We start from the raw sequence: 86309 nt of genomic DNA on the forward strand, positions 1-86309 counted from the left end.
AGATGGCGGTGACGGCAGTGCCCAGGAAAGTTCAGGCCGACTTCGGGACCACGTATGTTGGTGACGAACGTATTGACCTGCCGCTGGCGGTTGATGAACCAGGCGAACAGTCCCACCCGGGCTAGTGCGCGGAAAACCGGGCCCAGAAGCGCGTTCGATGCGGCCCGGGGCGCCTCCTTGCGGTGACGGGTGATGCCGGTGATGGTCTTCAAGCGTTCGGACGAGTCGTCGGCGATCGGCAAACTGACCGGGATGACGCCGACCTCGTTGCCCAGCCTTGTCGCATCGGCCGTGCGGCGCGCCGAGGCGGGAACCGATACGACCAGCCGGTCGACGATTTCGCCACGGTCGCGCAGCAGCGACCTCAGAGCGCCACTGACCGCAGCGAGCAGGACATCGTTGACGGTCGCACCGTGCACGTGCGCGACGGTCCGGGCAGCGGCGAGGTCGACGCGGGCGATAGCCAGCATCCTGCGCTCCCCGGTCGGCTGGTTCAGCGAGCATGCGGGAGCCGGAGCGGTGCCGATTGGTCGCAGTTCGGCGGCTGCTGCGTGGAGCCGCCGCAGCGTCCCGGGAAAAGCGGCGATCGCTCGCAGCCAGACTTGGGCGGCGTTGGCGAGCAGCCGCCGCCGCGACGGTGGCGGCCTGGGCGGGCGGCGATGCGGTACCGGCGCCGCGCCGTCAACCAGGCTGGTCAGGACAGCCAATCCGGCGAGGCCGTCCGCCACGACGTGGTGCATCACGACGACCAGTCCGGCCCGGCCATCCGTTAACCCGGTGACCAGCGTCATCGACCACAGTGGCCGATCGGCCGGCAGGCGACGGGTCGCGGCTGCGGTGGCGACCGTGAGCAGGGCTTGCTCATCGCCCGGCGCCGGGCAGTGGACACAATGGACGTGCTGGTGGATGTCGAAGCGCGGGTCGTCGACCCAGATCGGAGATCCGTAACCCAGCGCGGTACGGGCGAGGCGCTGGCGCAGGCGCGGTACGGCGTTGATTCTGCCGGTGATCGCCTTCACCACGGTGGACAGTGCCAACTCGTCTGCGGCATCCAGGATGAGGATGCCGGCGACCTGCATTGGCGCCGGCCCGACATCGCATGCCAGCTGCATGAGATCCTGAGGGCTGAGTCGCTCCACTGTGGCCGGTTCGTCGGCGTTCATGGCCAGTGCAGCCCTTCTGCCGACATCCTCATCCAGAGGGGGCAGCCGAAGCCCGATCCGAGCGCGCCGCAAGCGGGCGCCCGGGCGCAGCACCGGGAAGATTGCGGACCACGGCGACAGGGCAATGCGCGTGATACAACAATTGCTGGCTCACCGAGCCCAGCAGCAACCCGCGGAAGCTTCCGCGTCCACGCGAGCCGACCACGACCAGCCGTGCACCCTGGCTGGCCTCGATCAATGCCTTTCCGGCAGGCCCCACGACGACCTGTGCGCTGGCTTGGAGCTGGGGATACCGGTCCTGCCATCGCGACGTGACCTCGTTGAGATCGGCCTGCTGGACGGCGATCCGCTCCTGCGGGTCGACGCCGGGTGACTCCCAGCGCGCTGGTGGCTTCCAGGCCTGCACCAACCGCAGACTCGCGCCCTGCCCGGCCGCTTGCGCGATGGCGAACTCCACTGCGAGCTCGGCGCGGTCCGAGCCGTCGTAACCCACGACGATCGGGCCGCCGGCCGGTAGCCTGTCTGCTCGCACAACGACGACCGGACAGTGGGCGTGCGCCGAGACAGCGCTGCTGATCGACCCGACCAGTAGATCGGCGAGGCCGCCCTGGCACCATTCGCTCAACACGACCAAGCGCGCCCGCCGAGACTTCTCGACCAGGACGGCGGCGGCGTCACCGCACACGACCTCGCCCGACACCGCTACTTGTGGGTGCGTCTTACCTGCCCGCGCGAGGGCGGCCGCAATCACATTCTGGGCGGCTTCCCGCACGCTGTCGTCAGGCCAGAGCGTCGGAGCCATGGTGATCGAGCCGGTGACTGTCCGCCAGACGAAGGCGTACACCAATGTCACCGGCGCATGGGTACGCGCGCCCTCCTCCAACGCCCATTGGAGGCCCGCCTCGGCGCCCGCAGACCGGTCATAGCCAATGACGATGCCTTGTTTGGTCATGATTGCTCCAAGGTCTCCAGATCGACACCTTCACCATGCGACCGGCGAGCGCGGTGCCGACAGGGTGCTCAGGCCCCTACCGTCGGGACCTTCGTCGTGCTCCGTAGGGATGTGCCCTTCCCGGGAGGCCCTTCGCATTGGCATTTGGATTCCGGACTTCTGGCCCTACAGGCTCTGCGTGACATGGCGCAGGCTCGAACCGGGGTGGTTCCCATGAGGCAGGCGATGAAAGCACTCGTGGTTTACGAGTCGATGTACGGCAACACCCATGCGGTTGCCGATGCCATCGGAGAAGGGCTGGCCTCCCGGTACCAAGTAGAGGTTGTGCCGGTGGCTCGGGCGGCCGGTTCATCGCTGGACCAGGCCGACCTGCTGGTGGTGGGTGGCCCGACACACGCGAGCGGGATGAGTCGTGTCGGCACGCGCGAGGACGCCGTGGCCGGGGCGCACCAGCCGGGCAGCACACTCGTCATGGATCCAGACGCCGGCGGGCCAGGCCTGCGGGACTGGCTGGCCAGCCTGCCGCCGACGTTGCATGCGAGGGCAGCGGCCTTCGACACCCGCATCGACATGCCAGTTCGGCTGACCGGGCGGGCTTCGAAGGGGATCGCAGCGGAGCTGCGCAAGCGCCACATCGAACTGATTGCCGAGCCGGAGAGCTTCTTGGTGACACCACAGATCGCCCTGGCGGCGAGCGAGACGGCGCGGGCACAGCAGTGGGGTCGTACGTTGGCTGCCGCGGCGTGACCTCAGTCGAGAGCCTACAGCCGTAGGTTGTTTTTGGGCGCCGGCCAGCGCGGCAAACAGGTGCGCGTAGCGGATCAGGTGGACATCGCCGAGGAAGTGGGTTCGCACGTGACGGTGGGCGGCATCGCCCATCTGTTGGGCCAATTGCGGCTGGTCGAGCAGTGACCGTACGGCAGCGCCGAATGTGTTCAGGTCGGCAGCGTCCGATAGCAGTACCCCGGTGCCGTCGGCTATCTGGTCGCGAATTCCACCCACGGCGGAGCCGACCACAGCCCGTGCCTTCCACATGCCTTCGGCAACGGTGAGCCCGAACCCTTCGGCCAGGCTCTTCTGCGCGATCACGGTGGCATGCCGCTGGAGGGCGTTGACCATCGCGGCGTTCTCGTCCACGTCGTGTAGGGGAAGCGTCACCAGCGCGACGCGGGCGCGAACGGCGGCCGGCGGGCTCTGCCGCCGGGCCAGGCACCCCGCGTAAACGGTGGCCCTCTCGGGGTTCGGCGATCGCCGACAAGGGCGGCAAGAGCTCCTTCTACGCGGTCGACTACGCCGCTCGTACGGCCAGCGAGCTGGGCGCGGACATGGTGAAGGTGAACTTCCCCAACCCCGCCAAGCGTGCCGACGCCGTACGACGCCGCGTTCTCCAGCCAGGAGGCCATCAACGCGGTCGTCCGTTCCGCGAACCGCAGCCTGCTGCTCGTCTCCGGCGGTGAGAAGGCCGGCGACGAGGCGATGCTGGAGAAGGCACGGCAGTCCATGGAGGCCGGCGCGACCGGGTTGATCTTCGGACGCAACGGGGCCGAAGGTCCCGCCTGCGGCGTGCGATTCGGCCCTGTCCAGGTACCCGCCGGCTGCGCGAGCTTGGGATCGAGAGGTAAGGAGGCGCTCATGAAGGCATTGGTGTACGGCGGCCCGGGTGAGAAATCCTGGACCCAGGTCCCCGACCCGACGATCATCGACCCGCGCGACGCCATCATCCAGGTGGACACGGTTACCATCTGCGGCACCGACCTGCATATCCTGGCCGGCGACGTTCCGGCGGTCCAGGCCGGGCGGGTGCTTGGCCACGAGGCGGTGGGCACCGTCGTCGACGTCGGCTCCGGCGTGAGCGGGGTGAGCCGCGGCGACCGGGTGCTGGCCTCATGCATCTCCGCGTGCGGAGTGTGCCGCTACTGCCGGACCGGTAGCTACGGGCAATGCCGCAGCGGCGGCGGGTGGGTGCTCGGCCACCTCGTCGACGGGGTGCAGGCGCAGTACGCCCGGCTGCCATTCGCGGATCTGTCCACGTACCGGCTGCCGGCCAACGTCACGGACGAGGCCGCGGTCATGCTGGCCGACATCCTGCCCACCTCCTACGAGGTGGGGGTACTCAACGGCCAGGTGCGCCCGGGTGACACGGTGGTCGTGGTCGGAGTCGGGCCGATCGGCCTGGCGGCGATCCTCACCGCCCGGCTGTACTCGCCCTCGCACATCATCGCGATCGACAAGGCGGAGAGCCGGCTGCAGGCCGCCAAGCACTTCGGCGCCGACGTCGCGGTGAAGCCGGACGACGACCCCATGGAGGTGATCTCGGCGCTCACGGACGGGCTCGGTGCCGACGTCGTCATGGAGGCGGTCGGCACGCCGGCGGCCTTCGAACTGTGCACCACGCTGGTACGCCCCGGTGGCCACGTGGCGAACATCGGAGTACACGGCAAGCCCGCCACACTGCACCTGGAAGACCTCTGGATCCGCAACGTCACGATCACGACCGGCCTGGTCGACACGTACTCGACGCCCAACCTGCTCAAGATGCTAGGCGCGGGCCAGTTCGACGTCGGCCACATGATCACACACCGGTTCGGTCTCGACGAGTTCATGGCGGCGTACGACGTGTTCGCCAAGCCGGCGGAGACCGGTGCGTTGAAGGTGGTCCTGTCTCGGCAGTAGAGGTACAGGGCTGGGCTGGGCGGTCACGCCGCACGCGCGGCGTGACCGCCGTCGTACAGGGCATCCCTCGATCACCGATTGGGGTTATGCTGAGGCGACTTGACGCGTGTGTTCGAGGTGTGCCGGGAAGTCTGGTCGGCAGAAGGAGCACAGTGCCGCGCTGAACGCGGTCACGCCTGTCACCACATTGTTGCTTCGCATCGTGCCGTGATGCGCGATGCCCGCTGTCTGGACCTTCTCACCTTCCCTCGCGCTCAGAGGAGTCTTACGTGCACGCTGACAATGGGGCGGCGATCGAGATCGCTGGCCTGACCAAGTCGTACGGCCGGGCCAAGGCGCTGGACGGGCTCGACCTGACCGTGACATCCGGTCAGGTGCACGGCTTCCTGGGCCCGAACGGGAGCGGCAAGACCACGACGATCCGGGTCTTGCTGGGGCTGCTGCGTGCCGACGCCGGCGCCGTGCGGATGCTCGGCGGCGATCCATGGCGCGACGCCGTCGCCCTGCACCGGCGGCTGGCGTACGTGCCCGGTGACGTCAACCTCTGGCCAAACATCACCGGCGGCGAGGTGATCGACCTGCTCGGCCGGATGCGTGGCGGCCTGGACCGTCGCCGCCGCGACGAGTTGCTGGAGCGGTTCGACCTCGACCCTCGCAAGAAGTCACGCACCTACTCCAAGGGCAACCGGCAGAAGGTCGCCTTGGTCGCCGCGCTGGCCTCGGACGCGGAACTTCTGCTGCTGGACGAGCCGACCTCGGGCCTGGACCCGTTGATGGAGGCGCAGTTTCAGCAGTGCGTCCAGCAGGTCAAGCGGGAGGGGCGCACGGTGCTGCTGTCCAGCCACATTCTGGCCGAGGTGGAGGCGCTGTGCGACCGGGTCAGCATCATCCGGTTGGGCCGCACGGTGGAAAGCGGCACGCTCACCGAGCTTCGCCACCTGACCCGCACATCCATCGCGGTCGAGACCGCCCAACGCCTGGACGGCATGGACGGGCTGCCGGGGGTGCACGACCTGGTCCTGGAGGATCACCACGCCCGATTCGATGTGGAGACCGCCCAACTGGACGCCGTGATGCGCCGGCTGGCGCCGCTCGGTGTGCGGAGCCTGACCAGTACGCCGCCGACGCTGGAGGAGCTGTTCCTGCGGCACTACGGCGACGAGCAGGCGGTGGCGCGATGAACGGTGCGGGTCACCTGCTGCGGTTCATGCTGCGCCGCGAGCGGTTCGGGCTGCCGTGGTGGCTGCTGGGCGCCACGGTGCTGGTGCTGGTGCAGTCGACGCAGAGCCAGAACCTGTACGACACGCCCGAAGATCTCGCGAAGCTGCGCGAGAGCCTAGGCGGCAACACCGCTGTCGTGGCGATGAGCGGGCCGACCCGCCTGCTGGAGAGCATCGGCGGCGAGGTGCTGTTCGAGATCTTCGCGTTCGTGTCCATTGTGGTCGCGTTGATGAACATGTTCCTGGTCGGCCGGCACACCCGCGCCGACGAGGAGTCCGGCCGCGCGGAGCTGGTGCGCTCGGCCCGGGTCGGTCGCCGCGCCACGCTCACCGCCGCCCTGACTCTGGCCGGGCTGGCGAACCTGGCCGTCGGTGTACTGGTGTTCGCGGTGACGGTCGGGACAGGCCTTCCGGTTGCCGGATCAGTCCTGTTTGGAGCGGCGCTCGCGGGCGTCGGTTGCGTGTTCGCCGCGGCTACCGCGGTGGCGGTGCAGGTGTTCGAGAACGCCCGCGCCGCATACGGAGCGGTGGCGCTCGTCCTCGGCGCGGCATACGTGCTGCGCGCCGCCGGCGACGTCGGGGACGGCACGCTGTCCTGGCTGTCGCCTATCGGTTGGGGGCAGCGCACCTTCGCCTACGTCGACAACCGGTGGTGGCCGCTGCTGGTCATGGCAGCCGCGATCGGCGCCGCGGTCGCTGTGGCGATGGCGATGCTGGGCCGCCGCGACTTCGGTGCCGGACTGGTACGGCCGCGGCTGGGCCGGGCGACCGCGTCCGCCGCGCTGGGTTCGCCTTTGGGCCTGGCCTGGCGGCTTCAGCGGGGGTCGTTGATCGGGTGGGCAGCCGGGCTGTTCCTGCTCGGCGCCGCCTACGGCTCGATCGGCGACAGCATCGAGCAGTATGTGGCCGACAATCCCGAGGTCGCCGAGTTCCTGCCCGGTGGCGCCGCGGACATTGTCGACGGCTACCTGGGGCTCACCGCGATGACGCTGGCCTTGATTGGTACCGCGTTCGGGGTCATCGCCGCCCTGCGGGCCCGTGGGGAGGAGACGTCCGGGCGGGCCGAGCCGGTCCTGGCCACCGCGACCAGCCGCGCGGCGTGGCTGGCCAGCCACCTGGTCGTGGCGGCCGCCGGCAGCGCGCTGGTACTTGCCGCCGCCGGGTTCGGCGAGGGACTGGCGTACGGGCTCACGGTCTCCGACGCCGGCCAGGCGCCTCGCATGGTCGGTGTCGCACTCGGCTACCTGCCGTCCGTGCTGCTGGTGACCGCGGTCGCCGTCCTGGCCATCGGCTGGCTGCCCCGCGCCGCCACCGCGTTGGCCTGGACGATGGTCGGGTACTGCGCCGTGGTCGCGTTGTTCGCCGACTCGTTCGAGATACCCGGTTGGCTGCAGCGCGGCTCACCCTTCGCGCACACCCCGCAAGCGCCGCTGGAGGCCCTGACCGCGACGCCGCTGGTCATTCTCGCCGTCCTCGCCGCGGCGCTGGCAGCGGGCGGATACGCCGGTCTGCGGCGTCGAGACCTGGGCTACTGAATCGCTTGGATGAGACCCCGACGACAGGCCCGTCGGCCATATTTGGTCATCGTCAACGGACCGAGCCCAGATACGGAGGCGTGTGGCGCGAGATGCGCCTGGACGCGGACGACCTCTACGAGTCGGTGGAGCGCATCATCAGCGCCGCCGACTTCATCGAGAAGACAGAAGGCGCCCAACTGCTGTTCATCTGACCTCGACGGTCACATCTACGACGGCGTCAGCCGGTGGTGGTACACGTCGGGGATGCCATCGTGGTCAGCGTCGAGGCTCTCAGCGGCGTGGACGCGCCGATACACGCGGTTGCGTATCCGCAGCACGACACTGGCCAGCAGAGCGGCGATCAGAGACCCGGTCAGTACCGCGACCTTGACGTGTTCCTCGCGGGGATTGCCGGTGCCGAAGGCCAACTCACCGATGAGCAGCGAGACGGTGAATCCGACGCCGCCGAGCATCGCCAGCCCGATGACGTCGGCCCAGCCTAGGCCCTCATCAAGCGTGGCACGGGTAAACCGTGCCACCAGCCAGGTCGCCGTGGTGATGCCGATCATCTTCCCGACGATCAGACCGGCCATGATGCCGACCGCCACCGGATCGGTCAACGATGCCCCGAGCCCGCCGAGCCCGCCGAGAGTCACCCCGGCGGACAGTAGCGCGAACACCGGTACCGCGAACCCAGCAGACAAGGGCCGAAACCGGTGCTCGAAGTGCTCCGCCAACCCACGGCCTGCCTCCGGTCCGCCGGCCTTCTCGCTGCGTACCACCGGCACGGTAAAGGCCAACAGCACACCCGCGACGGTGGCGTGCACCCCCGACTCGTGCATCAGCACCCATGTCGCCGCCGCCAACGGCAGCAACAACCACCAGGAGCGGACCCTGCGCTGCACCAGCACACCAAACACCGCCAGCGGAACCAGCGCCCCCAACAGCGGCAGCACCGACAGTTCAGCGGTATAGAACACGGCGATTATCGCAATGGCAAGCAGGTCGTCGACGACGGCCAGAGTGAGTAGGAAGGTGCGCAGCGCCGCGGGCAGATGCCGGCCGACGACCGCCAGCACCGCCAAGGCGAACGCGATGTCGGTCGCGGTCGGGATCGCCCAGCCGCGCAGGGCGCCGTCGCCAGTGTCCAGATTGACCAAGGTGTAGATCAGCGCCGGAACGACGACGCCGCCCACCGCCGCGGCCACCGGAACCGCGGCGCGGCGCGGGTCGCGCAGATCCCCGGCGACGAACTCTCGCTTGAGTTCCAAGCCGGCGACGAAGAAGAAAATAGCCAGCAGGCCGTCGGCGGCCCACATCCCTATGCTCAGATCGAGGTGCCAGGCCGCCGGTCCGATCCTCCAGTCGCGGAGCGCCTCGTACGCCGGCGCCCACGGCGAGTTCGCCCACAACAACGCTACCGTCGCCGCGGCCAGCAGCAGCACCCCGCCGATGGTCTCCTTCCGCAACACTTCCGCGATGCGACGCGTCTCCAGCCACGAACCACGCGAGAACAGCGACGTTCGGGAACCTTTGATCACTACGGCGCTCACTTTCGGGGTCGGGCCAGCCGCTGCCGACCAGACTTCCCGGCGCACCTGACCTAACCCTAGCCCAGGACGATGTTTTCCCTGCTTACCCACATGCAGCGCTTGTTGCGAGCCTTTGCAGCACATGGACCCAGCCAACACCCTGGGCGTGCCGTCGATGTCTCAAACCGTCCCGCCCGACTTGGCAGTGATCCACACTCCCGGCCACACCCCGAGCACACCATCTGCCGGAGCTGCTGCGCGGGGTCTACTACGACGGCTGGCAGCCGCATCGTGTCCCGGTCAAGTACGGCCTGGAGGGTTATGTGGCCCGCTTCGCGCGGGAGGCGCGCATCCCGGCGGACGAGGTACTCCCGGCGGCCGCCATCGTCACGAAAGTACACGCCGAACGCCTTTCGCCGGGACAACTCGCGCGCGGCCGGCGCCGCAGGACCTGGGCCCATGAACGTTGCGCTCGCGCTTTGATGATCGCGCGGACGGTCAGGGGCCAACGGCCATAGGGCACGGGACTGAATGCCCTGAACTCGGGCCCTCCTCCAGGCGTGCAATAGGACTTGGAACCCAGACGGCGCGAGGAGGGTCAAGTGCGACACGTGGAGGCGCTCGCGAGAGCCCATCACTACCAGGAACTGGCGTGGCGAAGCCCGGAAGACGTTCACTTTTGGCTCGCCCGTTCTCTCTACTATGGACGGATGGCGCGCGGCCGCGTCACCGCACTGTCGCTGTCGCCCGCGGTGAATGGCCGGCGAGACGAGCTGTTCGCTCAGCCCGACTCTTGATGCCGAGCAGCATCCTGCGTTCCATGAGCAGGCTGCCGGGCTCCACGACCAGCAGGTTCATCACCCGGCGGGGCGGCGACGCGCCCGGCGTGGCGATCAGGTTGCGGCTGATCAGCCGGGTGGTGCCGTCGCCCGCCGGGTACAGGGCGAACGTCCACACCCAGTCGACGTTGTCCGCCCGCAGGCACAGCACATGCTCGGGTTCCAGGATCGCCACCATCATGGCGGGCCCGTTCGCCCCGACCGGCAGCACGTCGCCGGCCTTGAGGTCCTGGAACTCTGGCAGGATCTCGTCTGCGCTGTGCATGTTCAGCCCGAGCAGGTTCTCGATCCAGTCGTACGTGTAGGCGCCGCCCCGGCCACTGCCCATCTGCACCAGCCACGGCCAGATGGCATCCGGTGGGGCATCGATCGTGATGGCGCGCGTGGAGACCAGCTCCGGCCCGCGGAGCAGGTCGTCGCCTGGCAGCGAGCGCGCGGCCTCCTCCGGTGTCGCTCCCCAGCGCAGGCAGCGCCGGCGCAGCAGCAACGGGTACGCGGCCGCGAGCGCGACCGCACTCCCAGCGACGGCCAACGGGTAGGTGATCCGGCGGTTCATGGCGGGCTTCCTCCTGTCTGGAGCACCTCCGCCAATGGTCGGCGGGGTGTGGCGGGGACCGGCCCGCCGTAGCCCATCCGGAGGATGGTTTGGGCGTACCGGCCGGCGCTCTGGTCGGTAACCAGGCGACGCAGACCGGGGATCTCCAGCGCCTGGTTCAGCGGTGAGGCGTCCAGCCGGCGGGCGGTCGCGGTCAGCAGCACGCGCTGCAAGGCCTCGCCGGCGCGCAACCAGTGGTATGGGGTGTCGCCGCGGGTGGCCAGGATCATGAGGGCGGGATGCCGTTCGAACGTCGCCTGATGGACGGGTGGACAGAACTCGCGCAGCGGCAGCCTGTACGCCAGGTCGGTCGGCCCGCACACGTCCGCCGGTACCCCGTCGCGCCGGTCGGGCGCGGTGCTGGTCCACGCCGCCAGCTCCGCCTGGTAGTCGGTGCGCGCCCGGAACCGGTCGTCGGCGGTTCTGGTGACGGCGAGGATGGCGTCCCGGACGACCGGCTCGGCGTGGTTCAACGTCGCGCCTTCCGCGGTAGCCGCCCCGATGAGCTCATCGAGGACCGGCCACGGGATGGCGGCGGGTTGGAACGGGAACCGGTTGGTGTGCCGGTGCGGGATGGCGGCCGCGAGGATCTGGGCGGTGCTGGCCGCGACTGTCGTGGGCCCGGCCGAGACCCGAGCGACCAGATCGGGGCGTGCCGGGTCGGGCAGCAGCCGCTGCACCGGCATGCGTCCGTGGACGAACAGGGCCAGGCGAAGGTTGAAAACCGCCGCGCCGACGCTCATCAGCAGCTGGCGACCGGAGGGATCCAACACGGATAGTTGGCGACTGCGGTCGGCGTACACGTCGATGTCTCGACCATGTGCTTCGAACCGCCACGGCTGGGTGTTGTGGATCGACGGCGCCTGGACGGCGGCGTGCACGCATTCGGCGATGACGTCGACCGACGGCGCGGTGATCGTGTGAGTGCGGGCGCGCATGGTCAAGCGTCCAGGCTCACGCGTTCGTGGGTCGCCTCCTCCAGGTCGCCCGAGGCGGCGACCAGCAGGCGGTGGCCAAGGTCGGACAACGCCCGCGCGACCGCGATCTCGTCGCCGATCTCAGGGATGTTCGGGGTGTCCAGGCGGGCCCGGGTCTGGCCGGTCCCGATCAGGTTGTCGCGGATCTCGTCGTAGAGCTGGGCCTCCGCATAGGTGCGGCGGTCGACCTCGCCAATGAGAATCTCCACGTTCCAGCGCTTCATGGCGGGCATCGCGGACCTCCCTCGCTTTCTACCAGCGTGGCCGGCTACGGGTAGGTCGGCTCGGCGAACGTGACGACGACGAAGATGTCGGGGTCCTCGACCGGGAATCCGGCGTACCGGTCCGTGTAGACGCGCTTGGCATCGGACCAGCCGGGCTGGCCAAGGACGACGGTTCGACCGTGTCCGCGGTGCCAGCCGCGGTGCAGCAGGACATCGATCGGGTACCCGTGCTTCAACACGCGCCACCATTGGGTGGCGCCGCCAGCGGTCACCAGCGCGACGATCTCGTTGCCGGCCCAGGCGTAGATGACGGGGACGCTGACCCGGCGGCCGGTGGCGGGGTCGGGGAAACGCAGCTCACACACTCTTGCGTCGATCGCGGCGTGCAGTAGCGGTGTCCGCAGGAGCATGTGGATCAGCGGTCCGAAGTGGTGCAGCTCGCGGGGATGGCGTAGCCGCTGCCGTGGTGCCCTCGTGCGTGTGGCGGCCAACTCGTAGCTGGGCAGTGACATCTGTCTCTTCTCCTTCCGGCCCGCCGGATCACCGGGCACCGTGCCGCACGACGGCGATCGGGCACGCGGCCCGCGCCAGCACGGCCCGGGTCACCGGACCCAGCAGATGCGGGGTGTGCGCGCCATGCTGGTTGGCGGCCAGCACGATCAGGTCCGCGTGCTGGCTCGCCGCCAGCAGCGTTTCGGCGGGGTTGACGTCGTAGAGCGGGGTTCGCATGACTGAGACAGCCGGATACTTCTCGACCCAGCCGCCGAGCGTCTCGGCCAGCAGCCGGTCGGCGGTGGCGTGCGCCTCAGTCAGGTGGTATTCGAATGGGTCGACGTCGCCTATCGCGGTCTGGGGGATGCCCGACCAGACGTGAATGGCGTCCAGGGGTATGCCGCGCAGCTCCGCCTCCTCGAACGCGAAGGCGATCGCCGGCTCGTCGTACGGGGTGACCGCCACGCCGAGCAGCACCCGGCCGCACGGTTCGCCGGCCGGCTGGACCGGGACCACTATCGTCGGGCACCAGGCGTGCGCCGCCACCTGCTCGTACCGTCCGGCGTCCGGGGCGGGAGGCCGACCGACCACCACCAAACGGGCGGAGCGGGATTCCTCCAGGATGATCTCGCCCAGGTCGGCGCGTGTCGTCAGGCCCATCAGCACCAGCCCTGGAAGGGTCCGCCGGACCTTAGCCGCGACTTCGGGCAGCGGCCCGCCGACGGCACCGACCAGCAGCAACGGGCACCCGCGCGTCTTGGCTTCGCGCGCCGCGAACGGCACGGCGGCCGACGCTTCGTCGAGTCCATCCAGGCCCACGACGACACGGTGCCGGGGCATCTGCGTCATGGCGCACCTCCTCACCCGTAGCGTCCGTCCGACCGCTGCGTACCGGCAGTGCCAGACGCCCCGCGTCGCCGGGCCGGAGTGCCCTGTGCGCCGCCGCCCAAGCGCTACACGGTGGGAGGTATGACGTCGGTCGCCGCGGTGGAGCCGGAGACGACGGCCGTGCCGGTGCAGGCGGTACCGGCCGCTGACGTGTACGTGGTGCTGGCGTCCGCCCCGGCCGGTCTGAGCGCCGGGCAAGTGGCGGCCCGCCGGACGACCGCCGGTTTCAACGAGCTGCCCGCCCCGGGGCGGCGGCGGCTCTGGCGGCGCCTCGCGCGCCAGTTCACCGACCTGTTCGCGATCGTGCTGATCGTCGCCGCTGGCATCACGTTCCTCGCGTACCTGCTGCAGAGTCCGCGCGAGGTCGGCACGCTCCAACTGGCGGTGGCCATCATCTGCGTGGTTCTGCTCAACGCGGTCATCGGCTTCGCGCAGGAGTACTCAGCGGAGCGCACCGCGCAGGCGCTGCAGGCGATGGTGCCGCACACCTGCCGGGTGATGCGCGACGGCGAGCGTCAGGAGGTTCCGGTCCGCGATCTGGTGCCAGGTGACGTGGTGGTGCTGGAGGCGGGTGACGCGGTACCGGCGGACCTGCGGCTGGTGGAGGCGCGCGACTTCGCCGTCGACAACGCGGCCCTGACCGGTGAGAGCGAACCGGTACACCGGTCCAGCGAGCCGGCGCCCGCGAGCATACCCGCGCTGCAGGCCCGCAACCGGATCTTCATGGGCACATCCGTTGCGTCCGGCGTTGGCCGGGGCTTGGTCGTCGCGACCGGTGTGGAAACCGAGTTCGGGCGGATTTTCCGTCTGGCGGCGGCCGCGCCCCAGCCAACGACACCGTTGCAGCGGCAGATCGCCGCGATGGCGCGCTGGGTGTCCCTGGTCGCCCTGACCGTCGGCGCGGCCATGTTCCTGATGAGGCTGCCCACCGGCCAGCCTTTCGTGGCGTCGTTCGTCTTCGCGCTGGGTGTGATGGTGGCTCTGGTGCCGGAAGGGCTGCCCGCCACGCTGTCGGTCTCGCTGGCCATCGGGGTGCGCCGGATGGCGCGCCGGCACGCGCTGGTCAAGCGGCTGCTCGCGGTGGAGGCGCTGGGCTCGACAACAGTGATCTGCACGGACAAGACCGGCACGCTCACGAAGGCGGAGATGACCGTCACCCAGGTCTGGGCGGCGGGCCGCGCGCATCCGGTCTCCGGTGTCGGGTACGGGCCGGAGGGCGAGGTGACTGATCCGGTACCGGTGCGGGCGCTGCTGTCGGCGGCGGCGCTGTGCGGCAACGCGCGCCTGGTGGCGGCGGCCGGCGGAGGCCGGCGCGTGCTGGGTGACGCCACCGAGGGCGCCCTGCTGGTGGTGGCCGGCAAGGCCGGCGTGGACCTGGCGGCGGAGGAGGCGGCCGCGCCGCGGGTGGCCGAGTTCCCGTTCGACCCGACACGCAAGCTGATGACGACCGTGCACCGGGCCGGAGGCCACACCGCCTGTTACGTCAAGGGCGCTCCCGGCGCGGTGCTGCGCGGCTGCGTGGACGTGGATTGGGACGGACGGTCCCGTCCGCTCGACGCGGGCCTGCGCGCCGAGGTCATCGCCGCCGGTGACGCCCTCGCCGCTGGTGGGCTGCGGGTCCTCGCCGTCGCGCGGCGCGTCGTGGCGGGCGCCCGTCCGTCCCAGGAGGAGGCCGAGTCGGGGTTGACGCTGCTCGGGTTCGTCGGCATGGCCGATCCGCCGCGGCCGGAGGTGGCCGAGGCGGTCCGGATGTGCCGACGCGCCGGCATCCGCATCATCATGGTCAGCGGGGATCACCCGTTGACCGCCGAGGCGGTGGCCCGGCGAGTGGGCATCGTGAGGCGGGGCAACCCGGTTGTCGTCACCGGCGACCGGCTCGACGACACCGACGACCCCGGCCTGGAGGTCCTGCTGTCCACATCGGACGAGTTGCTCTTCTGCCGGGTCAGCCCGGAGCACAAGATGCGCGTGGTCGCCGCCCTGCAGCGCCGCGGCGAGATCGTCGCCGTGACCGGCGACGGCGCCAACGACGCACCCGCGCTCAAGCACGCCGACATCGGCGTGGCGATGGGTGCCTCCGGCACCGACGTGGCCCGCGAGGCGTCGGTCATGGTGCTGCTGGACGACTCGTTCGCCTCGATCGCCGCCGCCGTCAAGCTGGGGCGGTCCGTTTACCACAACATCCGCAAGTTCCTCGTGTACGTGTTCAGCAGCAACGTCGGTGAGCTGGTGCCGCTGCTTGCCGCCACGTTCGCCGGCTTTCCGCTGGTGCCGCTGCTCGCCGTGCAGGTACTCGCCATCGACCTGGGCTCCGACGTGCTGCCCGCGCTCGCGCTCGGCGCCGAGCCGCCGGAGCCGGACGTCATGGACCGCCCGCCCCGGCCGCGCCGGGAACGCCTGATGTCGCTGGCGGTCGCCCGCCGCATCCTCTTTCTCGGCGGCATCCAGGCGGCCGGCGTCACCGCGGCGTTCTTCTGGCATGTGCACAGTTCGGGCATCGCGTACGCCGACCTGACCGCTGACCATCCCGTGTACCGCGAAGCCCTCACCATCACCCAGGCGGGCATCGTGGTCAGCCAGTTCTTCGTGTCGCTCGCGATGCGGACTGACCGGCAAAGCCTGTTCACCGTTGGTCTGTTCGGCAACCCGGCGCTGCTCGCCGCCGGCGCTCTGGGGCTGGCGTTCATGGCCGGCGTCAGCTACCTGGAGCCGCTCCAGGACATCTTCCACACTGCCCCGCTGGACGCCGCCGACTGGGCTGTCGCCGCCGGATGTGGCGTACTGCTGCTCGCCATGGAGGAGGGCCGCAAGTGGGTGCTGCGACACCGCCGTCCGGAGAGGAGGACGTCATGAAGGTCATCATCGTGGGCTGCGGGCGGGTCGGTTCCACCCTCGCGGCCCAGCTGTGCGCCGGCGGCCACGAGGTCTGCGTCGTCGACCGCGAGCCGCGGTCCCGCCGCTTGATCCCCGCCGGCTTCACCGGCCAGTTCCACGCCGGCAACGGGTACAGCCGCGATGTGCTTGCCGCCGCCGGCATCATGCATGCCGACGCCTTCGTCGCGGTCACCTCCGGCGACAACAGCAACATCGTGGCCGCCCGGGTCGCCCGGGAGTTCTACCGGGTACCGGCGGTCATCGCGCGGATCTACGACCCGCGGCGGGCGGAAATCTACCGCGACCTCGGTATCCCCACGGTGGCCAGCGTGCGGTGGACGGTGGAGCGCATCCACCAGATGCTGGCGCATCGCGACCTCGCCGCCGAGCAGACCTTCGGCAGTGGCGAGACGTTGCTGGTGCGAGGCGTCCCGCCGACGTGGCTGACCGGCCGGCCGCTGGCCGAGTTGGAGGTCGACGGGGAGGTGCGCGTCGTCGAGGTGACCCGCGGCGGCCGGTCCCGCATCCCGACGCTGGCGACGCCGGCCCAATCGGGCGACCTGGTCACCTTCGCCGTCGCCAGCCGGGCACTGAGCCGGTTGCGAGCGGTCCTGGACAGGGAGTTGGGGACATGAAGGCGCTCATCGCCGGCGCTGGCCGGCTCGGTACGCAGATCGCCGCGGCGCTCGCCGCCAGCGGCTACGAGGTCGTGCTCGTAGAGCAGGACGATGAGCAACTCGCCGCGCTGGCCGCCCGCCCAGTAGGGCGTGTGATGCCGGGCGACGCGTGCGAGCCGACGATTCTGGAGCAGGCCGGGGTCCGCACCGCGGACCTGTTGGTCGCCGCTACCGGCGACGACGAGGACAACCTGGTGATCAGCCTGCTCGCCAAGCGGCAGTTCGCCGTGCCGCGGGTGGCCGCCCGCGTCAACGACCCGGACAACGGATGGCTGTTCGACCAGTGGTGGGGGGTCGACATCGCGGTACCGGCGGCGGCGCCGCTCATCTCACTGATCGAGGAGGCCGGTGGCGTAACGGACACGGTGTCGCTGCTGACGCTCGGCAAGGCGAAGGTGACGCTGATCGAAACCGCTATCACGGAACGCTCGCGCACGGCGGGACACCGCCTCGCGGACGTCGAGCTGCCGCCGGGCACCGTCGTGGCAACGGTCGTCCGCGACGGTACGCCGATGGTGCCGGCCGCGGACACGGCGCTTCAGGCGGGCGACGAGCTGCTCGTGGTGTCCACCGCCGCCGACGAGAACGACATCCACGGGCTGTTCCAATGAACCGCGTGGCTATGACGGGTGTGCGGTCTTCAGGATCACGTGCAGCGTGCCGCCGTCCTGCCAGGTGGAGACCTGGAAAGGCACCTTCGTGCGGATACCGACCGCGAACGTCGTGTGCGCCTCGAAGGTGCCCGCGAACTTCACCTGCCGCAGGCTCTGCCACTGGTTCGACTCGAACAGCACCTGCCCGACCCGCCATGGCTCGCGCCACGGGTGGTGCTCGGAGGTGGAGTAGTCGGGCGCACGGATGGTCACCTGCAGCGCGGCGCCGCCGTTGACCGGTACCGGCTTGTCAGAGGCGTCCGCCCGCACCACCGGGACGTACCGGACGACGTAGCCGACCGGACCGTACCCGTTGATGTCAAACGTGAGCTGGTCAAAGCACTGGTCGTCGTGCCGGCCGGCGCGCACGTTGTAGAGCGGGTCCTGGATCGGCGCGTCGGGCCCGCCACTACGCGTGCCGGTGCCCCACTGGCGTGCGGCGAGGCAGCGGTCCGGCGTGGTCGTGCGGGGCGCCGCCGAGGCGGTCGGCGCGGCCGGCCCAGTCGTGGCCCGGCCACCGCTCGCGGTGACAATCGGGGTCGGTGCCTTGCTCGGGGCACCTGGCGTCCCGCCAGTGCCGTTCGGGCCGCAGGCCGTCGCGGTGAGCGCCGCGAGCAGCGCCACCGAGGCGACCCGCCGGGATGTGGCGCGCATCGTTACTCACCCCGACCCGGTGTCAGGTTCGAACGCGGGCGCCAGCAGCCCGATCGCGTTGCCCTCGGGGTCCGCGAACAGCGCGAATGCCCCGACGCCGGGGACAGGTGTCGGGGCGACGAGCTGCGCATGATCACACCGCCGACGCCTTCGCCGGTGCTGATGGGACTGTACTTGGGATCGCGCCGGTCGATCTCCCAGTGGATCACTGGATGTGCCATGGCTCCTCCTCCCCCCGTATAGCCGGAAGGTAACTCGCCGCGACGATCGCCGGTTAGGGCCGTACGCCCTGCTGGCCGGGGAACTCCTCCTCTGCTCCCGCGCTCACCGCGGCCGTAGCGTCGGCCCGAGGAGGTGCCGACGATGGCCGTGCGCATGGATGTGACGCCGGCACTGCGGTGCCGGGGGCTACGCCGCCGGTACGGCGACCTGATCGCTGTGGACGGCGTCTCTTTCGAGATCGCGCTGGGGGAGACCTACGGCCTGCTCGGCCCGAACGGTGCTGGAAAGACCACGGTCATCTCGATGGTGGCGGGTGTGCTACGCGCCGACGCGGGCGAGGTTTCGGTGGCCGGCCAGCCGATGACCCCGCGCACCCCGGCGGTCAAGGCGCGGATCGGGTATGTGCCGCAGGACGTGGCGCTCTACCCGGATCTGAGCGGTCGGGAAAACCTGCGTTTCTTCGCGCGCCTCTACGGCCTGAGCCGCGCCGAGGCGCGCTCCAGGGTCGCCGAGGTGCTGGAGACCATCGGCCTGGCCGAGCGGGCACGCGACCCGGTCGGTGAGTACTCCGGCGGGATGAAGCGGCGTCTGAACATCGGTGTTGGCCTGTTGCACCAGCCACGGCTTCTGATTCTCGACGAACCCACCGTGGGCGTCGACCCGCAGAGTCGCAACGCGATCCTGGCCAGCGTCGAGGCGCTCGCCACCGGTGGCATGGCCGTGCTCTACACCACCCACTACATGGAGGAGGCGCAGCGACTCTGCGACCGGGTCGGCGTCATCGACAACGGACGGTTGGTCGCCGAGGGCACGGTACGCGAGCTGACCGCCCTGGTCGGCGAGCACGACCGGGTGGTGCTCGCCGCCGACGGCGACCTGCCAGCTGCGGCGGAGAAGCTGCGAACCGTGGCCGGTGTCCGCGAGGTTTCGGTGGGCGCCGGGCGGCTGGAGTTGCTGTGCGGCGACGGCCGGGCCGCGCTGCCGGAGATTCTCGCTTGCCTCGCCTCGGCCGGCGTGGCGGTGCGCTCGGTGGAATTGCGCGAACCGGACCTTGAGGCGGTCTTCCTGCACCTGACCGGCAAGAGCTTGCGAGACTGACATGGGCGCGGCACTCCGGATCGCCGGCAAGGACCTGCGGGAGCGGGTGCGGGATCGGTCCGCGCTGCTGATGGCCATAGTGCTGCCGCTGGTCCTGGCGTTCATCTACGACCTCATCTTCGGCTCGGCCGCCATCCCTCGCCCGTTCGACTACGCGGTAGTGGACCTGGACGGCGGTGAAGTGGCGCGGGTCTTCGTGACCGACGTGCTGGGCGAGGCCGAGAAGCAGGGCTACGTGACGGTGCGTACCGCGAGTGGCGTCACGGCCGGCGAGGAACTGGCCGCGGACGGCGCGGTCGACGCGGTGTTCGTGCTGCCGGCCGGGTTCACCGCCGCGGTGCGGAGCGCGGCCCCGGCAGAGGTTGAGGTGATCGGCAATGTCGACTCGCCGACCGGTGTGGACGTGGCGCGCTCGATCGCGCGATCGTACGCGGCGGAGATCGACGCGAGCCGGCTGGCCGTCGCCGCCGTGCTCGCCGGCCGCGATCACGCGGACGTACCGGAGCGGGAGCTGGCCGCGATCGCCCAGAAAGCGGCGGCGGCGACCCGTCCGCTGGTACTGGAGGACGTGTCCGCCCGGGAGAAGATCCTCGACACCCAGACGTACTTCGCCGCTGGTATGGCGGTCTTCTTCCTCTTCTTCACCGTCCAGTTCGGAGTGTCATCCCTACTGGATGAGCGCGCCCAGGGCACGCTCGCGCGGCTGCTCGCCGCGCCGATCCCGCGTGTCTCGGTACTGGCCGGCAAGCTGATTGCCAGCCTGGCGCTGGGCCTGCTGAGCATGACCGTGCTCGTGGTCGCCACCACGGTGTTGATGGGTGCGGCGTGGGGGAACCCGATCGGCGTGGCGCTGCTCGTGCTGGGCGGAGTACTGGCCGCGACCGGTGTCACCGCGCTGGTGGCCTCGCTGGCACGGACCGCCGATCAGGCCGGCGGCTGGCAGGCGGTCATCGCGGTGGTGCTGGGCCTGCTCGGCGGGGCCTTCATCCCGATCTCGCAGGTGGGCGGCTTCGTCGCGACGCTGAGCCTCGTGACGCCGCACGCCTGGTTCATGCGCGGTCTCGCCGAGCTGGCCGGCGGTGGTGGGCCTGGCGCGGCACTGCCGGCCACCGCCGCGATGGTCGGGTTCTCGGTGGTCACGGGTGCGGTGGCGGTGATCCGGCTGGGGAAGGTGGTGCGGCCGTGAAAGCCCTCGCGATAGCGGCTGTCAACGTGCGCCGGACACTGCGCGAGCGGACCAGCCTGTTCTTCATCGTGCTGTTTCCGATGCTGCTGATCCTCGTGTTGGGCATGGCGTTCGGCGGGACCTTCGAGCCACGCGTGGGTATAGCCGCGCCGGCGCGGGAGCCGTTGGCTCAGGAGCTCGTCGAGCGGTTGCGGGCCGCGGACGGCATCGACGTACGTGTGCACGAACGCGAGGATGAGGTCGTCGCGGCGGTCGAACGGGGCGACCTGGAGGCCGGCCTGGTGGTGCCGGGCGGGTACGACGCCGCGGTTACCGGCCAGGGTCGCGCGATTGTGCGTTACGTGGTCCGGCCGGGCATCCAGGGACAGCAGGTCGGCTCGGTCGTGACGGCGGTGGTCGACGAGGAGGCCGGCCGCCTGCGGGCGGCCCGGGTGGCCAGCGCCGAGACGGGCCTGCCGTTCGACGTGGCGCTGGGCAGGGTGGACGGCGTGGCGGCGAGCGCCCCGACGGTCACGGTCGCCGTGCGCACAGCGGGAGAGGCCGACTTTCCGGAGAACCTCGGCCGGTTCGACCTGATGGCAAGCTCCCAACTGCTGCTGTTCATCTTCCTGACCTCGCTCACCGGAGCATCCGCCCTGATCGAGACTCGCCGGCTGGGCGTGACCCGGCGGATGCTGGCCACGCCCGTACGCGCCGGCACGGTGGTCCTGGGCGAGGCGCTCGGGCGCTTCGCCGTGGCCGTCCTACAGGGCGTGATCATCATGAGTGGGGCCGCGTTGGTCTTCGGCGTGGACTGGGGCGCGCCGCTGCCGGCGGTACTGCTCATGGTCGCGTTCGCGCTGCTGGCCAGCGGTGCCGGGCTGCTGATGGGCGCGGTCGCCCGCACAAGTGAACAGGCGGTCGCGGTCGGCGTGCTGCTGGGCATGGCTTTCGGTGCGCTGGGCGGTGCGATGATGCCGCTGGAGCTGTTCTCGCGCACCATGCGCGCGGTCGCGCATCTCACGCCGCACGCCTGGGCGGTGGACGGGTACGCCGAACTGGTCCGGCGCGGTGGTGGCCTGCTGGATGTCCTGCCGCAGATCGGCGTCCTCATCGCGGGCGCGGCGGCACTGCTGGCGCTGGCGTCCTGGCGCCTGCACCGCGTATTGGCGAACTAGGCCCGCATCAAAGGCCGAAGGTCCCGAAGCGAGACGGCATTGGGCCCGCGACGTCGCGTCTCGTGGCCCTGGTGCCTCGCAGCCGCCCAGGCGCAGGCTGAGGTCGGATCGTTTATCGACGAGGAGGCGGCCATGGAACCCAGGACCCAACCCCGGGCGCGGCGAGTGGCGACCCTGACTCTGGAGCGACCCGTGGCCACCGAGCGGCCCGCGGCGCCGGAACTGGCTCCGGCGTGCCGGCCGGCCAACCGCGCAGCCCGTCGTGCCGCACGCCGCCTGACGTGGCGTCTCGGCTGCGGACGCAGGAGCTGATCACGATGATGTACTGGGGCCACGACGGGATCGGCGGCTGGGGATTCATCGTGATGATCCTCAACATGGCCCTCTTCTGGGGCCTGCTGATCGGTGCCGGGATTCTCGTCTACCGGGCTGTGCAGGGTGGCGGCGGTGCATCGGAAGCCGAGTCCGCCCGGCGCCTGATCGGGGAGCGGTTCGCCCGCGGTGAGATCGACGACGAGGAGTATCGGCGGCGGCTGGAGACGCTGAGGCACGGGGCCCGATGATGACGTCGGCGGCCGTGCGTGGCGGACTGCGGATCGCCCTACACGGTGTCGTGCAGGGCGTCGGATTCAGGCCTTTCGTCTACCGGACTGCGGTGTCCTGCGGCCTTACCGGAGACGTACGCAACACCAGCGGGCACGTGGAGATCCACGCCTTCGGGTCGGAGCCGGCGTTGGCGGCCTTCCTGGATCGCCTGGCTCGCGAGGCACCGGCCGAGGCGCGGATCGATCGGGTGGAGACCTCCCCGCTCGACGCGGCGCCGCCCGCCGGCTTTGGCGTACGAACAAGCTCCGATGTGGACGGTGGCGGCCGGGAGTCGCCGCCGGACCTGGCGACCTGCGACGCCTGCCTGCGGGAGCTTTTCGACCCGCTGGACCGGCGGTACCGGTACCCCTTCATCAACTGCACCGACTGCGGCCCGCGGGCGACCATCGTCGCGGATCTGCCCTACGACCGGTCCCGCACCACGATGTCCGGCTTTCCGATGTGCCCCGCCTGCGCCGCTGAGTACCGCGACCCAGCCGACCGTCGCTTCCACGCCGAGCCGATCGCCTGCCCGGCCTGCGGACCCCGCCTGTGCTGGCGTACCGTCGGCGGCGGGCCGATCGCCTACGGTGAGGACGCGCTCGCGGAGGCGGTCGCGATCGTCGACACCGGCGGCGTGATCGCCGTCAAGGGCATCGGCGGGTACCAGATCGTCTGCGACGCCCAGAACGAGGCGGCCGTGGCACGGGTGCGGGCCGGGAAGTGCCGGCCACGCAAGCCGTTGGCCGTCATGGTGCCCGATGTGGACGATGCCGCCCGGTTGGGGTTCCTCGGCGCGACCGAGGTCACGCTGTTGACCGGCACCGCCAGGCCGATCGTGCTCGTCTGGCGCTGGGCGAACGCGCCCCTTGCGGACGGCGTGGCGCCGGCCCTCCCCGAGGTGGGTGTCTTCCTGCCCTACAGCCCGCTGCACCACCTGCTGCTGCGGGAGCTGGGCCGTCCGCTGGTGGTGACCAGCGGCAACCGCGGCGGCGAGCCGATCGCGATCGACCCCGACACGGCCCGCGCCGTGCTCGGCCCGCTGACCGACGGCATCCTCGACCACGACCGGCCGGTCCTGTCCCGGTACGACGACTCGGTGGCCCGCGTCGTCGCGGGCGCCCCTCGACTACTGCGCCGTGCCCGGGGCTACGCTCCGGCCTCCCTTGCGCTGCCCGCACCCGCTCCTGAGCCGGTACTGGCCGTGGGCGCCCACCTCAAGCACACGGCGGCCCTCGCCGTCGGCGACCGGGCGGTGCTCGGCCCGCACACCGGCGACCTGGAGAGCGCCGAGACGTTCGCCGCCTTCGAGCAGGTCGTGACCCGCCTGGGCCGGTTGTGGGCGGTGCGGCCCCGGATCGCCGCCCACGACCCGCACCCCGGCTATCTGTCCACTCAGTACGCGACGGCGCGTTTCCCGAGGGGAGAGCGGGTGCCGGTGCAGCACCATCACGCGCACGTGGTGGCCACGGCGGCCGAGCACGGGGTGCGCGAGCCGTTTCTCGGCATCGCGTACGACGGGCTGGGGTACGGCGACGACGGGACGCTGTGGGGCGGCGAGATCCTGCTGGCCACCTACACCGGATTCCGGCGGGTGGGCCGCTTCGGGCGTGCGCCGTTGCCCGGCGGCGCGGCGGCGGTCCGCCATCCGGCCAGGATGGCGCTGGGCTACCTGTACGGCGCGGAGGACCTGGGCGGCCAGGCGATCCCCGACGCCCTCGCCGCTGGGTTGCTGGGCCGGCTGGACGCTCGCGAGGTCGACGTGGTGCGCCGCATGGTGCGGCGCGGGCTCAACGCGCCACTCGTGTCTAGCGCGGGGCGGCTGTTCGACGCGGTCGCCAGCCTGCTGGGCGTCGCCGACGACGCCGGGTACGAGGGCGAGGCGGCGATCCTGTTGGAGGCGGCGGCCGCGGGGCACGAAACGGTGGACGCGCTGCGCTGGCGGCTGGTCCACCGTGACGGTCTGTGGGTGTACGACCCGGCACCGACCATCGTGGACGCTCTGGAGCGGGCGGCCGGCGAGCCTGTGGGGATGGTCGCCGCCCGGTTCCACGCGGCGCTGGCCGAGGTGACCGTGGCGTTCGCCGAATCTGTCCAGTGTCCAACGAGGACGGTGTGTCTCGGCGGCGGCGTGTTCCAGAACCGGCGCCTGGCCGAGGCCGTGCTGGCGGGCCTGCGGGCGGCGGGGTTCGACGCGTACCTGGGCGAGCGCGTTCCGGTGAACGACGGCGGTATCAGCTACGGGCAGGCGGCGGTGGCCGCGGCCCGGCTGGCGGGGAAGGGGTGAGACGCGATGTGCCTGGGTATCCCTGGCCGGATCGTGTCGGTGCAGGCACCTGACGAGCGGCCCGACCTGCGCACCGGGGTTGTGGACTTTGACGGCGTACGCCGAGAGGTGTGCCTGATCTATGCGCCCGAGGCGGGTGTCGGCGACTACGTGGTGGTGCACGTCGGTTTCGCGATCAGCCAGATCGATGAGCAGGAGGCGGCGCGCACCCTGGCCGTCATCCGTGCTAGCCCGGACGCGCTCGCGACCGAGCTGGGTACGCCATGAAATACCTCGACGAGTACCGCGATCCGGCGCTGGCCCGCCGGCTGCTGGACGAGCTACACGCGGTCGCCACCGCGCCGTGGACCATCATGGAGGTCTGCGGCGGGCAGACCCACACGATCGTGCGTCAGGGGATCGACGAGCTACTGCCAGCCGGCATCCGCATGATCCACGGCCCTGGCTGCCCGGTGTGCGTGACCCCGCTGGCCATGGTCGACAAGGCAGTGGCCATCGCGGCCCAGCCGGGCGTCATCTTCACCAGCTACGGCGACATGCTGCGAGTGCCGGGCTCCACAGGCGACCTGGTAGGCGTGAAGGCCCGCGGCGGCGACGTGCGGGTGGTGTACTCGCCGCTGGACGCGGTGCGCCTGGCGCGGGCCAACCCGGATCGGCAGGTGGTCTTCTTCGCGGTCGGCTTCGAGACCACGGCGCCGGCCAACGCGATGGCGGTGCTGCACGCCGCCACGACCGGCGTACCCAACTTCAGCGTGCTGGTCAGCCACGTGCTGGTGCCACCGGCGATCACCGCGATCCTGGACGCGCCGGACAACGAGGTGCGCGGCTTCCTCGCCGCTGGGCACGTGTGCGCGGTGATGGGTTTCACCGAGTACGAGCCGATCGCCGCGAAGTACCGGGTGCCGATCGTCGTGACCGGCTTCGAGCCGCTCGACCTGATCGAGGGGATCCTGATGACGGTCCGGCAGTTGGAAGAGGGGCGCGCCGAGGTGGAGAACCAGTACGCCCGCGCGGTGCGCCGCTCCGGCAACGGCACCGCGCAGGCCGCGATCCGGCGGGTTTTTACGATCTCCGCGCGCACCTGGCGGGGGATCGGCGAGATCCCCGCCAGCGGCCTGGCCCTGGCCCCCGAGTTCGCGGCCTTCGACGCCGAGCGGCGCTTCGCCGTGGCCGAGCTGAATGCCAGCGAGCATCCGGCCTGCATCGCTGGCCAGATCCTGCGCGGCACCCGGCTGCCGACCGACTGCGCCGCCTACGGCACCGCCTGTACGCCTCGCACACCGCTGGGGGCGCCGATGGTGTCCGCCGAAGGCACGTGCGCCGCCTTCTACGGCGCGGGCCGTCGCGCGCCGCTGCCGGTATTGGAGGAGCGATGATGGACATCACCTGCCCGATGCCGCGGGTCGAGACCGAGCGGGTGCTGCTGGGTCACGGCTCCGGCGGCCAGCTCATGGCCGAACTGCTCGGCAAGGTCATCACACCGGGTCTGGTCGCGCCGGGCCCGGCAGAGGACGCGGCCGTGGTGCCGTTCGAGGGTGGCGGTCAGGCGGTGCTGTCCACCGACGGCTTCGTGGTCACCCCGCGGTTCTTCCCCGGTGGCGACATTGGTTCGCTCGCCGTGCACGGCACGGTCAACGACCTCGCGATGCGGGGAGCGGCGCCGGTCGCGCTGTGCCTCGCGTACGTGCTGGAGGAGGGCTTGCCGATCGAGGAGCTGGCCCGGATCACCGCGTCCGTCGCGGCCGCGGCAGTCGCGGTCGGCGTACCGGTGGTATGCGGCGACACCAAGGTCGTTGGTCGAGGCGCCGCCGACGGCCTGTACGTGACCACGACCGGGCTGGGCGTGCTGCTACCTGGCGCCACCGTCTCGGCCGCCCGGGGCCGGCCGGGTGACGTGGTGCTTCTGTCCGGGCCGATCGGGTTGCACGGCACCGCGATCCTGTCCGCCCGCGAAGACCTCGGCTTCGAGGCGGAGATCGCCTCCGACAGCCAGCCGCTGCACCGTCTCGTGGCGCGGATGATCGCCGCGGGCGGGTCGGGTGTGCACGCGCTGCGCGACCCGACGCGCGGCGGGCTGGCCAGTGCGCTCAACGAGCTCGCCGCCGCCAGCGGCATCGCCATCGAGATCAGCGAACCGGCATTGCCGGTCCCGCAGCCGGTGGCAGCGGCCTGCGAGCTGCTCGGCCTGGACCCCCTGCACGTAGCCAACGAGGGATGCCTGGTGGCCCTCGTCGCCCCGGAGGCCGCCGACGCCGTGCTGGCCGCGATGCGGGCGGGCCCCGAAGGCGCCGGGGCGCGGCAGATCGGCACGGTGGCAGCCGACCCCGCCGGCCGGGTTACCGCGCGGACCCTGGTCGGGTCCACGCGGATCGTCGACATGCTTGTCGGCGAGCAGTTGCCCCGGATCTGCTGACCCATCACTGGCCCCGTCCCCGCGACGACTACGCGGAGCTGGCCGTGACCACCAGTTCGGTGACGCGGGCGTTGTCGGGAAACCCGCCTCTCAGCGTCGGGCGGACGCGTACCACCACACACGGCCGAGTGACCCATCTGTCTAGGTCGATAGCCTTGTGAGGCGAAAGGTCCTGCGAAGCCAGGTCATGCGGCCCTCGTCGAGGTGTGCCTCCGCCACCATCCTGAGGGTGGAGACGTGGTATCGGAGGAGTCATGAAGGCCGTCTACATCGCACCACGGCAGCCGCTGATCAGCAGTGCGGAAGGGCTCGCGAGGCGCCCAGTCAACGAGATCATGAGCCAGCCGGTGGCCTGCGTATCCACCGGCACACCGCTCGGTGAGGCATTGCGGGCGATGGTGCGCCTTCGCCACCGCCACCTCGTGGTCGTCGACGATGACGAGCGCTGTGTCGGTGTGCTGAGCGACCGCGCCATCGCGGCGGCCTGGGCTCACGATCCGACCTCGCTGGACCGCGAGAAGGCCGGCGGGATGTTGCCGGTGGTCTCGCCGACCGTCGGGCAGCACGCCCGGGTGCTGGACGCCGCGCGGATGATGCGTGACACCGGCACCGACGCGGTTGTAATCGCGGACGAGGCCGGTGCGCCGATCGGCATCGTGACGGGGACCGACCTGGTGGGCCTGCTGGCCCGTTGAAAGGGCGCCCACTGCGGCGGGCGCCCTTTGGCCCGCTGGCGCCGGATGGGCGGCGCCAGCGGGCGTCATCTCTCACGCGGGCGGTGAGGGCAGTTCCCGCACGACGATGACGGGGCAGTGCGCGTGGTGGATCAACTGGCCGCCAACTGAGCCGAGCAAGAGGCCACGGAAGCCACCCCTGCCGCGCGAGCCAACCGCGACCAGGGCGGCGCCCCGGGTGGCCTCGACCATGACGTGGCCTGGCGTGTCCGCGACCACCTCCAGGTTCACGGGTACCGTCGGGTACTTGTCCCGCCAGCCGGCCAGCATCTCGTCCAGCGCGCTGTGCTCGGCGACCGTGATCTCCTCCGGGTCGAATCCTTCCGGCGGCCGCCACCGCGGCGTGGGCAGGGTGTAGGCGTGCACTACGCGCAGCGGGACGCCGCGAGCCGCAGCTTGGGCGAAGGCGTACTCGACAGCTAGCAGCGAACAGTCTGAGCCGTCGGTACCCACGACGACAGGAGCCACGGGATCCATCGCCACGTCACCGCGTATCACCGCGACCGGGCAGTGCGCGTGCGCCGCCACCGTGACGCTGGTCGACCCGATGAGCAGCCCGAGGAAGCCACCGTGCCCGCGGTTGCCGAGCACCACCAGCCGGGCGTGCCGCGACCGCTGTTCAAGCATCGCCGCCGCGGACCCGACCTCCACCGTGCCGGTAACCGACGCTTCGGGCCGTGCCGAGAGGATCTCGGCCACCGCCGTGTCCACCATGCGCTTGGCGTCCTCCCGGGCCGCCCGGTCGGGCCAACTCCCCGGTCCGGGCGCGATCGGGCCGGCCACCGCCTGCCACTCGAACGCGTACAGCAGCTCGAGCGGCGCGCCGCTGCGGGCCGCCTCGTCCGCGGCCCAGCGCAGTGCCGCCGTGGCGCCTTCGGAACCGTCAAAGCCGACGAGGATGGGATAGCTGCTCATCATCTCTCCAATGTGGTCAATGCGCCGCGATGTCCCGGCGCTCGAAGATCGGCCGCGCGGCCGCGACGCAGGCAGCGGCGCCGGCCGGTCGCCGCGCCGGCAAGCGAGCGCCAGCCAGCCGTACTCCAGGCTCAGTAGCACCATGGCCAGGCAGGCGCCCGCGACGTCGCCAGCTTGCAGTCCTGGCCAGCGCGAACGTCCTGATGACGGCCTTCATGCCCGCAACGTAACGCGCGAGGCGCCGGACGGGCAGGGCCGATGGTCACTGGTGAGCCGGACCTTCGCCGCCTTGGGACCTAGGTCCCTACAGCACGTACCGTGCGGCTCTGCTCCGCGCTCCGGCGCCTGCCTAACGTCGACCGTGTAATGACGGGAAGGGCCAAGGAGGCCGCCATGCGTCGTGAACAACCAGGCCGGGTTATCGTCGGGATCGACGGTTCCGTGGTGGGCCTCCGGGCGCTGCGGCTGGCCGTCGCCGAGGCGCGGCGCCGCGGGGCTTCCCTGCACGCGGTGCGCGGGTTGAACATCGACACCAAGTGGTACGCGGGATATGGCAGCCCGCACGAGGAGTGCAAGCGAGAGGGTGCTGAGACGATCCGGGCGACCTTCACCGCCACGCTCGGCGGCGTGCCGGAGGATATCGAGGTCGTCTGCGAGACCATCGTCGCGCCACCCTGGCGGGCCCTGGTCGACTACGCCAACCGCGACGCGGACGTGCTGTTCGTGGGCACACGACAGCGCGGTTGGCTGCGGCGGATGTTCCGCCGCTCGGTCGCGCGCTACTGCGTCGCGCACGCCTATTGCCCCGTTGTCGTGGTGCCGCCAAACACCTTTGCCCGGACGGCATCAAGCCGTGATCTCGTCCGCGCGCTCCGCCGGGACCTGGCCGGACTGGGTGGGTGAGGGCGATGCGTACCCTGACCGGAGACCTGACCGTGAGCTACGCGGTCCGGGGCAAGACGACCGTTGCGACGGTCGGCGGAACTGTGGACGACGAGGGACGCCGGCTGCTCACCGAGGGGCTGGAAGCCGCCCTCGGGCTGCGCGGGCGGGGGCCGATCGTCGTTGACGTCAGCGCGGTGCTGGTACTTGAGCCCGCTACGATGCTGTGCATCGCGGCGGTGGCGCGAGAAGCCGCCAAAGCCGGCCGCGACGTCAGCGTCCGGATCTGAGCGATCCCGCTCACGCGGTTGGCTACGATCCAGCCCCGCCCTGCCTTGATCTCCTTGGCAACGCGGCGTGCCCAGGCGCGGACCCGGCCGGGATCGCGGAAGTCGCCGCCCTGGCCTTCCCCAGCGAGCCGGCGCCCCAGGTCCACGTGCCAGCCGGTCGCGTACACGGCGCCGCCGAGGACCAAAGCCTCGTACCCTGTCACGTCATCGTCGACGTCGGCGACGGGCCATCTCCCCGCCGCCTGTGGTCGCTTGCGGGCCGATCCGCGGCGTCAGCCGCCGAACAGCGCGGCGCCATATTTCAGCACCACGGCCAGGGTCACGACCAGCAGCCAGATGGTGACGGCGATGGCGTCGAGGTCGGCGGCGATGGCGGATTTCAGTGCCGCACTGACCCGCGGGGGCAGGAACAGGTTGCTGTCGCGGATGTTCACGCGGGTCAGCGTTGCGAACACCAGTGTCGTCGAGACGGTGACCAACAGGCACCACGGGCACAGCGCGCCGATGTTGAACATGGCCTGGTAGAACAGCCAGTACGCGAAGGCGACGCCCAGCGTGTAAGCGACCTGCGCGCTGAACATGAACCAGCGGGGGAAACGGACGCCGCCCAAGCTCGCCACCGCGATGGTGATGACGACGGGCTCGGCGACCAGCCCCAGGAAGGCGTTCGGGAAGCCGAACAGCTCGGCCTGCCAGGTACTGCCGACGGCGCCGCAACTGATGACCGCGTTGATGTCGCAGGACAGATCGGCGTCAGGATCCTGCGCCAGGCGCAGCGCGTCGACCGAGAGGACGAACGACGCGAGCAGGCTCAGGCAAGCGGAGAACAGCATCGTTCCGAAGATCCACTTGTCGGAGTGGCGGATTCGCCGGGCCCGGGCGGCCAGCTGGGTCACGGCTGGCCCTTCGCCGCCGTCACGGCCTGGGTCAGCGGACCGGCCGTGTAGAGGTAGCCCCGGAACACCGCACCGTTGATCTTCACGGTGGGTGTGCCTGTTACACCGGTGTCGAATACGGCGCCGGTCGATGCCGTGACCCAGGGCTCGAAGGTCAGCTCCGGGAACCGCGCGACCACCTCAGGTGGGACACCCGCGTCGCTGGCGAGCTTGGCGATCTCGTCATCGGACAGGCCATCCGTACCCTCCGCGGGCTGGTCGGCGAAGAGCGCGGCGCTGAAGGCCAGGACCTTGTCCGGGGCTCCATCGGCGACCGTGGCAACCGCGTTCGCGGCACGGGTCGAGTACCTGGTGCCTTGCGACATCTTGTCCAGGAAGGACAACGTTATACAGTTCGATGTGGACAGTGCCGTCGGCGACCATCCGATCGATCTCAGCGCGGTTCGCGTTTTCGAATCGCCCGCAGAACGGGCACATGTAGTCAAGGTAGATTTCGAGCCTTACGGACGCCGTGGCCTTGCCAAGGGCGAGGGCGCCGCAGGCGGTGGCGATCGCCGGCGTGACCAGTGGTTTCCCCGTGGACGCGCTCTCCTTGTGGTTGCTCCCGGCGGCGTTGAGGAGAGCGACCACGATCGCGATAACCAGGCCGATGATTACGAGCCCACCGGCGGAGCCAATGATCCGGTTACGCCTTCTCGTCCGTCGCTGGACGGCTTCCCGAGCGATGCGTCGCTCGCGGGCCGTCTCTCGTGCCTGCTTTCCCACCGTCACGTCTCCTCGCAAGCCGCCATGCCCGTGGAGCCTGGGGCGCCACCTCGCGGTGGCGCCCCATTTCGACCACAAGTGATCGGTTGGTTGGATGCTCAGTGGAGCCAGGTCTCGCGCTTGACGATGGGTAGCTTGGTCCAGTACTTGCCGAGGCCGAGGGTGTTGCCGGCGCCGACCAGGGCCAGTCCGGCCAGGACGCCGGCGAAGATGAGGTGTTCGTCCATGAAGGGGTTGTTCTCCGGGGGCAGGACGACGGTCCACATCATCACGTACAGGATGGCGCCGGCGACGGCGGCGATGCGCACGCCGATACCGAGCAGCAGTGCGATACCGATGCCGGCCAGGCCGATCATGAACAGCCAGTCTGCCCAGGCGTCGCCTGCGATGTTGTGGTAGAAGTCCTGGAACGGGCCGGCGGCCGCGTTGCCGAGGAATCCCTTGGTGGGCGACCCGCCGTCGATCCAGGCGTTCTGCTCGGGGGTCGCGTAGCCGAGACCGAAGGTCTTGTCCAGGAACGCCCACAGGAAGGTCCAGCCCAGGGCGATGCGCACGCCGGCCCAGACGTACCGGGCGGCCTTCTGCGCGGTGGTCTCGGCCGTGACCGCCGGAGCGGTCTTCGGGGTCGTGGGCCGCTCAGCCATCGCGGTCATGGTGTCACATCCTTTCTCGGTGTCCCGCTCGTTCGGCGGGCCTACCTACATTCCACGCCCTGGCCCTGCGAAGAGGCAGGGGCGGCGGTCCCCAGCGAGCGGGACCAAAGGCCCCACCGGCGCGGGACCTACTGTGGACGGTTGATGACCTCGATGGCGTCGTCCGGGGTTCGGCGCGGCGCGGGCGGCAGGTCGCCGGTGTCCGGGCCGATGCCGACACGAACGACCAGGTACGGTTCGCCGACGCCGCCGAGCAGATCCCGCATGAGCGTGCGTGGCCAGGCCAGCTCGATCGTGTCCGAAAGCGGTGCAGCGGACAGCCCTTCCAGTACTGCGGTGAGCAGCAGCGCGGACAGCGCCTCGCCAGCGCGTAGCCAGGAGATCGGCGTGTCGTCAGGGCCGAACAGCACCGCGTAGGCGGCACCGCGGTCGTTGCCGGTACCGGGATCCAAGCCGGTGTCGTCGCCGGGTGCGTGGTCACGTACGGGCACGCGCCGCGGTGCGGGCCGTACGGCCGTCGCCGGCGGCACGCCGTCGCCTGACCACTGTGGACGGTGGGTCCAGCGGTGCAACTCGGCTCGGTACGCCGGGTCGTCCAACTCGTCTTCGGCGGCGCGAGCGGTCGCCACGGCCAGCATCGGCATCTGGCCTGGACGGACCTCGTGCAGGAACGCGCCCTCGGCCTCGACCGCTGCGCGCAGGGATCGGATCGAGGACTCTCTGACCGGTTCCTCGGCGAACCCGCGCCGGTCCGTCCGCCGGAATGGGATGGCCCCGTTGAGTGCGATCTGGCCCGGGTCGGGCTGCTGCTCGCCGGTGATCCGGACGCGGGCGAGAAGGTTTGGGTTGTCCACATCGGGGAAGCGGGTGACCGCCGTGCGGTAGCCGGCCGCTGCCAGCGCAACCCTGGCGTGGTGCAGCGCGGCCCCGCAACTGAGGGTCAGCAACCGGCCGTCCGGATCTGACGCGGCGAGCTGCCGCTCACGGTCGGCGTACAGGTCGAGCGCGTCGGCGGAGACCCGCCAGCGCCACGGCTGGGTGTTGAAGACCGAAGGGGCGCGCAGCGCCCGCTGCGCCGCCTCGGCAAGCGGCTCGATGAGGGTGTGCGTGGTCATGAGGCCAACCCTGCGCCGCGTGCGTGGCGCGGGGGCAGGGCCATAGGTCCTCAGTACCCAGGCACCTGGCCATCAACGGCGACCGGCACCCGGCGGCTGATCGGTGGCGTGGGCCGCACCTTGGCCGAAATCTCCAGCACCCCGCTGCGGTACCGGGCCGTCACGCTGCTGTCGTCGGTACGGGCAGGCAGTGCGACCGTGCGGGTGAAGGCGCCGTACCGGAACTCCGAGCCGTCGCGCGGATGCAGGTTGAACCGTTCTACGTCGATCTTCAAGGTGCCGTCGTAGACGGACACGCTGACCTGCTTGATCGGGTCGACACCCGGCAACTCCGCGCGCACGACGTACCGGCCGCCGTCGGCGTACTCCTCGATCGAGATGTCGTGCCCGCGCACGGCTCGGAGGGTGTCTTCCAGCGGCAGTAGCCGGTGCCGCATCCGGTCCAGGAGGTGCGTCATACCCCGATGGCACCGCGCCGGCGGCGCCCAAGCCAGGGTCGCCTGCCCGGCGGGTGCGGGACCTGTGGCCCTGCCCTCGCCTGCCGTTCGGGGTTTGTGATGGATCCAGGAGATTGGGAAGGAGTACCTGCGATGAGGAAGCTGACGGTGAGCGACGTCATGACGGTGAACGTCGCGACAGTCCGGGAGGACACCGACTATCGGAGCATCGTCGACATGCTCGCCGACCGAGGGATCAGCGCGGTGCCCGTGCTGGACAGGGACGGGCGGGTGGCCGGCGTCGTCTCCGAAGCCGACCTGCTTTACAAGATCGAGTTTGCGGGAGCCCGCGAGCAGCGCCGGATCTTCCCTGGCCGGCACCGTACGGCCCGGGACAAGGGCGATGGACGGGTGGCGCGGGACTTCATGAGCGCGCCCGCGGTCACCACGGACCGCGCGACCACGGTGGCGGCTGCCGCCCGGCTGATGGCCGAACGAAGGGTCAAGCGCCTGCCCGTGGTCGACGCCGACGGCCGGCTCATTGGCATCGTGTCCCGTGCAGACCTGCTGAAGGTGCACCTGCGCCCGGATGAGCAGTTGCGGCAGGACGTCATCGAGAACGTGCTCGCTCGTACGCTCTGGATCGAACCGGGGCGGGTGCTGGTGGAGGTCAAGGACGGCGTCGTCACCCTGAGGGGTCGCCTGGACCGCCGGACACTTGTGGAGATGGCGGTGCGGCTGACGGCGGCGGTGCCAGGAGTGGTCGAGGTCGCCGACGGGCTCACCTACGAGATGGACGACTCCGACATAGCCCTGTCCAACTGGTACCGGTCGCACCCGTTCAGCGCGACGTGACCTTCGGCCCTGGACACCCGGACGCAGGTCCCTGTGCCGGACCAGCCAGGCAGGGTACAAAGAAGGAGTGATTAAGGTCTTTCTCCTCGACGACCACGAGGTGGTACGTCGCGGGCTGCGCGAGTTGCTGGAGCGTGAGGGCGACATCGAGGTGGTGGGGGAGTCGGGGTCGGCGCCGGAGGCCGCCCGGCGTATCCCCGCGCTGCGGCCGGATGTGGCGATCCTCGACGGGCGGCTGCCAGACGGCAGCGGCATCGACGTGTGTCGCGACGTGCGGGCCGTCGACCCGTCGATCAAGGGCCTGATCCTGACCTCATACGAGGACGACGAGGCACTGTTCGCGGCGATCATGGCTGGCGCGGCGGGGTACGTGCTGAAGCAGATCCGCGGCACCGACCTGGTCGACGCGGTGCGGCGGGTCGCGGCGGGCCAGTCGCTGCTGGACCCGGCGGTCACGCAGCGGGTGCTGGAGCGGATCCGGCACGGCGTGGACGAGCCGCACGAGCTGAAGTCGCTGACCGAGCAGGAGCGGCGGATCCTGGAGTACGTGGCCGAGGGGCTGACCAACCGTGAGATCGCCGGGAAGATGTTCCTGGCCGAGAAGACGGTGAAGAACTACGTGTCGAGCCTGCTGGCCAAGCTCGGTTTGGAGCGCCGCACCCAGGCGGCCGTGCTCGCCACCCGCCTGCTGGGCGAACACCGCAGTTAGATGGGCGCGGACCAGCTGATGTCGGTGCCGGTTGGCTCGGCGCGGGACACCCGGAACGCGCCGCCGTACCTGGCAGCTCGTTCGCGCAGGTTGACCAGACCACCACGAGCCTGATCGCCGTCGGTGCCGACGCCGTCGTCGATGATGTGCACGGAGAGTTGCCCCTCACCGACTTCGACGGTGACTCGCACGCAGGTCGCCTGGGCGTGACGGGCCGCGTTGGACAGCGCCTCGCGGATCACCGCCGCCAGATCCGGACGCATATTGTCCGGTACCGCGCTGTCGATTGGTCCTACCAGCCGCAGCTCCGGTCGGAAGCCGAGCGGGCCGGCGGCCTCGGCCACGAGGTCGCGGATCTCGGAGCGCAGGGCGGCGCTCGCCGGCGTGCGCAGCTCGAAGATCGCGGCCCGGATGTCGCGGATGGTGGTGTCGAGGTCGTCGACCGCTCCCGCGATCCGCTGGCTTATCTCGGGCTTGACCGCGAGCTGTGCGGCAGTCTGTAGATGCAGGCCGGTGGCGAACAGCCGCTGGATCACCACGTCGTGCAGGTCGCGGGCGATCCGTTCGCGGTCTTCGAGCACGACCAGCTGCTCGCGTTCGTCCTGGGCGCGGGCGCGCTCCAGCGCCAGAGCGGCCTGGCCGGCGAAGGTGCGCAGCATCGCGAGGTCGTCCGGCTGTGCGGCCTGGCCGGCGGGCTGCGCCACCACCAGCAGGCCGTGCAGGACGTCGTCGGCCTCCAGCGGGGTGACCACTGCCGGCCCGGTGGCCACCGGTACCGGCCAGGCGGCGGCCTTGCCGAGGTCGGCGAACTCGACATGCCCCGCGCCCGAGAGCGCCGCCGCGAAAGCGGTCTCGCCCACCGGCAGCACGGTGCCAGCGAGAGTGGGCTGCCCGTCGGCGGCGTCACACACCTCGACCGTGAGCTCGCCGGCATCCTCGTCGGCCAGCAGTACGAGAGCGAGCTGCGCCGCCGCGACTTCCCGGGCGCGGCGGGCTACGAGTGTCAGGGCGCTGGTGCGGTTGACCTGGCCGAGCAGCACGTTGGTGATCTCCGCGGTGGCGCTGAGCCACTGGCCGCGGCGGTTCGCGGTGGCGTACAGGCGGGCGTTGTCCACCGCGACGCCGGCCGCCGCCGCGAGGGCGACCGCGATCTGTTCGTCGTCGTCGGTGAACTCGGCCGCGCCCTGCTTCTCGGCGAGGTAGAGGTTGCCGAAGATCTGGTCGCGAGTACGGATCGGGGTGCCCAGGAAACTGTGCATCGGAGGATGGTGCGGCGGAAAGCCGTACGAGCGGGGATGTTTGGTGATGTCGGGCATCCGCAGCGGCCGGGGGTCTTCGATCAACAGACCGAGCACGCCGCGCCCATGCGGCAGGTCGCCGATCTTGGCGTGCAGCTCCGGCGGGATACCGTGCGTGATGAACTCGGCCAGCGTGCGGTCGGGACCGATCACGCCCAGGGCGCCATACCGGGCCCCGACCAGCGCGCACGCGGCCTCGACGATGCGGCTGAGCACCGAGCGCAGCTCCAGGTCGCCGCCGATCGCCACCACGGCACCGAGCAACGCGCGCAGCCGTTCGCGGCTGGCAACGACGTCACCGATCCGGTCGAGCAACTCCTGGAGCAGCTCGTCCAGAGCCGCCCGGGACAGCGGGCTGAGTCCTAGCGAGGACCACGACTCGTCATCACGGCCAGACACGCCCTGATGCTACGCGCCGGGTCACGGAGCTGTCACCGACCGACCGAACGACCGCTACGGGGCAGTCGGCGTGGTGAAGCAAGGACTGGCACACCGAGCCGAGCAGCAGGCCGGCGAAGCCGCCGCGACCGCGGGCGCCGACGACCACGAGCTGCGCCATGACCGGGAGAAGTGATCGCTCACGGCTCCTCGGGCACCAGATCGATGGCGCCGGCGGGGCACTCGGTGACGCAGATGCCGCAGCCCTTGCAGTACTCGAGGTCGATCGCGTACCGCCGGCCCGGTCCCAGTTTGATCACCGCGTTGTCGGGGCACACGCCGTAGCAGTTGTCGCACTCGAAGCAGTTGCCGCAGGACAGGCAGCGCCGAGCCTCGAACAGTGCGGTGTCCTCGTCGAGCCCCCCGACCACCTCGTCGAAGGTGGACGTGCGGCGCGCCGCGTCGAGCCGTGGCCGGACGGTCGCCGGCGCGTCGCTGTAGTACCAGGTGTTCAGGCGCTCGAACGCCGCGCGCGGGGGACGCGCGGGCGACTGGTACGGGCGTCCCCGCAGCCAGGCGTCGATGTATCGAGCGGCCCGTTTGCCGTGCCCGACGGCGGTGGTGACGGTGCGCTCCGAGGGGACCATGTCGCCGCCGGCGAAGACGCCCGGCACCCCGGTCATCATGTCGGCGCCGACCTGGACCACGCCACTGTCCACGCGCACGCCCGCCAGACCGTCCACGATGGACCGGTCGACGTCCTGGCCGATGGCCAGGACCATCGAGTCGGCGGGCAGTTCCTCGAATTCACCGGTGGGCTGAGGAAAGCCGGTCTCGTCGAGGCGCATCTTTTCGACGGTGACGGTCCCGTTCCCGGCGGCCGTGATGGTGGTGAGCCAGTGCATCCGCACGCCCTCCTCCTCGGCCTCGGTGACCTCGAACGGCTGGGCGGGCATCCGCTGGCGGGTGCGCCGGTAGACCACCACCGCGTCGGTGGCGCCCAGCCGCCGGGCGGTGCGCGCGACATCCATCGCGGTGTTCCCGCCGCCGTAGACGACGACCCGCCGCCCGAGCAGGGGCGGCTCGTCCTCGGCCACGCCGCGCAGCACGCCGAGCGCGTCGAGGATGCGTGCGGAGTCACCGGCCGGGATGTCGGTGCGCCGGGACAGTTGCGCGCCGATCGCCAGGAACACCGCGTCGAAGTCGGCGAGCGCCGCCGCGGCGTCGGTCACGGGAGTCTCCGGCTCGAAGGTGACGCCCATCGCGAGGATCCGGTCGATTTCCGCGTCGAGCACGTCGCGACCGAGGCGGTATGCCGGGATGCCGTACCGCATCATCCCGCCCGGCCGGCGACCGGCGTCCCGGACCGTCACCTCGTGACCGGCCAGCCGCAGGTGGTACGCGGCGGCGAGTCCGGACGGCCCGGCGCCGACGACCAGCACCCGCTTTCCGGTTGGCGCGGCGGTGACCGGCACGGTCCAGCCCTGCCGGATGGCCTCGTCGCCGAGGAACCGCTCGACGGCGTTGATGCCGACCGCCTCGTCGAGCTTGCCGCGGTTGCAGGCGGTCTGGCACGGGTGGTAACAAACCCGTCCCATGATGGCGGGGAACGGGTTGTCGCGCATCAGCTCGCGCCACGCCCGCTCGTAGTGGCCGTCCTCGGCCTCGTACAGCCAGCGCTGCACGTTCTCCCCGGCGGGACAGGCGTCGTTGCAGGGCGGCAGCTTGTCGGCGTACACCGGGCGCTCGGTACGCCATGCGCCAGTGTGGTTGGCGAGGCTGGAGCCGACCTCGAGGGTGATGGCGAAGGGCCGTTCCATGGCTACCCCTCCCCGGAGAGCAGGTGGAATCGTTCGATGTTGTGGTCGGCCGCGGCCTGGATGCGGTCGATGACGTCGGCGCGGCGCTCCGGCTCGAACAGGTGCCGGAACCGTGCCTGGAGCCGCAGATACTCCTCGACCGGGACGTGCCGGCGGATCGGCGTGCTCGCGGTCAACACCCCGTCCTCGGCTTCGAAGACCGGGAAGATCCCGCTCTGGGTCGCGAGCCTGGCGATCGCCACGGTCTGCCCCGCGGTGCTGCCCCAGCCCAGCGGGCACGGCACGAGAACGTGCAGGTAACGCGCGCCGTGCAGGGCCATTGCCCGCTCCACTTTGTACTCCAGATCGCGCAGGTCCGCGATCGTGGCGGTGGCGACGTACGGGATCTCGTGCGCCATCGCGATCAGCGGCGCGCTCTTGCCCTGCCCGAACACGTTGCCCGGCTCGGGCCCGACGGCCTGGGTGGTGCTCGTGCGGGCGGCCGGCGGGGTGGCGCCGGAGCGCTGCACGCCGGTGTTCATGTAGCCCTGATTGTCGTAGCAGACGTACAGCACGTCGTCGCCGCGCTCGAACATGCCGGACAGGGCGCCGAATCCGATGTCGACGGTGCCACCGTCGCCGCCCTGGCCGAGCACCCGGATGTCGGTGCGGCTCTGGGCCTTCAGCGCGGCGGCCACGCCGCTGGCGACCGCGGGCGCGTTGCCGAACAGGGAGTGCAGCCACGGCACCCGCCACGACGTCTCCGGGTATGGGGTGGAGAAGACCTCCAGGCACCCGGTGGCGTTGACGGTGACCAGCCGCCCCTTCGAGGCGCGCATCGCCGCGTCCAGCACGTACCGTGCCGCGAGTGCCTCGCCGCAGCCCTGGCAGGCCCGGTGCCCGGATGTCAGGGAGTTGGTGCGGGTGGGGTCGGACTGCACGGCCCGCAGGTCGGCGGGCAGCAGCCGGTTGCCGACCGCGAAGCTGCCGGTCTGGTAGAACTTCACCCTCGTCGGTGTCATGCCATCGCCTCCTTCGCGGTGTGTCGCAGCAGCCGCTCATCCAGATCCAGGAAGGTCAGTGGCCCCAGCGTGCCGGCTGCGGCGGCGGTGAGCGCGTCGCGTAGTGAGGCGCGGGTGACCGGGCGGCCGCCGAGCCCGGCCACGACGGTGTGGACGGTCCGGCCCGCCACCGGCAGCGCGGCGGCGAGGTCGGCGGTGACGATGCCGCCGACGCCGGGGGCGAATGCCCGTTCCAGAACGACAATCCGTTTGGCGTCGCCGATGGCCCCGGCGATAGCCGCGGCCGGGAACGGCCGGAACGCCGTCAGTCCCAGCACGCCGAGCGGGACGCCGTCGACCCGCATCTCGTCCACTGTGTCCTTCAGCGTGCCCAGCACCGATCCGAGGGCGATCACGACGGTATCCGCGTCGGTGCAGCGGTAAGGCGAGACCAGCCCGGCGACCGGCCGTCCGAACGTCGCCCGGAACTCCGTCGCGAGCGTCGCGATACGGGCCAGGGCCGCGAGTTGGGTGGCGTGAGCCAGGTATCGCACTTCCGTGAACGCCTCCGGCCCCACCATGGCGCCGATCGTCACCGGGTCGTCGGGGTCGAGCAGTTGGCGCGGCTGGAAGCGTGGCAGGTACCGGTCGACCTCCGTGGCGCCGGGTAGCTCGACGGACTCGACCGCGTGTGTGAGCACGAACCCGTCCATGCACACCATGACAGGCGTGGACAGCTCCTCGGCCAGCCGGAACGCCAGCACGTGCAGGTCCGCGGCGGCCTGGTTGTCCTCGGCGTAGAGCTGGATCCAGCCGCAGTCGCGCTGGCTCATCGCGTCGCTGTGGTCGTTCCAGATGTTGATCGGCGCGCCGATTGCCCGGTTCGCCACCGTCATGACGATCGGCAGCCCGAGCCCGGAGGCGTTGTACAGCGCCTCGGCCATGTACAGCAGGCCCTGGCTGGCCGTGGCCGTATAGGCGCGCGCCCCGGCCGCGCTGGCCCCGATCGCCACCGACATCGCGGCGAACTCGCTCTCCACGTTGACGAACTCGCACGGCGCGAGCCGGCCGGATTTCACCAGCGCCGACAGCGCCTCGACGATGTGCGTCTGCGGCGAGATGGGATAGGCACAGACCACCTGCGGCCGGCAGCGGGCGACGGTCTCGGCGACCGCGCGCGACCCTTCGATTTGGCTACGCATGGGAGCGCTCCTTCAGCTGTGCGTGCACGAGGTGGTACGCCTCGGCCGCGGCGGCCACGTTCGCGGTACCGAGCAGGCCGGGGAACCGCTGGCCGATCGCCTCCACGACGGCCGCCAGCGGCACCAGGTGACACAGGGCGGCCAGGCCGCCGAGCAGCGCGGCGTTGGGCAGCGGCCGGCCCACGTGCGCGCGGGCGAGCTCGCTGGCCGGGACCGTGAAGATCCGGCCGTCGTACCCGGCGAGGCCGAGCTCCGCCACGGTCCGGCCGGAGTTGACCAGCACCTGGCCGTCGTCGGCGAGCCCGGCGAGAACGTCGGTCTGGCGGAGCAGTGTGACGTCCTGCACGACGATCGCGTCCGGGCGTAACACCGGCTCACGCAGGCGGATCGGGCGTTCGGCGATCCGGCAGAACGCCACGACCGGCGCCCCGGTCCGCTCGGAGCCGAAGCTGGGAAACGCCTGCGCGTACCGTCCAGTGTGGAACGCAGCTACCGACAGGAGCTCGGCGGCGGTGACCACGCCCTGGCCGCCGCGGCCGTGGATGCGCACCTCGAACATGGCGACCTCCTAGCCGACGAGGGTCTTGACGGCGGCGGTCAGCGCGGTGAGGCCGGCACGGGCGTCGGCGAACAGCATCGCCGTCTTCGGATCGGTGTACAGCTCGTTGTCGATGCCGGCGTAGCCGTGCCCCATCGAACGCTTGATGACGATGACGGTGGAGGCGCGATCGACGTCGAGGATCGGCATACCGGAGATCGCGGTGCCGGGCCGACGGGCTGCGGGGTTGGTCACGTCGTTGGCGCCCACCACGAGAGCCACGTCGGCCTGCGGCAGCTCGGCGTTGGCCTGCTCCAGCTCGAGCATCTGCGTGTAGGGCACGTTCGCCTCGGCGAGCAGCACGTTCATGTGCCCGGGCATCCGTCCGGCGACCGGGTGGATGGCGTAACCGACCTCGGTGCCGCGGGAGGCGAGCAGTTCGGCGAGCTCCCGCATGGCGTGCTGCGCCTGCGCGGCCGCCAGCCCGTAACCGGGTACGACGATCACCTTGCGCGCGTACGCGAGCTGGATCGCCGCGTCGTCCGCCTGGATCGCGCGCACCGCCGCGTTAGCCCCGGCGCCCGTCGCCGGCTCGTCGCCCGTGCCGAAGCCGCCGAGCAGGATCGCGCCCAGCGAGCGGTTCATCGCCGCGGCCATGAGCCCGGTGAGTATGGCGCCGGAGGCGCCGACCAGCGCACCCGCGACGATGAGCACGTTGCTGTCCACCACGAAACCAGCCATCGCGACCGCCGTGCCGGTGCACGCGTTGAGCAACGAGATCACCACTGGTGCGTCGGCGCCGCCGATCGGCAGCACCAGCAGCACGCCGGCGGCCAGGACCGCCACGGCCAGGATCGCCAGGGCCACGCCGCCGCCGGATCCGGCGAGGAGCAGGCCGGCGCAGACCGCCGCCGCGACGGCGAGGCCACCGCCGAGCACCCGGGCGCCGCGGACCAGTACCGGACGTCCGGGGACCAGGCCCTGGAGCTTCCCGGCGGCCACGAGCGATCCGGCGAACGTCACCGCGCCGATGACCAGGTCCAGCACCGCCGGTACCCGGACCGACGCGCCCGCCGCGGGCGGCGCGAGCTCGGGTACGGCCACCAGCGCCGCCGCCCCGCCACCGACCGCGTTGAACACGCTGACAAGCTGGGGCATGGCGGTCATCGGTACGGCGCGCGCTGCGGCCCATCCGGCGCCGGTGCCGACGGCGGTGCCGGCGATCATGATGGTCCAGCCCAGTGCGGTACCGCCGCCGGAGTCGACGACCAGCAGCAGGGTGGCGGCCATGGCGACGGCCATCCCGGCGATCGACACGCGGTTGCCCCGGCGCGCGGTCGCGGGGGAGTTCATCAGGTGCAGGCCGGCCACGAAGAGCACGGCGGCGGCGAGATAAGCCAGCCGAACAACGGTGTCCACTGTGCTCATCGCTGGCTCCCGGGGCGGAACATGCCGAGCATCCGGTCGGTCACCACGTACCCGCCGACCACGTTCATGGCGGCGAACGCGGTTGCCAGGAAGCCGACGGCGTACTCGGCGGCGGTACCGGCCACGGCCGTCACCAGCAGCGCGCCGGCGAGGATGACGCCATGGATGGCGTTGGTGGCGGACATCAGGGGCGTGTGCAGGGTGGCCGGGACCTTGCCGATAACCTCGATCCCGACCAGCAGGCCGAGGACGAAGACGCTCAAGGCGGCCAGCAGTCCGGCGCTCACGGCGTCGCTCCCTTCCGGACAGATCCCTTGTGGACGATCCGGCCGCCGTGGGTGACGACGACGCCGGCCTGGATCTCATCGGCGAGGTCGATGGCCACGACCCCGTCCCGCACCAGGTGCCGCAGCAACGCCACGACGTTGCGCGAGTACGCGCGCGACGCCGCACCCGGCACCGTCGCGGCCAGGTTGCCAGCGCCGACGACGATGACCCCCTCGTCCGTGACCACAGTGGTGTCCGGCAGGGAGAGCGACACGTTCCCGCCGCGCGGCCCGGCGGCCAGGTCGACCACCACCGAGCCTGGCGCCATCGCCTTGACCGCGTCGTCGTCGAGCAGCACCGGCGGCCGGTGGCCCGGCACCAGCGCCGTGGTCAGCACGATGTCGTGCCGCGCCACGTGCGCGGCCAGGGCGGCCCGCTCGGCATCCTGCTCGCCGGTGGCCAGCGCCCGGGCGTAGCCGCCCGCGGCAGCGCCCCCGGCGGGCGCGGCGATCTCAAGAAAGGTAGCGCCGACGGAGACGACCTCGGTCCGCGACTCCGGCCGGATGTCGTACCCGGACACGACCGCGCCGAGACGTCGCGCGGTCGCCATGGCCTGCAGTCCGGCTACACCCGCGCCGAGCACCAGCACGCGGGCCGGCGGCGCCGCACCGGCCGCGGTCACCAGCATCGGCAGGTAGCCGCCGAACGCGTTCGCGGCCACCAGCACCGCCTTGTACCCGGCCACGTTCGCCTGCGACGTCAACGCGTCCATGCCCTGCACGCGCGAGATGCGCCGCGGCAGGCCCTCGAAGGTGACGGCCGTGACGCCGTGTCCGGCTAGGCTGCCGGCGTACGCGCGGTCGTCGATCGCGTCGAGCAGGCCGATGAGCGCCTGCCCGGCGCGCAATTGGCCTTCGCCGGGCCGGCCCACCACCGCCAGCACGTCCGCGCGGGCCAGCGCCTCGGCGTCGGTCACCACCTCGGCGCCGGCGACGGCGTACGCCTCGTCGGAGAAGTGGGCCGCGGCGCCGGCGCCGGCCTGCACAAGCACGGTGACACCGTCGGCGCACAGGCCGCGCACGTCGACGGGGACCAGCGCGACACGCCGTTCCACGAGGGCGGTCTCGCGCGGTACGCCAACCGTCAAGGTCACCATCTCGGCTCCTTCCGCATGCTCGTCCTCCACGCTGCCCTTGCCCGCGCTCCGGCCGGCAGGGCCGTGCGGGACCTGGTGACGGGACCTTCGCCCCTGGAGCGACCGGGAGCGCGGGCACACGCTCGGACATGGAGGTGGACTCATGAACTACCGGATCGCGATCAACGGGTTCGGCCGGATCGGCCGCGCCTACCTGCGTTGCCTGCTGGAGCGGGGCCTTGTCGACCACGGCTTCGAGGTGGTCGGTGTCAACGACCTGTGGCCGGCGGAGACGCTGGCGCAGCTACTGGCGTACGACTCGACGTTCGGTCCGCTGGACAGCGAAGTCGTCATCGAGGACGACGCACTGCTGCTCGGTGGCCGGCGCATCGCCATGTTCCGCGAGCGGGAGCCGGAGCGGCTGCCGTGGGCGGAGTTGGGCGTCGACCTGGTCATCGAGGCGACCGGCCGGCTCCGGACCCGCGACGCCGCGGCCGCGCACCTCAAGGCCGGCGCCCAGCGAGTGCTGATCAGCGCGCCGGGCAAAGAGGTCGACGCGACGATCGTGCTCGGCGTCAACGAGTCGATCTACGACCCGATCCGGCACCAGGTGCTGTCCGCGGCCTCGTGCACGACCAACTGCGCCGCGCCGATGGTGAAGGTGCTCAACGACGCCTTCGGTATCAGCCGCGGCTACCTGACGACCGTGCACGCGTACACCAACGACCAGGCGGTCCTGGACGGGCCGCACAAGGACCTGCGCCGCGCCCGCTCCGCCGCCGTCAACATCATCCCCACCAGCACCGGCGCCGCGCGGGCGATCGGCCTGGTGCTGCCGGAGCTGGCTGGCCGGCTGGACGGCGTAGCGCTGCGGGTACCGGTCGAAGACGGCTCGATCGTGGACCTGACCTGCGAACTGCGCCAGCCGGCCACCGCGGCGGAGGTGAACACGGCGTTCGCGGCGGCCGAACGCGGCGACCTCGGTGGCGTGCTGCGCTACTCCGAGCGACCGCTGGTCTCCCGCGACATCGTCGGCGACCCGGCCTCATGCGTCTTCGACGCCGGCCTCACCCAGTCCGACGGCACCCTGGTCAAGGTCTTCGGCTGGTACGACAACGAGTGGGGCTACACCAGCCGGCTGGTCGATCTGACCGCACTCATCGCCCGCCAGGGGTGACCCACAGCGAACAGGAGGTGGTCCCCGTGACACACGCACGCCGGTGGACCGTCGACATCTACATCGACGAGCATGAAGACGAGCGGCGGACCCGCGCCGAGGCACGACTGATCAACCAGGATCGGGTCGGTGTCGCCGGAGTCGGCCTCGCCCGCCGCAACCCGGTCGACCCGGAGGTGCCGGAGATCGGTGACGAGCTGGCTGTGTCCCGCGCGCTGTCCGACCTGGCTCACCAACTGCTGGACGCCGCCGCCGGCGACATCGAGCAGCTCACGCACGACCGGCCGAGGCTGCCGGGCTGACCGGTCCGGCAACCGGGACCTTGGTCCCTACTCACTCCACCGCGCCCGATGTCGGATGGAAGTGGAAGGACCACAAGGAGGTCGCGATGTCCACACTCACAAGGTTCCGTTCCGGAGCACTCACGCCGTTCGACTGGAGCGGGCTGTCGCTGTTCCCGTTCCTCTCCCCGAGCATCCGGCTCGAGGAGTTCCTCGAGGGCGACACCTACACCATCCGGGCCGAGCTGCCGGGGATCGACCCCGCGCACGACCTGAGCGTGATGGTGGCCGAGGGCGAACTGCGGCTGCACGCGGAGCGGCTGACCAAGCGGGAAGAGAAGACCCGGTCCGAGTTCCACTACGGCACCCTGTACCGCGGCATCCCCCTGCCCGTGGGCGCCAAGCTCGACACCGTCACGGCCGAGTACGCCGACGGCATCCTCACGATCAAGATGCTCGTGGGGGAGCCGGAGAAGCTCGGCAAGACGATCCCGGTGACCGTCGTTCCGGCCAAGGCCGGCAAGAAGGTCGCTGAGAAGTAGTCCGGAAGGGAGCACGATGGCCGCGCTGCTGACGTCCCTGGATTCCCTGGTCGCCGCGCTTCGGGCGGACCGGCGCCAGGTCATCGGGCCGACGGTCCGCGACGGGGCCATCGTGCTCGCCGAGCTGGACTCGGCACGGCAACTTCCCTACGGCTGGGGCGTGCGGGTGGCGCCGGGCGGCTACCGGTTGCGCGAGCGTGCCGACCGGGCCGCCTTTGGCCACTCCGCCGGCCCGCAGTCGTGGAAGGCGTACCTGCACCCGCCACGCACCGAGCTGTGGAGCACGCGGCGCGGCGAGTCCCCTGCGGAGCCCGACGAGCCGCCGCCGCGGTACGCCTTCCTGGGCGTGCGCCCGTGCGACCTGCGCGCCATCGGGGTGCTCGACCGGGTGCTCGGCCAGGGCAAGTATCCCAGCGTCCGGTACGCCGCGCGCCGGGCGGCCACCTTCATCGTGGCCGTCAACTGCACCGAGCCGGGCGAGGCGTGCTTCTGTGTGAGCGCCGGCGGTGGGCCGAAGGCCGCGGCCGGATACGACCTCGTCCTGACCGAGCTGATCGGCGCGGACACGGTGCGGTACGTGGTGGAGGCTGGTTCGGAAAAGGGCGAGCGCCTGCTATCCACACTGGACACCTATCCCGCGGACGCCGCCACGGCGGAGGCGTCCGCGGCGGTCGACGCGGCCGCCGGCCGGATGGGACGGGCATTGCCGCCCGGTGACCTGCGGGCACTGATCGCAGAGAAGCGGGACGCCGCCCACTGGGACGACGTGGCCAGCCGCTGCCTGTCCTGCGCGAACTGCACCATGGTCTGCCCGACCTGCTTCTGCACCACCGTGGAGGACACCACGGACCTGACGGGCGAGGTGGCGGGCCGCTGGCAGCGCTGGGACTCCTGCTTCGACCCCGACTTCTCATACCTGCACGGGGGAGCGGTGCGCACCTCCACCCGCTCCCGGTACCGGCAGTGGCTCAGTCACAAGGTGGGGACCTGGCACGACCAGTTCGGGGAGGCCGGCTGTGTCGGCTGTGGACGGTGTGTCGCGTGGTGCCCGGTCGGCATCGACCTGACCGCCGAACTGGCGGCACTCGCATCCGAGGAGACAGCATCGTGATGGCGCCCCGCGATCTGCTCGCCGAGCACCCGTTCCTGGCCGGCCTGGAACCGCGCTGGCTCGATAACCTCGCCGAGCACGCCCACCCCGTGTACCGCAACCGCCAGCACAGGCTGTTCGCCGTTGGCGGCAGCGCCCGCCACTTCTGGCTGATCCGCTCCGGACTTGTCGTCCTGGACATCCATGCTCCCGGCCGCGGAGACGTGGTCGTGGAGAGCATCGGCGCCGGAGCCGTGTTGGGCTGGTCGTGGCTGTTCTCGCCGTACCGATGGAGTTTCGGGGCGGTCGTCGTCGAAGCGATCCAAGCGATCGAGTTCGAGGCGGCGCCCGTCCGGCGGCTGATGGCCGTCGATCCGGGGCTGTCCGCGGAGTTGACCGGGCGGTTCATGCGGGTCGTGGTCGAACGCCTTCAGGCCACCCGGGTGCGCCTGCTCGACCTCTACGGGTTTCCGACCGGGGCCAAGCCATGAAGAGCGCGATGATGCCGCAGCCGTACCGGGTGACCGCCCGGCGCGAGGAGACCGCCGACACCGTCACGCTCGACCTGGCGCCGCTGGCGGCACCGCTGCCGCCGTACGCGCCTGGGCAGTTCACCATGGTGTACGCGTTCGGGGTTGGCGAGGTGCCGATCTCGATCAGCGGCGGCGAGAACGGCGTCATCACGCACACCGTCCGATCGGTGGGCGCGGTCACCCGCGCGGTGTGCGCGGCCCGAGTCGGCGACACGCTGGGCCTGCGCGGCCCGTTCGGCGCAGGCTGGGGCGTCCCCGCACCGTTCGGTGCCGACCTCGTACTGGTCGCCGGCGGCATCGGGCTGGCACCGCTGCGACCGGTGCTCGACCACGCGTTGCGTGAGCGCGACCGGTACCGGCATGTGCTCCTGCTCATCGGCGCGCGCACGCCCGGTGACCTGCTCTACAGCAGCGATCACGCGGCGTGGGCGCGGGCCGGCGCTGACGTGCGGGTCACGGTCGACCGCGCGGACCGTTCCTGGACCGGCCGCGTGGGTCTGGTGACCGCACTCTTCGACGAGCTGTGGCTCGACCCCGGCCGCACCACGGCGTATGTCTGCGGTCCGGAGCTGATGATGCGCTTCACCGCCGACGCCCTACGGGCGCGCGGCATCCCGGAACCGGCGATCAGGGTGTCGCTGGAGCGCAACATGCGGTGCGGGGTGGGCTGGTGCGGTCACTGCCAGCTCGGGCCGTTGCTGCTGTGCCGGGACGGCCCCGTCGTCGGCTACGACCACGCCGCTCCACTGCTGACGGTCAAGGAGCTTTGATGGACGCCCCGACGCTTGCCGTGTGGAAGTTCGCCTCGTGCGACGGGTGCCAGCTCACGCTCCTGGACTGCGAGGACGATCTGCTGATGCTGGCCGGCCGGATCAAGATCGCGCACTTCCTGGAGGCCTCCAGCGCCACCGTCGCTGGCCCCTACGACGTGTCGCTGGTCGAAGGATCCGTCACCACTCCGTCCGATGTGGAGCGCGTCAAGCGGATCCGGGCCCAGTCCAAGGCGCTGGTCGCGATCGGCGCGTGTGCCACCGCTGGCGGCATCCAGGCGCTGCGCAACTTCGCCGACGTCGACGAGTTCCGGTCGGTCGTGTACGCTCGCCCCGACTACATCCAGACGCTGGCCCGCTCGGAGCCCATCTCGACCTACGTGCCGGTCGACTACGAGCTGCGCGGCTGTCCGATCGACCGGGGTCAGCTGCTGGAGTTGCTCGGCGCGCTGCTCGCCGGCCGGCGGCCGCAACTGCCGGTCCATAGTGTCTGCTTCGAGTGCAAGGCTCGCGGTACCCCGTGCCTGCTGGTAGCCGCCGGCACGCCATGCCTCGGACCGGTCACCCAGGCAGGCTGCGGGGCGATCTGCCCGGCCTACGGGCGCGGCTGCTACGGCTGCTTCGGCCCGGTGGCGGCCACCGATCCCCGGGCGCTGCTGGCGAAACTGCGCGCGCTGGGCATGTCCGCCGACGACCTGCGCCGCGCCTTCCGCACCTTCAACGCCGCCGCGCCGGCGCTCGCGGCCATCGAGGAGACGAGCGAACCATGACGCATCGCGAAGACCGGTTGCTGACGGTCGGCTCCCTGTCCCGCGTCGAAGGTGAGGGCGCGATGCACGTGCGCGTCGACGGCGGGCAGGTGACCGACGTGCGGCTGGAAATCTACGAACCGCCGCGCTTCTTCGAGGCACTGCTACGCGGCCGCCGCTACACCGAGCCACCAGACATCACCGCGCGCATCTGCGGCATCTGCCCAGTCGCCTACCAGATGTCGGCCTGCCAAGCCATCGAGGACGCCTGCGGCGTACGCGTCGACGGCCCGCTCAACGACCTCCGCCGGCTGCTCTACTGTGGAGAATGGATCTCCAGCCACGCGCTGCACATCTACCTGTTACACGCGCCGGACTTCCTCGGTTACCCGGACGCCATCGCGCTCGCCCGGGACGCGCGCGACATCGTCGAGCGGGGGCTGGCGCTGAAGAAGCTCGGCAACGACCTCATGACAGTCGTGGGCGGCCGCGCCATCCACCCTGTCAACGTGCGCGTCGGTGGCTTCTACCGGGTACCGACCCGGACGGCGCTGGCGCCGATAGCGGCCCGGCTGCGGCTCGCGCTCGACGACGCGATGGCCACCGTCGCCTGGGTCGCCGGCTTCGACATCCCCGACTTCGACCACGACCACGAGCTGCTGGCCCTCGTCGAGCCCGGCACGTACGCCATCGAACGGGGCGTGCCGCACACCGACGGCGGGCTGGTGTTTCCCGTGCGCGCGTTCGAGCAGCACATCATCGAGGAGCAGGTCCCGCACTCCACCGCACTGCACGCCCGGCTGGCCGGACGCGGGCGGTACCTGACCGGTCCGACCGCCCGCTACGCGCTCAACCACCGGTGGCTATCCCCGCTGGCACGCCAGGCGGCCAGCGTCGCCGGGCTCGGCACCCGGTGCCGGAATCCGTTCCAGAGCATCGTGGTGCGCGCCGTCGAGCTGGTACACGCCATCGAGGAGGCGCTTCGCATCGTGACCGAGTACGAGCCGCCCCCGCGCCCATTCATCGACGTGCCGTCCCAGGACGGGGTGGGGTTCGGCGCCACCGAGGCGCCTCGCGGGACGCTCTTTCACAGGTACTCGGTCGGTGCTGACGGCCTCATCCGCTCCGCGCGGATCGTGCCGCCCACCTCCCAGAACCAGGCCGCGGTCGAGGACGACCTGCGACGATTCGTGACCGGCCGGCTCGACCTGGACACCGAACGCCTCACGCACGCGTGCGAGCAGGCCATCCGCAACTACGACCCGTGCATCTCGTGCGCCACTCACTTCCTCGACCTGGTCGTGGAGCGCACGTGAAGGGCAACGAGGTCGTTATCGGGATCGGCAACATCTACCGCCGCGACGACGGGCTCGGCCCGGCCGTCGCCTCACTACTGGTCGGCTCGCTGCCGGGCGTCGAGATCGTCGAGACTGACGGAGAGGCCACCCGGCTGCTGGAGTTCTGGACCGGAGCCCGGATCGCCGTCGTGGTCGACGCGGTCCGCGTCCGCGGAGGCACGCCGGGACGCATCCACCGCTTCGACGAATCCGAACTCGCCGTGGACGTCCCGGGGGCCAGGCATAGCCACGCCGTGCGGCTCGGCGACGTGGTCGCGTTGGCGCGTGTGCTGGACCGGCTGCCCGAGCGCCTGGTGATCTTCGCCGTCGAGGTGACCGACACCGGATACGGCCTCGGCCTGTCCGCGCCCGTGGCGGCGGCGAGCGCGACCGTCGCGAACGAGATCGCCCGTCTGCTGGGGACTTAAGTCCCGATGGACGCGGGACCTGGTTCTCTGCCCGTGCCCGGCGCAACACCCGAGGATCTACTTCATCGGTTCTACCAGTGAGCTGAGCCCGCCGGGCAAGCTCCACAGACGACGGAGTGATCCCATGAAGCGCAAGACCCTCGACCTGATCGTCAGCACCGGCGGGCTGGTTCTGGCTGGCCTCCTGCTGATCGCCGGCCTCGTGCTGACCAGCAACGCCAACTTCGCCAACAACTACGTCAAGGATCAGCTCAGCCAGCAGAACATCACGTTCAAGAACGCCGACACCCTCACCGAGGAGGAGAAGGCGCAGGCGTGCGTGGTCGAGTACGCCGGGCAGCAGCTGACCACAGGCAAGCAGGCCGAGTGCTACGCGAACAACTTCATCGGCCTGCACCTGAAGTCCACAGCGGACGGTAAGACGTACGCCGAGCTCGGTGCACCACAGAGCGAACTGCGTGCGCAGGTCGCCGAGGCGCAGAAGACCAACGCCCCCAACCTCGCCGAACTGCAGGCGCAACTCGCCGAGGTCACCCAGCAGCGCGACACCGTGTTCAAGGGTGAGACCCTGCGCGGCCTGCTGCTCACCTCGTACGGTTTCAGCGAGTTCGGCGCCAAGGCCGCGCAGTTCGCCACCGTGGCGTACCTGGCCGCCGCCGCGATGTTCATCCTTGCCCTGTTCGGCTTCATGCACTCGCTGGTGACCCCGAAGACGGCGACGTTCGCGGCCCCTGAGCAGAAGAGCGAGCGGATTCCCGCCAACGTCTGACTTCAAATCTCCACCAGGCCGGTGGGACCGCGACCCGGTCCCGCCGGCCAGTCAGCCTTCGCTGAGCCGGATCCACCTTTCCCGAGGCGTATCCCGTCCGCTACTGGGCAATGCCATGACAATCTCGTCGACTCGGATGAGCGTCGGCGTAAAGTACATTCGCGCCTCACCATCTCGCATCTTCTTCGCTTCCCTCTCCCGCTGGGCCAGCGCTCCGGAGACAATCACCGCACCTCCGGAGTAGCCGTAGTTCGACTCCACGGCCGCCCGCGCCATTCGACCAGGACGGTAGGATCGCACGGTGAGTACCAGCAACGCCTTCTGGTCACTCAGAGGGAAGACGTGCCACATGCCGGCACTGGTTCCAGCGTTGGGAAAGCGGTGCCTCCGTCGAGTCTCATAAAGCCGCCACCTGGACACGTCAAACTCGATATGGCTTCTCGGGCGGCGACTGAACCGCTCTTTTCCCAAAAGAGTCGTCCTGCCAGCATGGATCGACCAGATTCCATAGATTGATGCTTCGAGGTCGCTCGAGGCGCTCATGGGTTTGTTCCTCCTGTCACTGGAGAGCTTCGGGATTCCGGAACGGCCGTGGGTCAGGCGCTGTGGTGTTGCGACACCCTGTACAGGTCCCGCAACCTCAAGGGGCGGGTGGTCCGTTCCATGCGGGTGGCGAGCACGAGCAGCAGTTCCGCGGTGGTGAACGCGTCGCCGAGGGCGTGGTGCGGCGTGTGTACCGGTAGACCGAGCCGCTGGGCGGCGGCCTCCAGGCTGGGCTCGCGGCCGGTCGCCGAGTCAGCCAACCGGGCGGCTCGCAGGAGGGCAGCGGTGTCGACGACCAGCCGTCCCAGCCGGCGCCCGCGGCTGCGCAGCGCCCGGTCGAGAAAGGCGCGCTCCACCCACGCGGCGTGCGCCACGAGGAGCCGGCCGGACAGCAGTCCGATGAGATCGTTGAGCACGTCGTCGATCGGCGGCGCGTCGGCCAGGTCGGCAGCGCGCAGGCCATGCACGGTCACCGCCGACGCCGAGACCGGCCGCGACGGGCGTACCTGCCGGTACACGACGTCACCGCAGGGAATCCTGGCGTGCCGCACGATCACAGCGCCGTACGAGATGATCTCGTCGCGGCGCAGGTCGAGACCGGTGGTCTCCAGGTCGAGTACGCAGAACTCGGCTTCCCGCCACGGCGTACGCGGGTCCGGTGTGGACAGTCGCGCGGTCATCCGGGCAACCGGTAGTGCCAGCTGCGGTCGATGCTCGTCTGCACCAGCGCGATGGCCCGGAACGTCTCGCGCAGGTGCCGGCGGGCCAGCGTGTCCAGGTCCTTGGGGGAGATGTACGTATCCGGCGTCTCGCCGGCCCGGATCGCCTCGATCTCGTGGTGCAGAAGCAAGCCGTAGATGTTTTCGAAGCCGCCGGCAAGGGTCTCCGCCTCGTCGGCGCTGAGCAAACCCAGCGCGGCCCCGCGGTGCAGTCGCTCGATCGTGGTGCCGCTGGCGTCGCCACCGACGATGGCGATCCAGCGGGCAAGCCCGACGACCGGGGCGAGGCCGCCGGCTTTGAGGTCGAGCTGGCCGCCGTGTTCGCCGGTGTGCTCGATTACGAAGTCGCGGATGAAGCCGACAGGCGGCCGCCAGCCCAGCGCATCGGTGAGCAGGGCCCGCAGGAACTGGCCGCTGCGCGTGTGGGACCGCATGGTCTCGGTCAGCGATCGGCCCAGCTCAGGGTCGGTCAGTGGGCGGCTGTCGGCCACCATCGCGGACAGCAGTAGGGCGTTTTCCTGAGTGGGATCGCGTTGCCAGCCGCGGGCGGCCGCGAGCCACCCGGACCTTGACTGGCTGAACACCGGGTTGTGCGCGTTCGCCCCGTTCCCGCACAGAGTGAAACCGCAGATCTGCAGGTCCCGCAGCAACTCCCTGGCGTCGGCGCGCATGGCGTCCGCCTTATCGGTGTCCGTGGCCCACACCAGCGCCGTATCCACATCGGACAGGGGAAGAGGTTCCCGGCGGGCCAGCGAGCCCAGCAGCACCCACGAGTGTCGTACCCCGTCCAGGGTCGGCAGGCGGTGCAGCCGTAGCGCGCGGCGGACGATCGCGTCGACGATCGCCGCGTGGACGGCCCCGATGTGCGTAGCGGGGACGCCGTTGTCCCATAGTTCCACCAGGGTGGTTGGGAGCAGGCGGCACGCGTCGGCTAGTTCATCGATGTCGGTGGCCGCGCCGATGGCTGAACGGACCAGCAGCGGGTCGCGCACCTCCACCTGAGCAAGGTCGACCGCGCGCAGGACACCGGTCGGCTGGCCGGCGGCGTCGACCACGACCAGGTGGTGCACGCCATGCTCGACCATCCGCAGCAGGCCGGTCGCCTGTGTGGCGTCCGCCTCGACCGTCAGCGCCGGCACCGTGGCCAGCACTTCGATGGGTGCGTCGACGCCGACCCGACCGGTGGCCACTGCCCGCCGGAAGTCCAGGTCGGTGACGATGCCCAGCCCGGCTCCGGTACGCACCAGGGCACACGACTGCTGCCCGGCACCGATCCGCTCCGCGACGTCCCGGACGCTGTCGTCCGCGTCGCACCAGAGGATTGGGCGCACCAGGCGGGCCAGCGGCTCGTCCGTGCGGCCCAGCCGGTCCGCCACCCGGGCCAGCCGCCGGACGCCAGGGCCGGGATTCACCGCGGCGAAGCGCAACAGGTCAGGGCGGGCCAGAAACGCGCGTGGATCGGGGATGCGCAGGCACAGGCTCTCCTCGTGTGCCCGGACCCGTAACGGCGGCGGCAGGCCCGCCAGCAGCCAGAGGTGGCCGAAGGCGTCGCCGGGGCCCAGCAGATCGACGACCTCGCCGCGATCCACGACCTCGAGGGCGCCGGTGCGGACCACCCACAAGTGCTCCAGAGGCTCGCCTTCGGCGATGACGGTGGCACCGGCGGCGAAGTACTCCACCTCCACGCGCGCGACCAGCCGCGCCAGGTCGTCCGCGTCCAGCGCGTCGAACGGTGGCTGCTCACTGAGGAAGTCGGCGAATTCCTTCACGCCGGCCCCTTTCCCGATCCCGCACCGCGATCATTGCCCGGCAACGGCGGGCTGTCGAGCGTTGGACGGTCACATGAAGGTCCTGATGAAGATGGGACCTTTGGCACTTCAACCGCCGACGAGCGGCGTAGACGATCGATCCGCGTGGCGTCATCTCGATCGCCAAATCGGGTCAGTCACGTTCCAGCCGCCACTCGTTCCATGGGACGATCGCCTTCCTGGGCATGGCCGCGTTTCTGGGCGCGGCCAGCGGTGCCGTATTCGCCCTCGTGGGAAAGGTGGCGCCCGCTGACAAGGTCGGCGCCGTCACCGGTGTGGTCGGCGCGGCCGGCGGCCTCGGCGGTTTCGTTCCGCCGCTGGTGATGGGCTGGGTGTACGGCGTCGAGGGCTCCTACGCCATCGGCCTGATGCTGCTGTCCGACGTCGCCCTCGCCGCCGCCGTCTACACCGCCGTCAAGATGGCCGGCATCGCCCGTCCCGCAACCCAATCATCGGCTCTCACCGGTATGACGAGGTGAGGCCCGCGGATAGGGCCATCGGCCCTACTGGAATGGGACCCGGTCCGCTAAAACGGAGTTGTAGGGCAGGAGGCCGTCATGCGGACACAGACCTCAAGAAGGTGGCCTGAGTACGACTCCACGGCGCCGATCGAGCGCGCGGTGGGCCGGGCCTCGGTGCGTGAGCGCGTTCCCCGAATCCCAGCGTCGAGGCATGCGGCGTTGCCGGTCGATGTCATCGAGCGCCTGGGCGACGACTACGAGCGCGCTATGTACTGCCGGGCGCAGGCCGAGAAGTACCGCCACCAGTGGTTCGAGGGCCGGGCCGAGGAGATCGCCTACGTGCGGGAGCGGAAGGAAGCCGGCGACCCCCGGTTCCGGCGCCTGACCCCTGGGCAGGTGGATCTGATCGGGCGGCTGCGCTGGTCGGAGTCCGGGATGGGCCAGGCGCTGGCCGGTCGCGAGCAGCGGTACACCCGGTGGATGAAGATCTACCTGGCGTTCGCCGAGTACCAGGTGCCGATCAAGCACCTCGCGTTCAACCGGCGATGACGTCGATGGTCTGGTCGGCGCGCAGGCGCGGTGTGTGCGGCGGGCCCGGGTGGTCGGGGTCGGCCGTGCCGAGGCGGAGCACCAGGTACGGGTAGCCGAGATCGCTGAGCATGCCGCGCAGCGTGTGCCGGGTGCCGGGTATCTCGATGACGGAGCTGAACGGCAGCACGGTCACGCCCAGTTCGGTGGCGGCCAGCCAGCCGGCCGACAGGGCCTCGCCGGCCAGCAGCCAGTCCGCCAGCTCGTCGCCGGGGCCGTACATGATGGCGTAGGCGGCGGCGCGGTCGTGACCGGAGCCGACGGTGAGGGTGCCGGCGCGCACGAAGTCGCGTCCCGGCACGGTGGTCTGTGGCGCCTGGCTGGGGATGACCGCGTCCGGGACGCCCGTGCCTTCGGGGCGGTCGCCGCCGACCCAGTACGCCAGCTCCTCGCGCTGCTCCGGGTCTTCGGTTTCGACCTTGTCGGCGTGCGACGCGGCCGCTGCCAGTTCGAGGATCTGGTCGCCGGTGAGCACGTGCAGGTCGATGCCGCTCGCGGTGACGGCCTCGCGGATGGCGGCGATCGCCTCGGGCCGCACCGGCGTGTCGCTGACCGGCCGGCGGTCGGTGTGCCGCAGGCGCATCGTCTGGAAGTGCCGCATGGCCTCCGGTGTTACCGCGGTGCGGCCGGTCAAAGTGATCCGGGCCAGGTGATCGCGGTCGGCAGGGTCGGGCATCCGGGCCACCGCCACGGTCCAGCCCTCGGCGGCCAGAGCCACCCGGGCGTGCTGCACCGCGGTGCCGCAACTGATCGCCAGCAGCCTGCCCTCGGGGTCGGCGACGTCGAGCTGCCGCTCCCGGACGGCGAACAGGTCGAGCGCCTCGCCGGCGGCCCGCCACCGCCAGGGCTGGGTGTTGTGCACAGAGGGCGCGTACCCGGCCGCCTGTGCGGCTTCGGCCAGTACCGCCGCCCGTGGCCGGTCACCGTCGCTCATTCCAAGTCCCTTCCGTCGTCTGGCTGGTGCCACGCTCGCACCTTCCATCGTCACCGTCTCTGCCGCGGGCCGCACGGCGAACGGCTCAGCCGGCGGCCGGGAGCAGGCCGGCGGCGTCGGTGACCGGCAGCGCCTCGGTGCTGTCCGGGTCGAAGAAGTACGCGCCGTCCAGGTCGACGGCCAGTTCCACCTCGTCAGTCGCGCGAACCGGCGCCAGTGCGGGCAGCCGAGCGGTCCACAGGTTGCCGGCGCTGTCCTCGACGAGGAGGCGTTCACCATGGTCGAACGGCGGTACGAACAGCAGGTTCTTCTCCCCGCCCAGGGACTCCACGGTCACCGCCGACACGCGCAGCCGTGAGCTGGTGTCGCCGTCGCGGGGCAGCCCGATGGCGCTCGGGCGGAGCCCGAGGATGATGTCGCGGCCGGCGTAACCGCGCAGGGCCGGACGGATCGCCAATTGCCGCTCGGGCACCGGCCACCGCAGGTCGCCCAACGCCAGCGCGAGTCCGGCGCCGCTGTCCACCACCCGGCAGCGGCTCAGGTTCATGGCCGGTGAGCCAATGAAGCCGGCCACGAACACGTTGCGGGGAGCGGCGTACAGCTCATCGGGCGGGCCCACCTGCTGCAGCTTGCCGCGATCCAGGACCGCGATCCGGTTGCCGAGGGTCATCGCCTCCACCTGGTCGTGGGTGACGTAGATCGTGGTGGTGCCGTAGCGCTGGTGCAGCCGGCTGAGCTCGCCGCGCATGGCCACCCGCAATTTCGCGTCCAGATTAGACAGTGGCTCGTCCATGAGGAAGACCTGCGGCCGGCGCACGATCGCCCGGCCCATCGCCACCCGCTGGCGCTGCCCACCGGAGAGCGCGGCGGGCTTGCGTTCCAGCAGCAGGCCGAGCCCCAGCACGTGCGCGGTGTCGGTCACCTGCTCCAACACCTGGGGCTTACGCATCCCGCGCAGCCGCAGGCTGAAGCCGAGGTTGTCGGCCACGGTCATGTGCGGGTAGAGCGCGTAGTTCTGGAACACCATCGCTATGTCGCGTTCCTTGGGCGGAAGGTCGTTGACCACCCGGCCGCCGATCTGGACCGTGCCGCTGGTGACGTCTTCCAGCCCGGCGACCATGCGCAGCAGCGTCGACTTGCCGCAGCCGGATGGCCCGACGAGCACCATGAACTCGCCGTCCTCGACGGTGAGGCTGACCTGGTCGACGGCTACCGTGCCACCCGGAAACTCCTTGGTCACGTCGGTGAGCGTTACCTCTGCCATGGTCAGTCAACACCTTTCGTCCGAAACGAGGCACGCAAGAAGATCGCCAGGCCCGGCAGGGCCGCGACGGCGGCGCAGGCGAGCATGTCGAGGGCGGTGAGCGGTTCGGTGCCGAGCAGGTCGCGCAGCGGCGGCACCAGAACGCCCGCCAGCTGGAGGACGGCCGACAGCGCGACGGCGGCCAGCAGCGCCGGGTTGCGGGGGCCGCCGGGCCGGCGCTGCGCCCGTACGGCCAGGGCAATGCCGAGCTGGCCGAGACCGAGCACCGTGAACACGATCGACTGCCATGGCCGGTCCAGCGAGTCGGCGACCACGCCGGCTGCCAGCACGACGGCGGTGAGCAGCATGCCGGTCGCCAGAACCGCGCGCAGCAGCCCGTCGCCGAGCACCGACTGCTGCGGCGAGCGCGGCGGTCGGTGCATCGTGCCGGGCGCGGCCGGTTCGGCGCCGAGCGCGACGCCGGGCAGCCCGTGGGTAAGCAGGTTGACCCACAAGATCTGGGCGGGCAGCAACGGCACCGGCAGCCCGAGGAACGGCCCGGCCAGCATCACCAGAACCTCCGCGAGTCCGCCGGACAGCCCGTACCGCAGGAAGCGGCGGATGTTGTCGTAGATGCGGCGGCCCTCGGCGACGGCGCCGCCGATGGTGGCCAGGTTGTCGTCGACCAGCACCAGGTCGGCGGCCTGCCGGGCGACCTCGGTGCCGCCGCCCATCGCGACCCCGATGTCGGCCTTGCGCAGGGCGGGCGCGTCGTTGACGCCGTCGCCGGTCATCGCCACCACGTGCCCACGTGCCTGGAGGGCGGCGATGATGTCCAGCTTCTGCTCGGGCTGGATCCGGGCGAACACGCGCATGTCGTCGATCCGCTCAGCCGTGATCGGGCCGTCGTCGCCGCGGACCACGTCGTCACCGCCGTGCCAGATGCCCACGTGCGAGCCGACGGCCGCCGCCGTGGCGGGGTGGTCGCCGGTGATCAGCAGCAGGCGGATGCCGGCGTCGGCGAAGGCACGGGCGGTGGCGGTCGCGGCGTCCCGGACCGGGTCGCCGATGCCCACGAGGCCGACGGGCTCCAAGCCGCAGACGGTGGCCGGGTCGGGCACGGCGCTGACCACCGCCGCGGTCACGGCGAGCACGCGCAGCCCCTCTTCGGCGAGCAGGTCGGCCCGGCGTCGCGACGCGGACTCGGGCGCCAGGACAGTCTCGGGCGCGCCCTTGCACACCACCAGGTAGCCGCCGGCCGGCCGCCGGTGCACGGTGACCATGCGGCGGGTCTGCTGGTCGAACGGGTGCTCGGCGACCCGAGGCCAGGCGGCGCGTTCGGCGCCAGTGTCCAGCCCGCACCGGGCGGCGAACGCGACCAGCGCCGCCTCCATCGGGTCGCCGATCGCGGTCCACTCCGGGCGGTCGCCGGCCGGCGCCGCGAGCGCGGCGTCGCTGCACAGCAGGGCCGCGCGGGCCAGGTCACGCACTCGCGGTGTGGCTCCGGCGGTACCGCTGGCGTCGCGGACCTCACCGTCCGGCGCGTACCCGTTTCCGCGTACCCGGAAAAGCTCGCCGTCGTTGGTGAGCGCCGCCTGCACGGCCATCCGTCCCTCGGTGAGGGTGCCGGTCTTGTCGGAGGCGACGACGGTGACCGACCCGAGCGTCTCGACCGCGTGCAGCCGGCGCGGGATGGCACGGGAGCGGGCCATCCGGCGGGCGCCGAGGGCGAGGGCCAGGGTGACCACGGCGGGCAGCGACTCGGGGACGGCGGCGACGACCAGGCTGACGGCGGTGATTGCCATGTCGACAAGCGGCCGGCCGGCGACCAGTCCCAGCACCAGGACGGCGGCGGACAGGGCGACGGCGGCGGCGCCGAGCGCGCGGCTCAGGCCCGCCAGCCGGCGTTGCAGGGGAGTGGCGCCGGGGCGGGTGGTCGCGACCAGCGCGGTGATGCGGCCGAGTGCGCTGGCCGGACCGGTGCGCGTGACGATGCCCGCGGCCCGGCCGGTGACCAGCACGGTGCCGGCGTACAGTTCGTCGCCCGCTTCCCGGGCGACCGGCACGGACTCGCCGGTCAGGGCCGCCTCGTCGACCTGCACCCGGTGCGCCAGCCGTAGCAGCAGGTCGGCGGGCACGATGTCGCCCGGCTCCAGCCGCACCATGTCCTCGCGTACCAGGTCGGCGGCGGGTATCACCAGGTCGGTGCCGTCGCGTACGACCCGGGCGGTGGGTGCGGCGAGCCGGTCCAGCGCGGCGATGGCACGGTCGGCGCGTACCTCCTGGGTGACGCCGATGGCCGTGTTGACGATGACGACGAGGGCGATCACCACGGTGTCCGGGATGTCGCCGAGCGCGCTGGTCACTGCCGCGGCGGCGAGCAGAAGCAGCACCAGGGGGTCGGCGAGCTGGTGCAGGACCCGGACGGGTAGGTGCCGGTGCGGGGGCGGGGCGACGCTGTTGGGGCCTTCGTCGGCAAGCCTGGCAGCGGCGGCTTCGGCGGTGAGCCCGATGGGTGCGGCCGCGGTCAGCGCCATTCGGCCACCTCCTGCAGGGGGCGGCGTGGGGAGGCGGCGCTGGGCGGGCCGTATCCGAACCGGAGCACCGCCTGAGCGGCGTAGCCGGTGGCCTGGTCTTCCAGCAGCCGGCGCAGGTCCGGCGCCTCCACCGGCTGGGTCATCAGCGTGCTGGCCAGGCCGCGCACGGTTGCGGTGAGCAGCACGCGCTGCAGCGCCTGGCCGCCGCGCAGCCACTCGTACGGGTTGTCGGTCACCGTGTACAGCACGGCGATGGTCGGCGCGCTCTCGAACGTCGCGGGGCCACGCCGGCGCGCCGGGCGCACCACGCTGAAGTCGCGGATCGGCACGGTCTCCAGGGCGTCCCACGGGCCGAACGCCTCCACCGGTACGCCGTCGCCCCGTCCGTTCTCGGTGCGGGTCCAGTCGCTCAGCTCGCGCCAGTAGGCCGGTTCGTGACGGCGGCGGTGTTCGGCGATGCGGACGACGTCCAGCACGGCGTCGCGGACGCCGGGGTCGACGATGACCAAGCGGCCCAGCTCGGTGGTGGCGGCGTCGCACAGGTCGGCGAGCGCGTCGGCCGGTACCCCGATCGGTTTGAACGGGTTGCGGTTGGTATGCCGGCGCGGGATCGCGTCGGCCAGCATCCGCGCCGTTGCCGGCGGTTCGGTGCGCGGCCCGAGCGTGATCCGGGCGGCGAGATCAGGCTTGGCCTGGTCGGGCAGCAGGTGCAGCATCGGCACCCGGCCGTGGGCGAGGATCGCCACGCGCAGGTTGAGGATCGCGGCGCCCACGCTGATCAGCAGCTCCCGGCCGTCGGGGTCCAGCACCGCGAGGCGCCGGCTGCGGTCGGCGTACACGTCGATGGTGTCGCCGTCGACGCGGAACCGCCACGGCTGGGTGTTGTGCACGGACGGCGCCGCGATCGCGGCCTCCAGGCAGTCGCGCAGCGGACCCCGCGGCAGGCCGCGGCCGCCAGCGACCGCGGGCCTGGTCATCGCGCCACCGCCGGGCCGCCGGCCCGGGGCTCCTCGACCCGGGCGTCGGGGCCGGGGAACACCAGCGACTCGCCGCCGGTGTCCAGCCAGCGGACCAGGTACGGTGGCTCGCCGTCGTCGCGCCGCAGCTGGGTCACGATGCCGACCCGGCGAGGGTCGCCCACGTGGGTGCCTTCGAGTATCAGCCGGTCGCCGAGCTTGGCCTTCATGGTGTCCTCCGGTGCCGGGCCCCGTGTGGAGCGTGAACCGTCACCTTCACCATCACCGTTGGCAGGACGCGGGCTGTAGGGCCGGGTTTCCGTCTGATTCGGGACCTTCGGCGCAGCCCAAAAGTGGCGTGGCGGACATCGGGACCTTTGGCCCTGTTCAGCTCCTCGCCCGCGCCTGGATGATCGGGCGATGTCGCGGGTGCTCGCGGAACTGACCGTCGACGAGTGCCTCACCCTGCTCGCCGGCACGCCGATGGGACGGGTGGTGTTCACCGACCGTGCGTTGCCCGCTATCCGGCCGGTCAACCACATCGTGGACGCGGGCGCCGTGATCATCCGGAGCCGCTTGGGCGGCAGTGTCGCCTCGACAGTCGGTTCCGCCCGTGGTGTTGTGGTGGCCTACCAGGCCGACCAGATCGACCCGCACGAGCACACCGGCTGGAGTGTGGTGGCCACGGGCACCGCCCGGCTGGTCACCGATCCGGCAGACAAGGCCCGCTATGAGCGACTGCTGCGTCCGTGGGTGTCGATGGACGCCGACTGCGTCATCCGCATCGAGCCGCAACTGCTCACGGGGTACCGGCTGGTCGACCCCGCGGCTGCGGCGAGGTAGGCGGTCCGAGCCGGGTCTGGCCGGTGCCCCGACTCGCTCCGCAGGCGCCGCATAACGCAAATCCCGCGACAAAAGCGGGGGATAAAGTGCGCACCTCCATCGAAGGCGCCGCAGCCGGCTCGACGTAGCGTCGCCGGCGCAACGCATGACATCGCGTTGCAGGCCAGACATCGGAGGTACTCATGTCATCCAGACGCGTGGCCGTTGCGGCGGCCCTAGGTGTGTGCGCGGTCGGGTTCGTCGCCGCGATGGCGGTAGCACAGGGCTCGCAAGCCGGGGAGGTGGAACGAACGCGGGCCGCGGCGCCGGTAGGGTCGCCGGACGACACTGGATTTCTACCGGGAGCCAACGATTTTGGCTGCAAACCGCCCGCCGCGCACCCGAATCCGGTCGTCCTCGTCCACGGCACGTTCGAGAACATGAGTAACAACTGGTTCGTGGCGGCCCCGAGGCTCGCCTCGGAAGGCTTCTGCGTGTTCGCGTTCAACTACGGCGGGCAGCGGGGAGATCTGATCCAGGGAACGGGGCCGGTGGCCACCTCCGCCCAGCAGCTGTCGCTCTTCGTCGACAAGGTGCTCGACGCCACCGGTGCGTCGAAGGTGGACATCGTCGGTCACTCGCAGGGCGGCATGATGCCGCGCCAGTACCTGAGGTTCCTCGGTGGCGCCGCCAAGGTGAACACTCTGGTCGGGCTCGCGCCGTCCAACCACGGCACCGACCTGAGCGGCCTGGCGCAACTGGCCATCAACTTCGACGTCGTGGGCGACACGGTTCAAACCGCATGCGCCGCTTGCACCGACCAGATCGTCGGCTCGGACTTCATCACCCGACTCAACGCCGACTCCGAAACCGTTCCGGGCGTGAACTACACGGTCATCGCCACCAGGAACGATCAGATCGTCACGCCGTTCACCTCGGGTTTCCTCGAAGGGTCCGGCGTCGACAACATCACGCTGCAGGACGTCTGCGCGAATGACACCACCGAGCACGTCGGCATCTCGTTCAATGATGCGGTGCTGACACTGACGCTCAACGCCCTCGATCCCGGGAACCCGCGCGAGGTCGAGTGTTCCTGAGCGGTCGCTGTTCGGAACGGGCGCCGGCCGGGCCTCAGGGCTGCGGCCGACGCCTCTCATTGGGGAAAGGTTCTCGGGTGGTCCGGCGGAGGCGACCTCGCCGCCGCTCGCGCGATCTGAGTGCGGCGATCAGTCCCTCGCTCGCACCTCCCAGTCCGGGAGGATCGCCTCCTCGAGCCGTTCGACCGCCCGGACGGCGGCGAGGACGCTGGCCGGGTCAGCGCCGCCCGCCGTGTCCGCGACGTCCACATAGGCCGCGTTGAGGGCTTCGACCACCGATCGTGGCAGGACGCCGGAAGCCAACTCCTTCATGCGGAAGAGCAGCATCGCGCACCCGGTCCTGTCGCCGCGTGCCGCGGCGACGCGCACGTCGGCGCCGTGCCTGCCCATCAGGTACAGCTTCGCCGCGTCGTATCGGGTCATCCGCCCGCTACCCGGTACATGGGCTTCTGCGCGCCACCGGCCGACACGTTGACCAGCCCTTTGCCGTGGAGGTCGGCGCGGACCAGGGGCTCCGCTATCGCGGTGCTGGCGGTGCCCACGTACCCGCTGATTCTGATGTCGAAGACGGAGCTGATGAGCGACTCCGGACCACCCGTGCGGCTGAGGCTCGTCGTCCGGGCGGCGACCACCCGCGGCTGTGCCAGGAAGTGGTGCGACCGCCGCGACACCACCTCGCGCATGGCGCGTATCTCCTCGTCATTCGCGGTCGCGCCGATCAGCACCGCTTTGCCTCCCAGTCCCTTGCGGGGTTTGATGACGTACTCGCGGATGTCGGCGAAGACCTTCCTTCGGTCGCCCGCGTCTATCAGCGGCACGGTGTCCGGCTGGCCGAGCAGTGGGGCGACGCCGTAGCGCCGGCGGATGAGCTCCGGCAGGTAGCCGAACAGGTACTTGTCGGACAGCGCGAAGGTAGCGGGATGGTTGACGACTGGCACCCGCGCCTTGGCGACCGCGTCGAGTAACTGGCCGGTCAGCCGGAACCGCCGGCTGTGATTGCACACGACCAGGTCGACCACCTGCCTTGTACCGTCGCCCAGTAGCAGCCGTACCGTGCCGTCCCCGCCGACCGTCACGTCCTCCGGATCGGCGAGATCGAAGCCGGCGGACTCCGCAACGATGGCGTGCTCGACGAAGTTGGGATCGGCGGGTCCGTGGGTGAGATAGACGATTCGCGGTGCGGAAACCGTGTCGCACAGCTCCTCGTGAACGCGGCGGATGGCCTGCCCGATCTCGATGACCGGGTCTTCGTCGAAGCCGGCGAACTCGTCGACGAGGCGACGGGTCGCCGTGCTCAACAGGGCGCCGTACACCATCCCGCTCGCGGTGCACGGGTTGTCCTCCACCAATTGGACGTGACCGTCGGTGTGGACCATCGCGTCCGAGCCCACGAAGGTCACGGCTCGCCGTTGCCGGGTGAGCACGGCCAGGGCGGCCCGGTCGTACGCGCACGAGTCCATGATGTGCGAGGGGATCACGGACTGGTCCCGGTCGACCAGTACCCGGATCAGGTCGTCGAAGACTGGCAGGCGTTGCGCGTACCCGCGGACGATCCGATCCCAGTCGCTCGTGGTGATCACGTACGGCACGGGGTCCAGGTTGAGGTGCCCGTCGTCGTCCGGATGGCGGAAGTACCGCGGCGTCAGGTCAGTGAGGAAGTCGACGCCGCGCCGCCGGTAGTCGCGCTCCAGGGCGGATCGCCGCGCGGTCAGTTTCGCCGGGCCGAGTTCGGCGCAGCGGCGCCGGACGGCCTCGTGGAGGGCGAGGCCGCGCGCCGAGACGCGAACCGGCTCAGCCATCGGCCCCGGCGTCCCACTGGTCGCGCGTGATGGTGTGCAGGGCCAGATCGTGCCAGCCGTTGTCGCGGTAGAGCGCGCCCCGCAACACTCCTTCGTGGACGAAGCCCACCTTGACGACCGAGCGGATCGCAACGACGTTCGCCGGCTCGGGCGTGCTCTCCACCCGGTTCGTATCGGTGTGGCGAAACAGCCAGCCCACGGTCAGCCGCATCACCTCCGTCCCGACTCCTCGGCCCCGCATCTCCGGCAGCAGCTCACGGCCGATGTTCCAGGCCCGTGACCTCGTCCCGGACCCGTACTGGACTGGCTTCCACACCACCTCTCCCAGTACGCGGTCGCCGTCCAGTGGCAGCACGACGAACTGCCCGCCGGCCTCGCCGATCACACCGCCCGCGGCCAGCTTCTCCGCGATCGTGCGTCGGCGGCCGCCGATGTTGTTCCACGAGCTGCGGGCGTCGGGGTTCTGCAGGATGTCGAGGCCGGGCTGGTCCTCGACCCGCGGCGGCCGAAGCCTGATCAGGTCGCCGCGCGGCCATGTGGTCTCCTGGTCGGTGTCGGGCATCGTGCGGTCCTTTCTCGTTGTCGGGTGGGTTCTCCCGGTCCCGCTGGTCAGATCGCGATGACGGTCAGGGCCTCCCGCCACGCGCCGCCCTCGGTCGTGGCCCGTGCCGCCACAGCGGTGCGGACCCGCACCAGCGCCCGTTCGAATCCGTCGAGGCGGGCGGCGTGGTCGTGGCCGGCCGACACGAGTCCGCGCAGCTCGGCTTCCCGGACGGGCGGCATGCGCCCGTCGCGTTCGAGCTTGCGTAGCGCGAGGCCGACCTTCTTCGGGGCGTACACGACGGTGTCGCGTACCGCCAGTGCCGCCATGCCAAGGGTGTTGGTCGCGGCCAGCAGGACCAGGTCCGCAGCGAGCGCGTCGGCGCCCACCGACCAGCTTCGCGCCACGTCGAGATAGCTGGCCACCCCCAGGCAGTGCATCGCCGTCACCACCGCGGGCAGCCGGCGCAGCGGCGTGGTGCCGGCGAGCCGCGCACCGGACGGGCCACCACCGACCGGCTGTCCTGTCGCGAGACGGCTCAGCAGCCGCACCTCCAGTGGCTGCAGGACGGCTGTGCGATGCCCGGTCAGTGGTGCCGCCGCGAGCGCCGCGACCCGGCGTACGGTCGCCATCGACACGGTCTCGACGTTGACCTCCTCGCCGCGCATCGTGCCGAGCCAGTTGCCGCCGAGCGAGCTGTCCGTGCGTACCGCACCGGGAAACGGGATCGTGGCCGGAATCCGTGACTCGGACTCGTACACCGCCAGGAAGTCGATGTCCGAGCCGGCGTAGTCGAGCCCGTCGGCCCGGGAACCCACGAGCAGTACGGCTCGCGCGTCCTCCAGCGCGAACCGCGTCCGCAACTCGTCCACAACGATGTCACCGAGCATCGGAGCGCACCGTCCGTTCGTTCCGGCGCGGTGCGAACGCGGCGCTCGTGAGCAGCACCATCTCGGCCCACGGGTCGGGGGGCAGTTCCAGAGCGGCCACACACCGGCGCAGGTCGCGTTCGGTCAGCGAGAATTGGCCGGGCTGCCAGCCCGCGCGCAACAGGTCGTACCCGGGGTGCGTGCCGCCCTGCCGGAGCGTCTCGGCGAGCTTGGGTCCGATCGCGTCGTCGGCCAGCCCTCCCTGGTCGAGCGCGGTTGCCGCGAGGGCCCGGCCGGGCGGGCTCAGGTCCGGCCACGCGGCGGCGAGTACGGCCGCCCGATGGCCGTGCAACACCTCGTCGAATCCGCGCCGCTCCGGCGCTCCGTGTTCCAGCAGCGCCAGCAGTGTGCGGGCGTGCGACCAGTCGGTGCCGGTCGGCGCCGCGCCGTGCGGTGGCGACTCGCCACCGACCACCGACTCGCCCAGGAACCATCCGGCCTCCCGCCGGGACCGGTCCGGTGTGTCGGCGGCGTGCATCAGCGCCAGCATCGCGTTGACGCCTCCCAGGTCGCGACGGATCGTGCCGGTGGCCGCCATGCGCGGGTCGGTCGCGCCCTTGAGCCGCTTGACCCGCGCGTGCGCGTCTGCGTCACCGGACACGTCCTCGTAGATCAGCGCGACGACCGGTCCATAGCGGAAGAGGCGATCCAGCAGCCGGTAGTGGTAGGTGTCCCACTTGTGTTTGATGTTCGCCGCGTTGACCGCGTCGAGCTGTTCCGGTGCCACCCGGATCAGGCTGGCGTAGCGGACCGCGAATCCCGCGGCGCGCATCCGCGCCACGATTTCGCCGTGGACCCGCTGGCTGATCGCGTCCGGCATGATCAGTGAGAAGACGTGTCGTTCCCAGGGGTGTTTAGGCATGGTCGGTCCGTTCCAGAGGTCGGCCGCCGGCGAGCGGCGATGGGTCCGGCTCGTCGCGCGGCAGCAGCCGGAGCGCGGCGGTGCCGGCGAGGCAGACCGCGACGAGCCCGGCGCCCGTCCACAGGGCCGCGCCGCGCGCCCCGAGGAGCACGACCAGCAGACCTATCAGCAGGGTGCCGAGCGGCATGAGTCCGTTGAAGCAGAGGAAGGTCAGACTCCCGACCCGGCTCATCAGGCGCTCCGGGACAGTGTTGTGCAGCGTCGTCATGAACAGGGAGTTGAAGAAGTGCAGGCCCACCCCGTAGGCGATCGCCGCCGTGTAGGCGGACGGGTGCCGGCCGATGAAGCCGACCACGGCGATCGACGCCGCCATCCACGCGAGCACCAGCATCAGGTTGGGCGACCGCCCGCTGGCGACGAGCCGGGCGAGCAGGACGGCACCGGCGATCGCGCCCACGCCTTCGAGGGTGACGAAGATGCCGAGTCTCGCCGCCTGCTCGACGCCGTCGGGCGAGAACACGAACGGGATGGCCACGTCGAGGTTGCCGACGAACACGGCGTTGGCCACGCTCCCGACGACGAAGACGAGCAGCAGGGCGCGGCGTCCGGCGATGTACCGCACACCGGTGGCGGCGTCGGCCAGTACCGTGCGCCAACGGGCCCCGGACGGCCTGGCGTCACCGGCGGGCGCCGTCGCCCGCGTGGCCGTGTCTCGCCGGATGGCGAGGACCAGCGCGCCGGAGAGCAGGAAGCTGACCGCGTTCACGGCGAACGCCGCCGCCGGTGACCAGAAGGCCGCGACGGAGCCGCCGATCACCGGCCCGACCACCAGGGCGATCTGCCGGGCGAGGGAGTTGGCGGAGTTGGCCGCCATCCGGCCCTCGGCCGGCACGATGTCGGCCACGAAGGCGAAGGCGGCCGGTTGAAAGAACCCCTCGCCCACGCCGATCAGCACGGCGAGGGCGACGACCACCCAGACCTTGCCCGACGGCGCCGACAGCGCCATCGCGGCGGTCGCCAGCGCGCAGAGCAGGTCAGCGCCGACCATGATCTGCCGGCGGGACCGGACACGATCCCCGGCGACGCCGCCGGCGACGTAGAAGACGAGGGCGGGGACGAGCAGGACCGTGGTCGCGACCGCGAGGCCCGCCGCCGATCCGGTGGCACTGATGATGTACGTGATGAGCGCGATCCGGAACGTGTAGTCGCCGATCAGCGAGAGGGCCCGGGCCGACCACAGCAACGCGAAGTCCCGGTCGGCGAGCGGGCCGAGCAGCCGCGCTCCCTTCGCGGGGCGGCCGTCACCTGTCATGGAGTCCCTCCCGGGCGTCGGTGTCGGTGGCCCGCCACGCCTGGGCGATGCCGGCGATCGTCGGGCCGGCTCGCTCGGTCGTGGGCGCCAGCAGGCACTCGACCGGCGTCAGGACACATCCCCGCAGCAGCTTGGCGCGGCTGGCGCCCAGGCCGAACGAGATCTCCGCCATGCCGAGGTCTTCGCCATGCTCGATAGGCGTGTAGAAGACCGCCTCGAAGTAGCCCCCTCGGGAACGCGGGACACCGCCGTCGGCGCCGAAGTACAGCGCGTGCCAGGTCGCGCGGTCGCGGACGAACAGCGAGAAGCAGAGCACGTCCGCGGGGTCGCCGGCGGTGTCGGTTCCGGCCGCGAACAGGTCGACCGCGCCGCCGAGCCGGTCGAGGAGCGCGGCGATGCGGGCGCGTTCGTCCGCCGGATCACAGGTGATCGCGTACCGGCTCCGGTGCGCCGCGCGCAGCAGCGCCATCCGGTCGAGCAGCCCCGCTGTCACCCGCTCCACCCGCCACGCCCGAAGTCCCCGGTCCCGCCAGGCGCGGCGTTCGGCGGCGACGCGCCGGCGGCGGTGCGCGGTCAGCCGTTCCAGGAACTCCACGAAGCCGCCGGCCGGTACAGGCAGGGTCGCGTCGTGCGTCAGCGGTATGGACGCGAAGCCCAGTTGGCGTGCCTCGCCGGCCAGCACGCTCCCGCCCGGCGCGTAGGGGATGGCGACGGCCGCCGCGCGGCCGTCCGCGGCCCATCCGACGACGCGTGCCAGCGCGTCCCGGACGGCGCGCGCGTCGTCGTGCCCGGGCCCGACCGGGAACGAGGCGTAGCCCGGCCAGGTCAGCAGCAGGTGCGGAAACAGGTCGGGGCGCGGCAGGGGAGTGGCGGCGAACACGTCGCGTACGCCGCGCGGGGCGAACGGCGAGGCTTGGCTGGCGGCCAGCGCGGCCACGTTGCCGAACGGGTACGCGCCGGGATCGGTGACGAGGTAGCCGGCGAGCCCGACCCGTACGCCCCGTGCGGCGCGCGTGGAGAACCACAGCGGTTCCCCCTCGATGCGGCCCGCCATCACCTCCAGCCACCGGCGCGACGCGAACAGCGGCACGTCGCCACCCCAGTCCTCGGGGTAGGAGTTCTCCACGCTCAGCCCCGTCACGACGTGCCCTCCGGACACGGCGCCGCTCGCCCAGCCGCGAAGGCGCGACCCAGCCGGCGCAGGCCGTCGTCCAGATCGTCGGTCGGCAGGGCGAAGGACAGACGGATGTGGCCGGGCGCGCCGAAGGCAGCACCGTCGACCACCTGTACGCCGTGCCGGTCACGCAGCCACCCGACCGGCTCCCGGCGGGCGCTCTCGGGTGCGGGGCCGGCGAGCCACCGTCGGATATCCGCGAACACGAATATGCCGCCGGCTGGGCGGACGGCCGAAACCCCGGGCCAGGTCGACACCGCCGCCAGCGTGCTGTCGAGGTTGCGGGTGAGGGCCGCGCGCAGCCCAGCGCGTACGCCCTCCCCGCTCGTAAGCGCGGCGGCCGCGATCGCCTGGGCCGCCGTACAGGTGCTGCCGACCAGATGCGAGCAGATCGCGGCGATCGCGTCCGCGCGTGTGGTCGATGCGAGAGTCCAGCCGATCCGCAGGCCCGCCAAGGCGTGGCTTTTGCTCAGCCCGTCCACAACGACGCAGCGCTCGCCGGGATCCGGCCGGACGTCCAGCACGGAGGGGGCCGCCGGACCGAGCGGCACCCCCCGGTAGACCTCGTCGGCCAGCAACACCACGCCGCGGCGCTCCGCCCAGTCCACCAGCTCGCGCAGCGTGTCGAGGGTGGCCACGGCACCGTCCGGATTCCGTGGGGAGTTCACGACAATCGCCGCGGTGCGGTCGGTCAGGTGCGCGTCGAGCGACTGGTTGTCCAGGTCGGCGCTGCCCACGCGGCCGGCCAGCGCGACGGGGGCGCCGCCGGCCGCCTCGATCAGCCAGGGGTAGCTGGACCAGTACGGCGCCGGGAGCAGGACCTCCCGCCGGTCCGGCGTGAGGATGCTCCGGAGCGCGGCCAGGATCGCGACGCGGGCGCCGGGCGCGACCACCACATTGCCGATGCCGACCCCGAGGCCCGCGCGGTCCGCGATCGCCGCCAGCAGATCCGGGGTACCGGCGGGCGGCTGGTACGGCTGGTCTGCCAGATGCGGGCACGGCTGTGCCGCAGGGGCGTACACCGGTACCCGCACATCGCCGGTCGACATTACGACCACGCCGGCCCGGGTCGGCACCGCGGTCGGCGAGGGGGCGGTCATCGGAGCCCCGCCGGTGACAGGCGCCCGACCGTCGGCTGCCCACCGGCGAGCAGGTCGCGCGCCAGCTCCGCGACACGGCGGCGGCTGCTGTGCTCGGCCTCCCGCGACAGGAAGGCGCGGTGACTGGTCACGATCACCGCAGGGTGGTCGAGCACATCCTTCCACAGTGGATCATCGTGCGGGTTCTCCGGCGCGAACACGTCCAGGCCCGCACCGGCCAGCCGGCCGCCCCGCAGCGCACTGCCCAGCGCCGCCGGGTCCACGAGCGCACCTCGCGCGGCGTTGACGAGGAAGGAGCCGGCACGCATCCGGGCCAGTTCCGCCGCACCGATCAGTCCCTCGGTGGCGCCGGTCAGCGGGCAGTGCAGCGTGACGACGTCGGACGATTCCAGCAACTCGTCCAGCGAGTCGACGGCCAGCGCCCCGTACCCCTCGGGCAGGTCACGGCCGATGTGCGGGTCGTGGACCAGCACCTGGCCGTAGAAGGCGCCCAGCCGCCGCGCGACGGCCCGGCCGATCCTGCCGAACCCCACGACGCCGAGCGTCCTGCGGTTGATCCGGTGCGGGACGCCGCCGGCGTAGATGTCGAAAGTGCCGCCCGACAAGCCGTTGTGCTGAGCGACAAGGCGGCGTTCGAGCGCCAGGGCGAGCGCCGACGTGTGCGTCGCCACCTCGTCGACGCAGTAGTCCGGGACGTGGTAGGCCAGCAGGCGGCGTTCCGCGAGAAGCGGAAGGTCGAGGTTGTCCACGCCTACGCCCTGCCGGACGACGGCGCGCAGACGCTCACCCGCAGCGTCCAGCAGGCCGCGGGTGATCCGGCAGCGGTAGACGACGAGGACGTCGCAGCCCGCGGCCAGGCGCGCGAGCTCGTCGTTGTGCGCGTAGCGCCCGTCCACGAACGGACCGAACCGCAGCTCCGCCCGCGCTCCCAGCGTTTCACGCTCCACTGTGGCGAGTTCGGGCACGGCCCGTCCGCCGTCGACGAGCCAGGGTGGGTCGGTGTAGAGGACACGAGGTCGGTGCACCTTGACTCCTTCCGGTCAGCAGGTGGTTGCCGCCACGAGCACGGTTTCGAGGGTCAGCACGCTTGGGTTGTTCCCGGCGCGGTCCGAGGCGAGCGCGGCGTCGAAAACGGGCCCCCACACGTCTGGCCGAAGCGCCAGTTCGGCGTGCGATCCCGGCTGCCCACCGGCGGCCAGAAGGTCGCTGACCAGTGCCTCCAGTGGTGATCCGCAGCCGTGGCGGACGATGGTGTCGATGTCGGCGGCCAGCGAACGCAGTGCCGCGGCGCCGCCCGGATGGCGGCAGTCGTCGGTGAGGTGAGCGTGGTGGGGCAGGAGCCAGCGCAGATGTAGAGCCACCGCTGTGCCATGTGCCAGCCCGCGGTGGGCGGTCAGGGGGTAGGACAGCGCGTGCGCGGCCGTCGTTCGCGTCAGGTCGATGGCCGCGCCGGCCCAAGCGGCGCCGATAGCCAACTCCGCGCGTACGCCAGGGTCGGCGAACGCGGCGGTGTCGCGCAGGACTCCCAGCATCGGCGCCAGCCGCCGCAGCGCCTCGTGCGCCAGCGACCGGGAAGCCGGCGTGGCACGAACCGACCAGTACGATTCGGCCGCCTGCGCGAGAGCGTCGAGTGCGGCGGGAATCCCCACCCGTACGGGCACGGTCGCGGTCAGGTCCGGGTCGACGAGCACGACGTCGGCGCGCGCCGCAGCGTGATCCACCGACCGTTTGACCCCGTCGGCGTAGATGGTGGCGAACCGGGTCAGTTCGCTGCCGGATCCGGAGACGGTTGGCACCAGGACGAGTGAGGTGCGGCGTGAGTCTGGCGGTCGCAGGCATGTAGGGTCGTCGAGCCCAGCACCGTGCGGGTCGTCCCCGAACAGTGCCGCGATCTTGGCGACGTCCAGCGTGCTCCCGCCGCCGATACCGACCACCGCGTCGGGGCGGAACATCCGTGCCGCCGCCACCGCCGCCCGCGCGTGGCGGAGGTTCGGGTTGGGCGTGACGCCCGCGAAGCACGCCACTGTCCGGCCGCCGCGGATCCCGTCGATGGTCGCCGCGACCGCATCCCGGCGTGCCGCGCCGACGCCGTGGACGACGAGGACGCGGGTGGCGCCGAGATCGTCGAGGGTGGGCCGGAGCCGGGCGGCGGCACCCCGCCCGGCGAAGGCGCGGGGGTGGCCAGGCAGCGGTAGCAGGCCGTCAGATGCCATCGCCGGACCCCACCGTGGCCGGGCGCAGGCTTTCCCGGAAGCGGGCCGCGACTTGGTCGAGGCCGACGCTGGCCGAGGCGCGGGCGCCGACGGCCTCCCTGGCATCGCCGTCCACCACGACGAACGACGGGCCCGTCGAGTACAACGCGGTGCGCAGCGCCGACACCTCCGCGACCCGCGCCGCGGACCGGTAGCCGCAGGCGAGGGCCAGTGCGGATCGATTGCGCAGTTGTGCAAGCGGCCCCAGCCGTCCGCTTGCCTGAAGTGGCCCAGTTGCGCAACTGTGCAACGGGGCAGGGGACTGCGGGGAGGAAACGATGCGGGAGCGAGGCACGATCGCGGAGGCACGCGGGCGGCCACCGGTGGTACCCATGCTGGGCCGGTGGGGCCTGTCGCCGCACGCGGACCTGATCTACCGGAGTCTCACGCTGCTCGGTCCGGCCAGCCGGCAGCAGCTCGTCCGGCAGCTCGGCGTCGCTCCCAGCAGGATCGGGCAGGCGCTCGACGAACTGGCCGCCGTCGGGGCGATCCGGCCCTCGTACCGCGGCCGGGAAGGCGAGTGGAGCGCTGTCGACCCAGACGCCGTCCTCGCCAGGGTGCGGCGGCGCCGATCCCCGGTCGTGATCAGCGATCAGTACCGGCGGCACCTCGCCCTCGTCGCCGACCTCCGCCTGGAAGAGGTGCCGGCCGTCGCCGTTCGCCGGTTACCGACCCGCACCGCCGCCCGTCGCCGGATCGCCGACCTGGCGGCCGCGGAGCGGCGCGAGCACCTGGCCATCAACACGGAGGACGTGATCAGCGCGGCGGCGGCCGCCGCCGCGAGCCCACTCGACCGCGCGCTGGTGGCCAGGGGCGTCCGGCTCCGGACCCTGGGGCTCGCGCCACGAGACGGCGGCCCCGACCGTACGCTCACCGCTGGTGCGGAGCATCGCCAGGTGGAGACCCTGCCACTCAAGCTTATGATCTTCGACCGGCGCAGCGCGCTGTTTCCCGCCGACCCCACCAACTTCGACGCGGGTGCGATCGAGATCGACGAGCCGGACACGGTCGCGCACCTGACCCAGCTCTTCTACCGGATCTGGGACGCAGCAGGCGATCCGCGCAGCCTGGAGGTGCTGCCGATCATGCTAACCAGCCGGGAGCAGAGCATCGTCTCGCTGCTTGCCGCCGGCCTCAGCGAGGAGGCGGTGGCCGCGGAGCTCGGCGTCAGCCGCCGCACCGTGGCCTACGCCCTGCGTGCCCTGATGGATCGGCTGGGCGTCGAGAACCGCTTTCAACTCGCGCTGGTCCTGGGCGCGGCGAAGGCGGTCCCGCTTCCCCCGACCACTCGACCGACCGAAGAGGAATCTTGATGCCATCGACCGGCCGCCGCGTCCTTGCCGCCTCGATCGCGGCGACGCTGCTCACCACCGCCGCGCCCGTCCAAGCGGATCCGGTGCCGTGGGCGATGGCGCCCTGCGTGACCATGTCCAGTATGGAGCCCGCGTCGAAGCACTACTCGACGTACATCGTGCTCGAAGGGTTTGCCGTACAGTGCGACCCGGTGGTCGAGAACGGCGGTTTCCGTCTCGCCACCTACTCCTCGGCCGCGCCGACCGGAGACGCTCCCGGCTACAACGTGCGCCTGTTCCCATCAGCCACGGTCGGCGCGGTGCGCCACTTTGGGGCGACCGCGGTGCCAGCGACGGTGGGCGAGTACGGCGTCTGCGTGCTCGCCGGCCAGCTCGAGCGTGTTGCCTGCTACTGGGTCCGTGTCGCCTCGACCACCGCCGGCGATCTGAATGTCGTGGCCGTGCCGCTGGCCACGGACGCGTCGCTGGTCGACAAGGACGTGGTGACAACGCCGTACACCGGAACGATCCTGCCGCCACCGCCGAAGAGCCCCCCGAAAACGAACCCCGCCTGCGGCACCTGCTTCTGACACGTCCAGGGGTGGCGGTGCCCGGGTACCTTTGGCCCTTGTGGACGATCGGGTCGGTCTGGTTGGTCACGCGTGGGCAGTGACCGTCCGCGACGGCGAGCGGGCGACGCTATGGGTATGGGCGTGGTGTTGGACGACCGCCGCGCTGTGACCACAAGAAAATGATCAACTAAGGGCTGTCCTCATGACCAACTGGGGTCCACACCCGACAGTCAAGGTCAAAGATCAAGCTAATACACCGTGAGGCCGTGTGAGCGCAACTGGGCGCGGACCCGGTCGACGAGGTCGGCGGTCGGTGGCGGGGTATCCGCGAGCGGAAAGTCGATGCCCAGGGCGGCGTACTTAGCGGCGCCCAGCCGGTGAAACGGCAGCACCTCCACACGCTGGACAGTAGACAGTGTCGCGACGAAGCGGGCGACGGCGGCCACGTTGTCCGGGGCGTCGGTGAGCCCAGGCACCAGCACGAACCGGATCCACATAGGGGTGCCCCGGTCGGACAGCCGCCGCGCGAAGCGCAGCGTCGGTGCCAACTCACCGCCGCCGGTCACCTGCCGGTACGTGGCGGGATCGCCGGACTTGATGTCGAGCAGCACCAGGTCGGTGGCGTCCAGCAGGCCGTCGGTGGCGCGGTCGCCGAGCGCGCCGGAGGTGTCCAGGGCGGTGTGCAGCCCAGCCTCCTTGGCGCGGCGCAACAGCGCCTCGGTGAACGCCGGCTGCAGCAGAGGCTCGCCGCCGCTGATGGTCAGCCCACCACCGGCCACCGCGATGAAGCGCGTGTACCCGGCGGCGATGCGCCACAGGTCCGGAAGCGAGGTGCGCTGTGCCGGCCGCATCCGCCAGGTGTCCGGGTTCTGGCAGTACTGGCAGCGTAGCGGGCAGCCGGCGAGGAACACCACGAACCGGGTGCCGGGCCCGTCCACTCCGGTGGAGACGTCCCAGGAGTGGACGGACCCGGTGACGGTCGCCGTGAGGGGGGTGTTCACAGTGACCCGTGGAAGGTCCGGGAGATGACGTCCTCCTGCTGTTCGTGTGTCAGGCGCACGAAGTTCACCGCGTACCCGGACACCCGGATCGTCAGCTGCGGATACCGCTCGGGGTGGGCCATCGCGTCGCGCAGGGTGTCGCGGTCGAGCACGTTGACGTTCATGTGGAAGCCGCCGCCGTCGGTGTATCCGTCGAGCACGCCGGCCAGGTTGGTGATCTGCTCGTCCCGGGTGCGGCCCAGCCCCGCCGGGGTGATGGTGCTGGTCAGGGAGATCCCGTCGCGGGCGCTGCCGTACGGCAGTTTTGCTACCGACAGCGCCGCCGCGACCAGTCCGTGCCGGTCCCGGCCGTTCATCGGGTTGGCCCCTGGCGCGAACGGTTCGCCGGCGCGGCGGCCGTCCGGGGTGTTGCCGGTGTGCTTGCCGTAGACCACATTGGACGTGATGGTCAGCACCGAGAGGCTGTGCTCGGCGTTGCGGTACGCCGGCTGGCCGCGCAGCTTGGCCATGAACGTCTCGACCAGCCACACCGCGATGGCGTCGGCGCGGTCGTCGTGGTTGCCGTAGCACGGGAAGTCGCCGTCGACCGCGTAGTCGACGGCCAGGCCGGTGCGGTCGCGCAGCACCTTGACGGTGGCGTGCTTGATGGCCGACAGGCTGTCGACGGCCACCGACAGGCCGGCGATCCCGGCGGCCAGGTACCGGTGCACCGGGTAGTCGTGCAGCGCCATCTGCAGCCGCTCGTACGCGTACTTGTCGTGCATGTAGTGGATGACGTTCAGCGCGTCCACATAGGTCGCGACGAGCCAGTCGAGCATCCGGTCGTAGGCGGCGACCACCTCCGGGTACTCCAGCACATCGCCGGTGACCGGTGCGAACGGTGGCGCCACCTGCTCGCCGGTCAGCTCGTCGCGGCCGCCGTTGATGGCGTACAACAGCGCCTTGGCGACGTTGGCGCGGGCGCCGAAGAACTGCATGTCCTTACCGACCCGCATCGCCGACACGCAGCAGGCGATCGCAGTGTCGTCGTCGTACGCCGGGCGCAGCAGTTCGTCGTTCTCGTACTGCAAAGCGCTGGTGTCCAGCGACACCTGTGCGCAGAACCGCTTGAAGCCGGCCGGCAGCGCCGGGCTCCATAGGACGGTCAGGTTCGGCTCCGGCGCCGGGCCAAGGTTGTAGAGGGTCCGCAGGTACCGGAACGAGGTGCGGGTCACCAGGGTGCGCCCGTCGGTGCCCATCCCACCCAGGGCCTCGGTCACCCACGTCGGGTCTCCGGAGAACAGCTCGTCGTACTCGGGTGTGCGCAGGAACCGGATGATGCGCAGCTTGATGACGAAGTCGTCGATCAGTTCCTGCGCGCCCGCCTCGTCGAGCAACCCTTCGGTCAGGTCACGTTCGAGGTAGACGTCGAGGAACGTGGCGGTGCGGCCCAGAGACATCGCGGCGCCGTTCTGTTCCTTGGCCGCGCCGAGGTACGCGAAGTACAGCCATTGGATCGCCTCGCGGGCGGTGGTCGCCGGGCGCGAGATGTCGTAGCCGTAGCCGGCGGCCATCTGCTTGAGCTCGCGCAGCGCCCGGATCTGCTCGGCCAGCTCTTCCCGGTCGCGGATGACGGTGGCCGTGGACGGGTAGGCGTCGAGGCGAGCACGGTCGTCGCGCCGGGCGGTGATGAGCCGGTCCACGCCATACAGCGGCACGCGCCGGTAATCGCCGACGATGCGTCCGCGGCCGTACGCGTCCGGAAGCCCGGTGATGATGTTCGACCGGCGGGCGGCGCGGACCGCTTCCGGGTACGCGTCGAAGACGCCCTGGTTGTGTGTCTTGCGGTACCGCGTGAAGATCTCCTTCACAGCGCCGTCCATCGGGTACCCGTAGGCGGTCAGCGCGTTCTCCACCATGCGTACGCCACCGGCGGGCAGGATGGCTCGGCGCAGCGGCGCGTCGGTCTGCAGCCCGACGATCAGCTCGCGGTCCCGGTCGATGTAGCCGGGCGCGTGCGCGGTGATGGTCGACGGCGTATGAGTGTCCACATCGTACACTCCTCGCCGGCGCTTCTCGGCGAACAGCTCACCCAGCCCATCCCACAGCGCCCGGGTCCGCTCCGTCGGTCCTGCCAGGAAGCCCGCATCGCCCTCGTATGGGGTGTAGTTGTGCCGGATGAAGTCCGCTACGTCGATCCGCTGCCGCCACTCGACGCCGGTGAAGCCCCGCCACGCCTGGGTCATTTCCGCCTCCTGCATTGGGGAAACCCTTCCATTTCCAGCCTGGGCCGTTCGGCGGGCCCGGCCCAGAGGCTTAGGTCCCGCCGGTTCGGGACGGTCCTACTCCGGCTGGCGCAACCCGCGCAGCGTGGCGTCCGGCTCGATGCCGGCCGGCGCGAGCCGCAGCTTCGCGTCGACCGCGACCGCGCCGTCCGATCCGACCATGACGGGGTTGAGGTCCAGTTCGGCGATCTCCGGCAGGTCCTCGGCGAGCCGGCCGAGCCGCAGAACCAAGTCCTCGACAGCCGCGGTGTCGGCGGGCGGCGCGCCCCGATATCCGGTCAGCAGCGGCGCCGCCCGCAAGGAGCGCCACATGCGGCCCGCGTCCAGGTCGGTCATCGGCACCAGCCGGAAGGCGCGGTCGCCGAGTAGATCGGTGTACACGCCACCGAGGCCGAGCATCACCAGCGAGCCGAACAGTGGGTCGTGCACGATGCCCGCCACCAGTTCCACTTGGCCGACGGCTTGAGGCTGCACCAGCACCCGCGGGTCGGGCTTTCCTACCGCGGCCGCGATGGCGCGGTAGGCGCTGCGCACTGCTGCTGGCTCGTCGAGTCCGATGTGGACGGCGCCGATGTCGCTTTTGTGGACCAGTGCCGGGTCGGCGGCCTTGAGTACTACTGGGTACCCCATCGTACTGGCCGCCTCGACCGCGGCGCCGGCGCTGGCCGCCTCGACGGAGGCCAGTACGGGGATGCCGTACCGGCCGAGGATGTCGGCGATGCGCGGGTACGGCTGCCAGCCGCCGCCACCGGCCAGAGCGGCGTGCACGACTGCTCGCGCGCCGACGCTGTCTACATCGGACAGGGTGGGTCGGGCGCCGAGTGGGCTGCGGCGCCAGCGCGCGTACCCGGCCGCGTGGGCCAGCGCGCGCACGGCCCGCTCCGGCAGGTCGTAGACCGGTACCCGGCGCACGCCCAGCGCCGCCGGTGAGTCGCTGGTGCCGATCACCACCACGGTGGCGGTCAACGCCTCATGCCGATCCAGCACCGGGGTCACCTGAGCCAGTACCGCCGGTACGTCGTTGGCCCGGGTCGCTGCCACGACCAGCAGCACGGCGTCCGCCTCGCCGCTGGCGGCCACCGCCTCCACCGTGGCCGCGAACGCGGCTGGCGTGGCACCGGCGCCCAGGTCCAGCGGGTTGTCCAGCGCTGCCGCGCCGGCTGCGGCTCGGGCGAGCCGCTCCCGCAGTTGCTGGCTGGGCGCGGGCACCCGCAGACCGGCGGCCTCAGCGGCATCCGCGGCCAGCACGTTGACCCCGCCGGCGTTGCCGACGATGGCGAGCCGGTCGCCGGCCGGCAGCGGCTGCTCAGTAAGCAGGCGCGCGGTGTCCAGCAGTTCACCCAGGTTGTCGACCCGGACCACGCCGGCCTGGGCGAACAGGGCGTCCACCGCGACGTCCGGCGCGGCCGCGGCCGCGGTGTGCGAGGCGCCGGCCCGCTGCCCTGCGGCGGAGCGGCCGCTTTTGACGGCCAGTACCGGCTTGCGGCGACCGAGCGCGCGGACCAGCCGGGCGAACTTGCGCGGGTTGCCGAACGACTCCAGGTACAGCGCCACCGCGCGGGTCGCTGGGTCGTCGTACCAGTACGCGAGCAGGTCGTTGCCGCTGATGTCGGCCTTGTTGCCCAGCGAGACGAACGTCGAGATACCGCAGCCGGTCCGGGCGGCCTGTGCGAGCAGCGCGATACCGACGGCGCCGGACTGCGAGGCGACGCCAAGGCCGCCGGGCGGCGACGCGGTCGGCGCGAAGCAGGCGTTGAGCCGTACGTCCGGCGCGGTGTTGACGATGCCGAGACAGTTGGGTCCGACCAGCCGGATACCGTGCGCCCGGGCGATGCGGACCAGTTCGGCCTGCGCGGCGCGGCCACCGGTGCCGGACTCGCCAAATCCCGAGCTGAGGATGACCGCGGCCCGTGCCCCGGCCCGGCCCGCCTCGACCAGCACCTCGCGCACCGCGTCGCCCGGCACCGCCACGACGACCAGGTCGACGGGCGCCGGCACCTGCGCCAACGACGGCCAGGCCCGCAGCCCGGCGATCGCGTCGGCGCCCGGGTTCACCGGATAGATCGGCCCGGTGAACCCGCCCTCGACGAGCGCGCGCAGCGTCTCGTGGCCGATCCCGCCTGGCCGCCGCCCGGCGCCGACCACGGCCACGGAACGCGGCGCGAGCAGCGGCCGCAGGGCCGCCCGCTCGGCCGCTCGGTCCCGGGCGTCGGCGGCCAGTAATGCCGTCTCGTCGGTGGTGGTCGCGACGTCCACGTCCACGACGCCGTCCATCAACCGGGTACGGGTGCGGCCGGTCAGATCCTTGGCGACCCGCAGCATCCGGAAGTTACCGGGCAGCACCTCACCGGTCAGCTCGACTATGCCATGTTGCCGGGCGTGCGCGGCCAGATGCTCCAGTAACAGCGTGCCGATGCCCCGGCCACGATGAGGGCCGGCTACGAATACGGCGAACTCGGCACGCAGGTCGTCCTCGGTCGCCCGCTCGTACGAGGCCACCCCGACCACGTCGCCGGCGACCTGAGCCACCATCGCGCCGTGTTCCGGGCCCGGCGCCCGAACGAGCCGCTCGACTTCGGAGGCGATCACCGAACGGCTCGGCGTGGCGAAGAACCGCAGTCGCAGGCTCTCCGGCGACGCGTCCGCGTACAAGCGAGCCAGTGCGGCCACGTCGTCCCGGGTGGTCGCGCGGATGTGGACGATGCCGCCGTCCGCGGCAAGTGCGTCGCAGCCCGTCAGGGCCATGCTGGTCACGGTGTTCCTCCTCGATCGTGGTCAGCGCCAGCGGCTGGTCCGGGCCAGCTGGGCGCGCAGCCGTCCCTGCGCCAGGTCGACCGCTTCGGTCACGGTCGGCGCGGTGGCGCGGGCGTGCAGGTCGACGCCGCTGACGTCGGCGTGCACGCGGACGGTGTAGAGGCGTCCGGGGTTCTGGTCCGTGAGCCGCTCGATGGTCAGCCGGACGAACAACACCGGGCGAGGTGCAGTCCGGAACGCGGCGGCCACCTTGGTCCGGGCGTAGTCGACCTGCGCGGCCGGGATCGGGCCGCGGACGTGGACCTGCGGTTGCGGTGATGCGACGGTGCCGGGCATCAGGGCCTCCCATCACTCGTTTACGAGGCCACCATCCCGCCCGCTGGAGGTTGCGAGACAGGGCCTTTGGACCCGGGCCGCGCAGTCGATCGGCACTGACGCCGGGCGTGCGACCAGCCCTACGGTCAGGTCAGGAGATGGACTCGGGAGAGGAAACGAGGCGGACCATGAAGCTGTGGAATGTTGGTGACGTCATGACGAGAGACGTCGCCGCGGTGCGAGAGGGGACGCCCTACCGCGAGATCGTCGACATCCTCGCGAGTCGCCAGGTCAGCGCGGTCCCTGTCATCGACGACTTCGACCATGTGCTGGGTGTGGTGTCCGAGGCGGACCTGCTACGCAAGATCGAGACTGAGGGGCGCCCGGAAACGCGACGGGTCTTCGAGAGCCGGCGGCGCCGCGCGGCGCGGGTCAAGGCCGGTGCGCGGGTGGCCCGCGACCTGATGTCAACCCCCGCCGTCACCACGATGGCGCACACGTTGATCCCGGCGGCCGCGCGCCTCATGGACGCCGAACAGGTCAAGCGCCTTCCGGTCATCAACGACCTGGGGCGGCTGGTCGGCATCGTGACCCGCAGCGACCTGCTGAAGGTACACCTGCGGCCGGACGCCGACATCCGCCACGACGTGGTGGAGGGCGTGCTGCACCGCGTCATGGCCGTTCGTGACGGCACCGTCCGCGTCGAGACCCACGACGGCATCGTCACGCTCACGGGCGAACTTGACCTGTGCAGCGCCACCAGGACTGCGGTCCGGCTGGCCCAGGCCGTTCCCGGTGTGGTGGCAGTGGAGGACAGGCTTTCCTTCCAGTACGACGACACCGCGCTGGCGCACCTCACGCAGGGCGGCGCGTGAGCGTCCAAAATGACCAGAGGACCCCGCGAGGCGGGGTCCTCTGGCGTCGATCAGGGCACGGCCGGCGTGGCCGGGCTGGGTACCGGGTGCGGCACCGGCACCACGACGACGGGACAGCTGGACTTGCGGATGCACTCCTCGCTGACCGAACCGAGCACGGTGTGCCGGACCCGGCTGTGTCCGTGGCTGCCGAGTACGAGCAGGTCCGCACGCCGGGCCGCCGCCGCCAGGACGTCGCCCGGCCGTCCCTCCAGTACCTCCGTGGCGATCGGCAGGGCACCGCGCTCGTGTGGCGGCACCATCTCGATCTCGTGCCTGAGCATCGTCTCGGCCCGCTCGCGCTCATCTGCCGGGCTCAGCGTGCCCGGCGGCATAGCGTCGATGCCGTCCCACCGCCATGCGGTCACGGCCTGCACCGTGCCGCCATGGCCGGCCGCTTCGCGCACCGCCCACCGCAGCGCGCGGCGACCACCGTCGGAGCCGTCGACTCCGACCACGATCTGATAGTTCGTCGTCATTTCCGGTCCCTCCTTCGCGGTTAGAGCAGGACTCGTTCGGCGTGATGCGGGACCACCGCACACCAGCCGAGTTCGGTGCCGATCCGGGCAGCGAGTGCGGCGGCCGGACCGGGCTCACCGTGCACCACATAGCAGGCGCGTGGCGGCTCCGGCGCGGTGCGCAACCAGGACAGTACGCCGTCGGCGTCCGCGTGCGCCGAGAGATCGTCCACGCCGACCACCTCGGCACGGACGGGTACGTACTGGCCGAAGATCTTGAGTGCCTTGGCGCCGTCCAGCAGCGCTCGGCCGCGGGTGCCGGCGACCTGGAACCCGGGCAGCAGGATCAGGTTGCGTGTCTCTGGGGCCAGGGACTCGAGATGATGCACGACCCGGCCGCCGGTGGCCATTCCGGACGCCGAGATCAGCACGCACGGTCCCGGCGGGTTGTTCAGCCGGCGGGACTGCTCCTGGTCGGGCACCAGGTGTAGCTCGCCCGGGTCGAAGGGGTCCGTCGGTGATTCGCGTACCGCTGGCGCGATCTCCGGGCTGTTCTCGCGTACCGCCTGCCGGTAGACGTCCAGCGCGGCGAGCGCCATCGGGCTGTCCACATAGACCGGTACAGTCGGCAGCGCACCGGAACGCATGAGCTCGCGTAGGGCCATGAGCAGCAACGGAGTACGGTCGATAGCGAAGGCCGGCACGAGCACGACGCCGCCGCGGGCGATCGTCCGTCGGATCGGATCGGCCAGCCGCTCCAGGTCGCGGGGCGGGTGCCGGCGGTCGCCGTAGGTCGACTCCACGACCAGCGCGTCCACGGCCGGCACCGGATCGGGTGGGGCCAGCAAGGGGTGCGAGCCGCGCCCCAGGTCGCCGGAGAACCCCACCGACCGGCCCTCCGCCCGCACCTCCACAGTGGACGAGCCGAGGATGTGGCCGGCCCGGCGTAGCCGCACCGTCAGGTCGTGCAGGTCGCCGACCGGCTGGGTACGGCCGTACGGCAGCGGCCGGAACAGCCCGATGGCTTTCTCCGCGTCCGCGGAGTCGAACAGTGGCAGCGGGGGATCATGGCGGCTCGATCCGCGCCGCGCCGCGTGTTCGGCGTCTTCCTCTTGCAGGTGTGCCGCGTCGCGCAGCACGATCGCCGCCACCTCGGCGGTCCACGGTGAGCAGTACACCGGCCCGGAGTACCCGTGGCGGACCAGCCGTGGCAGGAAGCCGCAGTGGTCCAGATGCGCGTGGCTGAGCACGATCGCGTCGAGGTCGAAGACGGTGCCGGGGAAGGCCGCCCAGTTGCGGCGGCGCAGCTCACGGTCGCCCTGGTACAGGCCGCAGTCCACCAGCACCCGTCCGCTGTCGCACGAAACCAGGAACTTGCTCCCGGTCACCGTGCCGGTCCCACCCAAGAATCGCAGGCTCGCAGTCTCGATCATGCCACCATTGCACGCCCGCGCCCGGCGGCGAGGTAGGTCCGCAGGACCCGCCAGGCCGGGTCTTGCGGCCCCCTCGCCGCCCGTGACCGTGGCTCAGCGGCTGTCCGAGCCGGCCGTGCCCTTGGCGGTCGCCGCGCGGCCGGCCTCCAGCCGGGCGATCGGAACCCGGAACGGCGAGCAAGACACATAGTCCAAGCCGGCCTCGTGGAAGAAACGCACCGAATCGGGGTCGCCGCCGTGCTCGCCGCAGACGCCGATCGTGAGGCCGGGACGGGTGGCGCGCCCCTCGTCGACCGCGATCCGGATGAGCCGGCCCACGCCCGGCACGTCGATGGATTCGAACGGCGAGGTGCCGAATATGCCCAGCTCCAGGTACCGGGGGAAGAAGGCGCCCTCCACGTCGTCGCGCGAGAAGCCCCAGCTCATCTGGGTGAGGTCGTTGGTGCCGAAGGAGAAGAACTCGGCGGCGCCGGCGATCTCGCCGGCGGTGACCGCCGCCCGGGGTACCTCGATCATGGTGCCGATCCGCATCGGTGGGACGCCGCCGACCCCCGCCAGCACCCGCTCCGTCTCGGCCCGGACAGCCTCCAGCTCCTGCACGGTACCCACCAGCGGCACCATGATCTCCGGATGCGGGTCGCCGCCGGAGCGCGCGTGCTCCGCGGCGGCCTCGGCGATCGCGCGCACCTGCATGGCGTAGAGTCCCGGGATCACCAGGCCGAGCCGGACGCCGCGCAGGCCGAGCATCGGGTTCTGCTCGTGCATGCGGCGCACCGCGGCCAGCAGCTCACCATCGCGACCAGCGTCCTGGCCCAGCGCCTCGGCACGGGCGACCCGCGCGGTCAGCTCCGCGAGCGGCGGCAGGAACTCGTGCAGCGGCGGGTCCAGCAGCCGGATGGTCACCGGCAGTCCGTCCATCGCCTGGAAGATCTCGACGAAGTCGGCGCGCTGCAACGGCAGCAGCGCCGCCAGGGCGGCCTCGCGTTCGGCGGCGTCGGCGGCGAGGATCAACCGCTCGACCAGCGCCCGGCGCTCGCCGAGGAACATGTGCTCGGTGCGGCACAGGCCGACGCCTTCGGCGCCGAACCGCCGCGCTCGCGCGGCGTCCGGTCCGGTGTCGGCGTTCGCATGGACGCCCAGCCGCCGCACCCGGTCGGCGTGCGTGACGAGGCGGTGTACCGCCGACAGCAGCCGGTCCCGCACGGGCCGCGCCTCGCCCTCGAAGTACCGCACCACGGGGGAGGCGTGCACCGGGATCCGGCCCAGGAACACCTCGCCGGTCGCGCCGTCGATCGACAGCAGGTCCCCTTCGCGGACCGTGACGCCATCCGTGGTGAACCGTCGACCCGCCACGTCGACGTCAAGGTCGTCGGCGCCGCACACGCACGTCTTGCCCATGCCCCGAGCCACCACGGCCGCATGGCTGGTCTTACCACCACGGCTCGTGAGGATGCCCTGCGCGGCGATCATGCCGGGCAGGTCGTCGGGATTGGTCTCGCGCCGGACCAGGATCACCGGCTCGCCACCGGCGGCCACCTCGACGGCGCGCGCGGAGTCGAAGACGACCCGGCCGACGGCGGCGCCCGGCGATGCCGGCACCCCGGCGGCGAGCGGGACGGGGGAGGCGGAGCGGTCGAAGCGCGGGAACGTCAGCTGCGCGAGCTGTGCGCCGTTGACCCGCTGCAGCGCCTCGTCGAGGTCGATCAGCCCCTCGTCGACGAGCTGGCTGGCGATGATGAAAGCCGCCGCCGCGGTGCGCTTGCCGACCCGCGTCTGGA

At 71.3% G+C, this 86309-nt stretch carries 86 protein-coding genes and 5 pseudogenes; 40 read left to right on the forward strand and 51 right to left on the reverse strand.

What is annotated here, in order from left to right:
• Both QMG73_RS24945 and QMG73_RS24950 read right to left on the reverse strand, forming a co-directional pair.
• On the reverse strand, positions 1-1163 hold a 1163-nt coding region (locus QMG73_RS24945), incomplete at its 3' end, for a wax ester/triacylglycerol synthase domain-containing protein (RefSeq protein ID WP_281899550.1).
• Between the two features lie 28 nt (positions 1164-1191).
• The gene (locus QMG73_RS24950) at positions 1192-2115 is read right to left on the reverse strand and encodes a universal stress protein (RefSeq protein ID WP_281899552.1); all 924 of its coding nucleotides are present in this window, start codon (positions 2113-2115) and stop codon (positions 1192-1194) included.
• Between the two features lie 213 nt (positions 2116-2328).
• Between QMG73_RS24950 and QMG73_RS24955 the strand changes: the two genes are divergently transcribed.
• Together QMG73_RS24955 and QMG73_RS24960 are read left to right on the forward strand one after the other, a co-directional pair.
• Positions 2329-2862, forward strand: a complete 534-nt coding sequence (locus QMG73_RS24955; protein WP_281899553.1) for a flavodoxin family protein — start codon at positions 2329-2331, stop codon at positions 2860-2862.
• A gap of 27 nt (positions 2863-2889) precedes the next feature.
• Positions 2890-3027 (forward strand): hypothetical protein, encoded by a 138-nt coding sequence (locus tag QMG73_RS24960; RefSeq protein ID WP_281899554.1) that lies wholly within the window; start codon positions 2890-2892, stop codon positions 3025-3027.
• A 9-nt stretch (positions 3028-3036) separates the two neighbouring features.
• On the opposite strand, the pseudogene QMG73_RS46425 reads toward QMG73_RS24960, so the two are convergent.
• Positions 3037-3234, reverse strand: a pseudogene (locus QMG73_RS46425) (glycosyltransferase); the annotation flags it as partial.
• A 240-nt stretch (positions 3235-3474) separates the two neighbouring features.
• Between QMG73_RS46425 and QMG73_RS24965 the strand changes: the two are divergent.
• The 4 genes and pseudogenes from QMG73_RS24965 to QMG73_RS46605 form a co-directional block, all read left to right on the forward strand.
• A complete protein-coding gene (locus QMG73_RS24965) occupies positions 3475-4788 on the forward strand; it encodes a zinc-dependent alcohol dehydrogenase family protein (protein WP_281899555.1) in 1314 nt (437 codons plus the stop codon).
• 269 nt (positions 4789-5057) lie between these two features.
• A complete protein-coding gene (locus QMG73_RS24970; protein ID WP_281899556.1) occupies positions 5058-5969 on the forward strand; it encodes an ABC transporter ATP-binding protein in 912 nt (303 codons plus the stop codon).
• Positions 5966-7543: an ABC transporter permease gene (locus tag QMG73_RS24975; RefSeq protein ID WP_281899558.1), complete on the forward strand. Its 1578-nt coding sequence runs from the start codon at positions 5966-5968 to the stop codon at positions 7541-7543. Before QMG73_RS24970 ends, QMG73_RS24975 begins: the two co-directional genes overlap by 4 nt.
• 92 nt (positions 7544-7635) lie before the next feature.
• Positions 7636-7737: pseudogene (locus tag QMG73_RS46605) on the forward strand (DsrE/DsrF/DrsH-like family protein); the annotation flags it as partial.
• A 15-nt stretch (positions 7738-7752) separates the two neighbouring features.
• On the opposite strand, the gene nhaA reads toward QMG73_RS46605, so the two are convergent.
• Positions 7753-9201, reverse strand: a complete 1449-nt coding sequence (gene nhaA, locus QMG73_RS24980) for a Na+/H+ antiporter NhaA (protein ID WP_281899559.1) — start codon at positions 9199-9201, stop codon at positions 7753-7755.
• A gap of 98 nt (positions 9202-9299) precedes the next feature.
• On the opposite strand from nhaA, the gene QMG73_RS46430 reads away from it, so the two are divergent.
• The gene (locus tag QMG73_RS46430; protein WP_407676855.1) at positions 9300-9575 is read left to right on the forward strand and encodes a DUF2267 domain-containing protein; all 276 of its coding nucleotides are present in this window, start codon (positions 9300-9302) and stop codon (positions 9573-9575) included.
• A gap of 208 nt (positions 9576-9783) precedes the next feature.
• Here QMG73_RS46430 and QMG73_RS24985 read toward each other — a convergent pair whose 3' ends face one another.
• Genes QMG73_RS24985 through QMG73_RS25005 form a run of 5 tightly spaced genes read right to left on the reverse strand, consistent with a single transcriptional unit; the run spans position 9784 to position 13033 of the window.
• Positions 9784-10452, reverse strand: coding sequence for an SRPBCC family protein (locus QMG73_RS24985; RefSeq protein ID WP_281899560.1), 669 nt, complete (start codon positions 10450-10452; stop codon positions 9784-9786).
• Complete coding sequence (locus QMG73_RS24990) at positions 10449-11429, reverse strand: Acg family FMN-binding oxidoreductase (protein WP_281899690.1); 981 nt, start codon at positions 11427-11429, stop codon at positions 10449-10451. The genes QMG73_RS24985 and QMG73_RS24990 overlap by 4 nt, the downstream gene beginning before the upstream one ends.
• Before the next feature lie 2 nt (positions 11430-11431).
• A complete protein-coding gene (locus tag QMG73_RS24995) occupies positions 11432-11701 on the reverse strand; it encodes a dsRBD fold-containing protein (protein ID WP_281899561.1) in 270 nt (89 codons plus the stop codon).
• Between the two features lie 35 nt (positions 11702-11736).
• Positions 11737-12204, reverse strand: a complete 468-nt coding sequence (locus tag QMG73_RS25000; protein ID WP_281899563.1) for a hypothetical protein — start codon at positions 12202-12204, stop codon at positions 11737-11739.
• Between the two features lie 28 nt (positions 12205-12232).
• The gene (locus tag QMG73_RS25005; RefSeq protein ID WP_281899564.1) at positions 12233-13033 is read right to left on the reverse strand and encodes a universal stress protein; all 801 of its coding nucleotides are present in this window, start codon (positions 13031-13033) and stop codon (positions 12233-12235) included.
• A gap of 120 nt (positions 13034-13153) precedes the next feature.
• Between QMG73_RS25005 and QMG73_RS25010 the strand changes: the two genes are divergently transcribed.
• The 3 genes from QMG73_RS25010 to QMG73_RS25020 are packed head-to-tail and all read left to right on the forward strand — an operon-like array spanning position 13154 to position 17234.
• Positions 13154-15925, forward strand: a complete 2772-nt coding sequence (locus tag QMG73_RS25010) for a cation-translocating P-type ATPase (RefSeq protein ID WP_281899566.1) — start codon at positions 13154-13156, stop codon at positions 15923-15925.
• Positions 15922-16581 (forward strand): potassium channel family protein, encoded by a 660-nt coding sequence (locus tag QMG73_RS25015; RefSeq protein ID WP_281899567.1) that lies wholly within the window; start codon positions 15922-15924, stop codon positions 16579-16581. Before QMG73_RS25010 ends, QMG73_RS25015 begins: the two co-directional genes overlap by 4 nt.
• Positions 16578-17234, forward strand: a complete 657-nt coding sequence (locus QMG73_RS25020) for a potassium channel family protein (RefSeq protein WP_281899568.1) — start codon at positions 16578-16580, stop codon at positions 17232-17234. The genes QMG73_RS25015 and QMG73_RS25020 overlap by 4 nt, the downstream gene beginning before the upstream one ends.
• A 9-nt stretch (positions 17235-17243) precedes the next feature.
• Here the strand turns inward: QMG73_RS25020 and QMG73_RS25025 are convergent, their stop codons facing one another.
• Positions 17244-17930, reverse strand: a complete 687-nt coding sequence (locus tag QMG73_RS25025; protein ID WP_281899570.1) for an AMIN-like domain-containing (lipo)protein — start codon at positions 17928-17930, stop codon at positions 17244-17246.
• Positions 17931-18293: 363 nt separating this feature from the next.
• On the opposite strand from QMG73_RS25025, the gene QMG73_RS25030 reads away from it, so the two are divergent.
• From QMG73_RS25030 to QMG73_RS25070, 9 genes are all read left to right on the forward strand, one after another.
• Positions 18294-19250 carry an ABC transporter ATP-binding protein gene (locus QMG73_RS25030; RefSeq protein ID WP_281899572.1) on the forward strand — a complete coding sequence of 319 codons (957 nt, stop codon included), beginning with the start codon at positions 18294-18296 and terminating at the stop codon, positions 19248-19250.
• A 1-nt stretch (position 19251) separates the two neighbouring features.
• A complete protein-coding gene (locus QMG73_RS25035) occupies positions 19252-20436 on the forward strand; it encodes an ABC transporter permease (protein ID WP_281899574.1) in 1185 nt (394 codons plus the stop codon).
• Entirely contained in the window at positions 20433-21593 is a 1161-nt protein-coding gene (locus QMG73_RS25040; RefSeq protein ID WP_281899576.1) for an ABC transporter permease, read from the forward strand. Before QMG73_RS25035 ends, QMG73_RS25040 begins: the two co-directional genes overlap by 4 nt.
• Before the next feature lie 281 nt (positions 21594-21874).
• Positions 21875-22156, forward strand: a complete 282-nt coding sequence (locus QMG73_RS25045) for an SHOCT domain-containing protein (RefSeq protein WP_281899578.1) — start codon at positions 21875-21877, stop codon at positions 22154-22156.
• 14 nt (positions 22157-22170) lie between these two features.
• Positions 22171-24465 carry a carbamoyltransferase HypF gene (gene hypF, locus QMG73_RS25050; RefSeq protein ID WP_281899580.1) on the forward strand — a complete coding sequence of 765 codons (2295 nt, stop codon included), beginning with the start codon at positions 22171-22173 and terminating at the stop codon, positions 24463-24465.
• A gap of 6 nt (positions 24466-24471) precedes the next feature.
• Positions 24472-24732 (forward strand): HypC/HybG/HupF family hydrogenase formation chaperone, encoded by a 261-nt coding sequence (locus QMG73_RS25055; protein ID WP_281899582.1) that lies wholly within the window; start codon positions 24472-24474, stop codon positions 24730-24732.
• Complete coding sequence (gene hypD / locus QMG73_RS25060; protein ID WP_281899584.1) at positions 24729-25841, forward strand: hydrogenase formation protein HypD; 1113 nt, start codon at positions 24729-24731, stop codon at positions 25839-25841. The genes QMG73_RS25055 and hypD overlap by 4 nt, the downstream gene beginning before the upstream one ends.
• Complete coding sequence (hypE, locus tag QMG73_RS25065; protein ID WP_281899586.1) at positions 25838-26878, forward strand: hydrogenase expression/formation protein HypE; 1041 nt, start codon at positions 25838-25840, stop codon at positions 26876-26878. Before hypD ends, hypE begins: the two co-directional genes overlap by 4 nt.
• Before the next feature lie 254 nt (positions 26879-27132).
• Complete coding sequence (locus QMG73_RS25070) at positions 27133-27573, forward strand: CBS domain-containing protein (protein ID WP_281899588.1); 441 nt, start codon at positions 27133-27135, stop codon at positions 27571-27573.
• A 72-nt stretch (positions 27574-27645) separates the two neighbouring features.
• Here the strand turns inward: QMG73_RS25070 and QMG73_RS25075 are convergent, their stop codons facing one another.
• Positions 27646-28527, reverse strand: a complete 882-nt coding sequence (locus QMG73_RS25075) for a universal stress protein (protein WP_281899590.1) — start codon at positions 28525-28527, stop codon at positions 27646-27648.
• A 366-nt stretch (positions 28528-28893) separates the two neighbouring features.
• Between QMG73_RS25075 and QMG73_RS25080 the strand changes: the two genes are divergently transcribed.
• Positions 28894-29430, forward strand: a complete 537-nt coding sequence (locus tag QMG73_RS25080; RefSeq protein ID WP_281899593.1) for a universal stress protein — start codon at positions 28894-28896, stop codon at positions 29428-29430.
• A gap of 5 nt (positions 29431-29435) precedes the next feature.
• Positions 29436-29699: a hypothetical protein gene (locus QMG73_RS25085; protein ID WP_281899594.1), complete on the forward strand. Its 264-nt coding sequence runs from the start codon at positions 29436-29438 to the stop codon at positions 29697-29699.
• Between the two features lie 272 nt (positions 29700-29971).
• Here QMG73_RS25085 and QMG73_RS25090 read toward each other — a convergent pair whose 3' ends face one another.
• The 6 genes and pseudogenes from QMG73_RS25090 to QMG73_RS25110 form a co-directional block, all read right to left on the reverse strand.
• On the reverse strand, positions 29972-30595 hold the full coding sequence (locus QMG73_RS25090; protein ID WP_281899596.1) for a vitamin K epoxide reductase family protein: 624 nt from the start codon (positions 30593-30595) through the stop codon (positions 29972-29974).
• Complete coding sequence (locus QMG73_RS25095) at positions 30592-30978, reverse strand: DsbA family protein (RefSeq protein ID WP_281899598.1); 387 nt, start codon at positions 30976-30978, stop codon at positions 30592-30594. Before QMG73_RS25095 ends, QMG73_RS25090 begins: the two co-directional genes overlap by 4 nt.
• A 34-nt stretch (positions 30979-31012) precedes the next feature.
• Positions 31013-31072: pseudogene (locus QMG73_RS46435) on the reverse strand (hypothetical protein); the annotation flags it as partial.
• A 386-nt stretch (positions 31073-31458) separates the two neighbouring features.
• Positions 31459-32013, reverse strand: a complete 555-nt coding sequence (locus tag QMG73_RS25100; RefSeq protein WP_281899599.1) for a DoxX family membrane protein — start codon at positions 32011-32013, stop codon at positions 31459-31461.
• Positions 32014-32141: 128 nt separating this feature from the next.
• Entirely contained in the window at positions 32142-33128 is a 987-nt protein-coding gene (locus tag QMG73_RS25105; RefSeq protein ID WP_281899601.1) for an Acg family FMN-binding oxidoreductase, read from the reverse strand.
• Between the two features lie 50 nt (positions 33129-33178).
• Positions 33179-33586: an Hsp20/alpha crystallin family protein gene (locus tag QMG73_RS25110; protein WP_281899603.1), complete on the reverse strand. Its 408-nt coding sequence runs from the start codon at positions 33584-33586 to the stop codon at positions 33179-33181.
• 132 nt (positions 33587-33718) lie between these two features.
• Between QMG73_RS25110 and QMG73_RS25115 the strand changes: the two genes are divergently transcribed.
• On the forward strand, positions 33719-34420 hold the full coding sequence (locus tag QMG73_RS25115; protein ID WP_281899605.1) for a CBS domain-containing protein: 702 nt from the start codon (positions 33719-33721) through the stop codon (positions 34418-34420).
• A gap of 67 nt (positions 34421-34487) precedes the next feature.
• Positions 34488-35129, forward strand: a complete 642-nt coding sequence (locus QMG73_RS25120; RefSeq protein WP_281899607.1) for a response regulator — start codon at positions 34488-34490, stop codon at positions 35127-35129.
• On the opposite strand, the gene QMG73_RS25125 is transcribed toward QMG73_RS25120, so the two are convergent.
• The 9 genes and pseudogenes from QMG73_RS25125 to QMG73_RS25165 form a co-directional block, all read right to left on the reverse strand.
• A complete protein-coding gene (locus tag QMG73_RS25125; protein WP_281899609.1) occupies positions 35126-36826 on the reverse strand; it encodes a GAF domain-containing sensor histidine kinase in 1701 nt (566 codons plus the stop codon). The genes QMG73_RS25120 and QMG73_RS25125 overlap by 4 nt on opposite strands.
• Positions 36813-36983: pseudogene (locus QMG73_RS25130) on the reverse strand (universal stress protein); the annotation flags it as partial. The pseudogene QMG73_RS25130 and the gene QMG73_RS25125, both read right to left, overlap by 14 nt.
• A gap of 22 nt (positions 36984-37005) precedes the next feature.
• Positions 37006-38625 (reverse strand): NAD(P)-binding protein, encoded by a 1620-nt coding sequence (locus QMG73_RS25135; protein WP_281899610.1) that lies wholly within the window; start codon positions 38623-38625, stop codon positions 37006-37008.
• Positions 38626-38627: 2 nt separating this feature from the next.
• On the reverse strand, positions 38628-39626 hold the full coding sequence (locus QMG73_RS25140; RefSeq protein WP_281899611.1) for a thiamine pyrophosphate-dependent enzyme: 999 nt from the start codon (positions 39624-39626) through the stop codon (positions 38628-38630).
• Entirely contained in the window at positions 39623-40807 is a 1185-nt protein-coding gene (locus QMG73_RS25145) for a hypothetical protein (RefSeq protein ID WP_281899612.1), read from the reverse strand. Before QMG73_RS25145 ends, QMG73_RS25140 begins: the two co-directional genes overlap by 4 nt.
• A complete protein-coding gene (locus QMG73_RS25150; RefSeq protein WP_281899614.1) occupies positions 40800-41366 on the reverse strand; it encodes a 2-oxoacid:acceptor oxidoreductase family protein in 567 nt (188 codons plus the stop codon). Before QMG73_RS25150 ends, QMG73_RS25145 begins: the two co-directional genes overlap by 8 nt.
• A 9-nt stretch (positions 41367-41375) precedes the next feature.
• The gene (locus QMG73_RS25155; protein ID WP_281899616.1) at positions 41376-42773 is read right to left on the reverse strand and encodes an NAD(P)(+) transhydrogenase (Re/Si-specific) subunit beta; all 1398 of its coding nucleotides are present in this window, start codon (positions 42771-42773) and stop codon (positions 41376-41378) included.
• On the reverse strand, positions 42770-43060 hold the full coding sequence (locus QMG73_RS25160) for an NAD(P) transhydrogenase subunit alpha (protein WP_281899618.1): 291 nt from the start codon (positions 43058-43060) through the stop codon (positions 42770-42772). The genes QMG73_RS25155 and QMG73_RS25160 overlap by 4 nt, the downstream gene beginning before the upstream one ends.
• A complete protein-coding gene (locus QMG73_RS25165; protein WP_281899620.1) occupies positions 43057-44196 on the reverse strand; it encodes an NAD(P) transhydrogenase subunit alpha in 1140 nt (379 codons plus the stop codon). The genes QMG73_RS25160 and QMG73_RS25165 overlap by 4 nt, the downstream gene beginning before the upstream one ends.
• 142 nt (positions 44197-44338) lie before the next feature.
• Between QMG73_RS25165 and gap the strand changes: the two genes are divergently transcribed.
• The 10 genes from gap to QMG73_RS25215 all read left to right on the forward strand — a co-directional run bounded on the left by gap (position 44339) and on the right by QMG73_RS25215 (position 51851).
• Entirely contained in the window at positions 44339-45352 is a 1014-nt protein-coding gene (gene gap / locus QMG73_RS25170; RefSeq protein WP_281899622.1) for a type I glyceraldehyde-3-phosphate dehydrogenase, read from the forward strand.
• A 26-nt stretch (positions 45353-45378) separates the two neighbouring features.
• Entirely contained in the window at positions 45379-45654 is a 276-nt protein-coding gene (locus QMG73_RS25175) for a DUF1876 domain-containing protein (protein WP_281899624.1), read from the forward strand.
• An 86-nt stretch (positions 45655-45740) separates the two neighbouring features.
• The gene (locus QMG73_RS25180) at positions 45741-46175 is read left to right on the forward strand and encodes an Hsp20/alpha crystallin family protein (protein WP_281899625.1); all 435 of its coding nucleotides are present in this window, start codon (positions 45741-45743) and stop codon (positions 46173-46175) included.
• A gap of 16 nt (positions 46176-46191) precedes the next feature.
• On the forward strand, positions 46192-47286 hold the full coding sequence (locus QMG73_RS25185; protein ID WP_281899627.1) for a 4Fe-4S dicluster domain-containing protein: 1095 nt from the start codon (positions 46192-46194) through the stop codon (positions 47284-47286).
• Positions 47286-47756, forward strand: coding sequence for a Crp/Fnr family transcriptional regulator (locus QMG73_RS25190; protein WP_281899692.1), 471 nt, complete (start codon positions 47286-47288; stop codon positions 47754-47756). The genes QMG73_RS25185 and QMG73_RS25190 overlap by 1 nt, the downstream gene beginning before the upstream one ends.
• Positions 47753-48568 carry an FAD/NAD(P)-binding protein gene (locus tag QMG73_RS25195; protein WP_281899629.1) on the forward strand — a complete coding sequence of 272 codons (816 nt, stop codon included), beginning with the start codon at positions 47753-47755 and terminating at the stop codon, positions 48566-48568. The genes QMG73_RS25190 and QMG73_RS25195 overlap by 4 nt, the downstream gene beginning before the upstream one ends.
• Positions 48568-49338, forward strand: coding sequence for an NADH-quinone oxidoreductase subunit B family protein (locus tag QMG73_RS25200; RefSeq protein ID WP_281899631.1), 771 nt, complete (start codon positions 48568-48570; stop codon positions 49336-49338). The genes QMG73_RS25195 and QMG73_RS25200 overlap by 1 nt, the downstream gene beginning before the upstream one ends.
• A complete protein-coding gene (locus tag QMG73_RS25205) occupies positions 49335-50633 on the forward strand; it encodes a Ni/Fe hydrogenase subunit alpha (RefSeq protein ID WP_281899633.1) in 1299 nt (432 codons plus the stop codon). The genes QMG73_RS25200 and QMG73_RS25205 overlap by 4 nt, the downstream gene beginning before the upstream one ends.
• Positions 50630-51082 (forward strand): hydrogenase maturation protease, encoded by a 453-nt coding sequence (locus QMG73_RS25210; RefSeq protein ID WP_281899635.1) that lies wholly within the window; start codon positions 50630-50632, stop codon positions 51080-51082. The genes QMG73_RS25205 and QMG73_RS25210 overlap by 4 nt, the downstream gene beginning before the upstream one ends.
• 124 nt (positions 51083-51206) lie before the next feature.
• On the forward strand, positions 51207-51851 hold the full coding sequence (locus QMG73_RS25215) for a hypothetical protein (RefSeq protein ID WP_281899636.1): 645 nt from the start codon (positions 51207-51209) through the stop codon (positions 51849-51851).
• Between the two features lie 596 nt (positions 51852-52447).
• Here QMG73_RS25215 and QMG73_RS25220 read toward each other — a convergent pair.
• A complete protein-coding gene (locus QMG73_RS25220) occupies positions 52448-53074 on the reverse strand; it encodes a 3'-5' exonuclease (RefSeq protein WP_281899637.1) in 627 nt (208 codons plus the stop codon).
• On the reverse strand, positions 53071-54882 hold the full coding sequence (locus tag QMG73_RS25225) for a putative nucleotidyltransferase substrate binding domain-containing protein (protein ID WP_281899639.1): 1812 nt from the start codon (positions 54880-54882) through the stop codon (positions 53071-53073). The genes QMG73_RS25220 and QMG73_RS25225 overlap by 4 nt, the downstream gene beginning before the upstream one ends.
• A gap of 181 nt (positions 54883-55063) precedes the next feature.
• Here QMG73_RS25225 and QMG73_RS25230 point away from each other — a divergent pair.
• Positions 55064-55400 (forward strand): annotated as a pseudogene (locus QMG73_RS25230) (MFS transporter); the annotation flags it as partial.
• A 78-nt stretch (positions 55401-55478) separates the two neighbouring features.
• Positions 55479-55931, forward strand: a complete 453-nt coding sequence (locus QMG73_RS25235) for a hypothetical protein (RefSeq protein WP_281899641.1) — start codon at positions 55479-55481, stop codon at positions 55929-55931.
• On the opposite strand, the gene QMG73_RS25240 is transcribed toward QMG73_RS25235, so the two are convergent.
• The 5 genes from QMG73_RS25240 to QMG73_RS25260 form a co-directional block, all read right to left on the reverse strand.
• Positions 55918-56904 carry an Acg family FMN-binding oxidoreductase gene (locus QMG73_RS25240; RefSeq protein WP_281899642.1) on the reverse strand — a complete coding sequence of 329 codons (987 nt, stop codon included), beginning with the start codon at positions 56902-56904 and terminating at the stop codon, positions 55918-55920. The genes QMG73_RS25235 and QMG73_RS25240 overlap by 14 nt on opposite strands.
• A gap of 85 nt (positions 56905-56989) precedes the next feature.
• A complete protein-coding gene (locus tag QMG73_RS25245) occupies positions 56990-58168 on the reverse strand; it encodes an ABC transporter ATP-binding protein (RefSeq protein ID WP_281899644.1) in 1179 nt (392 codons plus the stop codon).
• Positions 58169-58170: 2 nt separating this feature from the next.
• Entirely contained in the window at positions 58171-60684 is a 2514-nt protein-coding gene (locus tag QMG73_RS25250; RefSeq protein WP_281899645.1) for a cation-translocating P-type ATPase, read from the reverse strand.
• Complete coding sequence (locus QMG73_RS25255; protein ID WP_281899646.1) at positions 60675-61661, reverse strand: Acg family FMN-binding oxidoreductase; 987 nt, start codon at positions 61659-61661, stop codon at positions 60675-60677. Before QMG73_RS25255 ends, QMG73_RS25250 begins: the two co-directional genes overlap by 10 nt.
• Positions 61658-61870 carry a DUF1918 domain-containing protein gene (locus tag QMG73_RS25260; RefSeq protein ID WP_281899648.1) on the reverse strand — a complete coding sequence of 71 codons (213 nt, stop codon included), beginning with the start codon at positions 61868-61870 and terminating at the stop codon, positions 61658-61660. Before QMG73_RS25260 ends, QMG73_RS25255 begins: the two co-directional genes overlap by 4 nt.
• A 190-nt stretch (positions 61871-62060) precedes the next feature.
• Here QMG73_RS25260 and QMG73_RS25265 point away from each other — a divergent pair, with 190 nt between their 5' ends.
• Together QMG73_RS25265 and QMG73_RS25270 are read left to right on the forward strand one after the other, a co-directional pair.
• Positions 62061-62483 (forward strand): pyridoxamine 5'-phosphate oxidase family protein, encoded by a 423-nt coding sequence (locus QMG73_RS25265; protein ID WP_281899649.1) that lies wholly within the window; start codon positions 62061-62063, stop codon positions 62481-62483.
• Between the two features lie 197 nt (positions 62484-62680).
• Positions 62681-63559: an esterase/lipase family protein gene (locus QMG73_RS25270; protein WP_281899652.1), complete on the forward strand. Its 879-nt coding sequence runs from the start codon at positions 62681-62683 to the stop codon at positions 63557-63559.
• 129 nt (positions 63560-63688) lie between these two features.
• Here QMG73_RS25270 and QMG73_RS25275 read toward each other — a convergent pair whose 3' ends face one another.
• The 11 genes from QMG73_RS25275 to QMG73_RS25325 are packed head-to-tail and all read right to left on the reverse strand — an operon-like array spanning position 63689 to position 73655.
• Positions 63689-63982: a hypothetical protein gene (locus QMG73_RS25275; protein WP_281899654.1), complete on the reverse strand. Its 294-nt coding sequence runs from the start codon at positions 63980-63982 to the stop codon at positions 63689-63691.
• Positions 63979-65358: a circularly permuted type 2 ATP-grasp protein gene (locus tag QMG73_RS25280; protein WP_281899656.1), complete on the reverse strand. Its 1380-nt coding sequence runs from the start codon at positions 65356-65358 to the stop codon at positions 63979-63981. The genes QMG73_RS25275 and QMG73_RS25280 overlap by 4 nt, the downstream gene beginning before the upstream one ends.
• Positions 65351-65920, reverse strand: a complete 570-nt coding sequence (locus tag QMG73_RS25285) for a GNAT family N-acetyltransferase (RefSeq protein ID WP_281899658.1) — start codon at positions 65918-65920, stop codon at positions 65351-65353. Before QMG73_RS25285 ends, QMG73_RS25280 begins: the two co-directional genes overlap by 8 nt.
• Positions 65921-65967: 47 nt before the next feature.
• Positions 65968-66789, reverse strand: a complete 822-nt coding sequence (locus QMG73_RS25290; protein WP_281899660.1) for a hypothetical protein — start codon at positions 66787-66789, stop codon at positions 65968-65970.
• Entirely contained in the window at positions 66779-67690 is a 912-nt protein-coding gene (locus QMG73_RS25295; protein WP_281899662.1) for a nucleoside-diphosphate kinase, read from the reverse strand. The genes QMG73_RS25290 and QMG73_RS25295 overlap by 11 nt, the downstream gene beginning before the upstream one ends.
• Positions 67683-69002, reverse strand: coding sequence for an MFS transporter (locus tag QMG73_RS25300; protein ID WP_281899664.1), 1320 nt, complete (start codon positions 69000-69002; stop codon positions 67683-67685). Before QMG73_RS25300 ends, QMG73_RS25295 begins: the two co-directional genes overlap by 8 nt.
• Positions 68992-70143 (reverse strand): hypothetical protein, encoded by a 1152-nt coding sequence (locus QMG73_RS25305; protein WP_281899666.1) that lies wholly within the window; start codon positions 70141-70143, stop codon positions 68992-68994. Before QMG73_RS25305 ends, QMG73_RS25300 begins: the two co-directional genes overlap by 11 nt.
• Complete coding sequence (locus QMG73_RS25310) at positions 70140-71276, reverse strand: pyridoxal phosphate-dependent aminotransferase (protein ID WP_281899667.1); 1137 nt, start codon at positions 71274-71276, stop codon at positions 70140-70142. The genes QMG73_RS25305 and QMG73_RS25310 overlap by 4 nt, the downstream gene beginning before the upstream one ends.
• Entirely contained in the window at positions 71273-72301 is a 1029-nt protein-coding gene (locus tag QMG73_RS25315; RefSeq protein WP_281899668.1) for a C-terminal binding protein, read from the reverse strand. The genes QMG73_RS25310 and QMG73_RS25315 overlap by 4 nt, the downstream gene beginning before the upstream one ends.
• 15 nt (positions 72302-72316) lie before the next feature.
• Complete coding sequence (locus QMG73_RS25320) at positions 72317-73489, reverse strand: iron-containing alcohol dehydrogenase (protein ID WP_281899669.1); 1173 nt, start codon at positions 73487-73489, stop codon at positions 72317-72319.
• Positions 73479-73655, reverse strand: coding sequence for a hypothetical protein (locus tag QMG73_RS25325; RefSeq protein ID WP_281899671.1), 177 nt, complete (start codon positions 73653-73655; stop codon positions 73479-73481). Before QMG73_RS25325 ends, QMG73_RS25320 begins: the two co-directional genes overlap by 11 nt.
• A gap of 151 nt (positions 73656-73806) precedes the next feature.
• Here QMG73_RS25325 and QMG73_RS25330 point away from each other — a divergent pair, with 151 nt between their 5' ends.
• Both QMG73_RS25330 and QMG73_RS25335 read left to right on the forward strand, forming a co-directional pair.
• A complete protein-coding gene (locus tag QMG73_RS25330; RefSeq protein WP_281899673.1) occupies positions 73807-74841 on the forward strand; it encodes a helix-turn-helix transcriptional regulator in 1035 nt (344 codons plus the stop codon).
• Positions 74841-75410 (forward strand): hypothetical protein, encoded by a 570-nt coding sequence (locus tag QMG73_RS25335; RefSeq protein ID WP_281899675.1) that lies wholly within the window; start codon positions 74841-74843, stop codon positions 75408-75410. Before QMG73_RS25330 ends, QMG73_RS25335 begins: the two co-directional genes overlap by 1 nt.
• A 230-nt stretch (positions 75411-75640) precedes the next feature.
• Here the strand turns inward: QMG73_RS25335 and pflA are convergent, their stop codons facing one another.
• The 4 genes from pflA to QMG73_RS25355 all read right to left on the reverse strand — a co-directional run bounded on the left by pflA (position 75641) and on the right by QMG73_RS25355 (position 81747).
• The gene (pflA, locus tag QMG73_RS25340) at positions 75641-76393 is read right to left on the reverse strand and encodes a pyruvate formate-lyase-activating protein (protein ID WP_281899677.1); all 753 of its coding nucleotides are present in this window, start codon (positions 76391-76393) and stop codon (positions 75641-75643) included.
• Positions 76390-78633 (reverse strand): formate C-acetyltransferase, encoded by a 2244-nt coding sequence (gene pflB, locus QMG73_RS25345; RefSeq protein WP_309299524.1) that lies wholly within the window; start codon positions 78631-78633, stop codon positions 76390-76392. The genes pflA and pflB overlap by 4 nt, the downstream gene beginning before the upstream one ends.
• A gap of 81 nt (positions 78634-78714) precedes the next feature.
• Positions 78715-81402, reverse strand: coding sequence for a bifunctional acetate--CoA ligase family protein/GNAT family N-acetyltransferase (locus tag QMG73_RS25350; RefSeq protein WP_281899697.1), 2688 nt, complete (start codon positions 81400-81402; stop codon positions 78715-78717).
• Positions 81403-81432: 30 nt separating this feature from the next.
• Positions 81433-81747, reverse strand: a complete 315-nt coding sequence (locus tag QMG73_RS25355; RefSeq protein WP_281899679.1) for an HPF/RaiA family ribosome-associated protein — start codon at positions 81745-81747, stop codon at positions 81433-81435.
• A 194-nt stretch (positions 81748-81941) separates the two neighbouring features.
• Between QMG73_RS25355 and QMG73_RS25360 the strand changes: the two genes are divergently transcribed.
• Positions 81942-82601 carry a CBS domain-containing protein gene (locus tag QMG73_RS25360; RefSeq protein ID WP_309299525.1) on the forward strand — a complete coding sequence of 220 codons (660 nt, stop codon included), beginning with the start codon at positions 81942-81944 and terminating at the stop codon, positions 82599-82601.
• A gap of 50 nt (positions 82602-82651) precedes the next feature.
• On the opposite strand, the gene QMG73_RS25365 is transcribed toward QMG73_RS25360, so the two are convergent.
• The 3 genes from QMG73_RS25365 to QMG73_RS25375 form a co-directional block, all read right to left on the reverse strand.
• The gene (locus QMG73_RS25365; protein WP_281899683.1) at positions 82652-83119 is read right to left on the reverse strand and encodes a universal stress protein; all 468 of its coding nucleotides are present in this window, start codon (positions 83117-83119) and stop codon (positions 82652-82654) included.
• A gap of 20 nt (positions 83120-83139) precedes the next feature.
• Positions 83140-84531: an MBL fold metallo-hydrolase RNA specificity domain-containing protein gene (locus QMG73_RS25370; protein ID WP_281899685.1), complete on the reverse strand. Its 1392-nt coding sequence runs from the start codon at positions 84529-84531 to the stop codon at positions 83140-83142.
• A 93-nt stretch (positions 84532-84624) separates the two neighbouring features.
• Positions 84625-86309, reverse strand: a 1685-nt coding sequence (locus tag QMG73_RS25375; RefSeq protein ID WP_281899688.1) for a putative PEP-binding protein, incomplete at its 5' end; no start/stop codon positions are given.

Source organism: Phytohabitans aurantiacus (assembly GCF_027923225.1).
Classification (GTDB): domain Bacteria; phylum Actinomycetota; class Actinomycetes; order Mycobacteriales; family Micromonosporaceae; genus Phytohabitans; species Phytohabitans aurantiacus.

Bases quoted from the DNA above. Each gene is read 5' to 3' on its own strand.
- QMG73_RS24950 (WP_281899552.1), bottom strand. From the start codon at position 2,115: ATGACCAAACAAGGCATCGTCATTGGCTATGACCGGTCTGCGGGCGCC.
- QMG73_RS24955 (WP_281899553.1), top strand. From the start codon at position 2,329: ATGAGGCAGGCGATGAAAGCACTCGTGGTTTACGAGTCGATGTACGGC.
- QMG73_RS24975 (WP_281899558.1), top strand. From the start codon at position 5,966: ATGAACGGTGCGGGTCACCTGCTGCGGTTCATGCTGCGCCGCGAGCGG.
- nhaA (WP_281899559.1), bottom strand. From the start codon at position 9,201: ATGTGCTGCAAAGGCTCGCAACAAGCGCTGCATGTGGGTAAGCAGGGA.
- QMG73_RS24985 (WP_281899560.1), bottom strand. From the start codon at position 10,452: ATGAACCGCCGGATCACCTACCCGTTGGCCGTCGCTGGGAGTGCGGTC.
- QMG73_RS24990 (WP_281899690.1), bottom strand. From the start codon at position 11,429: ATGCGCGCCCGCACTCACACGATCACCGCGCCGTCGGTCGACGTCATC.
- QMG73_RS24995 (WP_281899561.1), bottom strand. From the start codon at position 11,701: ATGCCCGCCATGAAGCGCTGGAACGTGGAGATTCTCATTGGCGAGGTC.
- QMG73_RS25000 (WP_281899563.1), bottom strand. From the start codon at position 12,204: ATGTCACTGCCCAGCTACGAGTTGGCCGCCACACGCACGAGGGCACCA.
- QMG73_RS25005 (WP_281899564.1), bottom strand. From the start codon at position 13,033: ATGACGCAGATGCCCCGGCACCGTGTCGTCGTGGGCCTGGATGGACTC.
- QMG73_RS25010 (WP_281899566.1), top strand. From the start codon at position 13,154: ATGACGTCGGTCGCCGCGGTGGAGCCGGAGACGACGGCCGTGCCGGTG.
- QMG73_RS25015 (WP_281899567.1), top strand. From the start codon at position 15,922: ATGAAGGTCATCATCGTGGGCTGCGGGCGGGTCGGTTCCACCCTCGCG.
- QMG73_RS25020 (WP_281899568.1), top strand. From the start codon at position 16,578: ATGAAGGCGCTCATCGCCGGCGCTGGCCGGCTCGGTACGCAGATCGCC.
- QMG73_RS25025 (WP_281899570.1), bottom strand. From the start codon at position 17,930: ATGCGCGCCACATCCCGGCGGGTCGCCTCGGTGGCGCTGCTCGCGGCG.
- QMG73_RS25030 (WP_281899572.1), top strand. From the start codon at position 18,294: ATGGCCGTGCGCATGGATGTGACGCCGGCACTGCGGTGCCGGGGGCTA.
- QMG73_RS25035 (WP_281899574.1), top strand. From the start codon at position 19,252: ATGGGCGCGGCACTCCGGATCGCCGGCAAGGACCTGCGGGAGCGGGTG.
- QMG73_RS25055 (WP_281899582.1), top strand. From the start codon at position 24,472: ATGTGCCTGGGTATCCCTGGCCGGATCGTGTCGGTGCAGGCACCTGAC.
- hypD (WP_281899584.1), top strand. From the start codon at position 24,729: ATGAAATACCTCGACGAGTACCGCGATCCGGCGCTGGCCCGCCGGCTG.
- hypE (WP_281899586.1), top strand. From the start codon at position 25,838: ATGATGGACATCACCTGCCCGATGCCGCGGGTCGAGACCGAGCGGGTG.
- QMG73_RS25070 (WP_281899588.1), top strand. From the start codon at position 27,133: ATGAAGGCCGTCTACATCGCACCACGGCAGCCGCTGATCAGCAGTGCG.
- QMG73_RS25075 (WP_281899590.1), bottom strand. From the start codon at position 28,527: ATGAGCAGCTATCCCATCCTCGTCGGCTTTGACGGTTCCGAAGGCGCC.
- QMG73_RS25080 (WP_281899593.1), top strand. From the start codon at position 28,894: ATGACGGGAAGGGCCAAGGAGGCCGCCATGCGTCGTGAACAACCAGGC.
- QMG73_RS25085 (WP_281899594.1), top strand. From the start codon at position 29,436: ATGCGTACCCTGACCGGAGACCTGACCGTGAGCTACGCGGTCCGGGGC.
- QMG73_RS25100 (WP_281899599.1), bottom strand. From the start codon at position 32,013: ATGACCGCGATGGCTGAGCGGCCCACGACCCCGAAGACCGCTCCGGCG.
- QMG73_RS25105 (WP_281899601.1), bottom strand. From the start codon at position 33,128: ATGACCACGCACACCCTCATCGAGCCGCTTGCCGAGGCGGCGCAGCGG.
- QMG73_RS25110 (WP_281899603.1), bottom strand. From the start codon at position 33,586: ATGACGCACCTCCTGGACCGGATGCGGCACCGGCTACTGCCGCTGGAA.
- QMG73_RS25115 (WP_281899605.1), top strand. From the start codon at position 33,719: ATGAGGAAGCTGACGGTGAGCGACGTCATGACGGTGAACGTCGCGACA.
- QMG73_RS25135 (WP_281899610.1), bottom strand. From the start codon at position 38,625: ATGGAACGGCCCTTCGCCATCACCCTCGAGGTCGGCTCCAGCCTCGCC.
- QMG73_RS25140 (WP_281899611.1), bottom strand. From the start codon at position 39,626: ATGACACCGACGAGGGTGAAGTTCTACCAGACCGGCAGCTTCGCGGTC.
- QMG73_RS25145 (WP_281899612.1), bottom strand. From the start codon at position 40,807: ATGCGTAGCCAAATCGAAGGGTCGCGCGCGGTCGCCGAGACCGTCGCC.
- QMG73_RS25150 (WP_281899614.1), bottom strand. From the start codon at position 41,366: ATGTTCGAGGTGCGCATCCACGGCCGCGGCGGCCAGGGCGTGGTCACC.
- QMG73_RS25155 (WP_281899616.1), bottom strand. From the start codon at position 42,773: ATGAGCACAGTGGACACCGTTGTTCGGCTGGCTTATCTCGCCGCCGCC.
- QMG73_RS25165 (WP_281899620.1), bottom strand. From the start codon at position 44,196: ATGGTGACCTTGACGGTTGGCGTACCGCGCGAGACCGCCCTCGTGGAA.
- gap (WP_281899622.1), top strand. From the start codon at position 44,339: ATGAACTACCGGATCGCGATCAACGGGTTCGGCCGGATCGGCCGCGCC.
- QMG73_RS25180 (WP_281899625.1), top strand. From the start codon at position 45,741: ATGTCCACACTCACAAGGTTCCGTTCCGGAGCACTCACGCCGTTCGAC.
- QMG73_RS25185 (WP_281899627.1), top strand. From the start codon at position 46,192: ATGGCCGCGCTGCTGACGTCCCTGGATTCCCTGGTCGCCGCGCTTCGG.
- QMG73_RS25190 (WP_281899692.1), top strand. From the start codon at position 47,286: ATGGCGCCCCGCGATCTGCTCGCCGAGCACCCGTTCCTGGCCGGCCTG.
- QMG73_RS25195 (WP_281899629.1), top strand. From the start codon at position 47,753: ATGAAGAGCGCGATGATGCCGCAGCCGTACCGGGTGACCGCCCGGCGC.
- QMG73_RS25200 (WP_281899631.1), top strand. From the start codon at position 48,568: ATGGACGCCCCGACGCTTGCCGTGTGGAAGTTCGCCTCGTGCGACGGG.
- QMG73_RS25205 (WP_281899633.1), top strand. From the start codon at position 49,335: ATGACGCATCGCGAAGACCGGTTGCTGACGGTCGGCTCCCTGTCCCGC.
- QMG73_RS25215 (WP_281899636.1), top strand. From the start codon at position 51,207: ATGAAGCGCAAGACCCTCGACCTGATCGTCAGCACCGGCGGGCTGGTT.
- QMG73_RS25220 (WP_281899637.1), bottom strand. From the start codon at position 53,074: ATGACCGCGCGACTGTCCACACCGGACCCGCGTACGCCGTGGCGGGAA.
- QMG73_RS25235 (WP_281899641.1), top strand. From the start codon at position 55,479: ATGCGGACACAGACCTCAAGAAGGTGGCCTGAGTACGACTCCACGGCG.
- QMG73_RS25240 (WP_281899642.1), bottom strand. From the start codon at position 56,904: ATGAGCGACGGTGACCGGCCACGGGCGGCGGTACTGGCCGAAGCCGCA.
- QMG73_RS25245 (WP_281899644.1), bottom strand. From the start codon at position 58,168: ATGGCAGAGGTAACGCTCACCGACGTGACCAAGGAGTTTCCGGGTGGC.
- QMG73_RS25250 (WP_281899645.1), bottom strand. From the start codon at position 60,684: ATGGCGCTGACCGCGGCCGCACCCATCGGGCTCACCGCCGAAGCCGCC.
- QMG73_RS25255 (WP_281899646.1), bottom strand. From the start codon at position 61,661: ATGACCAGGCCCGCGGTCGCTGGCGGCCGCGGCCTGCCGCGGGGTCCG.
- QMG73_RS25260 (WP_281899648.1), bottom strand. From the start codon at position 61,870: ATGAAGGCCAAGCTCGGCGACCGGCTGATACTCGAAGGCACCCACGTG.
- QMG73_RS25265 (WP_281899649.1), top strand. From the start codon at position 62,061: ATGTCGCGGGTGCTCGCGGAACTGACCGTCGACGAGTGCCTCACCCTG.
- QMG73_RS25275 (WP_281899654.1), bottom strand. From the start codon at position 63,982: ATGACCCGATACGACGCGGCGAAGCTGTACCTGATGGGCAGGCACGGC.
- QMG73_RS25280 (WP_281899656.1), bottom strand. From the start codon at position 65,358: ATGGCTGAGCCGGTTCGCGTCTCGGCGCGCGGCCTCGCCCTCCACGAG.
- QMG73_RS25285 (WP_281899658.1), bottom strand. From the start codon at position 65,920: ATGCCCGACACCGACCAGGAGACCACATGGCCGCGCGGCGACCTGATC.
- QMG73_RS25290 (WP_281899660.1), bottom strand. From the start codon at position 66,789: ATGCTCGGTGACATCGTTGTGGACGAGTTGCGGACGCGGTTCGCGCTG.
- QMG73_RS25295 (WP_281899662.1), bottom strand. From the start codon at position 67,690: ATGCCTAAACACCCCTGGGAACGACACGTCTTCTCACTGATCATGCCG.
- QMG73_RS25300 (WP_281899664.1), bottom strand. From the start codon at position 69,002: ATGACAGGTGACGGCCGCCCCGCGAAGGGAGCGCGGCTGCTCGGCCCG.
- QMG73_RS25310 (WP_281899667.1), bottom strand. From the start codon at position 71,276: ATGACCGCCCCCTCGCCGACCGCGGTGCCGACCCGGGCCGGCGTGGTC.
- QMG73_RS25320 (WP_281899669.1), bottom strand. From the start codon at position 73,489: ATGGCATCTGACGGCCTGCTACCGCTGCCTGGCCACCCCCGCGCCTTC.
- QMG73_RS25330 (WP_281899673.1), top strand. From the start codon at position 73,807: ATGCGGGAGCGAGGCACGATCGCGGAGGCACGCGGGCGGCCACCGGTG.
- QMG73_RS25335 (WP_281899675.1), top strand. From the start codon at position 74,841: ATGCCATCGACCGGCCGCCGCGTCCTTGCCGCCTCGATCGCGGCGACG.
- pflB (WP_309299524.1), bottom strand. From the start codon at position 78,633: ATGCAGGAGGCGGAAATGACCCAGGCGTGGCGGGGCTTCACCGGCGTC.
- QMG73_RS25350 (WP_281899697.1), bottom strand. From the start codon at position 81,402: ATGGCCCTGACGGGCTGCGACGCACTTGCCGCGGACGGCGGCATCGTC.
- QMG73_RS25355 (WP_281899679.1), bottom strand. From the start codon at position 81,747: ATGCCCGGCACCGTCGCATCACCGCAACCGCAGGTCCACGTCCGCGGC.
- QMG73_RS25360 (WP_309299525.1), top strand. From the start codon at position 81,942: ATGACGAGAGACGTCGCCGCGGTGCGAGAGGGGACGCCCTACCGCGAG.
- QMG73_RS25365 (WP_281899683.1), bottom strand. From the start codon at position 83,119: ATGACGACGAACTATCAGATCGTGGTCGGAGTCGACGGCTCCGACGGT.
- QMG73_RS25370 (WP_281899685.1), bottom strand. From the start codon at position 84,531: ATGATCGAGACTGCGAGCCTGCGATTCTTGGGTGGGACCGGCACGGTG.